The organism is Bradyrhizobium manausense (genome assembly GCF_018130615.1).
GTDB lineage: Bacteria > Pseudomonadota > Alphaproteobacteria > Rhizobiales > Xanthobacteraceae > Bradyrhizobium > Bradyrhizobium manausense_A.
Genome location: NZ_JAFCKB010000005.1, coordinates 285,614 through 398,770, shown reverse-complemented (window position 1 = coordinate 398,770; position 113,157 = coordinate 285,614). Strand labels below are relative to the sequence as shown.

105 protein-coding genes and 1 pseudogene (2 of these 106 only partly in view) are annotated in these 113,157 nt (G+C 63.6%); 63 read left to right on the top strand and 43 right to left on the bottom strand.

Going from position 1 to position 113,157, the window contains the following annotated elements; all coding sequences use genetic code 11:
- Positions 1-281 carry the final stretch of a vWA domain-containing protein gene (locus tag JQ587_RS13105; RefSeq protein ID WP_212301397.1) on the top strand. The gene continues 1,099 nt to the left of window position 1, outside the view, so the window shows 281 of its 1,380 coding nt (coding positions 1,100-1,380); its start codon lies off the left edge, out of view; the stop codon is at positions 279-281.
- A gap of 21 nt (positions 282-302) precedes the next feature.
- On the opposite strand, the gene JQ587_RS13100 is transcribed toward JQ587_RS13105, so the two are convergent.
- Positions 303-485, bottom strand: coding sequence for a hypothetical protein (locus JQ587_RS13100; protein WP_212301398.1), 183 nt, complete (start codon positions 483-485; stop codon positions 303-305).
- A 370-nt stretch (positions 486-855) separates the two neighbouring features.
- On the opposite strand from JQ587_RS13100, the gene JQ587_RS13095 reads away from it, so the two are divergent.
- Positions 856-1,077: a helix-turn-helix domain-containing protein gene (locus JQ587_RS13095; protein ID WP_212301399.1), complete on the top strand. Its 222-nt coding sequence runs from the start codon at positions 856-858 to the stop codon at positions 1,075-1,077.
- 8 nt (positions 1,078-1,085) lie between these two features.
- Here JQ587_RS13095 and JQ587_RS13090 read toward each other — a convergent pair whose 3' ends face one another.
- From JQ587_RS13090 to JQ587_RS13080, 3 genes are read right to left on the bottom strand one after another with little or no spacing between them, the layout of a single operon-like run.
- Positions 1,086-2,477: an NCS2 family permease gene (locus JQ587_RS13090; protein WP_212425540.1), complete on the bottom strand. Its 1,392-nt coding sequence runs from the start codon at positions 2,475-2,477 to the stop codon at positions 1,086-1,088.
- A 12-nt stretch (positions 2,478-2,489) separates the two neighbouring features.
- Positions 2,490-4,355 (bottom strand): adenine deaminase, encoded by a 1,866-nt coding sequence (locus tag JQ587_RS13085; protein WP_212425539.1) that lies wholly within the window; start codon positions 4,353-4,355, stop codon positions 2,490-2,492.
- Between the two features lie 13 nt (positions 4,356-4,368).
- Positions 4,369-5,043: a TetR/AcrR family transcriptional regulator gene (locus JQ587_RS13080; protein WP_212425538.1), complete on the bottom strand. Its 675-nt coding sequence runs from the start codon at positions 5,041-5,043 to the stop codon at positions 4,369-4,371.
- 261 nt (positions 5,044-5,304) lie between these two features.
- Here JQ587_RS13080 and dctA point away from each other — a divergent pair, with 261 nt between their 5' ends.
- Positions 5,305-6,624 carry a C4-dicarboxylate transporter DctA gene (dctA, locus tag JQ587_RS13075; protein WP_212425537.1) on the top strand — a complete coding sequence of 440 codons (1,320 nt, stop codon included), beginning with the start codon at positions 5,305-5,307 and terminating at the stop codon, positions 6,622-6,624.
- Between the two features lie 18 nt (positions 6,625-6,642).
- Here dctA and JQ587_RS13070 read toward each other — a convergent pair whose 3' ends face one another.
- The 4 genes from JQ587_RS13070 to JQ587_RS13055 all read right to left on the bottom strand — a co-directional run bounded on the left by JQ587_RS13070 (position 6,643) and on the right by JQ587_RS13055 (position 12,395).
- On the bottom strand, positions 6,643-7,068 hold the full coding sequence (locus JQ587_RS13070) for a hypothetical protein (RefSeq protein ID WP_212425536.1): 426 nt from the start codon (positions 7,066-7,068) through the stop codon (positions 6,643-6,645).
- A gap of 2 nt (positions 7,069-7,070) precedes the next feature.
- Positions 7,071-8,636, bottom strand: coding sequence for a tetratricopeptide repeat-containing sulfotransferase family protein (locus JQ587_RS37030; RefSeq protein ID WP_212425535.1), 1,566 nt, complete (start codon positions 8,634-8,636; stop codon positions 7,071-7,073).
- An 87-nt stretch (positions 8,637-8,723) separates the two neighbouring features.
- The gene (locus tag JQ587_RS13060; protein WP_212425534.1) at positions 8,724-10,790 is read right to left on the bottom strand and encodes an alkaline phosphatase family protein; all 2,067 of its coding nucleotides are present in this window, start codon (positions 10,788-10,790) and stop codon (positions 8,724-8,726) included.
- 231 nt (positions 10,791-11,021) lie between these two features.
- Entirely contained in the window at positions 11,022-12,395 is a 1,374-nt protein-coding gene (locus tag JQ587_RS13055; protein WP_212425533.1) for a hypothetical protein, read from the bottom strand.
- 470 nt (positions 12,396-12,865) lie between these two features.
- Here JQ587_RS13055 and JQ587_RS13050 point away from each other — a divergent pair, with 470 nt between their 5' ends.
- The 6 genes from JQ587_RS13050 to JQ587_RS13025 are packed head-to-tail and all read left to right on the top strand — an operon-like array spanning position 12,866 to position 18,736.
- Positions 12,866-13,978: a BMP family ABC transporter substrate-binding protein gene (locus tag JQ587_RS13050; RefSeq protein ID WP_212301408.1), complete on the top strand. Its 1,113-nt coding sequence runs from the start codon at positions 12,866-12,868 to the stop codon at positions 13,976-13,978.
- Positions 13,975-15,087, top strand: coding sequence for an ABC transporter permease (locus JQ587_RS13045; RefSeq protein ID WP_212425532.1), 1,113 nt, complete (start codon positions 13,975-13,977; stop codon positions 15,085-15,087). Before JQ587_RS13050 ends, JQ587_RS13045 begins: the two co-directional genes overlap by 4 nt.
- Positions 15,087-16,013 (top strand): ABC transporter permease, encoded by a 927-nt coding sequence (locus JQ587_RS13040; RefSeq protein ID WP_212301410.1) that lies wholly within the window; start codon positions 15,087-15,089, stop codon positions 16,011-16,013. Before JQ587_RS13045 ends, JQ587_RS13040 begins: the two co-directional genes overlap by 1 nt.
- Positions 16,014-16,024: 11 nt before the next feature.
- The gene (gene biuH / locus JQ587_RS13035) at positions 16,025-16,708 is read left to right on the top strand and encodes a biuret amidohydrolase (protein ID WP_212301411.1); all 684 of its coding nucleotides are present in this window, start codon (positions 16,025-16,027) and stop codon (positions 16,706-16,708) included.
- On the top strand, positions 16,705-18,237 hold the full coding sequence (locus tag JQ587_RS13030) for an ABC transporter ATP-binding protein (protein ID WP_212425531.1): 1,533 nt from the start codon (positions 16,705-16,707) through the stop codon (positions 18,235-18,237). Before biuH ends, JQ587_RS13030 begins: the two co-directional genes overlap by 4 nt.
- A gap of 13 nt (positions 18,238-18,250) precedes the next feature.
- On the top strand, positions 18,251-18,736 hold the full coding sequence (locus JQ587_RS13025) for a nucleoside deaminase (protein WP_212425530.1): 486 nt from the start codon (positions 18,251-18,253) through the stop codon (positions 18,734-18,736).
- A gap of 123 nt (positions 18,737-18,859) precedes the next feature.
- Here the strand turns inward: JQ587_RS13025 and JQ587_RS13020 are convergent, their stop codons facing one another.
- A complete protein-coding gene (locus JQ587_RS13020) occupies positions 18,860-19,966 on the bottom strand; it encodes a hypothetical protein (RefSeq protein ID WP_212301414.1) in 1,107 nt (368 codons plus the stop codon).
- Between the two features lie 573 nt (positions 19,967-20,539).
- Between JQ587_RS13020 and JQ587_RS13015 the strand changes: the two genes are divergently transcribed.
- From JQ587_RS13015 to JQ587_RS13000, 4 genes are all read left to right on the top strand, one after another.
- Positions 20,540-22,111, top strand: coding sequence for an ABC transporter ATP-binding protein (locus JQ587_RS13015; protein ID WP_212301415.1), 1,572 nt, complete (start codon positions 20,540-20,542; stop codon positions 22,109-22,111).
- On the top strand, positions 22,095-23,186 hold the full coding sequence (locus JQ587_RS13010) for an ABC transporter permease (RefSeq protein ID WP_212425529.1): 1,092 nt from the start codon (positions 22,095-22,097) through the stop codon (positions 23,184-23,186). Before JQ587_RS13015 ends, JQ587_RS13010 begins: the two co-directional genes overlap by 17 nt.
- The gene (locus JQ587_RS13005) at positions 23,173-24,090 is read left to right on the top strand and encodes an ABC transporter permease (protein WP_212301417.1); all 918 of its coding nucleotides are present in this window, start codon (positions 23,173-23,175) and stop codon (positions 24,088-24,090) included. Before JQ587_RS13010 ends, JQ587_RS13005 begins: the two co-directional genes overlap by 14 nt.
- Before the next feature lie 79 nt (positions 24,091-24,169).
- Positions 24,170-25,246: a BMP family ABC transporter substrate-binding protein gene (locus JQ587_RS13000; protein ID WP_212301418.1), complete on the top strand. Its 1,077-nt coding sequence runs from the start codon at positions 24,170-24,172 to the stop codon at positions 25,244-25,246.
- 103 nt (positions 25,247-25,349) lie between these two features.
- Here the strand turns inward: JQ587_RS13000 and JQ587_RS12995 are convergent, their stop codons facing one another.
- Positions 25,350-26,699: an 8-oxoguanine deaminase gene (locus JQ587_RS12995; RefSeq protein ID WP_212425528.1), complete on the bottom strand. Its 1,350-nt coding sequence runs from the start codon at positions 26,697-26,699 to the stop codon at positions 25,350-25,352.
- Between the two features lie 153 nt (positions 26,700-26,852).
- Between JQ587_RS12995 and JQ587_RS12990 the strand changes: the two genes are divergently transcribed.
- Together JQ587_RS12990 and JQ587_RS12985 are read left to right on the top strand one after the other, a co-directional pair.
- Entirely contained in the window at positions 26,853-27,680 is an 828-nt protein-coding gene (locus tag JQ587_RS12990) for an FAD binding domain-containing protein (RefSeq protein ID WP_212425527.1), read from the top strand.
- On the top strand, positions 27,677-30,403 hold the full coding sequence (locus JQ587_RS12985) for a molybdopterin-dependent oxidoreductase (RefSeq protein ID WP_212425526.1): 2,727 nt from the start codon (positions 27,677-27,679) through the stop codon (positions 30,401-30,403). Before JQ587_RS12990 ends, JQ587_RS12985 begins: the two co-directional genes overlap by 4 nt.
- Here JQ587_RS12985 and uraD read toward each other — a convergent pair.
- The 5 genes from uraD to JQ587_RS12960 form a co-directional block, all read right to left on the bottom strand.
- On the bottom strand, positions 30,400-31,287 hold the full coding sequence (uraD, locus tag JQ587_RS12980) for a 2-oxo-4-hydroxy-4-carboxy-5-ureidoimidazoline decarboxylase (protein WP_212425570.1): 888 nt from the start codon (positions 31,285-31,287) through the stop codon (positions 30,400-30,402). The genes JQ587_RS12985 and uraD overlap by 4 nt on opposite strands.
- Before the next feature lie 4 nt (positions 31,288-31,291).
- Positions 31,292-32,227: an allantoinase PuuE gene (gene puuE / locus JQ587_RS12975; RefSeq protein ID WP_212425525.1), complete on the bottom strand. Its 936-nt coding sequence runs from the start codon at positions 32,225-32,227 to the stop codon at positions 31,292-31,294.
- Positions 32,228-32,641, bottom strand: a complete 414-nt coding sequence (locus tag JQ587_RS12970) for a DUF3830 family protein (protein ID WP_212425524.1) — start codon at positions 32,639-32,641, stop codon at positions 32,228-32,230.
- 92 nt (positions 32,642-32,733) lie between these two features.
- Positions 32,734-33,006: a hypothetical protein gene (locus tag JQ587_RS12965; RefSeq protein WP_212425523.1), complete on the bottom strand. Its 273-nt coding sequence runs from the start codon at positions 33,004-33,006 to the stop codon at positions 32,734-32,736.
- Positions 33,007-33,429: 423 nt separating this feature from the next.
- Positions 33,430-33,825, bottom strand: a complete 396-nt coding sequence (locus JQ587_RS12960) for a hypothetical protein (protein ID WP_212301425.1) — start codon at positions 33,823-33,825, stop codon at positions 33,430-33,432.
- A gap of 290 nt (positions 33,826-34,115) precedes the next feature.
- Between JQ587_RS12960 and JQ587_RS12955 the strand changes: the two genes are divergently transcribed.
- Positions 34,116-34,373 (top strand): DUF2798 domain-containing protein, encoded by a 258-nt coding sequence (locus JQ587_RS12955; RefSeq protein WP_212425522.1) that lies wholly within the window; start codon positions 34,116-34,118, stop codon positions 34,371-34,373.
- A 78-nt stretch (positions 34,374-34,451) separates the two neighbouring features.
- On the opposite strand, the gene JQ587_RS12950 is transcribed toward JQ587_RS12955, so the two are convergent.
- From JQ587_RS12950 to JQ587_RS12935, 4 genes are all read right to left on the bottom strand, one after another.
- Positions 34,452-35,768, bottom strand: a complete 1,317-nt coding sequence (locus tag JQ587_RS12950) for an alpha/beta hydrolase (protein ID WP_212301427.1) — start codon at positions 35,766-35,768, stop codon at positions 34,452-34,454.
- A gap of 125 nt (positions 35,769-35,893) precedes the next feature.
- Positions 35,894-37,681: a chloride channel protein gene (locus tag JQ587_RS12945; RefSeq protein WP_212301428.1), complete on the bottom strand. Its 1,788-nt coding sequence runs from the start codon at positions 37,679-37,681 to the stop codon at positions 35,894-35,896.
- Between the two features lie 12 nt (positions 37,682-37,693).
- On the bottom strand, positions 37,694-38,347 hold the full coding sequence (locus tag JQ587_RS12940; protein WP_212301429.1) for an L-fuculose-phosphate aldolase: 654 nt from the start codon (positions 38,345-38,347) through the stop codon (positions 37,694-37,696).
- Between the two features lie 170 nt (positions 38,348-38,517).
- On the bottom strand, positions 38,518-39,144 hold the full coding sequence (locus tag JQ587_RS12935) for a MarC family protein (RefSeq protein WP_212301430.1): 627 nt from the start codon (positions 39,142-39,144) through the stop codon (positions 38,518-38,520).
- 150 nt (positions 39,145-39,294) lie between these two features.
- Here JQ587_RS12935 and JQ587_RS12930 point away from each other — a divergent pair, with 150 nt between their 5' ends.
- The 4 genes from JQ587_RS12930 to JQ587_RS12915 all read left to right on the top strand — a co-directional run bounded on the left by JQ587_RS12930 (position 39,295) and on the right by JQ587_RS12915 (position 42,998).
- Positions 39,295-39,864, top strand: coding sequence for a YciE/YciF ferroxidase family protein (locus tag JQ587_RS12930; protein ID WP_212301431.1), 570 nt, complete (start codon positions 39,295-39,297; stop codon positions 39,862-39,864).
- A gap of 187 nt (positions 39,865-40,051) precedes the next feature.
- On the top strand, positions 40,052-40,435 hold the full coding sequence (locus JQ587_RS12925; protein WP_063698631.1) for an Hsp20/alpha crystallin family protein: 384 nt from the start codon (positions 40,052-40,054) through the stop codon (positions 40,433-40,435).
- A gap of 8 nt (positions 40,436-40,443) precedes the next feature.
- A complete protein-coding gene (lon, locus tag JQ587_RS12920) occupies positions 40,444-42,837 on the top strand; it encodes an endopeptidase La (protein WP_212425521.1) in 2,394 nt (797 codons plus the stop codon).
- Between the two features lie 5 nt (positions 42,838-42,842).
- Positions 42,843-42,998 carry a hypothetical protein gene (locus JQ587_RS12915; RefSeq protein WP_162848670.1) on the top strand — a complete coding sequence of 52 codons (156 nt, stop codon included), beginning with the start codon at positions 42,843-42,845 and terminating at the stop codon, positions 42,996-42,998.
- A 71-nt stretch (positions 42,999-43,069) separates the two neighbouring features.
- Here the strand turns inward: JQ587_RS12915 and JQ587_RS12910 are convergent, their stop codons facing one another.
- From JQ587_RS12910 to JQ587_RS12890, 5 genes are all read right to left on the bottom strand, one after another.
- Positions 43,070-43,372: an HU family DNA-binding protein gene (locus JQ587_RS12910; protein WP_008139488.1), complete on the bottom strand. Its 303-nt coding sequence runs from the start codon at positions 43,370-43,372 to the stop codon at positions 43,070-43,072.
- Positions 43,373-43,664: 292 nt separating this feature from the next.
- Positions 43,665-44,588 carry an amino acid ABC transporter substrate-binding protein gene (locus JQ587_RS12905; protein ID WP_212425520.1) on the bottom strand — a complete coding sequence of 308 codons (924 nt, stop codon included), beginning with the start codon at positions 44,586-44,588 and terminating at the stop codon, positions 43,665-43,667.
- A 61-nt stretch (positions 44,589-44,649) separates the two neighbouring features.
- Positions 44,650-47,337 (bottom strand): bifunctional diguanylate cyclase/phosphodiesterase, encoded by a 2,688-nt coding sequence (locus tag JQ587_RS12900; protein WP_212425519.1) that lies wholly within the window; start codon positions 47,335-47,337, stop codon positions 44,650-44,652.
- Between the two features lie 293 nt (positions 47,338-47,630).
- Positions 47,631-48,863, bottom strand: coding sequence for an acetyl-CoA C-acetyltransferase (locus JQ587_RS12895; protein ID WP_212425518.1), 1,233 nt, complete (start codon positions 48,861-48,863; stop codon positions 47,631-47,633).
- A gap of 164 nt (positions 48,864-49,027) precedes the next feature.
- On the bottom strand, positions 49,028-50,491 hold the full coding sequence (locus tag JQ587_RS12890) for a GH1 family beta-glucosidase (RefSeq protein WP_212425517.1): 1,464 nt from the start codon (positions 50,489-50,491) through the stop codon (positions 49,028-49,030).
- Between the two features lie 146 nt (positions 50,492-50,637).
- Between JQ587_RS12890 and JQ587_RS12885 the strand changes: the two genes are divergently transcribed.
- From JQ587_RS12885 to JQ587_RS12875, 3 genes are all read left to right on the top strand, one after another.
- Positions 50,638-51,726: a helix-turn-helix transcriptional regulator gene (locus tag JQ587_RS12885; RefSeq protein WP_212425516.1), complete on the top strand. Its 1,089-nt coding sequence runs from the start codon at positions 50,638-50,640 to the stop codon at positions 51,724-51,726.
- A gap of 170 nt (positions 51,727-51,896) precedes the next feature.
- Entirely contained in the window at positions 51,897-52,073 is a 177-nt protein-coding gene (locus JQ587_RS12880; protein WP_212301439.1) for a hypothetical protein, read from the top strand.
- Positions 52,074-52,135: 62 nt separating this feature from the next.
- Positions 52,136-52,369: a hypothetical protein gene (locus JQ587_RS12875; protein ID WP_212301440.1), complete on the top strand. Its 234-nt coding sequence runs from the start codon at positions 52,136-52,138 to the stop codon at positions 52,367-52,369.
- Between the two features lie 30 nt (positions 52,370-52,399).
- Here JQ587_RS12875 and JQ587_RS12870 read toward each other — a convergent pair whose 3' ends face one another.
- Both JQ587_RS12870 and JQ587_RS37170 read right to left on the bottom strand, forming a co-directional pair.
- A complete protein-coding gene (locus tag JQ587_RS12870; RefSeq protein WP_212301441.1) occupies positions 52,400-52,807 on the bottom strand; it encodes a hypothetical protein in 408 nt (135 codons plus the stop codon).
- 210 nt (positions 52,808-53,017) lie between these two features.
- A pseudogene (locus JQ587_RS37170) lies at positions 53,018-53,140 on the bottom strand (choice-of-anchor K domain-containing PEP-CTERM protein); the annotation flags it as partial.
- A gap of 887 nt (positions 53,141-54,027) precedes the next feature.
- On the opposite strand from JQ587_RS37170, the gene JQ587_RS12860 reads away from it, so the two are divergent.
- The 4 genes from JQ587_RS12860 (at position 54,028) to JQ587_RS12845 (ending at position 58,269) form a co-directional block, all read left to right on the top strand.
- Positions 54,028-54,981 (top strand): sugar-binding protein, encoded by a 954-nt coding sequence (locus JQ587_RS12860; protein ID WP_212301443.1) that lies wholly within the window; start codon positions 54,028-54,030, stop codon positions 54,979-54,981.
- Between the two features lie 30 nt (positions 54,982-55,011).
- Positions 55,012-56,529: a sugar ABC transporter ATP-binding protein gene (locus JQ587_RS12855; protein ID WP_212425514.1), complete on the top strand. Its 1,518-nt coding sequence runs from the start codon at positions 55,012-55,014 to the stop codon at positions 56,527-56,529.
- Entirely contained in the window at positions 56,526-57,551 is a 1,026-nt protein-coding gene (locus JQ587_RS12850; protein ID WP_212301445.1) for an ABC transporter permease, read from the top strand. The genes JQ587_RS12855 and JQ587_RS12850 overlap by 4 nt, the downstream gene beginning before the upstream one ends.
- A 385-nt stretch (positions 57,552-57,936) precedes the next feature.
- Entirely contained in the window at positions 57,937-58,269 is a 333-nt protein-coding gene (locus JQ587_RS12845) for a hypothetical protein (RefSeq protein WP_212425513.1), read from the top strand.
- Positions 58,270-58,365: 96 nt separating this feature from the next.
- Here the strand turns inward: JQ587_RS12845 and JQ587_RS12840 are convergent, their stop codons facing one another.
- Positions 58,366-59,535, bottom strand: coding sequence for a tetratricopeptide repeat protein (locus tag JQ587_RS12840; RefSeq protein ID WP_212425512.1), 1,170 nt, complete (start codon positions 59,533-59,535; stop codon positions 58,366-58,368).
- A 1,305-nt stretch (positions 59,536-60,840) separates the two neighbouring features.
- On the opposite strand from JQ587_RS12840, the gene JQ587_RS12835 reads away from it, so the two are divergent.
- The 3 genes from JQ587_RS12835 to JQ587_RS12825 all read left to right on the top strand — a co-directional run bounded on the left by JQ587_RS12835 (position 60,841) and on the right by JQ587_RS12825 (position 63,608).
- Positions 60,841-62,145 (top strand): serine hydrolase domain-containing protein, encoded by a 1,305-nt coding sequence (locus tag JQ587_RS12835; protein WP_283815618.1) that lies wholly within the window; start codon positions 60,841-60,843, stop codon positions 62,143-62,145.
- Between the two features lie 279 nt (positions 62,146-62,424).
- The gene (locus tag JQ587_RS12830; protein ID WP_212425575.1) at positions 62,425-62,625 is read left to right on the top strand and encodes a hypothetical protein; all 201 of its coding nucleotides are present in this window, start codon (positions 62,425-62,427) and stop codon (positions 62,623-62,625) included.
- A gap of 224 nt (positions 62,626-62,849) precedes the next feature.
- Entirely contained in the window at positions 62,850-63,608 is a 759-nt protein-coding gene (locus JQ587_RS12825; protein WP_212425510.1) for an alpha/beta hydrolase family protein, read from the top strand.
- A 148-nt stretch (positions 63,609-63,756) separates the two neighbouring features.
- Here the strand turns inward: JQ587_RS12825 and JQ587_RS12820 are convergent, their stop codons facing one another.
- Together JQ587_RS12820 and JQ587_RS12815 are read right to left on the bottom strand one after the other, a co-directional pair.
- Entirely contained in the window at positions 63,757-66,228 is a 2,472-nt protein-coding gene (locus JQ587_RS12820) for a TonB-dependent receptor (protein WP_212425509.1), read from the bottom strand.
- Between the two features lie 176 nt (positions 66,229-66,404).
- Positions 66,405-67,763 (bottom strand): histidine kinase, encoded by a 1,359-nt coding sequence (locus JQ587_RS12815; protein ID WP_212425508.1) that lies wholly within the window; start codon positions 67,761-67,763, stop codon positions 66,405-66,407.
- Between the two features lie 215 nt (positions 67,764-67,978).
- Between JQ587_RS12815 and JQ587_RS12810 the strand changes: the two genes are divergently transcribed.
- Complete coding sequence (locus JQ587_RS12810) at positions 67,979-68,599, top strand: response regulator (RefSeq protein ID WP_212298666.1); 621 nt, start codon at positions 67,979-67,981, stop codon at positions 68,597-68,599.
- A 72-nt stretch (positions 68,600-68,671) separates the two neighbouring features.
- Positions 68,672-69,517 (top strand): S-formylglutathione hydrolase, encoded by an 846-nt coding sequence (fghA, locus tag JQ587_RS12805; protein ID WP_212425507.1) that lies wholly within the window; start codon positions 68,672-68,674, stop codon positions 69,515-69,517.
- Positions 69,518-69,598: 81 nt separating this feature from the next.
- Here the strand turns inward: fghA and JQ587_RS12800 are convergent, their stop codons facing one another.
- Positions 69,599-70,168, bottom strand: a complete 570-nt coding sequence (locus JQ587_RS12800) for a DUF3280 domain-containing protein (protein WP_212425506.1) — start codon at positions 70,166-70,168, stop codon at positions 69,599-69,601.
- 60 nt (positions 70,169-70,228) lie between these two features.
- Here JQ587_RS12800 and JQ587_RS12795 point away from each other — a divergent pair, with 60 nt between their 5' ends.
- The 6 genes from JQ587_RS12795 (at position 70,229) to JQ587_RS12770 (ending at position 75,073) form a co-directional block, all read left to right on the top strand.
- Positions 70,229-71,410: an ABC transporter substrate-binding protein gene (locus JQ587_RS12795; protein ID WP_212425505.1), complete on the top strand. Its 1,182-nt coding sequence runs from the start codon at positions 70,229-70,231 to the stop codon at positions 71,408-71,410.
- Positions 71,395-72,378, top strand: coding sequence for a YVTN family beta-propeller repeat protein (locus JQ587_RS12790; protein WP_212298670.1), 984 nt, complete (start codon positions 71,395-71,397; stop codon positions 72,376-72,378). The genes JQ587_RS12795 and JQ587_RS12790 overlap by 16 nt, the downstream gene beginning before the upstream one ends.
- The gene (locus JQ587_RS12785; RefSeq protein WP_212298671.1) at positions 72,375-73,181 is read left to right on the top strand and encodes an ABC transporter ATP-binding protein; all 807 of its coding nucleotides are present in this window, start codon (positions 72,375-72,377) and stop codon (positions 73,179-73,181) included. Before JQ587_RS12790 ends, JQ587_RS12785 begins: the two co-directional genes overlap by 4 nt.
- Positions 73,178-74,026: an ABC transporter permease gene (locus tag JQ587_RS12780; protein ID WP_212298672.1), complete on the top strand. Its 849-nt coding sequence runs from the start codon at positions 73,178-73,180 to the stop codon at positions 74,024-74,026. Before JQ587_RS12785 ends, JQ587_RS12780 begins: the two co-directional genes overlap by 4 nt.
- Positions 74,023-74,637 (top strand): hypothetical protein, encoded by a 615-nt coding sequence (locus tag JQ587_RS12775; protein WP_212425504.1) that lies wholly within the window; start codon positions 74,023-74,025, stop codon positions 74,635-74,637. The genes JQ587_RS12780 and JQ587_RS12775 overlap by 4 nt, the downstream gene beginning before the upstream one ends.
- 136 nt (positions 74,638-74,773) lie before the next feature.
- Positions 74,774-75,073 (top strand): copper-binding protein, encoded by a 300-nt coding sequence (locus JQ587_RS12770; RefSeq protein WP_212298674.1) that lies wholly within the window; start codon positions 74,774-74,776, stop codon positions 75,071-75,073.
- Between the two features lie 64 nt (positions 75,074-75,137).
- Here the strand turns inward: JQ587_RS12770 and JQ587_RS12765 are convergent, their stop codons facing one another.
- Entirely contained in the window at positions 75,138-75,695 is a 558-nt protein-coding gene (locus JQ587_RS12765) for a PQQ-dependent catabolism-associated CXXCW motif protein (protein WP_212425503.1), read from the bottom strand.
- On the bottom strand, positions 75,692-76,570 hold the full coding sequence (locus JQ587_RS12760) for a substrate-binding domain-containing protein (RefSeq protein ID WP_212425502.1): 879 nt from the start codon (positions 76,568-76,570) through the stop codon (positions 75,692-75,694). The genes JQ587_RS12765 and JQ587_RS12760 overlap by 4 nt, the downstream gene beginning before the upstream one ends.
- Positions 76,571-76,696: 126 nt before the next feature.
- Here JQ587_RS12760 and JQ587_RS12755 point away from each other — a divergent pair, with 126 nt between their 5' ends.
- Both JQ587_RS12755 and JQ587_RS12750 read left to right on the top strand, forming a co-directional pair.
- Positions 76,697-77,623: a quinoprotein relay system zinc metallohydrolase 2 gene (locus JQ587_RS12755; protein WP_212298676.1), complete on the top strand. Its 927-nt coding sequence runs from the start codon at positions 76,697-76,699 to the stop codon at positions 77,621-77,623.
- Between the two features lie 52 nt (positions 77,624-77,675).
- Positions 77,676-78,494 carry a quinoprotein dehydrogenase-associated SoxYZ-like carrier gene (locus JQ587_RS12750; RefSeq protein WP_212298677.1) on the top strand — a complete coding sequence of 273 codons (819 nt, stop codon included), beginning with the start codon at positions 77,676-77,678 and terminating at the stop codon, positions 78,492-78,494.
- 118 nt (positions 78,495-78,612) lie between these two features.
- Here JQ587_RS12750 and JQ587_RS12745 read toward each other — a convergent pair whose 3' ends face one another.
- Positions 78,613-78,972 (bottom strand): hypothetical protein, encoded by a 360-nt coding sequence (locus tag JQ587_RS12745; RefSeq protein WP_212425501.1) that lies wholly within the window; start codon positions 78,970-78,972, stop codon positions 78,613-78,615.
- 86 nt (positions 78,973-79,058) lie between these two features.
- Between JQ587_RS12745 and JQ587_RS12740 the strand changes: the two genes are divergently transcribed.
- The 4 genes from JQ587_RS12740 to JQ587_RS12725 are packed head-to-tail and all read left to right on the top strand — an operon-like array spanning position 79,059 to position 81,873.
- Positions 79,059-80,033: an ABC transporter substrate-binding protein gene (locus tag JQ587_RS12740; RefSeq protein WP_212425569.1), complete on the top strand. Its 975-nt coding sequence runs from the start codon at positions 79,059-79,061 to the stop codon at positions 80,031-80,033.
- Between the two features lies 1 nt (position 80,034).
- On the top strand, positions 80,035-80,772 hold the full coding sequence (locus JQ587_RS12735; protein WP_212298679.1) for an ABC transporter permease: 738 nt from the start codon (positions 80,035-80,037) through the stop codon (positions 80,770-80,772).
- The gene (locus JQ587_RS12730) at positions 80,762-81,472 is read left to right on the top strand and encodes an ABC transporter ATP-binding protein (RefSeq protein WP_212298680.1); all 711 of its coding nucleotides are present in this window, start codon (positions 80,762-80,764) and stop codon (positions 81,470-81,472) included. Before JQ587_RS12735 ends, JQ587_RS12730 begins: the two co-directional genes overlap by 11 nt.
- 47 nt (positions 81,473-81,519) lie before the next feature.
- The gene (locus JQ587_RS12725; protein ID WP_212298681.1) at positions 81,520-81,873 is read left to right on the top strand and encodes a hypothetical protein; all 354 of its coding nucleotides are present in this window, start codon (positions 81,520-81,522) and stop codon (positions 81,871-81,873) included.
- Positions 81,874-81,877: 4 nt separating this feature from the next.
- On the opposite strand, the gene JQ587_RS12720 is transcribed toward JQ587_RS12725, so the two are convergent.
- A complete protein-coding gene (locus JQ587_RS12720) occupies positions 81,878-82,087 on the bottom strand; it encodes a hypothetical protein (RefSeq protein WP_188104815.1) in 210 nt (69 codons plus the stop codon).
- Positions 82,088-82,349: 262 nt separating this feature from the next.
- On the opposite strand from JQ587_RS12720, the gene JQ587_RS12715 reads away from it, so the two are divergent.
- Both JQ587_RS12715 and JQ587_RS12710 read left to right on the top strand, forming a co-directional pair.
- On the top strand, positions 82,350-83,366 hold the full coding sequence (locus tag JQ587_RS12715; protein ID WP_249154281.1) for an RND family efflux transporter: 1,017 nt from the start codon (positions 82,350-82,352) through the stop codon (positions 83,364-83,366).
- Positions 83,356-86,490 (top strand): efflux RND transporter permease subunit, encoded by a 3,135-nt coding sequence (locus JQ587_RS12710; RefSeq protein WP_212425500.1) that lies wholly within the window; start codon positions 83,356-83,358, stop codon positions 86,488-86,490. The genes JQ587_RS12715 and JQ587_RS12710 overlap by 11 nt, the downstream gene beginning before the upstream one ends.
- Positions 86,491-86,697: 207 nt before the next feature.
- Here JQ587_RS12710 and pqqA read toward each other — a convergent pair whose 3' ends face one another.
- Together pqqA and lanM are read right to left on the bottom strand one after the other, a co-directional pair.
- Entirely contained in the window at positions 86,698-86,778 is an 81-nt protein-coding gene (gene pqqA / locus JQ587_RS12705; RefSeq protein ID WP_012029362.1) for a pyrroloquinoline quinone precursor peptide PqqA, read from the bottom strand.
- Positions 86,779-86,949: 171 nt separating this feature from the next.
- The gene (gene lanM / locus JQ587_RS12700) at positions 86,950-87,342 is read right to left on the bottom strand and encodes a lanmodulin LanM (RefSeq protein ID WP_212425499.1); all 393 of its coding nucleotides are present in this window, start codon (positions 87,340-87,342) and stop codon (positions 86,950-86,952) included.
- Between the two features lie 343 nt (positions 87,343-87,685).
- Between lanM and JQ587_RS12695 the strand changes: the two genes are divergently transcribed.
- From JQ587_RS12695 to JQ587_RS12675, 5 genes are all read left to right on the top strand, one after another.
- Entirely contained in the window at positions 87,686-89,350 is a 1,665-nt protein-coding gene (locus tag JQ587_RS12695; RefSeq protein WP_212425498.1) for a methanol/ethanol family PQQ-dependent dehydrogenase, read from the top strand.
- 21 nt (positions 89,351-89,371) lie between these two features.
- A complete protein-coding gene (locus JQ587_RS12690; protein ID WP_212298687.1) occupies positions 89,372-89,716 on the top strand; it encodes a c-type cytochrome in 345 nt (114 codons plus the stop codon).
- On the top strand, positions 89,713-90,639 hold the full coding sequence (locus tag JQ587_RS12685) for a type 2 periplasmic-binding domain-containing protein (protein WP_212425497.1): 927 nt from the start codon (positions 89,713-89,715) through the stop codon (positions 90,637-90,639). The genes JQ587_RS12690 and JQ587_RS12685 overlap by 4 nt, the downstream gene beginning before the upstream one ends.
- A gap of 158 nt (positions 90,640-90,797) precedes the next feature.
- A complete protein-coding gene (locus JQ587_RS12680) occupies positions 90,798-91,838 on the top strand; it encodes an FUSC family protein (RefSeq protein WP_212425496.1) in 1,041 nt (346 codons plus the stop codon).
- Positions 91,839-91,918: 80 nt separating this feature from the next.
- A complete protein-coding gene (locus JQ587_RS12675) occupies positions 91,919-92,344 on the top strand; it encodes a hypothetical protein (RefSeq protein WP_212425495.1) in 426 nt (141 codons plus the stop codon).
- 10 nt (positions 92,345-92,354) lie between these two features.
- On the opposite strand, the gene JQ587_RS12670 is transcribed toward JQ587_RS12675, so the two are convergent.
- Positions 92,355-93,323, bottom strand: a complete 969-nt coding sequence (locus tag JQ587_RS12670) for a helix-turn-helix domain-containing protein (RefSeq protein ID WP_212298691.1) — start codon at positions 93,321-93,323, stop codon at positions 92,355-92,357.
- A 511-nt stretch (positions 93,324-93,834) separates the two neighbouring features.
- Here JQ587_RS12670 and xoxF5 point away from each other — a divergent pair.
- The 6 genes from xoxF5 (at position 93,835) to JQ587_RS12640 (ending at position 101,380) form a co-directional block, all read left to right on the top strand.
- Positions 93,835-95,640 (top strand): lanthanide-dependent methanol dehydrogenase XoxF5, encoded by a 1,806-nt coding sequence (xoxF5, locus tag JQ587_RS12665; RefSeq protein WP_212298692.1) that lies wholly within the window; start codon positions 93,835-93,837, stop codon positions 95,638-95,640.
- A 111-nt stretch (positions 95,641-95,751) separates the two neighbouring features.
- Entirely contained in the window at positions 95,752-96,240 is a 489-nt protein-coding gene (locus JQ587_RS12660) for a c-type cytochrome, methanol metabolism-related (protein ID WP_212299178.1), read from the top strand.
- A gap of 61 nt (positions 96,241-96,301) precedes the next feature.
- Positions 96,302-97,411, top strand: coding sequence for an S-(hydroxymethyl)glutathione dehydrogenase/class III alcohol dehydrogenase (locus JQ587_RS12655; protein WP_212298693.1), 1,110 nt, complete (start codon positions 96,302-96,304; stop codon positions 97,409-97,411).
- 33 nt (positions 97,412-97,444) lie between these two features.
- Positions 97,445-98,008, top strand: a complete 564-nt coding sequence (gene gfa, locus JQ587_RS12650) for an S-(hydroxymethyl)glutathione synthase (protein ID WP_212298694.1) — start codon at positions 97,445-97,447, stop codon at positions 98,006-98,008.
- Between the two features lie 605 nt (positions 98,009-98,613).
- Positions 98,614-99,066 carry a (2Fe-2S)-binding protein gene (locus tag JQ587_RS12645; RefSeq protein ID WP_188104837.1) on the top strand — a complete coding sequence of 151 codons (453 nt, stop codon included), beginning with the start codon at positions 98,614-98,616 and terminating at the stop codon, positions 99,064-99,066.
- A gap of 1 nt (position 99,067) precedes the next feature.
- Entirely contained in the window at positions 99,068-101,380 is a 2,313-nt protein-coding gene (locus JQ587_RS12640) for a xanthine dehydrogenase family protein molybdopterin-binding subunit (RefSeq protein ID WP_212425494.1), read from the top strand.
- 162 nt (positions 101,381-101,542) lie between these two features.
- On the opposite strand, the gene JQ587_RS12635 is transcribed toward JQ587_RS12640, so the two are convergent.
- The 4 genes from JQ587_RS12635 to JQ587_RS12620 form a co-directional block, all read right to left on the bottom strand.
- On the bottom strand, positions 101,543-103,267 hold the full coding sequence (locus JQ587_RS12635; RefSeq protein WP_212425568.1) for a methanol/ethanol family PQQ-dependent dehydrogenase: 1,725 nt from the start codon (positions 103,265-103,267) through the stop codon (positions 101,543-101,545).
- Positions 103,268-103,397: 130 nt separating this feature from the next.
- Complete coding sequence (locus JQ587_RS12630; RefSeq protein WP_212425493.1) at positions 103,398-104,051, bottom strand: QcrA and Rieske domain-containing protein; 654 nt, start codon at positions 104,049-104,051, stop codon at positions 103,398-103,400.
- A gap of 264 nt (positions 104,052-104,315) precedes the next feature.
- Complete coding sequence (locus JQ587_RS12625) at positions 104,316-104,780, bottom strand: group III truncated hemoglobin (protein ID WP_212425492.1); 465 nt, start codon at positions 104,778-104,780, stop codon at positions 104,316-104,318.
- Positions 104,781-104,915: 135 nt separating this feature from the next.
- Positions 104,916-105,767, bottom strand: a complete 852-nt coding sequence (locus JQ587_RS12620) for a 3-hydroxybutyryl-CoA dehydrogenase (RefSeq protein WP_212298700.1) — start codon at positions 105,765-105,767, stop codon at positions 104,916-104,918.
- Between the two features lie 482 nt (positions 105,768-106,249).
- Between JQ587_RS12620 and JQ587_RS12615 the strand changes: the two genes are divergently transcribed.
- A complete protein-coding gene (locus JQ587_RS12615) occupies positions 106,250-106,948 on the top strand; it encodes an ABC transporter permease (RefSeq protein WP_212298701.1) in 699 nt (232 codons plus the stop codon).
- Here JQ587_RS12615 and JQ587_RS12610 read toward each other — a convergent pair.
- Both JQ587_RS12610 and JQ587_RS12605 read right to left on the bottom strand, forming a co-directional pair.
- Positions 106,922-107,731 carry an ABC transporter substrate-binding protein gene (locus tag JQ587_RS12610; RefSeq protein WP_212298702.1) on the bottom strand — a complete coding sequence of 270 codons (810 nt, stop codon included), beginning with the start codon at positions 107,729-107,731 and terminating at the stop codon, positions 106,922-106,924. The genes JQ587_RS12615 and JQ587_RS12610 overlap by 27 nt on opposite strands.
- A gap of 109 nt (positions 107,732-107,840) precedes the next feature.
- The gene (locus JQ587_RS12605) at positions 107,841-108,116 is read right to left on the bottom strand and encodes a hypothetical protein (RefSeq protein WP_212298703.1); all 276 of its coding nucleotides are present in this window, start codon (positions 108,114-108,116) and stop codon (positions 107,841-107,843) included.
- Positions 108,117-108,348: 232 nt separating this feature from the next.
- On the opposite strand from JQ587_RS12605, the gene JQ587_RS12600 reads away from it, so the two are divergent.
- The 5 genes from JQ587_RS12600 to JQ587_RS12580 all read left to right on the top strand — a co-directional run.
- Positions 108,349-108,621, top strand: a complete 273-nt coding sequence (locus JQ587_RS12600) for a hypothetical protein (RefSeq protein WP_212298704.1) — start codon at positions 108,349-108,351, stop codon at positions 108,619-108,621.
- 141 nt (positions 108,622-108,762) lie between these two features.
- Positions 108,763-109,965 carry a hypothetical protein gene (locus JQ587_RS12595; protein ID WP_349629498.1) on the top strand — a complete coding sequence of 401 codons (1,203 nt, stop codon included), beginning with the start codon at positions 108,763-108,765 and terminating at the stop codon, positions 109,963-109,965.
- A 63-nt stretch (positions 109,966-110,028) separates the two neighbouring features.
- Positions 110,029-110,313: a TonB-dependent receptor plug domain-containing protein gene (locus JQ587_RS12590; protein ID WP_212425491.1), complete on the top strand. Its 285-nt coding sequence runs from the start codon at positions 110,029-110,031 to the stop codon at positions 110,311-110,313.
- A 180-nt stretch (positions 110,314-110,493) separates the two neighbouring features.
- A complete protein-coding gene (blaBJP, locus tag JQ587_RS12585; protein WP_212425490.1) occupies positions 110,494-111,384 on the top strand; it encodes a BJP family subclass B3 metallo-beta-lactamase in 891 nt (296 codons plus the stop codon).
- A gap of 307 nt (positions 111,385-111,691) precedes the next feature.
- Positions 111,692-113,157 carry the 5' portion of a putative bifunctional diguanylate cyclase/phosphodiesterase gene (locus JQ587_RS12580; RefSeq protein WP_212425489.1) on the top strand. 550 nt of this gene lie beyond the right edge of the window, so only the first 1,466 of its 2,016 coding nucleotides appear in the window; it begins with the start codon at positions 111,692-111,694; the stop codon falls past the right edge of the window.

Below are 113,157 nucleotides of genomic sequence, written 5' to 3'. Positions count from 1 at the left end.
ATTTCGAGCACGATTTCATGAGCACGCTGACACCGCAGACCACGGTGATCGTGCTCGGCGACGCCCGCAGCAACAATCTCGATCCGCGCGCAGATATTCTGCGCCGAATCTCCGAACGCTCGAAACGGCTGGTCTGGCTCAATCCCGAAGGACGGCTCGCTTGGGGCTTTGGCGATTCAGAGATGCCGCGCTATGCGACCTTTTGCAGCGTGGTGCGGCAATGCGCCACCGCGCAGCAGCTCGAGCGCGCAGTGTCCGATATCGTTGCGACATATCAGTAGGTCTCGGACTGGCAGCGAACGTCAGTTTCGCGCAAGCTCCGCGTGAGCGACGTTGCACTCGCGAAAGTGATAGGCAATTTCGTCGAGCGCACGCTGTTCCCATTCCTGGGCCTGCGCGAGCCAGAACACCCGACGCTCAAAATCGCGCGCGGCCCGCTCCCGGCACAGGGATTCCTGACAGCGAATTTCCACCAGCCTGTTCATGCACTCACACTCCTTGTCGTGTGAAGCCATTCCTCAAGAATCAGCCTAGCAGAGTCACGAACCCAGCGTCTCACCAATTCTGTGTGCATATCGCGTTCTGTGCATATCGCGACGCAGAATGAGACAGCAGCGCTTTCCATGCACTGCGGCTGTCGCAGCGCAACATCAAATGAACATCATCAATTAGTGATCAGCGATCCGGACGATAATCCCCTCCATGCGATCTTAACTATTGTGGCGCAACAGACTGCGGTAATTCGTGAAGAGACGTTCTCGACAACTCACCGAATTCCCGACTCATTGTCGTCGCATGGTCTTCATGCAGCGCCGCTAACAGGGGCGCGCGAACGTGACTATCGCTCGAGGCAACATGAACGACGATTTCGACTTCGATCTTTCGCCGGATCAATGGGCTGCTTTGCGTACGCTTCGTAACCCTCTCACGAACAGTCGTCTTTCGAAGGCCTATCTGGTCGACAGCCTCGTCAAGCTTGGTCTCGTCGTCATCGCTGACGGCGTGCCAGCGATGACGCCGATGGGACGCAAGGCGCTGGTGCGCGGATCGTGTCGGCTACTGGATCTCGCGGCGTAACACTTGCGTCAAAATATCTGCGCGATCACGATCGCGTAGGCGATGAACACGACGCCAAGCCCCCACACCATCGCCGGAATCTGCGACCGCCGGCCGACCGCCACTTCCAGAGCGACGTAGCTCAGCGTGCCCAGGGCCATCCCGTTGATAAGGTTGTTGGTCAGCACGGTGACCAGCAGCGTCAGCACGATCGGAACCGCATTGACGAGATCGGTCATGTCGATGCGAGCGAGACCCTGCATCATCAGCACGCCGACGAGCACCAGCGCGGGGGCGGTGGCTTGCGGCGGGATGATGACGAAGATCGGCCAGAAGAACAGAGCGAGGCAGAAGAACGCCGCCACCGTCACCGAGGTCAGGCCGGTGCGCCCTCCGGCCTGTACGCCGGTGATGGATTCGATATAGGCCGTCACGACCGACGTGCCGAGCAGCGGACCGACGATGGACGCCGTCGCATCGGTCGCAAATGCGGCGGTGGCGTTCGGGATCGAGCCGTCGGGTTTGCGCAGATTGGCCGCACCCGTGACGCCAATCAGCGTGCCCAGGGTCGAAAAGAATTCGGCGCAGAGGAAATAGAACAGCAGCGGCAACGCCACGACGAAATGGCTGAAGAGATAGCCGACGTCGAGCGCCATGAAGGTGCTGGTCGGCCAGCGCGGCCACGACAGGATGGCCGATGGCATCGATGTCACCATCTTACCATTGGCGCCGGGAACGAAAAAGCCGATCAGGGTCAACAACGCGATCGACAGGATCAGCGCCGCCGGCACCCGGCGCGCCACCAGCACCGGCGTGAGCAGGAGGCCGAACAGCGTCAACAGCACCGCCGGGCTTCGCAGGGATCCCATGGCGATGTAGGTCGACGGATTCTGGATGACGAATCCGGCGCCGCGCAGCGCGATGAAGACGATGAGGGTTCCGACTGCCGCTTGAATGCCGATCTTCAGCGCTTCCGGTACGTCCTTCGCAACTTTCTCGCGCAGCTTCGACAGGCTGAGGATCAGGAACAGCACGCCCGTCAAAGCAACCATGGCAAGCGCACCCTGCCAAGGCATGCCCATCTGCTTGACGATGACATAGGTGAAGATGACATTCGACCCCATCGCGGGCGCAACCGCGAGCGGGAGATTGGCCCAAAGCCCCATCATCACCGAGCCGAAGATCGCGGCGAGCGCCGTGGCGCTGACGAGATCGGCGCGATCCATTCCGGCATTGGACATGATGGCCGGGTTCACGGCGATGATATAGGCCATCGCTGCGAACGTGGTCGCTCCGGCCATCACCTCGCGGCCGACGCTCGTGCCCCGCTCGGTGAGGCCAAAGAAGCGATCGAGCGGTCCGGCCACAGCGCGCGGCGCCGGCTCTGCGGAAGCGGCCTGCGGCTTCGTCATCTCGTCCATCCCAGTTCTCCCCTACCAGACCACCGGGTGCGCTTCGCCGGTCTGCACATTGATGAAACCGAGCGGTGCCTGCTCGCACGGCGCTACCAGCACCCAGCTCCACGGCGCGCAAGTCAGCGTCGCAAACATCAGCCGCTCCGGAAATCCCGGATACCAGCGCGGCCGGAACGTCGGCTCATACATCCAGTCGACCTTGCGTCCCTCCGCGTAGAGCGCCTGCATGTCGGCATCGAGCGCTTGCGCCGAGCGACAGCTCATCAGCCCGCCGATCTCGAAGCGCACGGTGGCGACGAGCTCGCCCTCGCGCACCAGCGCCCATCCGCCCTGAAGTTCGATCAGCGCGTTCACCGCCTTTGCCATCGCCGCGTCGGACGAGCCGACCACCCAGATATTGTGCTTGTCGTGCGCCACCGAGCAGGCGACCGCCGTCTCCGGCGTGCGCGGTCCGCAACCGCGCCAGAACATCTTTGCAACATGCCCATCGCCGGAAAAGCGGTCGACGATGGCAAATTTGGTGATGGCCTCGCTCTCGTCACGCTGCACGGCACCGTCGCGCACCGGCAATTCGAGCGTGTAGAACTCGGGATGCCAATGGAAAGGGCGGATCACCGCCGCTTTCATCGTGGCCCGGCCAGGCTCGGCCCGCAGCTCGAAATCCTCAGGCTTGATCGTGCGCTTGATGTTGACCGTCCTGGTCGCCCACTCCGGCCATGCGATCGCCGGCACCTCGCCGAGATAACGCTTGCCATCGGAGACCTGCGCGCCGTCGGCCCACACCTCCGCGATCTCGAGCTTGGCAACATCCGACAGCAGCACGACATCGCCGAAGCGCCCGGGAGACAGGCTGCCCACGAACGGCGTGAGCCGCATGTGCCGCGCCGGATTGATGGTGAGACACTGGATGGCGATTTCAGGCGTTAAGCCGGCCGCGATCGCGACCCGCGCATTGTGATCGCTGGCGCCGAGCTCCAGCGTATGACTGGCACTTCGGTCATCCGTGGTGAACGCGATCTGCGACCAGTCCTGCAAACCCTTCGCAAGCAACCATTTGACGATCTCGTCCATGGCATAGACGCGCAGCTCGACGAACAGGCCGCGCGTGAGCTTGTCCCAGGTCTCCTCCGGGGTCTGCACTTCATGGTCGGATGCAAGCCCGGCTGCGGCAAAGGCGTTGATGGAAGGCAGATCCCGCAAGCCCGAGGCATGCCCCTCGACGACGCCGCGCGCCGCGAACGTGGCCTCGATCATTCCCCAGAGCCGCTTATAGGACGGGTTGTCGGGATTCCACACCGCCGGCCAGTCCATGACCTCGTCGAGGCCGGTGACCATCAGGCTTTCGCTCATGAAGCGCGCCTGCTCGTCGCGGCCATACCAGCCGCCGCCCCATTCATACGCGGTCGGCGGCACCGCCGAGCCGGGCTGCGGAAAGATCTTGAGCGGCGAGCCGCGTTTGCGTGCCTCGAACCAGAATTCGAGATTGCGTGCACCATCGACATTGGAGAACTCGTGGCTTGCCTCGCAGGTCCAGGTATTGCCATGCGGCAGCACCAGCGCCGCCTCCCATTCCGGCGTCAGGTGCGAGCTTTCGATATGCTTGTGCACCTCGCCAAAGCCGGGGACGGCCGCGAGATCCGGCCGGTGCACGCGCTCGCGGATCTCGCCGGGATAGCTTCCGGCTGGCCCCACCCACGCAATACGCCGGCCCTTGAAAACGATCTCCTGATCCCCGCTCCAGGTGCGGCTGTGCACGTCGAGCAACCTGCCGACCCGCAAGGCGCGATCTGCCGGGCGGCGACCGAGCGCCGTCAGCACCAGGTCCTGGCGAATGCGAACCTCGTCGGGCGCGTTGATCAAGAGATCGTCGGGTCTCGCATTCATGGTCTGCCTCACTCTATGCTGGTGCTTTCGCAGCCGCGGTCCGCTTCCGCGGCGTCTTGCCGGCCTTTTGACCGGCCCTGCCGCTGCGCGCGGCGGCGGCATCGCGCTGCCGAACGTCTTTCAGAAGGGTCGTGAGCGCCCACTCGATGGCATCGGCGATCTCGCTGCTGGTCATGCCAAAATCCTCGCGCATCGCATTCCAGGCCAGCACGTTGTTGAGATAGGACGCGAGTGCCTCCGCCTGGCGGACGTCCTTGGCGGGGAGATGTCGCACCAGCGGTGCCATCGCCTTGCGATGCTGGTCGATCAGGTGCCGCCGGAAGCCGGCGCGCACCCGGCGCCCTGCCCGCGTCATCGCAATGGCGCGCGCCAGATGCGGATGACGGTCGAACCGCTTGCACAGCTTACGGAAAATCTCGGGCAGTTCGTCGGGCGAAGTGAAGGGAATATAGCTGAAGACGTTGTCCTCGATCCATTCGCCGGCCGCCGCGAACAGCTCCGCGCGGGTCTTGAAGTGCCGGTAGATGGTCCGCTCAGCCACCTTCGCGCGCTTGGCCACCGCCGCCATGGAAATGTCGTCGACAGCTTCATCCTCCAGAGCCTCGACAAACGCCGCAACGATGCGCTGCCGCGTCATCTCGGCATACTCGTCACGAAGGCTGGCGATCTGTCGTTTTGCTGTACTCATGTCATAAGTCTGACATCGGGCGGATTGGAGGGTCAAGCCGAGACTTGAGGCAGCGCGCCGCCACAATGGGCGTCGGGGGCGCTTCAGGGGCTGGCGGTCCTGAACGACCGATCGCGCCCTCGCGGTTTCCTGACGCCGACGCGCAGGTTCGACAGCACGGCGAAAGCGGCGGAATGGACCATCCGCTGCGGACATCGCGACAATCTGGCACGGTTGTTGCTCCTTTTGACGTCCAAATCGCGTCAAACCGGGGAATCCACCATGTCGACCATCGCCGCGGCACCCGCCGCCGAGCCAAAACCGCTTTACGCCTCGCTGTTCGTCCAGGTCCTGGCCGCGCTGATGCTTGGCATCGTCCTCGGCGTAGCCGCTCCGGACTTTGCCATCAGCCTCAAGATCCTCAGCGACGCCTTCCTCAAGCTGATCTCGATGATCGTGGCACCGATCGTGTTCTGCGTTGTCGTCCACGGCATTGCCGGTGCCGGCGATCTCAAGAAGGTCGGCCGGGTCGGCGTCAAGGCATTGCTGTATTTCGAAGTCATGACGACGGTCGCGCTCGTGGTGGGCCTGCTGCTCGCCTACCTCTTCGGCCCCGGCCACGGCATGAACATCGATCCCTCGACGCTCGATGCCAAGGCGCTCAGCAGCTACGCTGACAATGCCCACAAGCTGTCAGGTGGTGGCATCGGCGCCTTCCTGATGAACGTGATCCCGACCACTTCGTTCGACGCTCTGTCGCGGAACGACGTGCTCCAGGTGTTGTTCTTCGCGGTCCTGTTCGGTGTCGGCCTGGCGCTGGTCGGCGGCGAAAAAGGCGCGCTTGTCACGTCGATGATCGATGCGGCCTCCATGGTGCTGTTCCGCGTCATGGGCCTGGTGGTGCGGGTCGCCCCGCTCGGCGTGCTGGGCGCGGTCGCCTATACCGTCGGCAAATATGGCGTCGGCTCACTGAAGCAGCTCGTCTCTCTGGTCATGCTGTTCTATGCCTCGGTCGGCATCTTCGTGCTGGGCGTGCTCGGCGGCGTGATGGCGCTCGCCGGAATCAACATCCTGAAATTCCTCGCCTACCTACGTGAGGAATTGACCATCGTGCTCGCGACCGCTTCGTCCGACGCCGTGCTGCCGCAGATCATGAAGAAGCTCGAGCGCATGGGCGTGAAGGACTCCGTCGTCGGCCTCGTCATTCCGACCGGCTATTCCTTCAACCTCGACGCCTTCTCGATCTACCTCACGCTCGCCGTCGTGTTCATCGCGCAGGCCACCAATACGCCGCTGTCCCTCGGTGATCTGCTGCTGGTGCTGGGAGTCTCGCTGATCACCTCGAAGGGCGCGCACGGCGTGCCGGGCTCGGCGATCGTGATCCTGGCCGCGACGCTGAACGCGGTGCCGAGCATTCCGGCGATCGGCCTCGTGCTCGTGCTGTCGGTCGACTGGTTCATCGGCATGGCCCGTGCCGTCGGCAATCTCATCGGCAATTGCGTGGCGACCGTGGTGGTCGCCGCCTGGGAAGGCGATCTTGACCGCGCCAAGGCGGCCAAGATTCTCGAAGGTGGCGAGTTGGTGGATGTGACCGCGGGCTGAGGCGGGCTCGTCCCGCCGCTAGCGCAGGTGTCCGCTTTCGTAGTGCTTAAGCTCGGCCGCCGTGAGCGGCGGCCGAGCAGCGCTTGCAGGCGTTACCGCAGCGACAACGGTCGCGCTTGGGCCCTGCGATGCCAGCACTAGGACGTCGACGCCGTCGGCGGTGACCTGCATCGCATAATCATGGCCGCTGAGGAGTCGGGCGACCACGCGCCGCAGCGGTCCATCGAAGACGCCCGTCATCTGCACCTCGAGCGCGCCGACCGTGCGATAGCGCAGATTGAACCGCTCTTGCAGCGCGGCCAACACGTCATGGAGAGAGGCCTCGTGCACCTCGAGATGGACCGCATCCGACCGGCCTGCGACCTTCACCTCGGACGACGCAGTTCGACCAGAGGCCAGAACGATGGCAGACACGATCACGGGAAGCAAGAGTAGCTGACGCATTGTCATACCAGTTCCGCCTCCGGAATTTCGCGCGCCAAGCGTTCGCGGAGCGGCCCTAATCGCTCGGCATGGTGGCGCCATTTCCCGACCGAGGATGCGTAGATCGGGCGGCGCACTTGAACGGCGCTGGCAGTCGCCGATGGTGCCGGGCTTTCGTGAAAACGCATCACACCATCTTCCCAGGGAAGCCCCAGAAACCGGATGATGTCCCGGCTCACCGCAGCCTGATCCCGAACAACGTCCTCGTAGTTGACCTCCATGAGAACGTCCGACGGCAACTCGGCGCGCCAGTGCCGCGTCAGGCGGCGATAAGCGAGATAGTAATCCGCAAGCTGGGTTTGATCATATGAGAAGGTGAACTTGTTGCGGAAGTGCGCCTTGTAGATCGCCCAGCACGCATCCATCGGATGCCTTTGAACGAGGATTACCTTCGCCGAAGGCAGCGCCGCGTGGATGAGGCCGCAATAAAGGTAATTTTCTAATGTCTTGTCGACGAAGCGGACATTGTCCGGCACGCGGAGCGCCGTGGCCCGATCAAGGTAGCGCCTGCCAATATCCTCGAGGTCGCGTCCCCTTGGACGTTCCGCCATGCTGCGGCGCACCTCTGCAGCGAACGCGCTGGTCTCGCCTATCGAATGCATCGCCGAGTGGCTCGCGATAATCCGCTCCACCAGTGTGGTACCGGTGCGTGGCAGGCCGGTGACGAAGACTGGCGCGGCATTGACGTAGCCACGCGGCGCAGCTTCGATCCAACATCGCGTGTGCGCCTGGATGATCGCATCGACGGCGCCGATCTCGGCGGCGGGATCGCGCGGTAGCGACCGACGTTGCAAGTTACAGCCGGCCTCGACGTGCGCGAAAGCGCGGTCCCAACGCTCCAGATCCTCGCACTCCTTGGCGAGCGCAAAGCGCAGCATAATTTCGCTCGGCGCCGACAAACGTCCTTCGGCGATCACGGCCTCCATCTCGTCGAGATGGTTGTGGTCGCTGCTCTGGATTCGCAGGTCCGAACGCAGGTAGTGGGCCAATCCGTAGCGACGGTCGCATGCAATCGCCGCATCGCAATGCACTTCCGCGTCGCCGAGTGCGCCGATCATCCGCTCGGCGGCGGCCAGATTGAACAGATACTGCGGAACGCCGGGCTTCAGGGCGACAGCGCGGCGAAAAAGCTCCCTCGCCTGCTGTTGCAGCCCGAGCAGGCCAAACATGGCGCCAACTGCGTCGAGCGCGTCCGGCTCCTCACCGGCATGCCTGGCCGCCGCTTCCGTCGCTGCACTGGCCTGGCGCGCCTCCCCCGTCACGAACAGGCATTTCGCACGCAACACCAGCGCAATCGGGTTGGTCGGAGCGAAAGCGACGGCGCGTTCCGCGCTTACCGCTGCCGCATCCAGGCGATCACGCATCAGCGCGGTCTCCGTCAGAAGTGCCCAGGCGCGCCAATCCGTCGAATTGCCTGCGAGCACCTTTGCGCAGATCGTCTCGGTGGAGCTCAGATCGCCGCTTGCAAAGGCACGGCGCGCCGCCTCGATCGAAGCAGCGCTGGCGGCGTACCGTCCTGTGGCTTCCACGCGTATGGCTCCCTGCAACGGTTGAGACGGGATTGGCCCGGCGGCTGGGCAGCCGCCGGGTCATACTGATCAAGCTATCGGCCCCGGTCAGTCCTGATCGTTATCGTCGTCGTGACGATCGGCGAAGTTGAAGTTGCCGAAGAGATCGCCGATCGCGGGCCGATTGACGGGAACGTAGGGATTGTCGTCAGACGCAATCGGATTCGGTAAGGCGTCACGCGTCTTGGGCCCGAGTGGCTTGAGGCGCCAGTTGCGTTCGATGAACTTGGTGATCGAGACGTGGTCACCATATTCATGCGACACATGACCGCCGCGCGAGTATTTCGAGACGACGAGAAGCGGGATACGCGTGCCGTCGCCGAAGAAGTCGACCGGCTGGACATAGCCGGAGTCGTAGTAACCGCCGCCCTCGTCCATGGTGATGACGATCGCGGTCGACTTCCACAGCTCCTTGTTGGACTTCACCTGATCGACGATCTTCCTGGTGAAGGCCTCGAAGAGGTCGACACGGGACGAGGCCGGATGACCGTCGTTGAAGGTGCTCGGCTTGGCGAACGACACGGCGGGGAGATTGCCATTGGCGATGGCGTCATAGAGATCGAGCGTGTCCTTCATGTGCGCATCGCGCTGCGCCGCATGGGTCATGACCGAAGCGGAGAACAGGAACGGGTTGCAGATATTGCAGTAGAGATAGGCGACCGGGTCCAGCGCGCCGAAGTTAGTACCTTCTCCGGGGGCCGTCTTGAAGTCATTCCAGCGCTCGCCGAAATAGGCCCAGGAGACATCGGCCTGGGTCAGCGCATCGCCGATATGCCGCTGCTTGATGACCGGCGGCAGAGTGAACGGGCCATTGTTGATCGGGTCAGTCGCACCGCTGCCGATAAAGGCCGGAACGTAGTTGTTCAGCAGATAATAGGCGTTCGGCGCACAGCGCGGCGAAACATGGATCGCGTTGAGATAGGTAACGATCGGACCCACGCCCGGCTGGCTGGGATCCGAGCAGTTCGAATAGCTGCCGCCGCCATAACCGTCGTTGAGATACCAGTTGTTGGTACCAGGCGCCGGGTTGGGATTTTCGATCTCGTTGACATATTGCGGCGGGTTGGAACCAGGCACGAGCACGTAGTCGGGCTTGGCAGGATCGCCCTTGTCGTCGGCATAATAGAGCGCGTCGGCGTAGCCGATCATCATGTGATTGGCGAAAGTGCCGCCCATCACGCTCTGATGGAAGTTGTCGTTGAGCGTGTATTTGCGCGCAAGCTCGGTCAGATAGGGCGCATCGCCCTTGGCGACGTTATAGAAGCCGAGCGCGATGGCGCCTTCCTTCAGCGCGTGCGGGGTCGGATTGCCATTGCCGCCCGACGAGACACTCTGTTCCACAAAGGTGAAGAGATCGGCCTGGCAGCCGCTTGGATTGTGATGTGTCGCCTTGGCGACGTCGCAGTCGAGCTGCTGCCACATCTGGTAGAAGCGGTGCACCGGGCTGCCGCCATAGGTCTTGTAGAGGCTGGACGGAGTTTCGCCGCCCTGCGCCAGGGTCACGAGGGGATAGGGACCGTTCGGCAGGTTGTCGGCGTCCAGGATGCGCGTGTCGGGCGAATTGCCCGGCAGGCCGGTCGCACCGGTCGTCAGCAGTGGCAAATCCTGCTGCTTCAGACCGTAATCCCCTTGCTGCGCGAGTTGGAGCGTGGCGAGACATCCCGGGCCATTGAGCGCAGCCTGATCGACGGAGGTGTAGCAGGTTTGCGGCGCATAGGAGGTGCCGGGCGTCTGCACCTTGTTGGTCGTGTGGTTATACGGCGTCTTAGGCGTCGGATTCATCGAGTAGGTATTGTTGACGACAGTGGAGAACTGCGTGGCCCTGGCGTAATTCGGACCGGGCTGACCGTCCCTGGTGATGATGCCCTTGGAGAGCAGATTGTCGACGCGTTCGCCCGGGTGCCGCGGCTCATAGGTGGCGAAGACGTGGTCGAAGGTGCGGTTTTCGCCGAGAATGACGATCACATGTTTGATTGGGCTCTCGGTGCGGTCGCCATTCTTGTTGCTACCGCCGAGTACATTGTCCATCGCATAAACGTCATGTCCCATCAGTGACAGGATCGCGGCCGTCACCACGGTACGGTCACGCAGACGCCGTGTCGTTTTTGAAAGCATTGTGCACCCCTCCGTTCATTTCCTGAATGCAGAGAAATTGTTTCAACGCATGTCAGGTTAAGAGGCGCGCTTGTCAGACGTGCTGCTACGCCGTGTCACTTCGGTTACGAGATTATGACAGCGAGCAGAGACCTATTGTCGCAAGCAGCGGGCGCTTCTCGACTGCGATCAACGGCTTGCTGCGGATTCGGCCTGACGTTCCGATGCGGCCGGCCGCGGGAAGATCGCGGCTTAATCGTTCCAGTGGACCAAGGGCGTTCCGTACGCCCTCCTCCAGACCGACAGGAAACGCGGGAACCAGGAGTGGGCCACCGCACCCTGATACGCCCAGGTGCGATATTTCAGCCCCTGCTCGGAGATCAATTCCTGATAGCCACCGTGGACCTCGGTCGCGGTGCGAATGTCCTTCAAGATCGCTTGCGCACAAGCGCGGTATTTCTCGCTACCCGCGAACTCGTCGAAGTCCAGCATGCGGTCAGCGAACTCGACGTTGAAGGTCGGCCAGGAGGAGCGTCCCTGGTAAGCGGGCGCCGCAATCTTGTGGATCATCTTGTTCCGCGGATTACGGGCGGAGACGAAGAAGTGGAATGTGTTGGGGATGCGGAAGCGCGGCTCGGAGATGATCAGATCCGTCGTAGCAGCAAACAGCGCACGCTCGCTCGCATCGTTCAGATCCCAGAAGCCACGATGCACGCTGACGAAATCCAGCGCGACCAAAGATGCCGGCGCGCCCGCCGTGCTATCCAGCGAATGCCTGATATAGCCCTCCCGGCCGAACACGCGGAACAGATCCTTCTTGTACTGCGCCAGATCGCGCCCGAGCCGCCGCTTCAGCTCGCTCTCGTCGACCGCACCTAGCTCTACGCCCCACACGAAGGTCGTGTACACACAGGCATTGGTGACAAAACGTCTGCGCTCCGCGCGCGTGTCGGTTGCCGCAGAGCGCGGCCCACTGGCGTCGCACAGCAAATATCGGGTGCCGTCAGCCTCGAACGGCTCGAGGTCGCTCGCGAGCTTCAGGATCGCGCGGTTCAGATCGGCGCCATATTCGGCCAGCAACAGGCGGCCGGCACGCGCGCATTGCGACATCGCCAGATAGGACGACGCCCGTTCCTCCGCAGAGATCATCTGCTGGAGGCCGGCCAGAATGCCGAGCAGCGTGTCCGAGGGGCGCGAGAAATAGTTCACTCCGAGGTAGCGACCGCGCCCCGCCGGGACGATGGTCGTCGTGACGACGTCGGCGCGAACTGCCTCGAGCAACAGGCGAACGCTCTTTTCGAGCAGGCGGGCCCGACGCACCGCATCCTGCGCATCCATGATGGTCTCCGGATCGAGAACATCGGGATAAAACCAGGCAAAATCCCGCGGGTAATAAGCGGACGCGTGCGGTGCGCCCGTGACGAGAAAAGCCTCGGTCGCCGAAAAGGCGCTGTCCATTGCGTGCCGATAGAGATCCTCGATGACCGACAATGAATGATGCGACTTCCTCAGGAACCGATCGCCGAGAAAATTGACCGCCTGCAGAGCATTCGCGACAAGGGTCGCAACCATGCCCTGGTAAAACCGATTTTCATGATGTGACGGCAAGGAAATATCGCTGTTCATACGCGCCTGGTGTCTCGTGACCCGGCGATCGCGGTCACCACTTCAAGCATGTCCGATTCGTATCTCACCCCGATGACGTGCGGTCGCAGGCAGCCAGCTCGCTCCGCGCGGGCACCGCAGTCTGCCCTCGCGCATCCAGCCAAGGGCGATCTTCGAGCCGGCGGCAGCTCCGTCATGCATAGAGATCTCCGCGCGCGAATCGGTGCGACGCACAATCTCTTCGCCGGCAAGAAGCTGGTTAAGACTGCTTAACCAGCTTGCATACAATCAGTGAATACTGCCTATAAAATGACCTATCAACTTCCTGGCCAGGATCCGATCCTCAATCGTATCTCTTGTTTTTTCAAAGACTTACATGAAATTGCTTGCCCCATGGCCTCTGGCACGAAGCTTGCGACATCTTAGCCGGGCTTCGCCAGACCGGCGCAGCCGCGAGGTCAAGGCGGTCAACCCGCCAAGGGGAGCGAGCAATGGATTTTGGCAGGATTTCACGACGTCAAGTTTTGCAGGGCGGCGCAGCCCTCACCCTAGGTGCGGCAACGGGCATGCGCCCGGCCTTCGCGGCCGAGACGACCATTGGCTTCATCTATGTCGGGTCGCGTGACGACTACGGTTACAATCAGGCGCACGCGCAGGGCGCGGCGGCGCTGAAGAAGATTCCGGGCCTCAAGGTCGTCGAGGAAGAGAAGGTGCCCGAGACAGACGCGGTCGAGAAGACGATCGAGTCCATGATCAATCTCGATGGCGCCACCCTGCTCTTTCCGACCTCGTTCGGCTACTACAATCCGCATATGGTCAAGATGGCCGCCAAGTACCCGAAGCTGCACTTCGAGCACTGCGGCGGCCTCTGGACCGACAAGGACCCGAAGAACGCAGGCAGCTATTTCGGTTATATCGACGAAGCCCAGTACATCTCGGGCATCATTGCCGGATACACCTCCAAGAGCGGCAAGCTCGGCTTCGTCGCCGCCAAGCCGATCCCGCAGGTGCTGCGCAACATCAACGCCTTCGCGCTCGGCGCCAGGCTCGCCAATCCGAAGGCGACGACACAGGTGATCTTCACCGGCGACTGGTCGATGCCGGTCAAGGAAGCCGAGGCCACCAATAGCCTGATCGACCAGGGCGTCGACGTTCTCACCTGCCACGTCGACGGCCCCAAGACCATGGTCGAGAACGCCGCCCGCCGCGGCGCCTTCGTCTGCGGCTATCACACCAACCAGTCGCCGCTGGCGCCAAAGGCGTACCTCACCGGCGCGGAATGGAATTGGGAAGCGCTCTATCCGAAGTTCGTGAAGATGATCGCCGCCGGCGAGAGCATCCCGAACTTCTACCGCGGCGGCCTCAAGGAAGAGATCGTCAAGACGTCGCCCTACGGCGAAGTCGTCTCCGCCGAAGCGCGCAAGCATGCCGACGACGTCAAGGCAAAATTCCTGTCGGCAGAGGGCTACGCCATCTTCAAGGGCGGGCTGGTCGACAACAAGGGCAAGACGGTGATCGCGGCCGGCACCGATCGCGGCCAGAAGGATCCCGAGCTCGAGAAGATGGACTATCTCGTCGAGGGCGTGATCGGAGCGACTTCGTGACATCGGAAGCAGCGGAATCTGCCGAGGAGGTCGGGGCAGTTGCCCCGGCCGCCGACCCGGGCTTCCTCCAGCGCCACGGCGGCACGATCGAATACGTCCTGATCCCGGGCGCAGCGCTCGCCGGCGCGCTCGTGGTCTTCGGCATCTTCGTCATGCTGTCCGGCAAGAACCCGCTGGACCTCTATTTCTACATGTATTACGGCGCGTTCGGCACCTGGTTCTCTTGGCAGAACACGCTAACCCGAGCCGCGCCCCTGATCCTCACCGCCCTCTGCACAGCACTCCCGGCGCAACTCGGCATGGTCATCATCGGCGGCGAAGGTGCCCTGCTGATCGGCGCGTTGTCGGCAACGGGCGCAGCACTCGCACTTCAAGGCATGCCGCCGCTCCTCGTGCAGATTGCGATGGTCATCACCGGCGTGATCGGCGGCGGCTTGTGGATCACGTTGGCGGGCGCGCTGCGGCAGTATCGCGGGGTCAACGAGACGATATCGAGCCTCTTGCTCGTCTACATTGCGCTCGCGATCCTCAATCATCTTGTCGAAGGCATGATGCGGGATCCCGCCAGCCTCAACAAACCGTCGACCCGCGAGATCGGCGCCGCCAACATGATCGGCTCGATTCCCGGCACCGACGTGCATTGGGGTCTCGTGTTCGGCCTGATCGCCGCAATCGCCGCCTACATCCTGATCTATCACACCGTGTTCGGCTTCGCTGCGCGCGTCGCCGGCGGTAACATCCGTGCCGCGAAGATCGTCGGCCTCGGCGTCAGTAAGCTCATCCTCACCATCTGCTTCCTCGCCGGCGGGGCTGCGGGTCTTGCTGGCATGGTCGAGGTCGCCGCCGTGCAAGGCCGCACCAACGCCAACCTCGCCGCCGGCTACGGCTTCACCGGCATCCTGGTCGCCTTCCTCGCACGGCAAAATCCGCTCGCCATCATTCCGGTCGCGATCCTGCTCGGCGGCATCAGCGCCAGCGGCGGCCTGTTGCAGCGCCGCCTCGGATTGCCCGACGCGTCTGTGCTGGTACTGCAGGGCATCATCTTCGTCTTCGTGCTCGCCAGCGATGCGCTCTACGGGCGCATCGGATTCCTGAGGGGAAAATCCTGATGGCAGACGGATCGATCGGACTCTGGACCGTCCCGCTCGCCGTGCTCGGCGGCGCCATTCGTGTCTCCACACCGTTCCTGTTCGTGAGCCTGGGGGAATGCATCACCGAGCGTTCGGGCCGCATCAATCTCGGCCTCGAAGGCACGCTCGTGATGGGCGCGATGAGCGCCTATGGTATCTCCTATCTCACGGGATCGCCGTGGCTCGGCGTATTCGCCGCCGGTGTCACTGGCGCGCTGCTCGGCGCATTGCATGCCGGCATCTGCTCGTTGCCGCGAGTCAACGATGTCGCGGTCGGGATCGCCTTGATGCTGTTCGGCACCGGCCTTGCCTTCTATCTCGGCAAGCCGCTGATCGAGCCGACAGCGCCGCGACTGCCCGCGATCGATTTCGGCTGGTGGAGCGATATCCCGCAAGTCCGCGCCGCGCTACGCGTCAACGTGCTGTTTCTGATCGGCGTCGCGCTCGCGCCGATCCTCTATTGGGCCTTCCGCACCACGCGCTGGGGCCTGCTGATCCGCACCGCTGGCGAGAGCTCGGACGCCGCGCGCGCGATGGGACACTCCGTGCTCTTGATCCGCCTGCGCGCCACCATGGTCGGCGGCTTTCTTGCCGGCATCGGCGGCTCGTTCCTTTCGCTATTCTATCCCGGAAGCTGGAACGAAGGTCTCTCCTCGGGCCAGGGCATCACCGCGGTCGCGCTTGTGATCTTCGCGCGCTGGGATCCCCTGCTATGCCTGTGGGCCTCGCTCGCCTTCGGCGGCGCCGCGGCACTCGGACCAGCACTGCAATCGGTCGGCGTCACCTCCGGCTACCACCTCTTCAACGCTGCACCCTACATCCTGACGCTGGCAATCATGATCATCACCTGCTCGCCGAAGCGCACGCTGACCGGCGCTCCCGCCGAATTGTCGATCACCCGCTAGAGAGTGAAATCATGCCCGAGCGCTATATCAAGTCCGAGCCCTACGCCTGGCCCTACAATGGCGACCTCCGCCCCCAAAACACCGCGCTGATCATCATCGACATGCAGACCGATTTCTGTGGCGTCGGCGGCTATGTCGACAAGATGGGCTATGATCTCTCGCTGACGCGGGCACCGATCGAGCCGATCAAAAAGCTGCTCGCGGTCATGCGCAGGCAGGGTTTTCATATCATCCATACCCGCGAAGGCCACCGCCCTGATCTCTCCGATCTTCCAGCCAACAAGCGCTGGCGCTCGCGCCAGATCGGCGCCGGCATCGGCGATCCCGGTCCCTGTGGCCGCATCCTGGTGCGCGGCGAGCCCGGTTGGGACATCATCGAGGAACTTGCACCACTGCCGGGAGAGCCCATCATCGACAAGCCCGGCAAGGGTTCTTTCTGCGCCACCGACCTCGAACTGATCCTGCGCGTGCGCGGCATCGAGAACATCGTGCTCACAGGCATCACCACCGACGTCTGCGTCCACACCACCATGCGTGAGGCCAACGATCGCGGCTTCGAATGTGTGCTGCTGCACGATTGCTGCGGCGCGACGGACAAGAGCAACCACGACCACGCGCTGAAGATGATCAAGATGCAGGGCGGCGTGTTCGGTGCGGTCTCGACCTCGGACGCCTTCATCGGAGCGATTTCGTGATCATCGGCGAGCCGCCACCGCTTGTCGGCGCCTTCGGCGTCGACGCCATTGCCATGACGATGCGCTTCGGCGATTTCCTGGCGCTGGATAACGTCGAGCTGAAGGTGCGGCCGGGCTCATTCCACGCACTGCTCGGCGAGAACGGTGCCGGCAAGTCGACCCTCGTCAAATGCATCATGGGTTACTACCATGCGACCGAGGGCGACATCCTCATCGGCGGCCGCGAACAGGCGATCGCCAATCCGAAGGATGCCCATGCGCTCGGCCTCGGCATGGTCTATCAGCACTTTACGCTGGTGCCGGCCATGACGGTTGCCGAAAACCTCGTGCTGGCGCGCGACGACGTGCCGGCCGTGGTGAACTGGCCGAAGGAGATGAAAGAGCTCGAGGCATTCCTGGCGCGGATGCCCTTCAATGTGCCCCTCGCCGCAAAGGTGTCCGACATCTCCGCCGGCGAGCGGCAGAAGTGCGAGATCCTCAAGCAGCTCTATCTGAAGCGCCGCTTCCTGATCCTGGACGAGCCGACGTCGGTGTTGACGCCGGCAGAAGCGGACGAGGTGCTGGGCATGCTCCGCGAGATGGTCGTCAGGGGCGAGCTGACCATTTTGATGATCACGCACAAATTTCGCGAGGTCATGGCCTTCGCCGACGAGGTCACGATCCTGCGCCGTGGCAAGCTCGCGGGAGCGGGCAAAGTCGCGGAGCTCACGCCGGATGCGATGGCGCGCACCATGATCGGCGCCGAAGAATTGACCGTGCAGCCGCCGCGCACAGGCGAAGCCGGACAAGCACGACTGGAGTTGGCAAAGGTTCGCGCTCTTGACGACGCCGGCGCGATCGCCGTGCATGACGTCTCCCTCACCGTGCGGGCGGGCGAGATCGTCGGCATCGCCGGTGTCTCCGGCAACGGCCAGCGGCAGCTGGTCGAGGTCTTGGCGGGTCAGCGCGAAGCCGAAAGCGGCGAAGTGCGCGTTGCCGGCGATCCCTATCACGCCAGCCGCGAGGAGATGCGGCGCCACAAGATGTCGCTCCTGCCGGAGGAGCCGCTGAAGAACGCCTGCGTCGGTGGCATGAGCGTTGCCGACAACATCGCCTTCCGCGAATTCGACCGCGCACCTTTTGCCAGCGGCGGCTGGTGGCTCAACCGCAGCGCTTTCCGTGACGACGCCAAGAGGAAGATCGAACAGTACAAGATCAAGACCCGCACTCCGGAGACACCGATCTCGGCGCTCTCGGGTGGCAACGTCCAGCGCGCCGTGCTCGCCCGCGAGCTTGCGGGCGATGTCGAAGTGCTGATCGCGGCCAATCCCTGCTTCGGTCTCGATTTCGCTGCGGTGGCGCAGATCCATGCCGAGATCATGGCCGCGCGCAACCGCGGCGCTGCAGTGTTGCTGGTCAGCGAGGATCTCGACGAACTGCTGGAACTGTCCGATCGGCTGGTGGTGATGTTCCACGGCGAATTCGTGTATGAAGCACGGACCAGCGAAGCCGATCTCACCGAGGTCGGCCGGCATATGGCGGGACACTGACCCTGGAGCAGCGATGAGCGGCGCAATTGAGCGCGACGAGCACTTTTTGCGTTTATCCTTCGCGGTCGCCCGCCGCTCCCTCACCCATGGCAACCACCCCTTTGGCTGCATCGTCGTCGATGCCGACGGCATGGTGCTGATCGAGGCCGAGAACGGCTATATGCCGGATCGCGACGGCACCGCCCATGCCGAGCGCCTCGCGGCCACCCAGGCCTGCCGCAGGCTCAGTCGCGATGTACTGGCGAAAGCCACGCTCTATTCCTCCGCCGAGCCCTGCGCGATGTGCGCCGGCGCGATCTACTGGGCCGGCATCGGGCGCGTGGTCTACGGCCTCAGCGAACACCGCTTGCGCGGCGTCACTGGCAACCACCCGGAGAACCCGACGCTCGACCTGCCCTGCCGTGAGGTGTTTGCGAGCGGCCAGCGGCCGACGAAGGTGGTGGGGCCGCTGCTTGAGAACGAGGCCGAAGCGCTGCACGAGGGCGTGTGGAAGAAGTAGACAATGCCACGAACTCGAGATCGCAGGCTTCCGCCTTCGCTCTTCGAGCCACGGCGGACAAGTCGCCCTACCCTACACGACTGGCGCCGCGCAGTCCCGCGCAGCGCCACGCCTGCGTACCCATCAGAACTTCACGGTGACGCCCCCGTAGACCGTGGACTCGGTGCAGCTCTTGGTGCTCTGGCCGGTCGCGGCGACCGTGCAGACGCCCGGCATGGCGTTATGGTCGAGGCCGAACTTGTTCTGCCAGTAGCGATAGGCGACCCAGAGGTCGACGAAGTGTGAGTACTTGTCGCCCCAGACCGCCTTCGACGCGTCAAGGGTCAGGCGGATCGGTTCGCTGTTCAGCTCGGTCTTCGAGGCGGTCGAGAACCGGCCGATACCTGAGAGCGCAGCAAGGCCGTTCGAATCGCCCTTCGGGCCATACCAGCCGGCGCGGCCGCTGATCGACCAGAACTGCATGTTCGGCGGCAGGAATCCGAGATCCATGTAGTAGTTGATCTCGACAGCCCATGTCGGGTTGTAGCTGACGTTGCCGTCGGAGTTACAGGTCACGCCGGGCGTACCCGCGCCGAACAGGCCGCACTGCGTGAAGGCGTTGTGGTTCGAGAACTCCCAGTACATCAACGGAGCGACGTTGATATAGCCCTTGTAGGGAAGGTCGAAGGCGAATTGCAGACCGGCGACGACATCGCGCTTGGCGGGTGCGAGGAAGGTGTTCTCGCTGTTGCCGTCCATGCCGACTTCGAACGAAATGTTGTGCAGCGGACCCATGGTGAAGGTCTTGGTATTGAACAGCTCGTTCCAGCCCAAGGTCGAGCGGAACAGGCCATAGATCTCAGTTGCACCGGCGCAGTCGCCGGCGCCGCCGGTGATGGTCACGCCGGGCGCGGTGCAGGGAGAAGCAGGATCGTTATGGCCCGACTTGAACATCGAGATGGTGAAGAAGTTGGTGCCGTAGGCCCAGAGGTCGAAGTGCGTGAAGGAGTAGACCTGCTTGGCGGTGGTGCCGTTGATGCTGCCGTCGGGACGGACGCTCCACATGCCGGGGTCGGTGCCCTTGGGCATCCAGGAGAACGACACGCGGTTGTCGATCACTAGGAAGAACGGTAGGTCGGCCGCCTTCTTGGCCGCCTTGACCGGCAGATCCGCCGCGTGAGCCCAGCCACCGATGGCCAGCGTAGCAAGTGACAGCGCCGTTGCTGCAATTGCCTTGAAACGAAACGACATCCTGAAAACCCCCAAGTTCGGACGCGCAGAAATGAACGTCCCTTGGATGCGACCCTTGCGCCGAAGTCCCGTGGTGAGAAGCCTCAACTTTTTTCAAGGCATGCCGCTTGTTTCGGCAGCGCGCGGCGTGACGCAGCCAAATCTTACGGGATTTTATGCGGCAGCCTTCCCGACGATCGACAGCAGCAGGCGGATGCCATTGCCGAACATTCCCGTTTGATTCCGCTTGCCTTTTGCGCTGAAACAACAATTCGACCGCAACGATCGGAGACGATCGCCGTCACCACCGGCCGAAGCTTGCGAGCGACGATGCGAATTTGCTCAACTTCACATCAAGCCCTGCACAACGAGTTCCGATTTGGCGTAGACCGTCACAAATTTGCAACAGCCGCAGTGCGGAAGGCGAGATCACCGGCCGTCCAAGGACCGAATAGGCCTGGAAGCGGCCGCGACTCGCGATACCAAGCTTCCTGCCGAAGCGTTGGGCAAGGGATGACGCTTTTTCACACCTTACGCACCGGTTCAAACTAGCCCACTATTGAGGCATGTCATCCCATGCCAGCGTATCAACGAATGTTAGATCCGACGCCTAACGGCCTGCATTCCGGCGAGTCCCCGTTGCTCAGCACGGTCGGGCTCACCAAGCGTTATGGGGATTTCCTTGCCAACGATTCCATCAACATCGACATCTGGCCCAAGGAGATCCACGCGCTGCTGGGCGAAAACGGCGCCGGCAAGTCGACGCTGGTGAAGGCGATCTATGGGCTGATCCAGCCGAGCGCCGGCGAGATCCTCTGGCGGGGCACACCGATCGTGCTGTCCGGCCCGTCCGAGGCGCGCAGCCGCGGCATCGGCATGGTGTTCCAGCACTTCTCGCTGTTCGACAATCTGACCGTGGCGGAGAATGTCGCGCTCGGCCTCGACGGCAAGGAATCCTTCAGAGACATGTCGGCGCGGCTGGAGCAAGTGTCGAAGACCTATGGCCTGCCGCTCGATCCCAGGCGCGAGGTCTGGCAGCTCTCCGTCGGCGAGCGCCAGCGCATCGAGATCGTCCGCGCGCTGATGCAAGATCCGAAATTCCTGATCCTGGACGAGCCCACTGCCGTCCTGACGCCGCAGGAAGCCGACCAGCTCTTCCTCGTGCTGGAGCGGCTCAAGGCTGAAGGCCGCGCTATCCTCTACATCAGCCACAAGCTCGAGGAGGTGAAGCGGCTCTGCGACACTGCCACGATCCTGCGCGGGGGCAGGAAAATCCAGACCTGCAATCCCCGGCTCGAGACCGCCGCCTCGCTCGCACGCATGATGGTTGGCGGCGAGATCAGGGAAGTGAAATCGGCCGCGAGCCGTCAGACCACGATACCGCGCCTGGTCGTCAACGATCTCTCGCTCACCCCCGAAGAGGCGCACGGTGTGCGACTCCAGCATATCTCGTTCGAGCTGAAGGGCGGCGAAATCCTCGGCATCGCCGGTGTCGCCGGCAATGGCCAGGACGAGCTGTTTGCCGCATTGTCCGGCGAGCGGCTGTCGAAGGATCCCGGCACGGTCGTCATCGAAGGTATCGCCGCCGGCCACCTCTCGATCACCAAGCGGCGCAAGCTCGGCGCAGCCTTCGTGCCGGAGGAGCGGCTCGGCCATGGCACTGCCCCCCGCATGAAGCTATCGGAAAACGCACTCCTGACGGGGCACGCCGCCAGCGGCATGGTCAGCCACGGTTTCATCGACACGGCGGCCACGCTGGAGACAGTGGACCGCGCGACCGAGACCTTTGATGTGCGCAAGGCCAAGCGGGATCCGGAAGCGGCATCCCTTTCCGGCGGCAACCTGCAAAAATTCATCGTCGGCCGCGAGATCCTGCGCAACCCGGCCGTGTTGGTGGTCAGCCAGCCGACCTGGGGCGTCGATGCCGGCGCCGCCGCAGTCATCCGCCAAGCATTGCTTGATCTCGCAACGGCAGGCGCCGCCGTGCTGGTGACCAGCCAGGATCTCGACGAGCTCGTCGAGATCGCCGATCGCATCGCCGTGATGTTCCACGGCCGTCTGTCGGAGCCACTCGCCACGCGCGATGCAACACGCGAGAAGCTTGGTCTTCTCATGGGCGGCAGCAGCCTCGAGCCGAAGGAGGCCGCGCATGCAGTTGGTGCTTGAGAAACGAACTGAGCGCTCCAACACGATCGCGCTGGTCTCCCCGCTGGTTGCGATCGGCCTGACGATCGTGACCATGACCATCCTGTTTGCGGTCCTCGGCAAGAATCCCCTCCTCGCCTTGCATGCCTATTTCATCGCGCCCCTGACCGACAGCTATTCGCTCCAGGAAATCGCGGTGAAGGCGACGCCGCTGGTGATGATCGCGATCGGGTTGGCGCTCTGTTATATCGCCAATGCCTGGAACATCGGTGCCGAGGGACAATTTTTGATCGGCGCCGTTGCTGGAAGCTGGATCGCGGTCAAGACGCAAGGCACCGACGCCGGCGTCTGGGTGCTGCCGGCGATGCTCGTGCTCGCCGCAGCCGCGGGCGCGCTCTATGCGCTGATCCCGGCGATCTGCAGGGTGAGGTTCGGCGCGAGCGAGATCCTGACCAGCCTGATGCTGGTCTATGTCGCCGACCTCTTCCTCGACTATCTCGTGCGCGGTCCCTGGCGTGACCCGAATGGCTTCAACTTCCCGACCACGGCGGAGTTCGATTCCGTCGCGACCGTGCCGCTTCTGATCGAAGGCGGCCGGCTGCATCTCGGCTCGATCATCGCGCTGCTCGTCGTCGCAGCGGCTGCGATCCTGCTCGGGCGCACCATCAAGGGATTCGAGATCCGCGTGGTCGGTGCTGCCCCGCGCGCGGCGCGGTTCGGCGGCTTCAACGCCAACCAGCTGATCATCCTGACCTTCGCGGTGTCGGGCGCGCTGGCTGGCCTTGCCGGTATCATCGAGGTCGCCGGTCCCGTCGGACATCTCCAGCCCGGCATCTCGCCCGGCTACGGTTTCACTGCGATCATCGTCGCTTTCCTCGGCCGGTTGAATCCGCTTGGAATATTTATTGCAGGCCTCTTTCTCGCACTGACCTTTATCGGAGGCGAGCAGGCGCAGATCGCAATGAAGATTCCGTTGGACGTGACCAAGGTCTTCCAGGGCATCCTGCTGTTCTACGTGCTCGCCTGCGATTCCTTCATTCTCTATCGTTTCAAGCTGGTCTTCCCGAATCGACAGGTGGCTCGTGGAACTGGTTGAAGCCATCATCCTATCGGTGCTCGCCGCCTCGACACCACTCCTGATCGCGGCAACGGGTGAGCTCGTCACCGAACGTTCCGGCGTGCTCAACCTCGGCGTTGAAGGCATGATGATCGTGGGCGCCGCTTGCGGCTTTGCCGGCGCGTGGTTGACCGGATCAATCTTCATCGGCGCGCTGTTCGGCATGGTCGCGGGCACGCTGATGTCGCTGATCTTCGCCCTCATGGCGCTTGGCCTCGCCGTCAACCAGGTCGCCACGGGATTGGCACTGACCATCTTCGGCATCGGCCTGTCCGGCCTGATCGGTGCGGGCTTCGTTGGCGAACGCATCACGCCGGCGGCGCATCTTGCCATTCCCGGCCTTACCGAGATTCCCCTGATCGGCCGCGTGCTGTTCGGCGAAGACGCCTTCGTCTATTTCTCCATCGTACTCATCATCGGCGTCTGGTGGTTCCTCTACCGCACCCGCGCGGGATTGATCCTGCGTGCCTGCGGCGACAACCACGTCTCGGCACATGCGCTCGGCTATCCCGTGCTGCGCATTCGCACCTTTGCGGTGATGTTCGGTGGTGCCTGCGCCGGGCTTGCGGGAGCCTATCTGCCGCTCGCCTATACGCCGTTCTTCATTCCAGGCATGACCGCGGGCCGCGGCTGGATCGCGCTGGCGCTGGTCGTGTTCGCATCCTGGCGACCGGGCCGGCTCGTGGTCGGCGCCTACCTGTTCGGCGCGGTCACGATCCTCCAGTTGCATGCGCAAGGCTGGGGTGTCGGCATTCCCTCGCAATTCATGTCGGCGCTGCCGTATCTCGCGACCGTCATCGTGCTGGTCCTGCTCTCCCGCGCGCGGACTGGCGGCTCGACCGCACCGGCCGCGCTGGGCACCGTGTTCGTACCTGACCGTTAGCGTTTTCATTTCCACAGCGTGCGCGATGGGGCGCGCAGGTTGCGGATCGTGGCTTTCCCCTGATGTTTGGAGATTGATGATGAGGAAATCACTTCTTGCGCTGGCAACTGGCCTTCTGCTTGCCGGGAGCGTTAGCGCAGCCTCCGCTGCCGACAAATTGAAAGTCGGTTTCATTTACCTCGGTCCGATCGGCGATCTCGGCTGGACCTACCAGCACGATCAAGGACGCCTGGCGCTCGAGAAGGAGCTCGGCGACAAGATCGAGGTCACGTATCTCGAAAAAGTTCCCGAAGGCCCCGACGCCGAGCGCGCCATCGAGCAACTCGTCCGCGCCGGCAACAAGCTGATCTTCACGACATCCTTCGGCTATATGGATCCGACTTTAAAGGTCGCCAAGAAATATCCGAACGTGCATTTCGAGCACGCCACCGGCTACAAGCGCAACGCGAACATGTCGACGTATTCGTCGAAATGGTATCAGGGCCGCTACATTCAAGGCCTGATCGCGGCCAAGATGTCGAAGTCCGGCGTGCTCGGCTATATCGGCTCGTTCCCAATTCCGGAGGTCGTCTCCGGCATCAACGCGACGATACTCGCGGCGCAGACCATCAACCCCAACATCAAGGTCAAGATCATCTGGGCCAACACCTGGTTCGATCCGCCCAAGGAAGCCGACGCTGCGAAGGCGCTGATCGACCAGGGCGCTGACGTCATCATGCAGCACACGGACTCGCCGGCCGCGATGCAGATCGCCAGCGAACGCGGCAAGCTTGCCTTCGGTCAGGACTCCGAGATGATCAAGTTCGGCCCCAAGACCCAGCTGACCTCGATCCTCGACACCTGGGGCCCCTACTACATCGCCCGCGTCAAGGCTGAGCTCGACGGCACCTGGAAGTCGGAGGACACCTGGGGCGGCCTCGACAGCCACATGTTCGCGATGGCGCCGTATACCAACATGCCCGACGATGTGAAAAAGATCGCCGAGGATGCCCAGGCGGCGATCACCGCCGGCAAGCTGCACCCGTTCAAATGCCCGGTCATTGGGCAGGACGGCAAGGAGATCGAGTGCAAGGGCGGCGCCAATCTCGATGACGGCCAGATTCTCGGCATGAATTTCTACGTGAAGGGCATCGACGACAAGCTGCCGGGCAAGTAGCACGCTTCTTGCATTGCCTAAATCACCTGCTCCTCCCGGAGGAGGTTCGGAGGGGGTGGCCAGAAGCACCCGGCACTTGTGGTCGCCCCCTCCTTCTATTTTCCTATCCCACCTGCATCGCCCGCGCCGCAGCGCTGTGCCGGCGGACGAGATCGGCGACGTCCATCCCGGGGATCGCGCCGTCGACCACGGCCCAGTTCCCCGCCACCATCACCCGATCGGCCCGATACGCCCCACACAGCACCAATGCGGCCAAGGGATCGCCGTGGCCTGAGAAGCGCAGCTCATCGAGCCTGAATAGCGCGAGGTCGGCGGCCTTGCCGACCGCGATCTCGCCAAGCTCCGGCCGGCCGACGCAGGCCGCCGAGCCCTGGGTCGCCCAGCGCAGCGCATCCCTGTGACTGACCTTGCTCACGCCGTAGCGCGCCCGCTGCAGCAGGAAGGCCGCGCGCACCTCCTGCATCAGGTTGGATCCATCGTTGGAGGCCGAGCCGTCGACGCCGATGCCGATGCCGACACCAGCCTCCTCCATCTCGCAGACCGGGCAGCAGCCGGAGGCCAGCAGCTGGTTGCTGCACGCGCAGTGGCTGATGGTGGTCTTGGCCTTGCCGAGCCGTTTCATCTCGTCGGCGTTGAAAAAGATGCCATGGGCGAGCCAGGTTCGCGCATTGAGCCAGCCGCATTGTTCGAGATAGTCGAGCGGGCGGCAGCCGTACATCTGCTGGCAAAACTGGTTCTCGTCCTCGGTCTCGGCGAGATGAGTGTGCAGGCGCACGTCGAGCTTGTCGGCGAGTTCGGCGGTGGCGCGCATCAGTGATGTCGTCACCGAAAACGGCGAGCATGGCGCCAGCGCGATCTGCACCATCGCATCCGCACCGCGCTGGTGATGCCTCGCCACCACGCGCGCGCTGTCGGCGAGGATGGTGTCCTCGTCCTGCACGACGCTATCCGGCGGCAGGCCGCCGTCGCGCTGCGACAGGTTCATCGAGCCGCGCGTCAGCAGCACGCGCACGCCGAGCCGCTTTGCGACGCCGACCTCGATATCGACGGACTCCTCGAGCCCCGCCGGGAAGACGTAGTGATGATCGGTCGTGGTGGTGCAGCCCGACAGCAGCAGCTCGGACATCGCCACGGTGACACCGAGCTCCAGCGCCTCAGGCGTCAGCTTGGCCCAAATCGGGTACAGCGCCTGGAGCCAGGGGAACAGCTCGCGATCCATCGCCGCCGGCAGCGTCCGGGTCAGCGTCTGATAAAAATGATGATGGGTGTTGATGAGGCCCGGTAGCACGACATGCTCGCGCGCATCAAACACCGTGACATCTGCGGTCACGGGCGTTCCGCCGGCCGGCACGAGTTCGACGATGCGGCCCTCCCTCACGACGATTCCGCGCCCAGCGCCATCGGCGAGGATAGCCAGGGGATCCCTGATCCAGATCGGTCTTGCGTCGGTCATGCGCCTGCTTCTCCTGACATCCGCTGACGACGGGCCTGCAAGGCAAGGGCCAGCCCGAGAGCGTGATTACCGCGACTTGTTGTTGCCACTTGGCGCTGGTCTTGCAAGACTTTCCCTCGTGACAAATCACCCGGCGCAGGCGCTATCGCAGCCATGGACTTGAATACCATCACAGCGGTCTCCCATCCGCAAACCCGAGCCCAGTTGCCCGCCTGGACGCCAGGCGATGCTTGGCTCGCGGGCGGCACGTGGCTGTTCTCGGAGCCGCAGATCCACCTCACGCGGCTGATCGATCTTACTGATCTGAAATGGCCGGCACTGGCGATCACCGAAAGGCACCTCAGCATCGCCGCCACCTGCACGATCTCGCAGCTCGATGCGCTCGCCTGCCCGCCCGACTGGCTCGCCGCGCCGCTGATCAGCCAATGCTGCCGCGCCTTCCTCGCCTCCTTCAAGATCTGGAAGACGGCGACGGTGGGCGGCAATCTCTGCATGTCGCTGCCGGCGGGTCCAATGATCTCGCTTACCGCCGCACTCGACGGCGTCTGCACCATCTGGAAGGCCGGCGGCGGCGAACAGAGAATTGCCGTTGCCGAATTCGTCACGGGTAATCAGCGCAACCGCCTCTCGCCGGGCGACCTGCTGCGGCAGATCGACATTCCAATTGCTGCACTGAAACGCCGCTTCGCGTTTCGTCAGATCTCGCTTGCGCCGGTCGGCCGCTCGGCAGCGCTTCTGATCGGGAGCCTCGATGGCACCGGCGTGCTGAAGCTGACCGTGACCGCATCGACCGTGCGCCCGATCCTGCTGTCATTTCCAATAGCGCCCGATGCGAGCACGCTTCGCACCGCCATCGCCGACGAAATCACTGACGATCTCTATCATACCGACATTCATGGCAAACCCTTCTGGCGCAAGCACATGACGCTGCGACTGGCCGAGGAGATCCGGGCCGAACTCCTGGGTGCAACGACGCCATGAGCTTCGAGGTCAACGGCACGAACTTTCCGCAAGCGCCGCGCGCAGGCCAATGCCTGCGTACGTTCCTGCGGGAGCTCGGCCAGTTGGGAGTGAAGAAAGGCTGCGACGCCGGCGATTGCGGCGCCTGCACCGTTCTGCTCGACGGTGAGCCGATGCACAGCTGTTTGATCCCGGCGTTTCGCGCGGAGGGGCGCGCGATCACCACGATCGAAGGACTCGCTGCTGACGGCGGTATGCACCCGATGCAGCAGGCCTTCCTCGACGCGCAAGGCTTCCAATGCGGCTTCTGCACCGCCGGCATGATCCTGACCTGCGCCGCGCTGAACCAGGCGCAGCGGACCGATCTCGGCGACGCGCTGAAGGGCAACATCTGCCGCTGCACCGGCTATCGCGCGATTGAGGACGCAATCCACGGCAAGACCAATGTCGAGGGATGCGTCGAGGCCGGCGACGCGTTCGGCCGCAACCTGCCAGCACCCGCAGGCCCCGACGTCGTCCGCGGCACGGCGCGCTACACGTTCGATACAGAGATCGACGGCCTGCTGCACGTCAAGCTGCTGCGCTCGCCGCATGCGCATGCCAAAATCGTCGCGATCGACAGATCGGCCGCGATGATTGTCCCCGGCGTGCACGCCATCCTGACGCATGAGGACGCACCTTCCGTGCTGTTCTCGACGGCGCGGCACGAGAAGGACTGGATGGACCCTGAGGACACCCGGATCCTCGACAATGTCGTCCGGTTCATCGGCCAAAAGGTCGCGGCCATCGTCGCCGAGAGCGAGGGCGCGGCCGAGGAAGCCTGCCGAAGGCTGAAGGTCGACTACGAGATCTTGCCTGCGCTGATTGACCCTGAGCAGGCGATGACGCCGGGCGCGCCGCTCGTTCACCCTGATCGCACCAGCGCGAACCGCGTTGCCGACGCGCAACGCAATCTTGTCGCGGAGATCCATGGCGAGTTCGGCGACGTCGCAGCATCACTCGCCACATCCGCAGTCACATACGAGGCCACCTTTCACAGCCATCGCGTGCAGCACGCGGCGCTGGAGACCCATGGCGGCCTTGCGTGGCTGGATGAGGGCGGAACGCTCAACGTCCGCACCTCGACGCAGGTGCCGTTCCTGACCCGGCGCGCGCTTTCGGACATCTTTGGACTTCCCGCGGACAAAGTCCGCGTGTTCTGCGAGCGCGTCGGCGGCGGCTTTGGCGGCAAGCAGGAAATGTTCGTCGAGGATATTCTGGCGCTGGCCGCGCTAAAAACCGGGCGGCCGGTCAAGCTCGAGCTCACCCGCGAGGAGCAGTTCATCGCGACCTCGACGCGGCATCCGATGCGGGTTCACGTCAAGGCCGGCGCCGATGCCGATGGCAAGCTCACCGCGCTGCAGCTCGACGTGCTCTCCAATACGGGCGCCTACGGCAATCACGGCGGCTCCGTGATGTTCCACGCGGTGTCGGAATCCATTGCTGTCTACAACTGCCCGAACAAGCGGGTCGACGGTTTCGTCGTCTACACCAATACCGTCCCGGCGGGCGCGTTTCGCGGTTATGGCCTGCCGCAGAGCCTGATCGCGGTGGAAGCTGCGATCGACGAGCTGGCAAAGCAGCTCGGCATCAGCCCCTACGACATGCGCCGGCGCAACATCATCCGGGACGGCGATCCCATGCTGTCGCCGCCGCCGTCCGATTATCACGACGTGCTCTACGGGTCCTACGGGCTCGACCAGTGCATCGATCTTGTCGAGCGCGCGATGCAGGCCGATCAGCCGCAGCCCGAGCTGCCCGCGGAATGGCTGACCGGCGACGGCGTCGCGCTGACCATGATCGACACGGTGCCGCCCGCCGGCCACATCGCGGACGCGATGATCGCCCTCAACGACGATGGCGGTTTCGATCTCACCGTCGGCACCGCCGAGTTCGGTAACGGCACCAGCACCGTGCACCGGCAGATCGCAGCGACGATACTCGCGACCACCGTCGACAGGATCCGCCTGCGCCAGTCGGATACCGCGCATGGCGGCCACGACACCGGCGCCTATGGCAGCACCGGCATCTTCGTGGCCGGCAAGGCCACGCAGGCTGCCGCGATGCAACTTGCGACCGAGCTGAAGGCGGCCGCTGCCGGCGCGTGGCTTTGTGATGTCGGGACTTGCATCCTCGACGGTGAATTCGTCGTCAGCGGCGTGCGGCGCATGTCCTTTGCCGAGCTGGCGAAGCTCGCCCGCGAAGGCGGCCGACCGCTCGCGGCGCACGGTAATTCCGAGGGAACGCCGCGCTCGGTGGGCTTCAACGTGCACGGTTTTCGTGTCGCCGTGAACAAAGGCACCGGCGAGATCAAAATCTTGAGGAGCGTGCAGGCTGCCGATGCTGGCGTCGTCGCCAATCCCATGCAGTGCCGCGGCCAGGTCGAGGGCGGAGTGGCCCAGGCGCTAGGTGCGGCGCTCTACGAGGAGATGGTGATCGATGCGGATGGACGCGTCACCAATCCCAAATTCCGCGATTACCATCTGCCATCCTTCGCGGATGTGCCGCGCACCGAGGTCTTCTTCGCCGAGACGTCCGACACCATCGGGCCACTCGGCGCGAAGTCGATGAGCGAGAGTCCGTACAATCCGGTTGCCGCCGCGCTCGGCAACGCGATTGCCGATGCCACGGGGATCCGCTTCACCGCACCGCCGTTCAAGCCGGACCGGCTGTTTCCGGCCCTGCACGCGAAGTTCGGCGACTAGCTCCCGCGATAGGTCGAATAGCTCCAGGGCGTCACCAGCAGGGGCACGTGATAGTGGCCCTCGGGCTCGCTGATCGCGAACCGCAGCGGGATCTCGTCGAGGAATGGCGGATCGGGGAGCTGCACGTTGCGCTCGGCGAAATATTTGGCGACGTTGAACCGCAACTCGTAGCGGCCGATCGGCAGCGGGCGACCGCCGATCAGCGGCTGATCAGTGCGGCCGTCCGCATTGGTGACAGCGCGCGCGATCACGCGGCTCTCGCCGAGGCTTGCGAGTTCGACAAGCTCCACCGCGATCCCCGCTGCAGGCTTGCCGGCATGATTGTCCAGCACGTGCGTCGAGAGACGGCCATGCACTTTCAGCTTGTCGTCGGCGACGACAAGCTGATCGAGCCGCAGCGCCGAGATGCGGCCGATCTCCTCGATCGCGCGGCGCGTCTCGGTCTTCGCGATATTGCGCAGGCGCGCCTCGAAATCGTGCAGCACGGAATCCTTGGTGTGGCGCCGCACGCAGACGACATAGGGGAAGCCAAACTTTTCACGATAGGCATTGTTGACGCGCTCGAACGCCGTGTATTCGGCCTCCGACAGCCGGTCGAGGCCGGCGCTGTTCTGCTCGTCGGTCGATTCCGCCGTCAGGCCCGCGGCCCGCTGAGTCTTGTTGGCGAGATCGGGATGCGCCCGGATCAACGCCAGCTGCACGTCGGGTTCGGCAGCCTGGATCGCCGCCATCAGCGCGGCGTGCAGCTGATTGATGCCGGCAAACGGCCGCTGCGCCGCCAGTTGCTCGGCAATCCAGGGCGAATATTCGACGACATTGGCGAGCGCGGCGACGAAATCGGCCTTGCTTGCGGCGTTAAGATCAGCGAGCGAGATCAGCGGCATCGCCTCACCGGATCTCGAAGGCATCAGCCGCAAGATGCGCGTGTCTGTCGTGCCAATGCTGTGCGATCTGCAGCCGTGTCGGCACCCAGACGCGCTCATGCTTGCCGATATAGTCGAGGAAGCGGATCAGACCCGCGGCGCGTCCGGGCCGACCGGCGAGACGGCAGTGCAGTCCTACCGACATCATCTTCGGCGCGGTCTCGCCTTCGGCATAGAGCACGTCGAAGGCATCTTTCAGATAGGTGTAGAATTGTTCGCCTTCGGCAAAGCCCTGCGGATTGATGAACCGCATGTCGTTGGCGTCGAGCGTGTAGGGAATGATGAGCTGCTTGCCGTTCGTGCCCTTGACCCAATAGGGCAGGTCGTCGGCGTATGAGTCGCATAGATAGAGGAAACCGCCCTCCTCCATCAGCAGACGGTTGGTGTTGATCGACGAGCGTCCGGTATACCAGCCGAGCGGCCGCGCACCGGTGGCCTCGGTGTGGACACGAATCGACTCGGCAATCTCGGCGCGCTCCTGCGCTTCCGTCATGTCCTTGTGCTCGATCCACTTCAGGCTGTGGCTCGCGATGTCCCAGCCCGCCTCCTTCATCGCCGCGACGATTTCCGGATTGCGCTTCAGCGCGGTGGCGACGCCGAACACGGTAGTCGGCCATTTGCGTTCGCTGAACATCCGCCACAGCCGCCAGAAGCCGGCGCGCGAGCCATATTCGAACATGGATTCGATATTGGCGTGACGCTGGCCCGGCCAGGGCTGTGCGCCGAGCACGTCGGAGAGGAACGCTTCGGAGGCGCGGTCGCCATGCAAAATGTTGTTCTCGCCGCCCTCCTCGAAATTGACCACGAACTGCACCGCGACCCGCGCGTTGCCAGGCCATTGCGGATGCGGCGGATTGCGGCCGTAGCCGCGGAGATCGCGCGGGTAGCTTGTATCGGTCACTCAGATTTCCTCGAAGCGGATCGGCAACGCGCCCTTCCACAGCACGCTCTTGCCCAGTGTTGCCAGGTTCTCCAGATCGGAGGTCACCGTGATGAAGTGATTGCCGGCGAGTTGGCCCATTTTGCTTGCAAAGCGGACGCCACCATACGCCATCAGGATCTCGGTCTCGCTGATGCCGCCGGGATAGAGGATGATCTGTCCCGGCGCGGGATAGCTGGTGTGGTTCTCATAGCCGACGCCGAAATCGAGATCGCCGAGCGGCATCCAGACGCCTTCGCCGCTCCAGCGCACATGGATGATGTGGCTCTCGAACGGCAGTGTCTTGCGGAATGCCGCGACGGTCTTGGGCGCCGCCTGCTCCTCGAAGCGAGCATCGAAGGTGAAATCACCGGCGCGAATAACGAGTTTGCTCATCTCATTTCTCGGGGTCGGGGACGATGTTCGCCCCGCGGAAGCTTCCAAGCAAGAGCATTCCAGCGGGCTTCGCGCAAGTGGCGTTGGACCCCTCACCTCCGGTCGTAAGACCAGCCGAACAAGCCGCTCCGCCGCACCTCCGGCTCCGGCTCTGCGGCCGGTGCCTCCTTTAGTTCCGCCTGCGGCGGGGGCAGCGGAGGCGCCGGCAGGATCTCGCATTTCATGGAATAGACCAGCTTGCCGTCTGCGGTGCGCCCGATCGGTGCGCAGGGGTCGGGATGCGCCGCCGAGGTCCTGGCAGCGGGTTTCACCTGCGCCGCGGCCGGCGAGACCATCAAAAGCAGCACCAGCAGATATTTCGACATCGTTGTCGCGCCTGAAACCCGGTTGCGGCATTCAACCGGATTGTGTCGGGCAAGTCCATCGGGGCTAGCAGGGCTGCCGAATATTTAACCGGCACTGCTGCGCGGCCCCTTCCCATGTCCGGATGCGCCGCGACGCGCAGTGCCGTGGGGTGGGCAAAGACGCAAAGCGTCGACCCCACCAATTCGGTATCGGCAAGATGGTGGGCACGCTTCGCTTTGCCCACGCTACGACAGCCGGGCGTGTGACACGCAGTTCAATTCGCAGACACGCCTCAGCAGCCTCGCGGCGCATCTCGCCCGAGCTTTGCTTGATCTCTCTGCATTTCAGTAATGCGAAATGCTTTGCCGGAAGGGATCGACCGGCCAGGCGACACGGCACCTTAGCCCGGATTTCGCTGCGCTCCATCCGGATTACTTTAGCCGTCAGTACGGATTGTAGTAATACCGCGGGCCACCATAGTAGCCGTAGCCGGGCCCCGGCCCATAATAGCGCGGGCCGCCATAGTAATAATTGTCGTAGTACTCCTGGCGGCGGCTCTCGGCGATCGCGCCGCCGATCAACCCGGCAGCGGCGCCCATGAAGGCGAGGCCCGCAGCGCTCGGTCCGCGCCGATAATAGTGACGACGTCGCGCAGCACTGAAATCAGTCGCGCTGGATGAGCCCTGCCCCGCCACGGCGGCGGTCGCGGGCGCCACCTTGGCCGGCATTGGGGACGCGGCAGCCGAAGGCGACATGGATGCCGCGACCAAGGCGACGCTGGCGAACACGGCCAGCGCAGCGCTGCGGCCAACTCTCGAATTCACGGGCCTGACACTCATCTTGACGTCCTCATGTCTCGCCAAAGAAAAGATACGGAAACAACGTATAATGCGCAAAGTACTGAGATGGTTTCGTGATCGCGGCAATCTGCCACGCTTTGAACGATTATAAACCGCACCACCAGATCCAGCTTGCTCCATTCATCCTGAGCGGATAATGAACGGACGCGCCGTTTTTCGGCTGCCGTAAGCGTTCAACGTGAACCAACGCATCAACCGACGCCGTCGGGATCGATGCCATTTGCAGGGTTCAACGTGACTGACGCGTCCTTTTCCTTGAGAGAAATCAGATGATTGCGGTTCGCAAACTGCCGGCGCGCTATGCGCCGATCGTGATGCCGTTCGTGCTGTCCATCCTCATGACGGCCGTGGTGTCGGTCATTTCGACGCTTCGAAGTCTTGGTGCTACGCCGGCCTTCATCGCGACCTGGCCGGGCGCCTGGGCGCTGTCATGGCTCGTCGCCTTTCCAACACTGCTGTTGGTGCTGCCACTGGTCCGCCGGATCGTGGTATTCCTCGTCGCGAGCCCTGCCCAACCGGGCCGATAACCGGCGCGGACGGCGCCTCACGCGCCGTCCCGCTTTCGGGATCGTCACCCAGAGAGGCGATCGTCTCCCATCATACGTTCAGGCCCGGTAGCTCCAGTATTTGCGGAGCGCATCGCCTGCGGCCTGGAGATCGAAGCGCTGGTCGGGGGCGAGTTGCTGCGCGATCAGATTGAACATGTCGTTCAGGATCGAGCGTTTCTCGCCGAAATAGGAATGGTGCAGACCGACCAGGCTGGTGTCGACCAGCGATGCATCGATCGTATCGACGCCGTCGACGATTGTGAGGGCATCGCCGGCCTCACCTGCCCGGGGATAGCCGTGCACGAATTTCGAGGCGAGAAGCGCGACGTCGCGGGACGAGGCATAGAGCGTCACGCGTGCGGCGCAGCCTTTGAACTTTGCCGCGAGCTGAATAAAACGGTCGCGATCGATGTCCGGCGCGGCAAAGATGATTTGGCCGAGCTTTGCGGCGACCGCCGGCAGCTGCCACGACGTGACGCGCTCGAGCGTGTTGATCACCGCCCGGTTGCCCATGCTGTGGGCGATGATGTGCACCTTGCCGGCGCCGATCTCCCCGAGCGCGAGTTGGAGAAACGCCTCGAAATGATCGCGCGACCAATCGATCGTGCTCTCGTCCACGGTGTACTTCTTGGTGTCCGCCGCCGACGCCCAGCTGTACAGCAGCGTCCTGCCGGCGAATTTCAAGTCCACGGCAAGCTGCGCGGCGCGGCGCGCTGCATCAACGAACGTCACGTTGTAACCGTGCACGAAGATCAGGGCGTCGTGCACATCTGCAGCTGCAAGCGAGTCCTTCAGGCTCGTGACGAAGACGTCCCGGCCAAGCGCGCCGACGCTTTTGAGGATCACATGCTTTTCCGGATTGGCCGAGAACTCGAGACGCCACCAGCTGGGACTGGTGAGCTCGCCGAGGTCGCGGCCGCGCGTGGGCACGCTGACCTCCGCGACACCGAAGGACAGCGCGCCGCGCTCGCCCCGGAAATAGTTCGCCGGTGTATCGTCGCCCCGGGCGCGGTCGGTGCCATAGAAAACGGGGATGGTGACGACCCCAGTGGCCTCGTCTGTGCTCGGCTGGACAATGTCCGGGACCGTAGGCGTCACCCTGCCGCGGCGGGTCACGGTCTCCCTGGCGGCAGCGGGCGCCGCCATGTCTGCCATCACGCGCTCGACAAGTTCAATGGCCGGCGGCTCCGCGAGCAGGCGCACGACCAGCAGGTCGAGCGCCTGCCGAAGCTTGTCCGGGTCTTCGCCGCGGCTGGCACGACTGGCCAGCTCAAGCAATTCCTCGCCGTAAGGAGGCCATTTGTCGCCGAGCAGATCCCTCAACCGCGGCCCGAGTTCGAGCAAGGCAAGCAACAGGCGAAGCGTGTCCGACATCGCACGGCCCTCGTCGCTGACTGCGGCCTGGGCACCAGCCCGGCCGTCAGCCCCCAGCCTAGAGGTTGTGAACGATCTGGCAAGTCCGCTGTGCGTGCTGGCGTCAACTTGCCCCGGGGCCCGCCTTACGACAGCGCCCCCAGCACGCCGCGCGTGGCCTTGTCGATCTCCTCGACATAGCGGCGGCGGGCGAAATTCTCGGTCAGGAAGCCGACGACCTTGCGGCTGTCGGTGGAATCGACCACCGCCAGCATCTCGGCCTCGGCCTCGTCGAACACCGCCATCGCGCTCTTCACGTTCATTTCCGGGATCAGCACGATCTCGGTCAGGCGCGCGAGCTCGATGACCTGGATGTCGTCGGCAATGGTGTCGAGATCGCTGGAGAACAGATCGGGCAGCAGGACCAGGCCGACATATTCGTCAGCATTGTTGACGATGACGATTCCGGGCCGCGATCCCAGCCCGAATTCCCGCCGCGTGGCGGCGATGGTGGTGGTCGACGGCACCTTGCCGACGTCGGAGCGCATCAGCCGCTCGACGGTGAGGTTGCGCAGCCAGCCGACGTCGTTGGCACTGCGGATGGTTTCGCCGCGCAGATGCAGGCGCCAGGTCGAGAAGGAGTGGCCGAACATGAAGCGGACGCAGATCGAGGTGACGATGCAGCCGGCCAGCACCACGGCGGTGACGTCGACATTGCGGGTCATCTCGAGCACGAGAAACGACATGGTCAGGGGACCGCCGACGATGGCGACGCCCAGCGTCGCCATGCCGGTCAGCATCGCCACCAGCGGATCAATCACGAAGCTCGGGCTGATCAGCAGCAGCACCGCCGCAAAGAACTTTCCGATCAGGCTGCCGACGAACAGCGAGGCGAAAAAGAGGCCGCCGCGGAAGCCCGAGGCCAACGAGATCAAACAGGCCGTCACCTTCAGCGCGATGATGATCGCGACCAGGCCGATGGCCATATCGTGAAAGAGATCGAGCACCATGGCGCCGTGGCCGGCCGCGAGCACCTGCGGCGTGACGAGGGCGAAGCCGCCGACGATGAGGCCGCCGATGACCGGACGCAGCCACACCGGCAGCCATTTGAACAGGCGCTCGAACACCGAGGACGAGCGCATCACGGCGATCCCGACGCCGCTGGTGACGAGCGCGAGCCCGATCAGCGCCAGATATTGCTCGACGCCGACGGCGCTGACCTTGGGAATTTCGAGCGAGTAAGGCGCGCCGCCGAGCCATTGCGCGGTGAGCGCGCCGGCAAGCGAGGCCGCCAGGATCGGCGCGGCGCTGCCGACCGAATAGACGCCGACGATCAGTTCGCAGGCGTAGAACGCACCGGTGATCGGCGCGCCGAAGGCCGCCGCGATCGCCGCCGCGGCGCCGCAGCCGACGATCAGGCGCAAATCGTTACGCCGGAGATTGAAGAATTTCCCGAACAGCGAGGCGATGCCCGAGCCGATCTGGGTGTAGCCGGCTTCGAGACCGACCGAGGCGCCGCAGCCGTTCGAGATCAGGGTCTGGCTCGACACCACCACGCTGTCGCGCATCGACAGATTGCCGCCGCGCAGCGCATTGGCCTCGATCGGGTCGACCGCGCTGGAAATCTTCAGCCGTCGCCGCCACCATTCCATGATGCCCAGCGTGAGACCTCCCAGCGCGGGCGCGGTCATCGCCGCCCAGGGACTGATATAGGTGTTGGCCGAGAGGCGGACGTCGATGGGAATGCCGTAGATCACGACATGGGCGATCTGCGCGATCTCGGCCATCAGCGTTACGATCGCGCCGGCCAGTGTGCCGATGACCAGCGCCAGCGGAATCAGGTAGAATTCGTTGCTGCGCAACAGCGCGCGCAGCCGGACCATGGTGCGGTTCGTGCCCTTGCCGTCGACGAAATATCTGATCCGCGCGAACACCGCTTGCGAGCCCTACCCTTCCGACAGGCCGTAACCGGCCATGCGCTGACGGACCCGTTCGATCTCGGCGCTCGAAAGCAGCGGCGGTTTCCCGATCTGGAGGCAGCCGTGATATTGCCGCGCCAGCGTCTCGACCTCGACGGCAAGCCACATCGCCTTGTCGAGCGTCTTGCCGATCGCGATCATGCCGTGATGGTCGAGCAGGCAGGCGAGCCGTCCGACCAGCGCGCGCACCGCATGCTCGGATAGTTCCGCCGTTCCGAAGGTGGCATAGGGCGCGCAGCGGATGCTGTCGCCGCCGGCCGCCGCGATCATGTAGTGCACGGGCGGGATGTCCATGCCCATGATCGCCAGGATGGTGCAATAGGTCGGATGGGCGTGAACCACGGCGTCGACGTCGGCGCGCGCCTTCAGGATGTCCAGGTGGAAGCGCCACTCGCTGGACGGCTTCTGATCGGGGGCGTGCGAGCCGTCCATCGCCATGAAGACGATCTGGTCGGGCGTCATGGTGTCATAGGGCAGGCTGGTCGGTGTGATCAGGAGCCCGCCCCCATGCCGCACGCTGATATTGCCTGAGGTGCCCTGGTTGATGCCGAGCGCGTTCATGCGGCGGCAGGCGTCGATGATGGCCTGTCTCTTCTCGAGTTCGTCCGCTGTCATCGACATCTCGATTCATCTCCACCTTCTTGGCGATGGGCGTTTGTTAGACCGGAAGTACGTCAAAGCAATATGGCAGCGCAAGCGAAAGCGGACCTGTTCAGGCGCCGTCTTGCCGGCGCCGTCATGGCACCACGAAATGAACCGTAAAATCAATGGATTAAAAGATTGCCGCAGCCCTATGACAGGCTCGCCCGAACGGCCGCAATCCCGTTGATCACGAATTGCACCGAATAGGCCGCGAGCAGCATGCCGAGCACACGCGAGAGCACGGCATTGCCGGTGCGCCCCAACGTCCGTGCGATCAGGCTCGCCGAGACGAAACAGAGCATGCAGAGCAGGCAGACGGAGAGGACGACGGCGATGATGATCCCGAGCTTCACTCCATAGCCGGCATCGCCCGCCAAGAGCAGCGTGGTCGCGATCGCCCCGGGGCCGGCCATCATGGGGATGGCGAGCGGAAACACGGCGACGTCGGAGGCGTGCTCCGCGGTTGCCTTGTCGGCCTCGCGTGCCTCGCGATGCGGCCGGTCGCCAAAGATCATCTGGTAGGACACGCCAAACAGCAAGAGCCCGCCCGCGATTTGGAACGCCGGAATGCCGATCCCGAGCTGGCGCAGCAGCCAGTTTCCGACCAGCGCGATCACGACCAGGATCGAGGCCGCGATGAAGGGCGCCCGCAGCGCGACCGTCCGCTTGATCTTGTCGGGCATACCCCCGGTCGCGGCCAGAAACGCCGGCGCAAGGCCGACGGGATCGACCACCAGCAGCAGCGTCACGAAGGCGGACAGGGCAAAGTCGAGCATGGGTCGGGCGTCTCGGGTGAGCGTGGTTCTGACGGCCAGCCATAGCGGCTCGCGCGGGCCTTCGCGAGGAACATTTGCTGATCCCGGATCTTGATCGCGTGAGGATTGAGGAAGGGCGTGCCTTCCCGTGTCGCCTCATGAGGAGGATCCATGGCCAAACGAGCAAAGAAACGTGCATCCAAGAAAAAGACCGCATCGCGCCGTCCGCGTCGGGCTCCTAAGATGCTGAGCGATCTGTTTCTGGAAACGCTGAAGGACATTTATTTCGCGGAGAACAAGATCATCAAGACGCTGCCCAAGATGGCCAAGGCTGCGCATTCGAAGGACCTTGCCGCCGCCTTCAACAAGCATCTGCGCGAGACGCAGGGCCAGGTGAGACGGCTCGAGCAGATCTTCAAGATGCTGGACAAGCCCGCGCGCGGCAAGCCGTGCGAGGCGATCAACGGCATCACCGAGGAAGGCGCCGAGATCATGAAGGACTTCAAGAACGCCCCTGCCCTCGACGCCGGCCTGCTCGCCGCGGCGCAGGCCGTCGAGCATTACGAGATCTCGCGCTACGGCACGCTGCGCACCTGGGCCGAGGAGCTCGGCATGCCCGAGGCGGCAAGGCTGCTGCAGGATACGCTGGACGAGGAAGAGGCCACCGACCATATGCTGACCGAGCTCGCGACGTCCGTGATCAACCTTGAAGCGGAGGCCGAGTACCGCGAAGCCGCCTGATCAAGTGCGCCCGCCCAATTGTTGCCTTCGGCGCCGCGGAACCTCTCCGCGGCGTCGATACGTCTGAGCGCAAGAGGCTCCTCGCGTTGGAGGGGCCAGGCATGCCTGGGACGCACGATGCTGGAATTTGCGGGAACCATCACCATATCCCGGTTTTCCAACCGCAGCGCCTTCCCCGAGTTTTGCCATGCAACCCAAAAATCCCTTCGACTGGATGCTGTCCGAAGCCCTGGACCAGCTGACGCGCGCCGAACGGCTGCGCCAGCAGTTCGGCCGTCAGGAAGCCTGCTGGGAGCCGCCGATCGACGTGCTCGAAACCGAGCATGAGCTTTTGATTCTGGTCGCGCTGCCCGGCGTCAATCCGGACAATGTCGAGACGGTCATCCATGACGGCGTGCTGGTCATCTCCGGCCAGCGCACGCTGCCGCCGGAGCTTCGCAACGCCCGCATCCACCGGCTCGAGCTACCGCAGGGGCGTTTTGAGCGCCGCATTGCATTGCCCCTTGGCCGCTACGCCATCAGCCGCTTCGTGATGGACGGCTGCGTCGCACTGCGCCTCGCCAAATCCTGAGGTCGATCATGGCCACCGAACAGATGAATAACGAACAGACGAATCCAGACGTGAAGATCCCCGAAGACGCACTGATCATCATTCCCGTGCGCGAGATGGTGCTGTTCCCCGGCGCCATCGCGCCGATCGCGATCGCGCGGCCGAAGTCCGTCGCCGCCGCGCAGCAGGCGCTGCGCGAGCAGCGCCCGATCGGCATCGTCCTGCAGCGCAGCCCCGAGATCGACGAGCCTGGCCCGGACGATCTCTACCGGGTCGCGACCATCGCCAACATCGTGCGCTACATCACCGCGCCCGACGGCACCCATCACATCGTCTGCCAGGGCGTGCAGCGCGCGCGCATCCTCGACTTCCTGCCGGGGACGCCGTTCCCGGCTGCGCGCATCCAGCAGATCCCCGAGCCGACCGCGACCTCGCCCGAGATCGAGGCGCGTGCGCTGAACCTGCAGCGCCAAGCCATCGAGGCGATCGAGCTGCTGCCGCAGGCGCCGCCCGAGCTGGTCGCGATGTTCCAGAGCACCACCGCGCCCGGCGCGCTGGCGGATCTGGCGACCTCATTCATGGACATCAAGCCGCAGGACAAGCAGGAGGTGCTGGAGACCATCGACCTCGCCCTGCGCGTCGAGAAGGTGTCGAAGCACCTGGCCGAGCGGCTGGAGGTGCTGCGCATCAGCAATGAAATCGGCCAGAAGACCCGCGCCACGTTCGACGAGCGGCAGCGCGAGGCGATCCTGCGCGAGCAGATGGCGACCATTCAGCGCCAGCTGGGCGAAGGCGACGGCAAAGCCGCCGAGGTCGCCGAGCTGACGGCTGCCATCACCAAGGCCGGCATGCCGCCGGAGGCGGATGCGCATGCCAGGAAAGAGCTGCGCCGCTACGAACGCATGCCGGAAGCCGCCGGCGAGGCCGGCATGGTCCGCACTTATCTCGACTGGCTGATCGAGCTGCCATGGGCGCTGCCCGCGGAGAAGCCGATCGACATCAAGGAAGCGCGGCGCATCCTGGATGCGGATCACTTTGGCCTGGAGAAGATCAAGAGCCGGATCATCGAATATCTGGCGGTGCGCAAGCTGGCGCCGCAGGGCAAGGCTCCGATCCTGTGCTTCGTCGGTCCGCCCGGCGTCGGCAAGACCTCGCTCGGCCAGTCCATCGCGCGTGCGATGGATCGCCCCTTCGTGCGCGTCAGTCTGGGTGGCGTGCATGACGAGGCCGAGATCCGCGGTCACCGGCGCACCTATATCGGCGCGCTGCCCGGCAACATCATCCAGGGCATCAAGAAGGCCGGCAGCCGCAACTGCGTCATGATGCTGGACGAGATCGACAAGATGGGCCGCGGCGTGCAGGGTGATCCCTCTGCCGCCATGCTGGAGGTGCTTGACCCCGAGCAGAACGGAACGTTCCGGGACAATTACCTGGGCGTGCCCTTCGACCTGTCGCGCGTGGTGTTCATCGCGACCGCCAACATGCTGGACCAGATTCCGGGACCGCTCCTGGACCGCATGGAGCTGATCAGCCTCGCCGGTTACACCGAGGAGGAGAAGCTGGAGATCGCGAAGCGCTATCTGGTGCGGCGGCAGCTGGAGGCCAACGGCCTGACGGCCGAGCAGGCCGAGATCGAGCCGGAGGCGCTGAGACTGGTCGTCAAGGGTTACACCCGCGAGGCCGGCGTGCGTAACCTCGAGCGCGAGATCGGCAAGGTGTTCCGCCATGCCGCGGTGCAAGTCGCCGAGGGCACGGCTGCGAAGGTCGTGGTGACACCGAAGGCCATCGCCACCGTGCTCGGCCAGCCGCGTTTCGAAGGCGAGATCGCGCAGCGCACCAGCATTCCGGGCGTGGCCACCGGCCTGGCCTGGACGCCGGTCGGCGGCGACATCCTGTTCATCGAGGCCTCGCGCGTGCCCGGCCGCGGCGGCATGATCCTGACCGGCCAGCTCGGCGACGTCATGCGCGAGAGCGTGCAGGCGGCGATGACGCTGGTGAAGAGCAGAGCCACGCAGCTCGGCATCGATCCCCAGGTGTTCGAGAAGAGCGACATCCACGTTCACGTTCCAGCGGGGGCAACCCCGAAGGACGGCCCGAGCGCGGGCGTGGCGATGTTCACGGCGCTGACGTCACTGCTCACCAACCGCACGGTGCGGAGCGACACGGCGATGACCGGCGAGATCTCGCTGCGCGGTTTGGTGCTCCCCGTGGGCGGCATCAAGGAGAAGGTGGTGGCTGCGGCCGCCGCCGGACTGAAGCGGGTGATGCTGCCGGCACGCAACAAGCGGGACTACGACGACATCCCAAAGAGCGCGCGGGACAACCTCGAGTTCATCTGGCTGGAGCGCGTCGACGAGGCCATCGCCGCAGCGCTCGAGCCGGCGGAAGCCCAAGCCGATGCGAACGTCGAAGCGGCGGAGTGAATGCGATGAAGAAACTGCTGGAAGACGCGAAGCGATCGCGGAAGACACAGAAGCTGCGTCAGTTGCTCGATCGCGCCATCGACCGGGTGCGCGATGCACTTGCAGGACCGGAGCCACGGCTTCAACCGATCCCGGTCCGGGTGAAGCGCCGCAAGGGCTGATCCCCTCCGTATCGGCCCCTGCGGTCACTCAAGCCAAAAGGCCCCCTCTCATCGAGGGGGCCTTTGCATTATCAGGCCACAGCGTCCTTGGCGGCCTTGACCGGGCGGGCGCGGACGATCTTCCGGGCCGGCTTGGCCTTGAACATCATCTCTTCGCCCGTGAACGGGTTGGTGCCCTTGCGCGCCTTGGTCGCGGGCTTCTTGATGACCACGAACTTGGCGAAGCCCGGCACCAGGAACAGGCCGTTCTTCTTGAGCTCCTTGTGGCCGACGTCGGTCAGCGTCTCCATGACGCTCTTGACGTCGCGCTTGGAGAGCTCGGTGGCGGTCGCAATCTTTTCGATCAACTGCGATTTGGACATTTGGGCTGGCATCGTGTCTCCTCTGATTCGTTGCCGGTTGCATATTAGACCAACCGGCGAAGGCCTATAGCCTTCTGCACAGTTTTGTCGCGGTTTTACGGGCTTTTTTGGCCCCCTGTGGCAAAAAACCCCTGCTTTTTAGCGGCTTCCGGAGCGGAAGGCACCTTGAGCAGCGCTTTTTGCCTTGTTTCAAAGGCCCGCAAGCAGCCTTGCTAAAGCTGATTCGATGCTTTCGACAAGCGACGACCGGCCTCTTTGTGAGAGACCGGTCGCTGGAGAAGCGCAGAAATGGGTCAGCCCCGCCTCACCGCACGAGGCTTTCGGTCCGATAAGCAGCCGGGTCGCCGCTGTCTGTCAGATGCTCGATGGCGAGCTTGAGCGGCGCGCTCATCGGGACTCTGAGATCGACATTGTTCGGCGAAATCGGCGCCAGAAACCATCTGGCATAGATCTTCTGGATCTCTCCGCTGCGATAGACCACCGCCAGCGCATCATCGACCACCTTCTTGAACGCCGGATCGTCGCGCCGGAGCATGATGCCATAAGGCTCGACCGACAGCGCTTCCTCCGAAACGATGTAGGCGCCGGGATCCTCCGAATTGGCCATCCGACTGTAGAGCAGGATGTCGTCCATCACGAAGGCCGCGGCCCGATCGGACTCCAGCATCCGGAACGCTTCTCCGTTGTCCTTGGCAGCCAGAATGGTGAGACCGAGCTGACGCTGGGTGTTGAGCTCACTGATCTGCTTGAGATTGGTGGACCCGATGGTGGACACCACAGTCTTGCCCTTGAGGTCCTCCAAGGTCCGCAAGCTGGCCGCCGCCTTAGCCATGAAACGATTTGCAGCGACGAAATACGAGGTCGAGAACGTCACCACCTTCTGCCGCTCGAGGTTGTTGGTGGTCGTTCCGCATTCGAGGTCGATCGTCCCGCTCAGCACGGACTGGATTCGACCAGACGGAGTGACAGGCACGAGCTTCACATCGAGCTTTTGCAGTCCCAGCTTCGCTTTCACGGCGTCGACCGCCAGATAGCAGAGGTCCATGGCATAGCCGACGACCTTCTCGTTGTTGTCGTAATACGAGAACGGGATCGACGATTCACGATGTCCGATCGCGATCGTGCCGGTGCTCCTGATCTTCTCCAACGTACCGACCAGGTCCTCGGCGGCCGCCACATGGCTCGCAACGCTGAGTGCGGCTATGGCCAGGATGATTTTGATGCGCATCGCTCCATTTCCTTCGTTGGGATCGCCAAATCGCGCCTGCAACAATTGGTCTTCGGCTTGCTCATGCCTTGGCGACCAGCCGCTCCCGGCGAACCGGCCGCCCCACGATCCCAGCATATTGAGTCATCGAGGCCGGCCGTCCGATCAGGAAGCCTTGCGCGAAATCGCAACCGGCATGGGTGAGAACATCAAGCTGAATCTGCGTTTCGACACCCTCGGCGGTGACCGGGAGCTCGAGACCCCGCGCCAGTCCGACGACGCCGCGCAAGACCGCCTTCGATTGTGCGTGGTCCAGGTTCGAAACGAAGCTACGGTCGATCTTGATCATGTCGAACGGGAATGCGTGCAGATAGGATATCGACGAGTAACCCGTACCGAAATCGTCGAGCGCAATGCGCACTCCGAGCGCCTTGAGCCGGCGCAGGATCGAGACCGCGCCGGAGAAATCATCGATCAGGACGCCTTCCGTGATCTCAAGCTCCAGCCGGCCGGCGCTCAATCCAGTCTCGATCAGGATTCCATGGACGAACCGCACGATGTCGTCGTTGCGGAACTGCACCGGTGACAGATTGACGGAAATCTTGAGCGGGTTCGCCCAGGATGCGGCTTCACGGCACGCGGCGCGCAGAATCCATTCGCCCATCGCGACGATCAGCCCGTTCTCCTCGGCAAGCGGGATGAACGTGCCGGGCGAGATCAAGCCGCGTCGCGGATGCCACCAGCGGACCAGGGCTTCGAAGCCCACAATCTCGCCGCCGACCCGAGCCAGCGGCTGAAAATCCAGCCGCAGTTCATCATTGGCCACCGCGGATTGCAGATCATGCTGCAATTCGCGCTGGTCACGAAGCTGCGTCGCCATGTCCGCCTCGAAGAACCGGATCGCGTTGCGTCCCTCCGACTTGGCGCGGTAAAGCGCGATATCTGCATAGGCCAGAAGTGTCGTCGGATCGTCGCCGTCGGTCGGAGAGCACGCAATGCCGATGCTGATGCCGATCCGCACCTGCCGTCCGGCAATCTCGATATCTCCGACAAGAGCCGCCCGCAGCTGCTCCGCAAGCCGGCCTGCGACTTCGGCCTGGGCCTCGCCAAGCAGCACCGCGATGAACTCATCGCCGCCAACCCGCGCCAGGAAGGCGTCGCCTGCAACCTGCTTCAGTCGCCGTGTCACCTCACATAACAGCGCGTCACCGACCGGGTGGCCATAGAGGTCGTTGATCTCCTTGAAGCGGTCGAGGTCGAGGCACAGAATCGCGAAAGCCCCTCCGGCGCAGATCGTCTCGTGGACCGTCGTCGCCAGATAGTCGGAAAACGACGCGCGGTTGTGCAATCCGGTCAGCGCGTCGTGATGTGCAATGTGCGCGATCCGCCTCTCGGTGCGCTTTCGCTCGGTGATATCCTCGACCGTCTTCACGAAGCCGCCGCCGGGCACTGGGCGGAAGACGATCACCACCGCGCGGCCGTCTGGAAGCTCCGCCACGATGCTCGCCGGTTCGTTGGCCGCAATGATCGCCTTCAGCGCGTCGGCGCCGTCAGCGGGGTACAGCCCCCGCGAAAGCCGATACTCGAACACCTCGCGCAGCGTGATTCCCGGTCTCATGAGCTCGTCGGGAAGGCTGAACATCTTGGCGTAGCGGTCGTTGCAGACGATCAGGCGATGATGGGCGTCGTACATGCAGACGCCTTGCGACTGGTTGTTCAACGTCGCATCGAGCTGGATGCTCTGCTTGCGGAAATGCTGCACGACCACGGCTCCGGTGCCACCGATGGCGACGACGAGAACGAGGGTGAGTCCGATCAGAAACCAGGCCTCCGTCCGCCAGCCGGCAAGTGCCGCGGGCACGGTCGTGCTGGTCGTCAGGAAGATGGGGATCTTGACGAGAGATGTCACCGCAATCAGCCGGTCGGTGCCGTCGCGCGCGTCGAATTCCCGGACGACACCCGCGCCCGATCGGGTCATCTCGGCAAGCCGGCCACGCGAGACGGATTTGTCGACCATGGGGTCGACATACGGATAGCGCGCCAGCGTTACGCCGTCACGGCCGATCAGCGCAATGGATTCGTCTGCGCCGCGAACCAACGTCCGATAGAGCTCCTCGAAATGCCGGGATTTGATTATGCCGACCACAAGCCCGAGAAATTCACCGTCAGCACCCATGAATTTGCGGGCAAGCGGGACGGTCCAGGCTCCGGTACGCGGATCCCTGGTCGGACGGCCGAGCTTCGAACTCAAGGCCGGTGTGGCCTTCAGGGCCTGGAAATAGTCCTGATCGGCGACGTTGAGGCGTGGTGTCGGCCAGGCAACGGACCAATTGATCACCGTCCCGTCGGCGCCGACCAGCATAACAGATTCAATATGCGGAAAGCCGCCGATCTTGTCCTCCAGCATGAGCTGGATGTCGCGGCTCGCCATCGAACGTGCATAGACCTCGTCGGAGACGACGGCGAGGATTTGCATGTGCTCGATCAGATTCGCCTCGATCAGGTCGACGGCCTCGAAGTCGCGCGCCGCCTGCTCGGCCAGCACCGTCGCAGTCGCCAGCAGTTGCTGCTTGCTCTCGGCAAGCGCGTGATCGCGCAGATTGGACAGAATGAGAGCGATGGTGCACACGACGAGCGCGATCAGAAACGCGCCGCACAGCATCAGCAGGGCAACGGGCCGCGTCGCGCCGATCCGGCGGATCGGCTGGGCTCCCCCCTCCGGCACCGGCATCGCCAACCTGTCTTTGAGTGCGCGAACAGCCCGAGGCATCAGGAAACACAATTCCCAGAACGACCCATCCCACGAAGCGTAGGGCTTCGAGTATGTCGAATCCGGTTAAAACCGGCGCATGCCAACCATCGAACGTCGGTCAAGGTTACCTGTGCGTTTCATCATCTCGGATGATGCGGGGAAACACGTACCTCTTCCCGCAGATCTACGGAGATCGATGCCTATGGAATGGGCAAGACAAATCGCCCGGCCAGGGGCGCGGCCACGGGCGCCCCATCGCATCCCGAACCGACGATCGCGGAACCCGAATCCCTTTCCGCGCGCGCAGCCGGCTAGATCCGCTCGATGATGATAGCCGGCGCCATGCCGCCGGCCGCGCACATCGTGACGAGACCGCGCTTGAGGTCGCGGCGCTCGAGTTCGTCGAGCACGGTGCCGATCAGGATCGAGCCGGTCGCGCCGATCGGATGGCCGAGCGCGATCGAGCCGCCATTGACGTTGACCTTGGCACGGTCGAGCTTGAGATCGCGGATGTATTTTTCCGCAACCACCGCAAAGGCCTCGTTGATCTCGAATAGGTCGATGTCGTCGATGGTCAGCCCGGCCTTCGCCAGCACCTTGCGCGTCGCCGGCACCGGCGCGTTCAGCATCAGGGTCGGCGAGTCCCCCATGTTCGCCATCGCTACTACGCGGGCGCGGGCTTTAAGGCCGTGCGCCTTGGCGTAGGACGGCGAGGCCAGCAGGATCGCGGCGGCGCCGTCAACGACGCCGGACGAATTGCCGGCGTGGTGCACGAAGTTGATGTCGAGATCAGGATATTTCTGCAGGATGAGGCCGCGATAGGTCGTACCCTTGTCGTCCAGCGCATAGTCGGCGATCGCGGGAAACGCGGGCTTCAGGCTGCTGAGGCCTTCCATCGTGGTCTGCGGCCGCGGATATTCTTCGTGGTCGAGCGCGAGGCTGCCGTCCTCGCGATGAACGGGCACAAGGCTCTTCTTGAAGTGACCGCCGGCAATCGCCTGCGCGGCGCGCTTCTGGCTTTCCAGCCCGAGCGCATCGACATCCTGCCGCGTGATGTCTTCCAGCGTCGCGATCGCATCGGCGCAGACGCCCTGATGCGATTGCGGATGCCGCGCGCGCAGTCGGAGATTGCCGCTATCCATCATCATCGGACCGCCGCCGCGGCGCCCCTCCATCGACATCATCTCGCAGCCGCCGGCGATGACGAGATCTTCCGCGCCTGCCATGATCGAGCTTGCAGCCATGTTGACGCTGGTGATGCCGGAACCGCAGAACCGATCCAGCGTCACGGCGCTGGCGCGCACGTCGTAGCCGGCATCGAGCGCCGACATGCGGCCGAGATCGCCACTTTGCGTTGCAACCTGCGCGCTGCAGCCCCAGACGATGTCGTCGACGTCGGCGGTGTTGATGCCGGTGCGATCGGCGAGCGCGCGCAGCACCGTTGCGCCGAGCTGCTGCGGATGAATGCCGGAGAGCGCTCCCTTGCCGGCCTTGCCGACGCCCCGCGGGGTGCGGCAGGCATCGATGATCAGCGCATCGGTCATGGGCTTTGTCCTCTTGTCATGGGTGTTGAGGCGGTTTTGAATCAGGGGGAGATCGGAGTCAATGCGGGGTGTTACGCCTCTGGTCCGGATTTTCCGCTGTGCGAAAGCTTCCGCGACGTCATGCCGGGCATGACGACTTCGAGGGTTCTACGCGAGAGAACCCATCACGCCCCGGCCGCGTTCTTCGCGATCACGTTTCGGTAAAAGCTCGCGCTGAGTTTTGGGGTACGCACCTGCGTGTCGAAATTGACGTGATAGAGCCCAAAGCGCTTGTTGAGCCCGTACACCCATTCGAAATTGTCCATCAGGCTCCAGAGGAAATAGCCGCGCACCGGTACACCCTCCGCGGTGGCGCGCTGGAGCTGGGCGAGATAATTGCGCAAGTACATGATGCGGTCTGTATCGTAGATCTTGCCGTCTTGCGTCACCTGATCGTCGCCGGAGGCACCGTTCTCGCTGATATAGATCGCGTTCGTCTTCCAGATTTTGGCCGCGAGCTTCGGCACCCAGTAAATCGTTTCGGGGCCCACGCGCAGCCAGTCCGAATTCATGTGCGGGAACGATTTCGGGATCGGCAGCGGCATGAATCCCGCGCCCTGGTCGGACGCAACGATGTAGTGCTGCGGCGAATAGATGTTGACGCCGACGAAATCGACCGGCGAGGAGATGATCTTCAGGTCCGCCTCGGTATATTTCGGCGCGTCGGCTCCGGCATATTTCAGGAATGCGTCGGTGTAGCGGCCGGTCATGATGACGTTGAGGTAGCCGGCATTCAGCTCGCGCAGCGCGATCTCGGCGGCACGGACGTTCTCAGGCGTATCGATCGCGGGGATGCAGGCATCGATATTCTCGGCGGGACCGACACGCGTGCCGCGGCGGCCATGGGCGCGCACCGCCTGCACCGCAAGGCCATGGGCGAGCGCGCTGTTGTGCCGGATCTGGTTTACCTCGGCTTGCGGCAAGGTCAGGCCCGGCGCATCGATGCCGATACCGTAGCCGAAATAGACGAAGCGGCCACTCTCGTTCAGCGTGAAAACGTTTTTGACGCGATCGGTCAGGTGCTCGGCGACATAGGCCGCATAGTCGCCGAAGATCTTGCAGGTCTCGGTCGAACGCCAGCCGCCGAAGCGATCCTGCAGCGATTGCGGCAGGTCCCAATGATAGAGCGTGAGCCATGGCTCGATGCCATTCTTCAGGAGCTCATCGACCAGGCGATTGTAGAAGTCGAGGCCTTTTGGGTTCGGCTTGCCGTCGCCGTCCGGAAACACCCGCGGCCAGGCCACCGAGAAGCGATAGGCCTTGCAGCCGAGCTCCCTGACGAGCGCGATGTCCTCCTTGTAGCGATGATAATGCTCATTGGCGTGGTCGCCGGTGGTGCCGTCCTCGATCTTGCCGGGGATGCGCACGAACTTGTCCCAGATCGAGGCCCCTCGTCCGTCCTCATTGACCGCGCCCTCCACCTGGTAGGACGAGGTCGCCGTGCCCCAGACGAAGTTTTGCGGAAACCCGCCGGCGCTACGTGGTGGCGACGCCGGCTTGGCTTCGACCGATGACACGGGACTGGCCATTCCGGCTGCGGAGAGCCCCGCCAATTTCGCGAACTGGCGGCGCGAGACCTCATCCGGCATTTCATCTTCTCCAAATGCAGCTGTGTCGAGCCGGCACAATGACCAGTCCCGGCCGATTTGAGAAGACGGCTTCGCCATGAAGTCGTGACGTGGCGGCTGGCAGGACCAATTGACCTGCATTAGCATGCCTCCAAACAGGGTATGCGATGTCGCGGCTGGTCGATCGAATTTACGAATGCGCCTTTGTGCCTGACCTTTGGCCGGAGATTCTGGCAGAACTGGTGCAACTCGGCGGCGCACTGTCCGGCTGGTTGTGTATCTCGAACGGAAACGTGCTGCGATGGTCCGCCTCAAGCGAGGAAGCACGCGCCGATCTGCGACCCTTGATGGAGAGCGGATGGATTCCGCGGTCGGAACGCTTCAACCGGCTGCTGCGCGCGAAGCAGACCGGCTTCATACCGGACAGCACCCTCTATACGCCGGAAGAAATGCGCAATGATCCGGCCTACAGGGACATGTTGCACCCGCGCGGCATGGGATGGGCCTCGGCGACCGCTATAGCGTTGCCGACAGGCGACGACATGGTGATCGCGCTGGAGCGGGCCTACGATCAAGGATCGGCGTCGTCAGCGGTGCTTGGCACCCTCAACGAGGTGCACTCCCATCTGGCCAGGGCCTCCTTTGTCGCGGCCCGCCTGCAGTTGGAGCGAGCCCGGGCCGCAACACAAGCACTCGCCCTGCTCGGCATTCCCGCACTGGTATTCACGGATAACGGAAAAGTCCTCGGTGCGAACCAGTTGATCGAGACCTTGAGCGGCTTCATCTCGTGGCGGGCGAACGACCGCATCGCGCTGAAGGACGCCCACGCCGACGCGCTGCTGCGCGACGCCATCGCGACGGTGAATGACGATGACGCTCCGAATGTGCGGTCGTTTCCCGTCCGCGATGCGGACGCCGCGATGATTGCGCATCTCGTGCCGATCCGCGGCTCGGCGCGCGACGTCTTTTTCCGCTGCGCTGCCATGTTGATGTTGACGCCGGTGACCAGGCCGGAGGCGCCGCCGGTCGACCTGATACGATCCCTTTTCGATCTCACCCCCGCCGAGGCGCGCGTCGCCCGCGGCCTGGCTGCCGGTCAGACCGTGAAGGGCATCGCTGCGGAAAGCGGCACCTCCGAGAATACCGTCCGCTCACACGTGAAAGTCGTTCTGACAAAGGTCGGCTATACCAGGCAGTCCGACGTGGTCGCGTTGCTGAATGGGCTCCGGCCGCCCGGGCCCGTAAACGACGCTTGACGCCTGCGCGGTCGGTCGCACGGCGCAAACTCCGCATCATCACCGTCGGCGCGGCGAACGGGCTCGATGGCCTGGCGCAAGAAAATCATCGCCATCTCACCAATCTTGATGAGGCGCACCTGTCCCGCGGGCCGTAAATGTTGGCTTCTTTGCGGAAGACGAAAGACAGGATGTCCAGCGATTTGGAGCACACAATGATCGCCTTGGTGCGGAGATTCTCGCCTTCTTTTGAAGTCAGGGACGACGCTGACGCTCTTGAAACGCTGGCGATAGTCTCCGGCGTCGGCCTGTTGGCATCACTCCTTCTATTGCTCAATGGAGTCGATCTCGGAGCTGGCTTTCTCTGACTTCATCCTAGCTCGAATTTCTGATGTTCGTCCTTTAAGCTGCGGTTCTCGGATTTGATGCAATGTTTGTCACGATTGTCGCCGTGCTTTGCCATTTTTCAGGTCATGACTGCACCGAAGTGGCCATTACAAATTCGAACCTCGACACCCGCCTCACCTTTCAGGGCTGCCTCACCGGCGGCCAGGCAGGACTCGCTCAATGGAAGAGCGCTCACCCGATCTACCGATCCGACGACTGGCACATCGCGCGTTTCAAATGTGTGCCCGGGCTGTACGTCGCAAAGGCCAGGATCTGATCCGAAGGACCGCTGCGACGCCTCCTGCGCTCAGCGCGGGCGTTTCGGCAGTTTTGGAAGCTTGCCGGGATCGAATGCTGGGACCAACCCTGTCTGTTCAGTTGCCGCCGCCGGCTGTTCCGTCAGAATGAGCGTTCCCTGGAGGACGACGCCCCGCGCTTGCCCGGCCGTCGCCGTGTAGGTCGCGATCTTGCCGGGGCACGTCCCCTCGATCTCCAGCGTGAGTTCATCATAGACGCCGAAGACGGTGACACGCCCCTCGGTATGACGCTTCGTCAGCACGGTCGCCGTGAAGCGATCGCCGTCCACCTTGCAGGCGCCGTGATACGTCATCAGGCTGTCGCGGCCCCAGATCTGGCCGTCTGCGACATGGACGATGCCGGTGCCCTCATCGAGCGGCGTCTTGTACCACGCCGCGTAGGTACCGTCCTTCAGCATGGGAGCAGTCTCCCCTGAAATTCCCGCTCAAATCCCGCCTGATCGGAGCTAAGAAACCATTAATCGCGCAGCCCGTGTCAATCCGGGTCTGCCATTCATGCCGGGGATAGGCGATGGTCATTTTTCGCCCGTGATCCGCAAAAAGCCGCCCCGTCGGGGCGGCTTTTTCTGGGCCCTTCTCGGACGCCTCTGGGACCTTTGTCCGATTGGTCAGCACCAGACGACGGCGCTGCTGCGCGTCGCCTGATGACGCCGGCGATAGGCCATCAAGCCCATGCCGGCAAACCCCAGAACCATCATCGCCCAGGTCGAAAGCTCCGGGACGGATGACGCAAGCTGCGTGATCACGACGACATAGGCGCCGCTGTTGTCGCTGAAGACGTCGTCGTGCACACCGAAATGGAGCTGCGTCGGACCTGACGCTCCCGTATTCAGCTCGAATGTATAGATTCCCGTCGGATTGAAAGCCGGCACACTGCCGACGAGATAGTTCTCGGCTTCGAACAAGCCGGAGCCGGATGTGCTAAATCCCAAATTCCAGAAATGAAAGTCGGCCGGTCCCGTCGGCGGGGCATTCAGAGTGTAGAAGGCGTCGCTATAAAGATTGGCCAGCGCCTGACCCAAACCCGCGACCGTGATGGACACCGTACCGCTGTACTTGCCCACGCTCGCAACGCCATCCGGCAAGTCGAAGGGAGCGTAGACGATCTCGCTGGCGACAGCCGGCGATACCATCGAGCAAATCATCGTCAGTCCCATGATCGCGTTGCGCAGCTTGGACGTCATCTCGATCCCTCCGTGTTTCGAACACGGACCTGAGCTTCGAGTGCGGCGGGTGGAAACACATCTGACGTACGTCGTAGGCCCGGGAAAATTCTGCAGCTGCGGAAGCCTTGCTGACGCAAGTCGACGGTGCATGCGACCCGGAAACGCCGCCCGCTCAACCGGCGCTCGATCCCCCGGCGGAAAGCCAGCGAGGCGAGCAGCGTGGTCGACTTTGCAGGAACGTCGCCTTCCGGTTGCACCCCCGGCGGGCTTTTGCTACGCTGAGGTACGTGCCTCATTTCACCTCGCGGGCCGGCTGTTGGCCCCGCCCTGCCGCAAAGACGCGGATGGCGGCTGACCTGCGCGTCCCGCAGGGAGGTGAGGCATGCGCCCAATTCGTGGGTTCAAGCAGAGTTGGCCTTCATGAAGGGCTGACCGCACAAGGGGAGGATGACATGCAGCGTCTCTTGATTGCAGGTGTATCTGTCGCGTTCGCAGTGGCTCTGGGTCTCGGCTCGGCCAATGCGGCGGACAAGAAGGTTCTGGCCTTCGTCGTCAACGGGGCATCCGACTTCTGGAAGATCGCCGAGGCCGGCGTGAAGAAGGCCCAGGGCGAACTGCCCAACTACAATCTTCAGCTCAAATATCCGGAACAGGCCGCCGCTGCCGTTCAGCAGCGCATGATGGACGACCTCGTCGCCGCCGGTGCCGCCGGCATCATGGTCAGCGCGGTCGATCCGAAGAACCAGGTCGAGCATCTCAACAAGATCGCCTCGCAGACGCTGCTGTTCACCACCGACAGCGACGCGCCGAACTCGAAGCGCATCGCCTATATCGGCTCGTCCAACGTCGACCTCGGCAAGGACGCCGGCAAGCTGATGCTCAAGGCGCTGCCGAACGGCGGCAAGTGCGTCGGCTTCGTCGGTCTGCCCGGCGCCGACAACGCCCGCGAACGCATCGAGGGCGTCAAGGAAACCATCAAGGGCTCGAAGGTCGAGCTGGTCGACGTTCGCGGCGACGAGATCGACCAGACCCGCGCCAAGCGCAACGTCGAGGACATCCTCGCCGCCATGCCCGACGTGAGCTGCCTGGTCGGCTTCTACTCCTACAACACCCCGCGCATCTACGAAGTGCTGAAGGAGGCCGGCAAGCTCGGCAAGATCCAGATCATCGGCTTCGACGAGGATCCGATCACGCTGGGCGGCGTCAAGGAAGGTGCGATCGCCGGCACCGTCGTGCAGCAGCCGTTCGAATGGGGCTATCAGGGCATGAAGCTGATGGCGAAGTACATCGAGGGCGACAAGTCCGGCGTGCCCGCCAACGGCATCATCATCGTACCCGGCAAGGTCATCGACAAGAGCAATGTCGACGACTTCATGGGCTCGATGAAGGCGATGCTCAAGAAGTAGGAGACGTGCGGGCGTCGCCCGCAGCCGTCAATGCCTGAGCCATTTCTCGAACTGATCGATATCAGCAAGAGCTATCCCGGCGTGGTCGCACTCGACCACGTCGGCCTTGCCGTGTCGCCGGGCGAGGTGATCGCGCTGATCGGCGAGAACGGCGCCGGCAAGTCGACCTTGATGAAGGTGCTCGGCGGCGTGGTTGAGCCGAGCGGCGGCCGCATCCGCGTTGACGGCGCCGAGCGGAGCGCGCTGACGGTGGCTGAGGCGATCGCCGCGGGCATCGCCTTCGTTCATCAGGAGCTCAATCTTTTCGACAATCTCGACGTCGCCGGCAACGTGTTCATCGGCCGCGAGCCCGTCCATGGCGGACCGTTGCGGCTGATCGACCGCAAGGCGCTCTACGCCCGGACGCAGCCGCTGCTGGACCGCCTGGGGGCCGATTTCGCGCCGGACGCGCCGCTCGCGGAACTGTCGCTGGCACAGCATCAGCTCGTCGAGATCATGAAGGCGTTGTCGCTCGATGCGCGCCTCGTCATCATGGACGAGCCGACATCGAGCCTGACCCTGTCCGAGACCGACCGGCTGATGCGGGTCATCGCCGGCCTCAAGGCCGACGGCGTCAGCATCATCTTCATCACGCATCGCCTCAACGAGGTGATGCAATGCGCCGACCGCGCGGTGGTGTTGCGTGACGGGCGCATGGTCGGTGCGCTGACCCGCGCCGAGCTGTCTCCTGCGGCGATGATCCGCCTGATGATCGGGCGTGACCTCAAATCGCTCTACGTGCCGCCGGCGGCCCCGCCCGGCGAGGCCGTGCTCGACATCGTCGAGGCCGTCACCGACACCTATCCGGAGCGCGCGGTGAGCTTGTCGGTTCGCCGCGGTGAGATTTTGGGGCTCGCAGGCCTGGTCGGCTCCGGACGCACCGAGCTGGCGCGGGCGATCTTCGGTGTCGACCCGCTCCGCGGCGGCATGATCAGGCTCGAGGGAGATCCGATCCGGGTCGCGAGCCCGCGCGCGGCAATCGACCATGGCATCTACCTGATCCCGGAGGACCGCAAGGGCTGCGGGCTGCTGCTCGACGTGTCGATCGCCGAGAACATCTCGCTGCCGGATCTGTCGTCCTATCTGCGCTTCTTCCTGGTGAACACGGCGCAGGAGACCGAGAATGCCCGCGGCCAGCGCGAGCGGCTCAAGATCCGCGCGCCCGACGTCGCAACCACGGTGGGCTCGTTGTCCGGCGGCAATCAGCAGAAGGTCGTGCTGGCCAAATGGCTGTCGATGCGGCCCAAGGTGCTGATCTTCGACGAGCCGACGCGCGGCGTCGACGTCGGCGCCAAGCAGGAGATCTACGAGATGCTGCGCCGGCTGACCGATTCCGGCGTCGCGATCCTGATGATTTCGAGCGACATGGAGGAAGTGATCGGGGTCAGCGACCGGATCGCCGTCATGCACGAGGGGACGATCTCGGGCTTCCTTGATCGCAGCCAGTTCAGCGAACACAATGTGCTCCAGTTGGCCGTCGGCCACGCGGTTGAGATGAGGGTGCCTTGAACAAGAAAGATCTGAGCCTGCTGGTCCTGATCCTCGTGGTCGGCGCGGTCGTGGCCTTCATCAATCCGCGTTTCCTCTACGTCGGCAATCTCTCCAACACGCTGAACCAGGTCGGGATGTTCGGCATCTTCTCGATCGCGGAAGCCTTCGTCATCATCATTGGCGGGATCGAGCTCTCGGTCGGATCGGTGATCGCGCTGCTCGGCGTTCTCTTCATCGACCTCATCGTCAATCACGACGTCAACTGGATGCTCGCCTTTACCGCGATCATTGCGAGCGGCCTCGTGATCGGCCTCGTGCATGGCGCGCTGGTGACGCGGATGCATATCCAGCCGTTCGTGGTGACGCTGTGCGGGCTTCTGATCTATCGCGGCGCCGCGCGCTATTACACCGAGGACGCGACCGCCGGCTTCGGCTTCGGCGCCAGCTTCCCGACGCTGGAATGGCTGACGGCCGGCCGCACCAACATGCTGGGCTTTCCAGTGCCGCACAGCGTGATTGCGCTGATCGTCGTCGCCGCTGTCGCCTGGGTGCTGCTGCACCGCTCGGTGTTCGGCCGCTATCTCTACGCCGTCGGCAAGAACGAGGAGGCCGCGCGCTATTCCGGCATCCGCTCCGAGCGCGTGATGATCTCCGCCTATGTCATCTGCGGCGGACTGACCGCATTCGCCGCGATCCTGTTCGCGATGTACACCCGCTCGATCTCACCGGCCGTGCACGGCTCGTTCTACGAGCTCTATGCCATCGCCGCGGCCGTGCTCGGCGGCTGCTCCTTGCGCGGCGGCGAAGGCTCGATCATCGGCGTCGTGCTCGGCACCGTGCTGCTCCAGGTGCTGCAGAACCTGGTCAACCTGCTGGGCATCCCGAGCTCGCTGAATTTCGCGGTGATGGGCGCCGTGATCCTGATCGGCGTGCTCGCCGACCAATACCTCGTCCAGCGCCGGCACCGCGTGAGCACCGCCAAGGGCCGCGAGGCGGCCAGCATCGCGACTGCCCCGCTCGAGCGGGTCAAGGTCGAGTGAGGAAACTCGAAAACAACCCCATGCACCGTAGCCGGGGATAGCGAGATCAAGGGCTTGAAGCGCGATGTGCGCGGGATGACGGGTCATCGCGCATGAGAGCACGATATTTCCGAAAAACAGAATATCGCTTGACCCGTCGGGCAAAACAGGTGCATGCTGACATCATCGGGAAGTGTTGGGCCGGGCCCCTCCCTCCGCCACTCCGTCTCGATATCCCAGCGTCACACCGCATCCCGTGCAGCGCTGCGAAGACAGCAATCCTCAAGTCCGACGATACGCTTAACGGCTCCATTTTGGGCTTGTACCGACGTCCAGTCAATTTCTGGAGATATCAGTGACTTTGAGCGTCCAATGCGCAGAACACCTCCCTTTCGTACTCGAGAGGTTGACCGAGGAAAACCTGCGAGCGTCCCGTATCAAACACCCCACAGCCCTGGACGGGCAATTCTATGCTGCGTTCGGCGTTGATCATGCGTCGATAGGCGACGCTGCCGGGTTTCAACGGCTGCAAGGTCTTGCGGGAGAGTTGTTGCACGCGCCCGCCGTGACTTCGCGTTTATTGCAACTGAAATCAAAAGGTCTCTCAGTCGAGTTCGTGGTCTATGACGAGCCAGCAGGACATTTCCTGTGTATTCTCGTCAAAAACCACGCGATCTACGATGAAGCTGTCAAACATTTCGATCCAATCGTCACACAGAAACAGCGCGCTCAACCATAGCGATCACGTACCCGATCTCTTTGTAAGCTATTCGGAGACGCTGCTGTCACAGGCTCAGCAAACCGTTGCGCGTCTACACAACCGTCTTCAAGCAATTCAGGGGTTGTTCCCCGACGCATACGGCGCACGAAACGCGGCTTGGAAGCCGAGCTGCGCCTTCAAGACTAGGTCGAAGCTGGGGCGCGTCTTTCCGTCCTGGAACACCACGCCGTTCGGGCTGAAGGCGACGTTGTCCGGGTTGTTGTTCAGCGTCTGCCATTTGTACGATATGGCGGCGATACCATAGGCCGAAACCGGCTTGACCTCTCCGGGGTCTGCCACGCCATTGCCGTTGGCATCGCGCCACAGGGCGAGGCCGGCCAGTTCTTTGCCGGTCAAAATGCCGTCGCGGTCGTCATCGAGCGCGGCCAGCGGCGCGTATCCGTTGTTCCAAAACATCCAGAACGTGACGTTGCCGAACAATTGCCGGCCGCTGTCGATTTTGCCATCGAGCTTCGGGTCGCTCACCAGCCAGGCAGCCTTGGGGGTAATCCAGCTCCATTCGCGACCCAATCCGCTGCCGTCCACGTCGAACGTCACCCGCGCATCGGGTGCTTCGAGGTCGGTGATCGTGAGCCCATCGGCCAGCGGCACTGCGATTGGAGTGACCGGGTAAGGCAGCTTTCCCAACGTGGCAGCGTGGTCCTTCAGCGTCTCGATCTCGCGCTTGTCCCTCTCGACGTCGAGAAGCGGGACGAGGTAAGAGACGACTTCACCGGTCAGCGTTTGCCTGCCGAGACCAACCATCGTCAGGCTGTTTTCCTTCTCCCAAGCGTCAGTTGCGATCGTTCGATACTGCTTCACCGCATCGTCCTTCCTGCCGGCCTGCTCGGTCAGCCAGGCGAGGCCGAGCTGGATGACAAGGTTGTCCTTGTCCAGTTCCAATGCCTGCTTGTACGCTTTCAACGCGGCCTCCAGATGTGCCTGCGAGGCGGCACGCAACGCGGGATCAGCGGCAGACGTTACGTTGCCGAAAGGAACGGCCAGCGGCTGAATGCCATGGTAGGCCTTCGGCACCGCCAGCGGGTCGGACTTCTGGGCGTAAGCCATGCCATGCGCACGACCAAGGTTCAGCAACACCTCGGCGCTGGCAGGATCGTCTTTGGCGATCTTCTCCAGGTTTTCGATGAGCCTGGCGACAGGGATCCGCTCGTTTTCCACCCCCACCCACCTGCCGAGCGCCGGCGACGTCGCGGCAAGGAAAACCACCAGCAACAGCAACCGCACGGCGCCTCCGTCTTGTAAGGGGAGATTGTGGGCAATCTATCCGGTGCAAACTGACAACGCCAGGGTCTGGATGGTGCTTGTGGCGCATGCACGGATTAGTCGCGTGGTAGGAAGAGTGTTTGTCACCTGCCATTGTCGATCCATGGCCCGTAGACGAACAAGCCTGAGGTTATCGCGATGTCGGCTGTCGTCTGTAGACCGGACGCGAGGTCGTGCATGCTTCGACCGCCGCTTGTGACCCAAAGCAGACCTTCCGGCGAGACGGCTCCGCAACGCTGCTCTCCTTTCGGTCGAGAGTGAGAGGACGCCAGAGGCAGACAGGTCAACGGCGACGGCGACGAGTTTGCCTTGTTGCTTGCCACCTTGCTTAAGGTATCGTGGATACTTTCCATAGGATCACAGTGGCTATGAAGCGTCCTAATCTAGGTTTGCTATTTCTTGCTGCCAGCACTCTAACCGTCAACGCCGCGCCGCCGGAATCATGTGTCCAAAAATTCACAGGCCAGTGGATGTACGACGATGGATCGGCAACCATTACTTTGAGATCGGATGGAACGCAGGCGCCAAGTGGCTGGTCTTGGTCCTGCGACGGTAGTTCGTTTGTTCTGAACTCGCCGGGTCACACAGTTGGTCAGCTATCCTCGGACGGCATGAGAATAACCGGGACGATGGAACGCACAAAACCTCGACCGACACCTGTGACATTTTACCGCCAAAGTGCGCAACCGACCCAGTCAGGAGCGGTTTCAGGCGCGTGCCCGAACGATCCGACTACCTATGTAAAAACTACACGCGTGGGTAATAATCGGTTTCGGCTCGAAAATCAGTGTAGGCAGAAGGCTATCCAAGTGAACTTCAAAACTGCCGCTGTCGCCCCTGACTGTTCGCTTGAAAACGCTACACAGCTTCTCGATGCGGCAGGCCGAGCAACTGTACAAAGCTATTGTGGCGTTGAACCCGTGGTGGTGAGCGCAACGTTCGCCGCTGGCAGCGCTCGGTGACGGAGACCATCATGAGCGTTTGCATTTGAATTCTAGCCGTCGGCACTAAAGCGCCAAATGCAGCACGCAATATGGGGCCGGCAAGATAGGCTGCATACCGGCCTTTGGCTGGACAGCCCACGTCTGCTTTTGGCCCATCTGCGAAGTTGTGTCGGGTCTAACGGAGGTCCGCTCATCGCGGCAGAGCGGACCAGATTTACTCAAACTGAGTTCTTCGCAGTTTGACCCGATGCGGGCATCCGATGCTTGGTCGCTCGGTGCGAAATCGCGTACACTCGGCGGCGGGATTGGAAGGGTGTGAGCGATGACAAGTCCTTCAAAGTCCGTTATCGGCGACGGGAAAGCACTCTCGCGGCGCTCCGCTCTAAGCGGACTTGCGGCAACCTGCGTTGCGGCGTCGGCGAAATGGAGTTGGGCTGCCGAGAGCGGTGATGGTCCGTCGTTTTCCGCTGATGGCCCGGACGCCGAGCTTTACGGCGCGGCCGAGAACTACCCGATCAAGGACGGGGGGCGGATCTATCAGCCCGGCAATCCGGCGCCAAAATACCGCGTCGGCGCATTCAGTCATTACGATGAGATATTCCCGACGCGTCACGTCGATCGCGCAGCCACGGCTTGGCCATTCAAGCGAACGCCGGCGGATGTCAGCTACCAGTACAAGGGAAGCTCCGCTTCGCTTGCGGAATATCTGGCACGCAATCCGGTGACGGGCCTGTTGATCGCAAAAGACGACCGGATTCTGGTCGAGCGCTATCAGTACGGCCGCACCGACCGAGACCGGCTGATGTCGCAGTCGATGGCAAAATCGATCAACGGCATGCTGATAGGGATCGCGACCGCGGAAGGCGCGATCAAGTCGATCGACGATGCTGCGGAGATCTATGTTCCCGGCTTGAAAGGCACGGAATACGGTGCAACGCCGATCCGCGCGCTGCTGCACATGTCGTCTGGCGTGAAGTTCGGTGAAGAGAACGAAGAAGCGAGGGGCGGCGGAGGCGACCTCGATCGCCTGTGGGGCGACATGGTGCGCGGGTTTTCCCAAAAAGGCACCGTTGCCAGCATCGCGCAATTCAACCAAAGGATCGCGCCGCCGGGGACGCGATTCCATTACGCCAGCATCGAGGCGGATGTGCTTGGTCTCGTGCTGCGTTACGCGACCGGTCAATCAACGTGCGGCTATCTCCAGGAAAAAGTCTGGCAGCCGATCGGCACGGAAGCCGATGCCAAATGGATGATTGATGCGGAAGGCGGTGAGGTAGCGCACGGGTTCTTCAATGCGGTACTGCGCGACTACGCGCGGCTCGCCCGTCTGCTGGCCCACGACGGAGCGTGGGAGGGCAAACAGATCATACCTGCACAATGGATGATCGATGCGACCACGGTGCGCGCCTCCGAGACGTATCTGGTCAAGGCCGAGGGAGTGTTCGGGTACGGCTATCAGGTCTACCTGTTTCCCGGCAGCAGACGGCAATTCGCGCTCTTGGGGTACCTCGGGCAGCGCATCCTTGTTGATCCGCCCTCGAAGCTGGTCATGGTGCAGACCGCCGTCGATGAAAAGTCCCCCGAAATCTGGCGTCTGTGGTCGGCCGTGATCGCGCAGTTCGGGTGACGCCATCAAAAGCCGAATGATCTGTGAGGTCTGCTTTTGGCCCATCGCTTCCCTTAGGGCGTTGCGGCGAGACGTCTGGGGTCGGGGGTAAAGCGGAAGCGCCCCGCCGCTGGTCAAATCGGCGCTGTTGACCCCAAGCCGAATTAAGCGGCAAGGCTTTTCTGTCACGCACAAAGCCCATGAGACATTTCGTGATGGCCGTCACATACCGACCGGAGCGATGATGCCAAATGTGGTCGCACCGGCATCGGATGATCGCGCCAACCAAAGAGGCATGTGATGACTGATACAATCGGAAGCAACAATATGCATAACAACAAGACGGAACTGACAGCGCGGGACCTTGAAAAGGTTAGCGGTGGCATGAAAACCGATCCCAACCATGTAAGCAGCGATGTTATCGACGCGCGCGGCGGCTCGCTTACATTTATGGGGCTGACCTTTACGAGTGACGTAAATGGCAAAGTGCACGTGAGCTGAAACGGCCTACGCCCTCGAAGAGTCTGCCCACATGACTTTTGGAGTCAGCCTGGCCTTGCGGATTTCTGACTTTTGTTGCGATGCATAAGTCCGGTTTCGGGCCCGAAGCGGACAATCTACCAGTGGAGCGCTTCCCTCAGGCTTAGTTTCCATGTTCAATCCGAAGTTGACGGTCCTTTTGCGTGTTGACTTGGGTCCGCGATGTCGTTGCGCACGGAGTTCTCATGTCGCTTAAGATTGTTCGCCGGTCTTTGCCAAACTTCGGTTGGGGTTACAGCCCAGCTGGCGATGGTCCGTTTCCAGCCATTCTGGTCTTGCACGGTTCGGAAGGGGGCTGGTCAGGATGGAACTATCGAAATGCTGCAATTCTCGCGGCGCATGGTTTTCTAGCGATACCTCTCGGTTACTCGAAAGGGGGAAATAGCTGGAACGCGGGCAATATCATCGACGTGCCACTTGATAGAACTGCCGAGGCTTTAGCCACGCTCCGCGAATTTGATCTGTCTGGACCCAGGATTGGACTGTATGGGGCCTCGCGCGGGGCCGAACATGCGCTTTTGCTAACATCGCTGATGGCTAGGGACGGTTTGCCCGATCTCCCGGATGCGGTAGCAGCGCATTCTCCGCCTGACGTTATCTGCGGAGCGTTCGATGCGAAGATGTGGCGGGATGCCGGAGATCCGGGGTGGCAACCTTGGGATCCCGCAAATCGTGCGTGGACTTGGCGCGGATCGTCCGATCAACTCCTCCCAACAACACCAATCGAGATAGAACGGTTCGGCGGCCCGCTTTTTCTAAGTCACGGTACAAGGGACGCAACCTGGTCAGTCGATATGACGCGCCGACTATGGGAGCGATTGAAGCATCACGGCAGGACTCCGGAAGTACATCTTTACGAAGGTGAAGGGCACGGGTTCAGTGACGATGCGGAAAATCAGCAATACGAACGCCTCGTTGATTTCTTCACGCGCCATTTGAGTTAAGAATCCCGTCTGGCTCCATTTCCGACCATATCGTCAACGTCAGCAACTGGCCCCATCTCGGACCCAGGGTGCGGGTGAGCCAACGCGCCGCTACCAGAGGCAGAACGGACCTCATACGACGTGCAGCACGGATTTATGCGTCCACGTCCTAAAACGTCACCCGCATCCCCGCGTAAAACGCGCGCGGCCTCGCCGGGCTCAGCGAGCGCGGATCGGTGAACGGGTTTCCGCCGTTGGTGAAGTTCGGCAGGGCGCCGGTGTCGAAGAACTGTCCGTAGGTCGCGTATCTGACGTCGAAGATGTTGTCGACCTTGCCGTAGAGCTGGACGTTCCTGGTCACCTGGTAGGACGTGTGCAGGTTGAACACCGTGTAGGATGGCAGCTTGGAATATTGGTTGGATTCGTCGCCGACCAGGTACTGGCTGGAGACGAACAGCGCATTGCCGCCAACCTTCCACTCATCGGTGACGGCGTAGTCGACCCCGACCTTGACGCGGTGGCGCGGGATCGCGGGAATCTGGTTGCCGGGCAGGACCTGGATGTTGCCGTCGGCATCGGCAAACGGGCTGTTCGAGCCGAGCGTCAAGGCGTCGAGGAAGCGGGCATCGACGAAGGTGTAGCTCGCCTGGAACTGAAGCGTCGGTGATTTGATGTTGACCTCGGCCTCGAGCCCCTGCCGCCGCGTCCTGCCGACATTGGTGAAATAGCCAAAGCCGGTCCGGCCGGGAACGGGGACGGCCAGGATGTCATCATAGTTGGTGGCGCGGAAGCCGCCGATCTTCCAGCCGAGCGTGCCGATATTCAGCTCCTTGCTGCCGCGCAGGCCCGCTTCCACGGTCTTGGACACGACCTGCTTCAGCGGCGGATCGGAGACCAGGAACGCCGCGATGAGACAGGGATTGTTCGGATCGGCGCAGCCGAGCTCGAGCGGCGTCGGCACGCGGTTGGCCTCGGAATAGCCGGCATAGGCGGTCAGCTCCGACGTGATCTTGTAGGTCCCGCCGATCACGGGATTGAACCTTGTGTAGGTGTAGTCGCCGTTGAGCGCGGTGCCGAGCTGGTCCTCCAGCGAGATGCGCGCCACGTTGAAGCGGCCTCCGCCGGTGATCGCGAAGGCATCCGTGACGTTGAACGTATCCATCGCGTACAGGCCGTTATATTGATTGACGGTCCGCAGCGAGACGGGACCGGCAAACCCGGTATCGACCGAGCCGGTCGGCCCCAGCACGACGCCGGCGCCGCTCACGACATAGTTCTCTCCGATCGAACCGATCTCGGCGGTGGCATCGTAACGCGTGACGCTGGCATCATAGCTCGTGCCCATCACGAAGCGGTTCTCGTGCCCGAACAACTGATCCGTGTTGGTGGCCTGCCCCGACACGCCGAAGCTGGTCGACCGTATCGAGCTGCGGTCGATCTCTCCGAGGATCGTTCCCGGCGCAAAGGGATTGCCAAGCTGCACGCCATTCGTGCCGTTTGCGGGCGTCGCACCGTCGCCGAAACACAGCAGTGTCGCGTCCGCCGTGCACTCGCCGACGTCGGTCGGATTGCCGTCGACGATCCTGTGCTCGTACCGGCGCACATGCGCGGTGCCTTCGAGCGTCCAGGTCGGCGTCGGGTCGGCCTTGGCGGTCAGGTTGAGATAGCCGACGCGGTTGGAGCTGGTCTGCGGTGACGTGTAGGTCGCACCCCAATAGTTGTTCAGGAGCTCGGCCGGAACGGTGGCGCTGGCGCCGAAATCGTTCTTGGCGACCCCCATATTGACGTGAAATTCGCTGTCGCCGGCCTTGTAGCCGACGTCACCGTAGAAGCGCCGTACGTCCGATTGGGAGAAGTTACGGAAACCGTTGTCGTGCAGGCCTTCGAGCGCGGCATAGATGCCGTAATTCTGGTCGACCTGCTTGCCCCATTGCGCCGAGCCCTGCATGCGGCCGAACGAGCCACCCATGACATCGAGCTCTGCGCCCTGATAGGTGAAGCCGTCCTTCATTTGCAGATTGATCGCGCCTCCGAGCGCGTTGAGGCCGAAGGCGGGATTGTTGGTCACCAGGGTCGCCGACCTGATCGCCGCGGTCGGGATCAGGTCCCAGTTGACGGCGTCCGAGAAGGCCTCGTTGATGCGCACACCGTTCTGGTACACCGCGAGGCCTTGCGGCGTGCCGGTCACGGGCGAGGCGATAAAGCCGCGAAACTCGACGTTGGGCTGGAACGGATTGCCGGTGACCTCGCTGATGCTGACCCCCGCGATGTTGTCGCGCAGCGCATCCGTGACGTTGAGCGAGCCGGTGCGCTTGATCTGACTGGCATCAACAGCGTTGATCGCCGACGGCACCTTGTCGACCTCGAGACCCCTGCCGGTGCCGGGCGTCGTTGGATAGACGTAGATTCTTCCTCCCCTGGGCTTGCCGGAATTCGCAACAGCGCGTGCGACAGGCCGCGGCGACGTACGCCGCGGGGTCGGCTGCGGTGCCACCACCTCGACCGCCGGCAGGTTCTGGACGTTGGTTTCCTCGTCTTGCGCGGCGCCTGCGCCGGTCGCGAAAACGAACCCCGACAGCAGCCCGGTCGAGACCGAGGCCATCAGCAGATTTCGCGTGTGCCGCAGCTTGCGCATTCCCATCGTCCCCCACCCGTCACCTTCGGCTGTTTTCATCTTCGCCGTTCGGTCGAGACGAGTGTATTCGCCGGCAGCTCGAGCACTAGCCACAAAAGGTCGGGCAATATCCGCACCCGTTTTCCCGACCAAATCGGGAATTCTTCCCGATCGGGAATTTTCCTTGCACCAACCGCGCGCGATCAGGCCGCTGCAGTCGGAACCAGCGCCTCGACGGTGACGCCGCCCTCGCCCGACGCCACGTTGAGCGTGCCGCCCAGCGCCAGGATGCGCTCGCGCATGCCGACGAGGCCGAAGCCGAGTTTTTGCCCCGGCTCCATGCCGCGACCATTGTCGCTGACCCGCACCCGGGCACAGAAGCGACCATCGCGGCCCGGCTGCTCCGCTGGCTCGATCACCACATTGATCGCGGTCGCACCGGCGTGGCGGAACGCATTGGTGAGCGCCTCCTGCACGACGCGGTAGATGGTGAGGTCGGCGGTCTCGCCGGTGATCCCAAGCGCCGGCGAGATCGTGGTCTGGATCGTCACCTCGGGATGCGATTCCCGCCACAGCCGCGACAGCGATTCCAGCGCCTTGCCGAGGCCCAGCTCGGCAAGGCCCACGGGCCTCAAGCGCTCCAGCACGCGCCGGGTGAACTGCTGCAGCGCGTTGATCTGCTCCAGCAACGCGCCACCGTGCTTTCGCACGGCGTCCGCACTCGGCGCACGGCCGTCGGCCAGTTTCGCCAGCGCGCTGGCATGCGCGCGCAGCGAGAACAGATACGGACCGAACTCGTCATGCAACTCGCGCGCGATCTCCTTGCGCTCGACGTCCTGGAGCGACACCGCGCGCTCGGCAAGCCGCCGCTTGTCCTCGACCGCCTCTCCAAGCGTTGCCGCGAGATGATTGAGCTTGGTGCAGATCGCAGCCAGCTCGGGCGCGCCACCGGGGGCAACGCGCGCATCGTAGTCGCCGTCCTCGAGCTCCGCCATGGTCTGCGCCAATGACTGCAGCGGTGCGAGCGCCCGGCCGACCACATTCATCATCACCAGGAACAGCACCAGCGCGATGGCTGAGCCGACCTCGAGCTGCGTGACGATGGCGTCCCAGATCTCGGCGATCTCGTCATTGGGATGCGAGGTGATGACCAGCGAGCCGGCCTTGCCATGGATCGAGACCGGCACGGTGACAGCGGTCTGCTCGGGATGAACCAGGCTGACGAACCAGGCCGGCGGCCCGGGCGTGTCATCATCGGTATCAGGGCGCGGCGGCGTCAGCGGGTTCCCGCCGGCGTCCCGGAGCGCAATGCTGACATGGCGCAAGCGGTTGAGGTCGCGCGCGATCTGGTTCAGCCGGGCGTCGGGATCCGGCGCCTCGTTGAGATCGGCAACGATCATCTCGATGAACTCGCGCGCCAGCCGAATCACGCTCTGGTCCTCGGCCTGCACGCGCGGTCCTGCCTCGGCGACCTGGCGGGCGATGTTGACGGCGAGCCCGAGCGCAAGCAGCAGCGCCAGCAGAAGGTTGATGCGCCCGCGCAAGGAAAGATTTTGCCACATTGCTTTCGCCCATGCCCCGCCAGGGATCACTCGCGCCCGTCCGACAGCGTTGACAGAGCCGAAGCGCCCGATATCTAATCGGAAGCGTACAGCAATCCCGGCCGGGTTGCATGACCCGACATGAGACGCGCGCGCGTCTCTCCCTCGTTCGGCATCATGCGGCACGAAAACAGGCAAGTTCTATCATGGGGAACGCGCTGTCACGGGGAACGCCTATGCGCATTCTGATCGTCGACGATCATCCCATTGTCGCCTCCGGCTGCCGCGCCGTGCTGGCCGACGAAGGCGAGATCGAGATTTTGGAGGCCGCCGACGCCGAAGACGGCGAGAGCATCTTCATCGTCGAGCGTCCCGACCTCTGCGTGATCGACATCAACCTGCCGACCGTTTCCGGCTTCGAGCTCGCGCGCCGCATCCTCGAGCGCGCGCCGGAGGCGCGCATCATCATGTTCAGCATGAACGACGACCCGGCTTTCGCCGCCCGCGCGATCGAATGCGGCGCCAAGGGCTATGTTTCCAAGACCGGCGACCCCGACGATCTCGTCGAGGCGATCCGCACCGTCGGTGGCGGCGGCACCTATCTTCCGAGCGCAATCGCCCGCAGCATCGCCTTCGCAGGGCCGACGCTGGCGCAGAACCCGCTATCGAAGCTGAACGCGCGCGAGATGGAGATCTTGCGGCTGCTCAGCGCCGGAAAGAGCCTGTCGGAGATCGCCTGGCTGGTGCAGTCGTCCTATAAGACGGTCGCCAACACCTCCTCGATCATGCGCCAGAAGCTCGGGGTGAAGACCTCGGTCGAGCTGGTGCGGCTGGCGATCGACAGCGGCGTGGCCTAAAAGCGCGCCACAAATTTCGGTCACACACGCATTGCATTCTTGATGTGGTGAGATGCCACGGAGCAAAACGGCATGACGATCCAGACTGTCTCGACCAATACATCCTACGGCGGCGTGCAGGGCGTGTATCGCCATGCAAGCCAGGCGACCGGAACCGACATGGTGTTCTCGGTCTACGTGCCGCCCCATGCCGCCGGCGCCAAGCTGCCCGTGGTCTGGTACCTCTCAGGCCTCACCTGTACGCACGCCAACGTCACCGAAAAGGGCGAATTCCGCAAAGCCTGCGCCGAGCTCGGCCTGATCTTTGTCGCGCCCGACACGAGCCCGCGCGGGCCCGACGTGCCGGGCGACGCCAACAATGCCTATGATTTCGGCCTGGGCGCCGGCTTCTACGTCGACGCCACGCAAGAGCCGTTCGCACGCAATTACCGCATGTGGAGCTATGTCACCGACGAGTTGCCCAAACTCGTGGCGGGAAATTTTCCCGTCGATGCCAAGCGGCAGTCGGTGATGGGCCATTCGATGGGCGGCCACGGCGCGCTGACGGTGGTACTGCGCAACCCACACCGCTATCGCGCGGCCAGCGCCTTTGCGCCGATCGTGGCGCCGTCTCAGGTGCCGTGGGGGATCAAGGCGCTGACCGGCTATCTCGGGCCGAACAAGGATGCCTGGCGCAGCCATGACACGGTGGCCCTGATCGAGGACGGCGCCAAATATTCGGGCTTCCTGGTCGACGTTGGCGAAGCCGACAATTTCCTGAAGGAGCAGCTCAAGCCGGAACTGCTGGAGGCCGCCTGCGCCAAGGCGAACATCCCGCTGACGCTGCGGCGTCAGCCGGGCTACGACCACAGCTATTATTTCATCTCGACCTTCATGAGCGACCATCTGCACTGGCATGCGGAAAGACTGAAGGGGTGAACCTTTTCTTCTCCCTCGCCCCGCTTGCGGGGAGAGGGTCGGGGTGAGGGGGACTCTCCGCACGCGGGAGAGGCGAACACCTCACGGCTTGCCGTAATTCGGCGCGAGCAGGCGGTTGCGGATCAGATAGCTCATCGTGCGCGACCAGGATTCGTCGGTGTTGCCGCGCATATCTGCGCTCGCCGCCGCGATCATGTTGCCGGTCTTCACGTCGCGCAGATAGATGTTGAGGTTGATGATCAGGTTCGAGACCTTCTGCACCATGCCGGTGATCTCGAGGTCTGCACCTATCTGCCCGGCAAGCTTGAGATCGCAGCCGCCGCAGGCCTGCAGATTGCTGTGACGGGCGGCATCCCTCACCGGCGCGATATCGAGCACCTCGAACCTGCCTGATTCCGCCAGCTCTTTGCGCAACTGCTCGCTGATATGCGCGAGCCGCGCCTCCTCCGGCCGGGAGCCATAGAACTCGCCGGGCAGGCTGGTGTCGATCAGCTCGAAATCAAATATTGCAAGCTTTGGCGGATCAGCGAGCGCAGCCGCCCCCGTCAACAGCAATGCGGCGAAACACAGCAGCGCTCGCACGATCGTGATTCCGGCGCTGGTGCGCGCGAGGACGAAATGCGGGGTTGCAAGCCTTGCCAAATCGGTCATGCTTCCAGCAGAAACAATTCTCCACCGGCGGTCAAGCCGGCGAGGATTCTTGGAGGAAACATGATCCGATGGTTGGTCGGCCTGATTGGCCTCGCTCTTGCGGCGACGCAGGCGCTGGCGGCTGACCCCATTGAGATTGGTGTCGGCTATCTCGGCGTCGCCGGCACCAAATCGACGCTGTCGCTGGTCGAGCAGCCGGCCGACAATGACGGCCTTGCCGGCGCCAGGCTCGCCATCGAGGACAACAACACCACCGGAAAGTTTCTCAACCAGCATTTCACGCTGGAGGAACGCCGTATCAAGGAAGGCGAAGACCCGGTCCAGGCCGCGACCGCGCTTGCCGAGAAGAACGGCTTCATCATCGCCGACCTGCCCGCCGACGCGCTGCTCAAGGTCTCCGATGCCCTGCGCGATCGCGGCACGCTGCTGTTCAACGCGGGGGCCATCGACGACCGGCTGCGCGAGGCCGATTGCCGCGCCAATGTGATCCACGCCGCGCCGACGCGGTCGATGCTGGCGGATGCGCTCGGCCAGTACCTGGTGTGGAAGAAGTGGTCGCGCTGGCTGCTGGTGGTCGGCTCGCATGACGCAGACAAGCTGTACGCCGATGCGCTCCGCCGCGCCGCGACGCGGTTCGGCGCCAAGATCGTGCAGGACCGCACCTTTGAGGATACCGGCGGCGCGCGCCGCACGGACTCCGGCGTGACGCTGATCCAGCGCCAGATGCCGGTGTTCACGCAACAGGCCCCCGCTTACGACGTGCTGGTCGCCGCCGACGAGAGCGAGGTGTTCGCCGCTTATCTGCCCTACCGCACATGGGATCCCCGTCCGGTCGCGGGCTCGGCCGGCCTCATGCCACGCAGCTGGGATGCCGCGCAGGACCAATGGGGCGCGACGCAGATGCAGAACCGCTTCATGAAGCTGAACTCGCGGCGCATGACCGCGCTCGACATGCAGGCCTGGACCGCGGTGCGGATGATTGGCGAGGCCACCTCGCGCACCAATTCCGGTGACGTCAAGAAGGTCACCGATTTCATCAGGGGTCCGGATTTCTCGGTCGCCGCCTTCAAGGGCACCAAGCTGACGCTGCGCGACTGGAATCTCCAATTGCGTCAGCCGATCCTGCTGGTCGACGGCCGCATGGTGGTGTCGGTGTCGCCGCAGGAAGGATTTCTGCACCAGGTCTCCGAGCTCGACACGCTCGGCTACGATCGCCCGGAGAGCAAATGCAAGCTGAAATGAGAACGCGGATGTTGCGTGTGGGATTGCTGTCCGGACTGGTGCTCGCCGCTTCCCCCGCGCATGCCTTCATCGCCTATGTCTCGAACGAGAAGAGCAACACGGTGTCGGTGATCGACACCGAGAGCTGGACCGTGACCAAGACCATCAAGGTCGGCCAGCGGCCGCGCGGCATCGACTTCACCCGCGATGGGAAATTCGTCATGGTCGCGGTCGGCGACGACGACACCATCCAGATGATCGACGCCAAGACCCAAGCCGTGGTGGACACTCTGCCCTCCGGTCCCGACCCCGAATTGTTCGCCCAGGATGCCGCCGGCAAGACGCTCTATGTCGCCAACGAGAACGACAACACCGTGACCGTGATCGACCTGGAGAAGCGCGCCCGCCTCGGCGACATCCAGGTCGGCGTCGAGCCCGAAGGCATGACCATCAGCCCCGACGGCAAGACCCTGATCAACACGTCGGAAACGACCAACATGGCGCATTTCATCGACACGTCGTCGCGCCAGATCGTCGCCAACGTGCTGGTCGATGCCCGGCCACGCTTTGCCGAGTTCAAGCACGACGCCTCGGAATTGTGGGTATCCTCCGAGATCGGCGGCACCGTGTCGATCGTCGATCCCGGCAAGCACGAGGTGATCGGCAAGGTCACTTTCGAGATTCCCGGCTTGCGAAAAGAGGCGATCCAGCCGGTCGGCATCGGCATGACCAAGGACGACAAGACCGCCTTCGTCGCGCTCGGCCCCGCCAACCGCGTTGCCGTGGTCGACACTGCGACGCGCAAGGTGACGAAATATCTGCTGGTGGGTCAGCGCGTCTGGCACATGGCCTTCACGCCGGACGAGAAATACCTCCTCACCACCAACGGCGTCTCGAACGACGTCTCCGTCATCGACGTCGCCGCGCAGAAGGTGATCAAGACCATTCAGGTGGGCGAATTGCCCTGGGGCATCACGATCGCGCCATGACCAGCCCCGCTCCCATCGCCGAGCCGCAGGGAATGCCGAGGCCTGATCCAGCCGCGGTGCCCGCCCTGTCGATCGACCGCGTCAGCCATTCCTACGGCCCGCGCCGCGCGCTGATGGATGTCTCCTTCAACGTGCGGCCTGCGAGCTTCACCGCCCTGCTCGGCCTCAACGGCGCCGGCAAGAGCACGCTGTTCTCGCTGATCACGCGCCTGTTCGGAATCCAGACCGGCCGTGTCGGCATTTTCGGCCATGACATCACCCGCACGCCCGGCGAGGCGCTGCGGCTGCTCGGCGTCGTGTTCCAGCCGCGCACGCTCGATCTCGACCTGTCGCTGACGCAGAACCTGCTCTATCACGCAGCTCTCCACGGCATCAGCCGCCGCGAAGCGGCCGCGCGCAGCGCCGAGCTGCTCGCGCGCATCGGGCTTGCAGACCGCGCCGGCAGCAAGGTGCGCGATCTCTCCGGCGGCCAGATGCGGCGGCTGGAGATCGCACGCGCATTGCTGCACCGGCCGCGGCTGTTGCTGCTGGACGAGCCGACCGTCGGCCTCGACGTCAAGGCGCGCGCCGACATCATCAGCCATGTCCGCCAGCTCGTGACCGAGCAAGGCATCGGCGTGCTCTGGGCCACGCATCTGTTCGACGAGATCATGCCCAGTGACGATCTCGTGGTGCTGCATCAGGGCAAGGTGCTGGCGCAGGGGCCGATGAGCCGCGTCATCGCCGAGGCCGGCGCGCAGGACGTCAACACCGCCTTCATGCGCCTGACAGGCGCGCAAGTGATGCCGGGAGGCGGCGCATGAGCAGCATCACCACGCGCGACGCGCCGCGCGGCTTCTCGGCCTCCGAATACATGACCTGCCTTACCGGCATCGTCTGGCGCGAGGGCCTGCGCTTCCTGCATCAGCGCGAGCGCTTTGTCTCGGCACTGGTCCGGCCCCTGGTGTGGCTGTTCATCTTCGCCGCCGGCTTCCGCCAGGTGCTCGGCATCTCCATCATCCCGCCCTACGAGACCTACATCCTCTACGAGGTCTTCATCGCGCCGGGGCTGATGGCGATGATCCAGCTCTTCAACGGCATGCAGTCCTCGCTCTCGATGGTCTATGACCGCGAGATGGGTAACATGCGGACGCTGCTGGTGAGCCCGCTGCCGCGCGGCTTCCTCTTGTTCTGCAAGCTGCTGGCGGGCACCGCGGTGTCGCTGCTCCAGGTCTATGCGTTCCTGATCATCGCCTGGTTCTGGGACATCACGCCGCCGCCGATCGGCTATCTCACCGTGCTGCCGGCGCTGATCCTGTCCGGGCTGATGCTGGGCTCGCTCGGCATGCTGATCTCGTCCGGCATCAAGCAGCTGGAAAACTTCGCCGGCGTGATGAACTTTGTCATCTTCCCGATGTTCTTTGCTTCGTCGGCGCTCTATCCGCTGTGGCGGGTGCAGGAGGGCAGTCCCTATCTGTACTATGTCTGCCAGGCCAATCCGTTCACCCATGCGGTCGAGCTGATCCGCTTCGCGCTTTATGGTCAGGTCAACTGGATCTCGCTGGCCGTGGTCGGAGCTTGCACAATCGTCTTCATGATCGCTGCGATCTATGCCTATGATCCCTCGCGCGGGCTGGCACGGCGCGGGCCTGCGGGAGGCGAAGGATGACGGTACGGACACTTGCCATGACGGCCCTTGCGTTCGCGGTCTCGACGACCGCCGCACGCGCAGCCGATCCGCGCTACCCCGACTGGCCCTGCGCGCAGGCCAAGGTGCCGGACATTTCGCTCGCAGCCGTCTGGGCCGGTCCGGTCCTCGACGACGCCGAGAGCAAGTGGAAGGACGACAGCAAGGTCAGCGCGCTGGTCTCCAAGCTCGCGGCCCGCAAGACGCCGCTGGACGAGGCCGAGAAGTCGGTGAAGGAGTTTCTCGCCGGCTCCGCCGCCGACAAGACCGCGAACGCCAAGCTGCTGTTTGCCGGGTTGTTCGATACCCTCAACGCCCAGCGCGCCCAGGTCATGAGCGGGCTCGAACGCGTCAGCCGCAAGCAGCGCGAGGCCGCCGACAAGATCCGCGAGGAGACCATCCAGCTCCAGGCGCTCCAGGACGCAACGCCGCGCGACGACACCAAGGTCGACGCCATGAGCAACCAGCTGATCTGGGAGACCCGCATCTTCGAGGACCGCCGCAAGGTGGTGCGCTTCGTCTGCGAGGTTCCGACCACGATCGACCAGCGCCTGTTCGCGCTCGGCCGCGTCATCCAGCAGGAAATGGAATAGCGTCAGCGCTGCTGACGACGTTCATGAAAGTTCCCGTGATATCAACGCGATCATTCATGTTTGCCGCGCTATCTGCCGGAACCAAATCGATCTAGGATGGCTTGTCGATGTGAATCTCCAACGCCGGGAGGCCTCGATGGGAACAGCAAAAATCATCCTCGCAGCCGCCGCAGCCACGACCGTGCTTGCATCCAGCGCCTTTGCGGACGACATGACCGGGACGGTCACGAGCATCAATCGGCTCAACAACACCATCTCGATCCAGCAGACGCAGAAGGGCACGGTCGGCGGCAGTGCCGGCGGCGCCGGCGCGCTGCAGCAGTTCAAGGCCAAGGACGCCGCCATGCTGGATGCCGTCCACGCTGGCGATCGGGTGACGTATTCCGCGACCGACGCGGATGGCGCGGGCACGCTGACGACATTGAAGAAGCAGTAGCGGCTCGCGACACGGCGTCATGGCCGGGCTCGTCCAGGACAAGCCCGGGCATGACGCTCTTCATTCACTGCTCAGGCCGCGGCTCCGGTTGCACCTCTTCCGTTGGTAGCTTCGCATGCTCCCAGCCATCGGTCCCCTCCGGATACCAGGCGACGTTGGCATAGCCGTACGCCAGCGCGCGCTTGGCCGCGTTCCAGGACATCCAGCAATCGGCGAGGCAATAGATCACGAGCAGCGCAGCCTTGTCGCCATGCGAGGCGCGCGCGAGGCCACGCTGGAGATAGTCGTCCATGGCCGGCGGCAACGCGCCGTAGCCGGTGTCCGGCAGCCAGATGCTGCCCGGAATATTCCTGCGCGGCATGTCTCGCCACACCGTGCCTGCGGGAAGATTTTTCGGCTTTGGCGCACGCGGCAGCACGTCGACGAAGTTGCCACTCTTCGCGCGCCAGATCGTCTCGGCTTCCGCTGTCGTCAGGACGCGCGCGCCTTCCAGCGTCGCCGGCACCGGCGCGCGATAATTATCGGTGCGATAGCCCTCGGGTTCGAACGGCTCCTGCTGCTGCGCCCAAGCCGGCACCGCAAGGGCGGCGGCGACCAGCGCAGCGGCAAGATGTCGCCTCATGGCGATTTCTTGGCCGTCTCCGCACCGAGCGGCCGGTCGTTTTCGTCCAGCAGGGGCACGCCGAAATCGAGCAGGATCTTGTTGATCTCGCCCTGGTTCTCCTGGATCAGCTTGTTGAGCTGCCGCTTCCAGTTCTGGTCGGCGGCGCGCACGCCCATGCCGATGCGATAGACCAGCTTTGGCCCCGTGGTTTCCTTCACCAGCGGTGTCACGTGCAACGAGCCGACCTTCTTGGCGTAATATCCCGCCATCGGCCCCCACAGCACGCCGGCGTCGATCTTGCCGGCGGCGAGATCGTCGATCATGGCCTGCGCGGAATTGTCGTAGCGCGTGTCGATCATCAGCGGATAGGGCTTTGCATCGCCCATCAGCCCGGCGATCGCCATGTTGGTCGCCGGCGGCGTGCCGGCGACGATGCCGACATGCTTGCCCTTCAGCTTGGAGTCCTCAAGCGTGTCGACGTCCTCGAGCCCACTCCCCGCTTTCATAACCAGCGCGTAGGATGTGCGATAGTATGGATTGGTGCCCTGCACGAGGTCGTCGCCCTGCGGGAAGCCCATGATGACGTCGCAGCGGTGTGCACCTAGCGTCATGCGCACGAAGCCCGTGGCTTGCGGGAAGAACACGTAGTCGAGCTTCTTGCCGAGCTTGTCCGCGAACAGCTCGGCGAGCTTGTTCTCGATCCCCTCGCCCTTCTCGTTGGAGAACGGCAGATTGCGCGGGTCGGCGCAGACGCGCAGCACCTTGGGATCGACCAGCTCGAAAGAGAGGTCACCAGCATCGGTCGTCTGCGCGCGAGCGACGCCGCCGATCGCACAGGACGCCGCCATCAGACACAGTGAAAACAACCAGCGACGATGTCGTCCGGCCTCCATCGCGCTTCCTCCTCATTTCATTCGAATGCTATCCATGCAACGCAGGATGCACCATGTCTTGCCAAACTTTGCGTTGGCTTGTTGTGCTGCAGTGCAATGCGGCAAACCCTGAACTGAGGCGGAAAAGTGTCGCAACTCACGTCAAAGATCGCAGCCCTGTCCCTGCTGGGACTGGCGACGCTAGCACGCGCCGGGGCGGCCGAATTGCCTGTGAGCGAAGTCGCGACCGGAATCTTCGTGCACTCCGGGACCATCGCCCTGATGACCCGCGAGAACGAGGGCGACATCGCCAATGTCGGCTTCATCGTCGGCGAAGAGGCGGTGGCCGTGATCGATACCGGGGGCAGCCTTCGTGAAGGCGAGGCGCTGCTGGGCGCGGTGCGGGCCCGCACCGGCAAGCCGATCCGCTACGTCATCAACACCCATGGCCACCCTGACCACGTCTTCGGCAACGCAGCCTTTGTCGCGGAGGGAACCAGCTTCGTCGGCCACAACAGGCTGCCACAGGCGCTGGCGACGCGCGGGCCGTATTATCTCGACAATTTCCGGCGCATCATGGGCAGCGAATTGATCGATCCCGTGAAGATCGTGCCTCCCAGCGTGCTGGTGAAGGACACGATGACGCTCGATCTCGGATCGCGGCAGCTGACCTTACGGGCCTGGCCGGCCGCGCACAGCGACAATGATTTGACGGTGTTCGACGAGAGCACGAAGACGCTGTTCGCGGGCGATCTCGTGTTCCTCCGCCATATCCCGGTGATGGATGGCAGTATTCGCGGCTGGCTTGCCCTGCTGAAGGATCTCGAGGCCGTTCCGGCGGTTCGCGTCGTTCCCGGTCACGGCCCTGTGAGCGATTGGCCTGCGGCTTTGGCCGATGAGCGGCGTTATCTCATGACGGTGCTGTCGGACGTCCGTACCTCGAACAAGAAGGGCGAGCCGATCCGAACCGCCGCCGAGAAGGCGGCCGCCACCGAACGGCCGCAGTGGGAACTGTTCGATGATTACAACGCCCGCAACGCAACTGCAGCATTTTCTGAAATTGAATGGGAGTAGCGGGCGCGCTAGCTTTGTCGGATAATCGCGCCGTCCGCACAGGACCCTGACCATGACGGGATGCACACGCCGCCTGCCCCTGATCGCCGCGCTGCTCGGCATTGTCTTCGCCGCGCCTGTCAGCGCCGAAGAAGCCTACGATCCCTGGCCCGGCCTGGTGCAGGATATCTTCAGCAACCGTCCGATGAACGACGGCAACGACGTCATCGCCATCGAGATGCCCTATCGTGCCGAGGATGCGGCCATCGTGCCGGTCACGCTGCGCAGCAAGCTGTCGCCAGCAGATAGCCGCCGCATCCGATCGATCACGCTGGTGATCGATCGCAATCCGGCGCCGATGGCCGCGAAATTCGAGCTCGGCGCGGATGCCAATATCACCGAGATCTCCACGCGCGTGCGCGTCAACAATTACACCGACGTCCATGCCGTGGCCGAGCTCAGCGACGGCCAGCTCTACGTCTCCAAGACCTATGTGAAGGCGTCAGGCGGCTGCTCGGCACCGGCCGGCAAGAATGCCGAGGAGGCCCAGAACCGCCTTGGCCAGATGCGCTACCGTCAATTCGCCCGCGGGGACGCGCCAGCAAGCCGCATCCGCGAAGCGCAGATCATGATCGGCCATCCCAACAATTCCGGCCTGCAGATGGACCAGGTCACGCAGCTCTATATTCCCGCCTTCTTCATCAACCAGCTGAAGCTGACGCAGGACGACAGCCCCGTGCTCTCGATGGAAGGCGGTATCTCGATCTCGGAAGATCCCAACCTGCGCTTCACCTACGTCTCAAACGGCGCCAAGCGTTTCCGCGCGGAGGCCAAGGACACGGACGGACATTTGTTCCGCAACGAGTGGGACGTGGAGAAGCCGGGGACGTAGTAGCCGCGCCGTCATTCCGGGGCGGTCCGCAGGACCGAACTATGGTGCGCGATTGCGCACCTGAGAATCTCGAGATTCCGGGTTCGCGCTTCGCGCCCCCCGGAATGACGGTGCTAAATCAGAAACACCTGACCTCGGCCTCGGCCTGCGCCCGCCGCAAATCATTCACGGCCGAATTCGCCTGCTCCGACGTCCTGAACTGGGTGCCGAGATTACCGCGGACCTGGGACATGCTGAGTGCAGTCTCCGCCGTGACATATCGTTCATAGGGGATGATCGAGGCGACCACGTCGATCGAGCAGGAGCACTGCTCGATCGCCTGCCGCGTCTCGCCATTGGCCTTCATGCAGCCATAGACATATTCCGCGCGCGCTGACGTGGGATAGTCATTGGCCTCCTCGGCCCGCGCCGCGCTGAGGCTCGCCACGAGCACGACCATGGCGGCGACAATCGGTCGTACCTGTCCCGCAAAACTCATGAGCGTCCTCCCGCTGGTTGCGATGGAAGCTATGCTATGCGTATTGTCCTGAAAAGCACTCAATCTGAGGAAATGGCTCACAAGTGATGAGAGTTTTGGCACGGACATTGGCGCTCGCGGTGGTGCTGGCGCTGGGCACGCCGGCCCATGCTGCGGACACCATCCGCCTGGCCGTGCAGAAGACCGGAACGTTCTCCTGGGAACTGGCGACGATCCGCGAGGCCGGGCTCGACAAGGAAGCCAACCTGGCGCTCGACGTCACCGAGCTTGCGAGCCCCGAGGCCGGCAAGATCGCGCTCCGCGCCGGCAATGCCGACATCATGCTGTCGGACTGGCTGTGGGTGTCGCGCGAGCGCGCGCTCGGCGCCAAGCTCACCTTCTATCCCTATTCCAGCGCGCTCGGCGCGGTGATGGTGCCGGCGTCCTCGCCGATCAAGACGCTCGCAGACCTCAAGGGCCGCAAGCTCGCCGTCGGCGGCGGTCCGATCGACAAGAGCTGGCTGCTGCTGCAGGCCCGGATGAAGCAGGACGGCATCGACCTGAAGTCCGATGCGACCATCGTCTATGGCGCCCCGCCTCTGATCGCGGCCAAGGCACTCGACGGCGAGATGGATGCGAGCCTCAATTTCTGGAATTTCTGCGCCCAGCTCGAGGCCAAGGGTTTTCGGCGCCTCGCCGGCATCGAGGAGATTTTGCCGAAGCTCGGCGCCAAGGGCGCGGTGTCCGCCGTCGGCTATGTCTTCGACGAGAGCTGGGCTGCGAGCCATCGCGACACCGTGGCGCGCTTCATCGCCATGACGCGCAAGGCCAAGCAGCTGCTGGTCAGTTCGGATGCGGCCTGGGACAAGATCGCCCCGCTCACCGGCGCAACCGATCCGGCCATGCTCAAGACCTATCGCGACCGCTATCGCGACGGCATTCCGCGCCGGAGCATCAACGACGAGGAAGCCGACGCACGCGTGCTCTATCGCGTGCTCGCCGAGATCGGCGGCCGCGACCTGGTCGGTCCGGCAGCCGAGCTTGATCCCGGCACGTTCTATCACGCAGTTCCCGGAGACTGAGGTGCTGCGCCTTCTCTCGTTCGCCCTCTTCGTCGCGATCTGGTGGACAGCCGCGCTGTTCGTCGGCGGCGCAAAGCTGCCTTCCCCGCCCGCGGTGCTCAATGTCATCATCGCCGAAGCCGCGAGCGGCGCGCTGTTCGTGCATCTGGGCGCCACGCTGGCGCGCGTCGCGCTCGCTTTCGTGCTGGCGATGTCGCTCGGCAGCGCCATCGGCTATCTGATGGGACGAGTGAAGCTTGCCGACCGGCTCGGCGATCCCTGGCTGATCCTGCTGCTCAACCTGCCGGCGCTGGTGGTGATCGTGCTGGCCTATATCTGGGCCGGGCTCACCGAGGCCGCCGCGATCGCGGCGATCGCCATCAACAAGCTGCCGACGGCGGTGGTCACCTTGCGTGAGGGCACGCGTGCGCTCGATCGCTCGCTCGACGAGATGGCGAGCGTGTTCGCAATGCCGCGCTGGCGGGCGTTCCGCCATGTCGTGCTGCCGCAGCTGGCGCCCTATATCGCGGCCTCCGCGCGCTCCGGCCTGTCGCTGGTGTGGAAGATCGTGCTGGTCGCCGAGTTGTTGGGACGGCCGAACGGCGTCGGCTTCGAGATAGGCGTCGCCTTCCAGCTGTTCGACACGCCGCGCCTGCTCGCCTATTCCCTGACATTCGCCGCGGTCGTGCTCGTGATCGAGACGGCGCTGGTGCAGCCATTCGAGGCCCGCGCAACGCGGTGGCGGCCCCGTGCGGCTTGAGGTCGAGATCACAGGCAAGACCTACAGGAGCGCTGCGGGCGGGACGCACGAGGTGCTGGCGCCGGTCAAGTTCGCGTTGCAGTCCGGCGAGGTCGGCGTGCTGATCGGCCCGTCCGGATGCGGCAAGAGCACGATGCTGCGCATCATTCTCGGGCTCGACCGCGACTTCGACGGCCATGTCGCCCGCCCGCCGCAGGCGCGGATCGGCATGGTGTTCCAGGAGCCGCGGCTATTGCCATGGCGATCGGTCGAGCAGAATGTGCGGCTGGCGGCGCCTGACGTCACCGATGCGAAGCTGTCAGAGTTGTTCAAGATTCTCGAGCTGGACGCGCATCGCAGCCATTTTCCCGGCGAATTATCGCTCGGCCTCGCGCGCCGCGTTGCGCTCGCCCGCGCCTTTGCGGTCGAACCCGATCTGCTCGTGCTCGACGAACCCCTCGCCTCGCTCGACGACGCGCTCGCCGGCCGCCTGCGCGACGAGATCGCGACGCTGGTGGCGAGTCGCCCCGTGATGACGCTGCTCGTCACCCACAGCCTCGACGATGCCATCCGTCTCGGCGACCGCCTGTTCTTCCTCTCGCCACGTCCCGCCCGCATCGTGCAGGAGGTGCCGATTGCCATCCCGCGCGCCGAACGTAGCGAGGTCGATCTCGCCAGGATCAGGACAGAGCTCGCGGCCTTGCTGCTTGAATCGAAATGAAAACTTGTGGTCAACTGTGTCAAACGAGATTGTCGAGGGAGTTCACCATGCGCCGTCAGTTGATTGCGATCGGCATCCTGTTGGTTGCGATGCCGGGCGCGGCGCTCGCGCAGACCAAGGGCAAAGGCATCCGGCTCTGGAATCTGACGAGCGAGACGATCTCCGGCTTCCAGCTGGCACCGGCCGGCAAGACCGACTGGGGCCCGAACCAGTGCCTGAATGACAAGGACAAGGAGGTCGATCACGACGAGCGGTTGCGCATCACCGGCGTCGAGCCCGGCCGCTACGACGCCAAGGTCAGCTATCCCAACTCACGGCAATGCGTCGTCCGCGACATCGAGATCAAGGCGGATGCCGTGTTCTCGATCGCCGACAAGGATTTGAAGGATTGCACGAAGTAGCGGTTCAGGCTTTGTCGTTCGGGTGCGGATATTCGCAGCGCCAGCGCACCGCCTGCCATTTCGGATGCTCACCGACCCATTGCGCGATATAAGGCGGCGCGGCCATGGAGCATTGCGCCGGTGAGCCGCCAAAGTTGAACACCAGATGCTGCTCCTCGCAGGTCGCCGGCGAGAGCACCGCACACACAGTCACCACCAGATCGATCGGGTTCATGCCGGGAATCCTTCAGGGATCATCAAGAAACTATCATAAAAATCTACGTCTCAGGCAGCCGGAAGTTTCAAACAGGCGTGAGCCATGCGGGAACGGTCACGGCTTCGCAACCACGCGCACCGACCGCCACAGAAGTCACGGACGTGCACCGGCGGCTTGCCGCCCGCCGGTTTCGTCAATAAGCTGGTTCCCGAAAACTGCTAACAGGCTGATGGCTCTTACGGAAACCTCCCGGCGCGGCGTCGCGGCCGCAGTCTGCGTGTTGGCGCTCATCGCCAGCACCTGGGCCGTTACGGGTTATGTCGGGCGAGTTGCTGCTGCCGAGACACAGCCGGACAAACCGGGTTCGGGCCGCGCTGAGCCTTCCCGCACCGCAGACAGCGACCAGCCGGTCGTCAAGCTGACGCCGAGCCAGCAGACACAGATCGGGCTCGAAACGGCGGCTCTGGAAGCAGCTCCCCATCCCGAGCAATTCCGCGCCTATGGCGCCGTGCTCGATATCTCCCGCATTACGGAGCTCGCAAACAGCTACGCCAATGCGCAAGCCCAACTCCAGACAGCGCAGGCCAAGCTCGAAGTGGCGAAGAGCGCATACGACCGGACCAAGAATCTCGTCGACTCCGCCGCCCTCCCGAAGAAAGAAGCCGAGACCGCAGAGGGAACGTTGCGGGTCGACAAGGCTGCGCTGACCGCAGCGGAATCACAGCTCAGGACTCTCGCCGCAACAGCACAGCAGGAATGGGGGCCGGTCATCGGCCGGGGAATCGTCGCGCGCTCGCCTGCCGTTGTCGGCCTGATCGAACGCGATCAGCTTCTGGTTCAGGTAACGCTGCCGCCCGGCGTCGCTGTCAGCGGCACGCCGGGGACGGCGCTGGCGCAGGCACCGACCCGGAATGCGAATATCGATCTGCAGTACATCTCTCCGGCAACGCGCACAGACCCCCGTATTCAGGGATTGAGCTATTTCTTCTCCGTGCCGGGCGATAGCGGCCTGCTGCCCGGCATGAACACCACGGTCTATGTGCCGTCGGGCAAAACCTACGAGGGCGTGTTCATCGAAGACACCGCAATCGTGCGGTGGCAGGGTCGATCGTGGGTTTACTTGCGCGTGAGCCCCGACAGCTTCCGACGGCACCCGATCAGCATGGATCAGCCGGTCTCCGATGACGACTACGTCGTCCGGGACATCCCGTCCGGCTCCGAAATCGTCATGCGGGGCGCGCAGGTCCTGTTGTCCGAGGAGGCCAAAAGCGAGCTTCGGGGCGGCGATGACGACTGATGGCACCGGCTCCGGCAGATCAGGGCCGCAAGCCGCTCTCGTCGCATTCGCCATCCGATTCCGCGGCATCGTGCTGGCGCTTGCGTTTGCGCTGCTGGGCTACGGCTTGTTCGCACTCGGCGAGGCCAAATACGGGGTCTTCCCCGAATTCGCACCTCCACAGGTGACGATCCAGACCGAGGCTCCCGGCCTCAGCCCGGAGCATGTCGAGATCCTGGTCACGCAACCGATCGAAACGTCGATCAACGGCCTGGCCGGCGTCGAGAGTCTGCGCTCGTCATCGATCCAGGGCCTCTCGGTCATAACCGTCGTCTTCCAGCCGCGCAGTGATATCTATCGGGCACGCCAATTGGTGACCGAACGTCTGGCCGTCGTCGCCGCGCGGCTGCCGCAAGGCGTTCAGCCGCCGTCGATGACGCCATTGACCCCGCTGGCCGGCACGGTGCTGGTCATTGGCCTGACGTCCGACCAACGTTCGCTGATGGATTTGCGCACCATTGCGGACTGGACCGTGGCAAGACGGCTGCTGGCCGTGCAGGGCGTGGCACAAGTCTCGACCTACGGCAAAGATGTCCGGTCCCTGCAAGTGCAGGTCCGACCGGACGATCTGATCCGCTTCCGGGTCGGCCTGAATGACGTGCTGGCCGCTGCGCGCAAGGCCACCGGCGTGCGCGGCGCCGGCTTCATCGACACGGCCAATCAGCGCATCACGCTGCAAACCCAGGGACAGTCGTTGACGCCCGAACAGCTGGCCCGCACCGTGCTTCTGCACCAAGGCGGCGCAAGCGTGGTTCTCGACGACGTCGCCACCGTCGTGACCGCTCCCGAGCCGCCGATCGGGGCCGCTCTCATCGACGGCGTGCCTGGCATCATGCTCATGGTCAGCCAGCAATATGGCGCAAATACCCGCGAGGTCACCACACGAGCGGAAGCCGCGCTGCAAGAGCTGCGACCTGGCCTCGAAGCCGACGGCGTCAAGCTCCATGCGGACATCTTTCGTCCCGCCAATTTCATCGATGCGGCAACCGAGAACGTTCTCACCGCCCTGTTGATCGGCGGAGCGCTCGTGGTCGTCGTTCTCTTTCTATTCCTGTTCGACTGGCGCACCTCGATCATCAGCTGCACCGCAATTCCCCTGTCGTTGCTGGCAGCCGTGCTCGCACTGCAGTGGATAGGTGAAACTCTGAACACGATGACGCTGGGCGGGCTCGCAATCGCGATCGGCGAAGTCGTCGATGACGCCGTGATCGGCGTCGAGAACGTCGTACGCCGGTTGCGTGAGAATCGCCGGGCGACGGTGCCGAGACCCGAGCCTCGCGTCGTGCTCGACGCTTTCCTCGAGGTACGCACCGCCGTTGCCTATGCGACGTTTGCGGTGCTGCTGGTGTTCTTTCCGGTCCTGGCGCTGTCCGGCATTGCCGGCCGCCTGTTCGGCCCCCTCGGAATTGCCTACATCTTCGCTGTGATCGCATCGCTCGCGGTCGCTCTGACGGTGACGCCGGCGCTCTCCATGCTGCTTCTCGTCGGAAGAACCGGCGGACAACGCCTGCATGAGCCGCCGGCGGTGCGTTGGTCCCGTCGCTACTACCAGGCCTTGCTGCGTCGTATCGGCCGCTTCCCGAAGCTTGTGATGACGGCAGCCGCAGCCGTCACGATCGCCGGCGCGGCGATGCTGCCTTTCTTTGGCGGGACCTTCCTGCCCGACCTTCGGGAAGGCCATTTGATTCTGCACGTCTCGGCAATCCCCGGCACCTCGCTCGACGAATCTCTTCGTATCGGCAAGCTGATGACGGATACGCTGCACCATATCCCGGGCATTCGCAGGGTGGCGCAGCACGTCGGCCGGGCTGAGGCCGGCATCGACACGGTCGGTCCGCATTCCAGTGAGTTCGAGGTCGATTTGGAGCCAGGTCTCTCGGGTCAGGCTCAATCCCAAGCAGAAGCGCGCATCAGGGAAGCCCTCGCCGACTTCCCCGGGGTTTCCTTCTCGAGCAAGACCTACCTGACGGAGCGCGTCGAGGAAACCGTCTCCGGCTTCACCGCGGCGGTGGTCATCAACATCTATGGGCCTGATCTGGACTCACTCGACCGCGCTGCACGTGACGTCGCGCGAGAGCTTGACGAAGTCGGTGGGGCCGCCGACGTGCAGCGACGCTCACCGCCGGGAATGCCGCAGGTCAATGTGACGCTTCGGCCGACCGATCTGCAGCGCTGGGGACTCGATGCGGTCGAGGTGCTCGAGCTGGTGCGCACCGCCTACCAGGGCGACATCGTCGGCCAGGGCTATGAAGGCAACGCCGTCTTCAACATCATCGTGATTCTCGATGCGCCTGCCCGCGCCCGGCTCACCCAGATCGGCGACCTGCCGGTTCGCACACCGAGCGGGGCCTACATTCTGCTCAAGCAGATCGCGGACGTCTATGAAACGTCGGGTCGCTATCAGATCCAGCACCAGAATGCGCAGCGCGTTCAGACCGTAACGGCGAACGCCAGTGGACGCGACCTCGAATCCTTCGTGGCGGCCGCCAAGCGCAAGCTTGCGCGCGAAGTCAAACTCCCACCCGGCGCTCACCTTGAATTTGCCGGCGCGGCCGAGGCTCAGGCCCGGTCGCGGCGCGATCTCATCGTGAATTCTCTGCTGGCCGGGACAGGCATCGTCGTTCTGCTCGCGATGGTGACCGGCCATTGGCGAAATCTGTTGCTGGTGATGATCAATCTGCCGTTTGCATTGGTCGGGGGGGTGCTCGCACTCGCATTCACCGGCGGTCTGCTTTCGCTCGGATCGATGGTCGGCTTCGTCACGCTGTTCGGAATCACGCTTCGAAACTCGATCCTCATGATCTCGCACTACGAACACCTCGTCCTCGTCGATGGTCGCGCGTGGGGCCCCGATACCGCGATCGAGGGTGCGGCGGATCGTCTTGTCCCGATCCTGATGACGTCGCTCGTGACCGGCTTGGGATTGCTGCCACTCGCCATCGGCGCAGGAGAGCCAGGTCGTGAAATCGAGGGCCCGATGGCGATCGTCATCCTTGGGGGCCTCATGACCTCGATGGCACTCAGCCTTTTGGTCTTGCCGACCCTTGCGCTTCGTTACGCGCGTTTCAAGGCCCGTGCAGAATAAACGCAAATCCGCGTTAAGCCCTCAGCCACACTGCCAAGTGGGTCACGACGGGGGCAAAAACATGAGCTGACAGTTGAGATGTCGGGCGCGTTGCTCGATCGCTATCGCCGCCGGACGTTAGGGAAGCCGAACGAACCGCTCCGAACGCCAAAACACTGCCGCGGCTTCGACGGCATCTGCCATCGAAGCCGCGGCAGGTCTTCAGGCTTACTTGCGCGCAGCGCAGGCGTACATGTTGATTTCCATGCCGACCGGCACTTCCACGATCTTCGGAGCTTTCCAGGCCATTCGGGGTCTCCCCAAGTATTGAGCGCGACATCGCGCCGGGCAAAACCTAGGGCTGCCTCAAGCACTGCGCAAGTCTGGAATCAAACCGCAAACACAGCGAACTGTCGCGCCACGCGCGTACAGTTCACTCTCGGACAAGCCGCCTTCGCTCCCAGTCAAGCGCGGCTGCGCTCAACGCAACAGCCGCAGCAATGCGCGGCCGGCGCGCGAGTTCAACTCCTTCGCATCCAGCGTTCCATCCTTGTCGGGATTCGCGGCGTTGAAGCGCTGCTCCACCACGGCAAGATATTCGTCGAGCGTCAGCGTGCCGTCGTGATCGGGATCGGCGGCGGCGAGTTCTTTCGCCGTTAACCGTCCGCGCAATTCGCGCGCGTCGAGCGTCCCGTCGTGGTCGGGATCGAGCTTCGCGAACAGCGCCGCTGCCGCCTTCTTCGCTTCGGCAAGATCGATGGTCCCGTCATTGTCGGTGTCGAACATCTTGACGGCACCGCCGGATGCCGACCAGGCCGGGCCAGAGAGCGCGGCAAGTGTGAGCGCAAGCGCAACTGAGCGACGCGATATCATTTGAGACCTCCTTGACCAAGACCCCCGATTCGACGGGGGATCTAACGACATAATTGCGCAAGCAAGCCCCGGTTCAAGTCCGGAAATGCAACCGGCGCACCGCAACATCACCCACCTCGCCGGCCCGCACCTCACCGCGGATCGCAGGCGCTGTATCATGCCGCGGAATTTTTTCAGCGCCTGAGCGCAAGTGAGAGCAGATTGTCAGGTTTCCGTCAGGTGACCGGCAGACGACGTCCAACAATATCGGCAAGCCGCTTTCGACTTTCGTATTGACGCGTTTTGGTTTCCGACAGAGTGTTGCTGTCGCAGCGTCAAAAGGCGCGCATATTGGGAGGAACGGATGAAACGTTTTGCGATGGCCGCGAGCCTCGTCATATCCGCATGCTCGGTTGCGAGTGCACAGACGACCGATCAATTGGTCAAGGGTGCAACCGATACGTCGAACGTTCTCAACTACGGGATGGGCTACAATCTCCAGCGCTTCTCAACGCTGAACCAGATCAACAAAGACACCGTCAAGAACCTGGTCCCGGTCTGGAACTACTCCTTCAACGACGATCGCAGCGAGGAATCGCAGCCGCTGGTTTACCAGGGCGTGATCTACGTGACCTCTCACAACGCGACCATGGCGGTCGACGCCAAGACCGGCAAGCAGATCTGGAAATCCAAGATCGAATATCCGGCCGAGACACCGCGTATCGTCTGCTGCGGCATCATCAACCGTGGCGCCGCCCTGTTCGACGGCAAGCTGTTTCGCACCACGCTCGACGCCAACGTGATCGCGATCGATACCAAGAACGGCAAGGAGCTGTGGCGGCAGAAGGCGGCCGACATCAAGGAAGGCTATTCGATGACGGTGGCCCCGCTGGTCGCCGACGGTGTCGTCATCACCGGCATCTCCGGCGCCGAGTTCGGCACCCGCGGCTTCATCGACGGCTGGGACCCGGCGACGGGCAAGCATCTCTGGCGCACCCATTCGGTCCCCTCGCCGGACGAGCCCGGCGGCGACACCTGGAAGGGTGACACCTGGAAGCTCGGCGGCGGCTCGACCTGGATCACGGGCTCGTACGATCCCGAGCTGAACACGGTGTATTGGGGCATCGGCAATCCCGGCCCGTTCAACGCGGCCGTACGCCCCGGCGACAACCTCTACACCTGCTCCGTGCTGGCGATGGATCCCAAGACCGGCAAGATCAAGTGGCACTACCAGTTCTCGCCGAACAATCCGTTCGACTATGACTCAGTGGCCGAGATGGTCCTCGCCGACATGAACGTCGAGGGCAAGCCGACCAAGGTGCTGATGGATGCCAACCGCAACGGCTTCTTCTACGTGCTCGACCGCACCAACGGAAAGGTGCTCGCGGCCAATCCCTACGTGAAGGTGAATTGGGCAACCGGCGTCGACCTGAAGACCGGGCGTCCGATCGAGACCGACGTCGTCAAGGATGCGCGCGACGGCAAGAAGGTCACCGTCTATCCGTCGATCCTCGGCGGCAAGAACTGGGAGCCGATGTCGTTCAACCCGCAGACCGGCCTCGCCTACGCCAACACGCTCGCCTTCGGCGGCAAGTACAAGTCGGAGCCGGCCACCTTCAAGCAGGGTGAATGGTATCTCGGCATGGACCTGACCGATCCCTGGGAATGGGGTGACGGCGCGCGCGGCCATCTGAAGGCGATCGATCCGATGACCGGCAAGGCGAAGTGGGAAGCGGCAAGCGACATCCCGCGCTTCTCCGGCGTGCTGTCGACCGCAGGCGGCGTCGTATTCACGGGCGCGCTGACCGGCGAGTTCGAGGCCTTCGACGCCGACACCGGCAAGAAGCTCTGGCAGTTCCAGACCGGCTCCGGCATCGAGGGACAACCGGTGACTTGGCAGCAGGATGGCGTGCAGTACATCGCCGTCACCAGCGGCTATGGCGGCGTCTACTCGCTGTTCTCCGGCGACGAGCGGCTGGCCAAGGTGCCGCCCGGCGGCTCGCTGTGGGTCTTTGCGGTGAAGCAGTAACGGCAACAGACGTTGACAGACATGGCTCACAAGACGGTGGCGATCCTCGCCACCGTCGCGGTGCTGACGGTCGCGCTTGTGGCGACCGTTCGTGCCGCGGATGATTCGAACGGCAATCCGCTGCAGGCGCAGATCGACCACGGCAAGTCGACCTATGCCGAGAAATGCTCGCACTGCCACGGCCCGAACATGATGAATTCCGGCACCATCACGCCGGACCTGCGCGCCTTTCCCGACGACAAGACGCGGTTCGTCACCACCGTGAAGAACGGCAAGAACAACAGGATGCCGCCCTGGGGCGACATTTTGAACGATGACGACATCGGCAATCTCTGGGCCTTCATCTCGAGCCGGAGAAGACCATGAGGAACCGGCTGGCAGCACTCGGTCTTGCCATGATGCTGGCTGCGCCGGCGATGGCGGCGTGGGCGGCCGATCCCCTGAGCGTCTGTCTGGACGAGGACCGCCCGCCGCTCTCGGCGCACCACCGCGGCAAGCCGGACTCAGGCTTCGACGTCCTGCTGGCGCAGGCGATCGCCGATCGGATGGGACGGCCGCTCAGAATCCAGTGGTTTGAAAGCAAGCTGGATGAGGATTCGAGCCCGCAGCTCGAAACCAATGCACTGCTCTCCGACAGCCGCTGCTCGCTGGTCGGCGGCTACGCGCTGACGACGGACTCCCTCGTCAAGCCCGGCGTGCCGACGGCGCGCCTCCCCGATTTCGCAGGCGCGACCCGCGACGACCGGCGCCGCCGCGTGGCGCTCGGCGTGCTCACGCCGACCAGACCTTACGTCTATTCGCCGATGACGGTCGTGCTTGGACCGAAGGCGCGCGAGCGCAAGATTGCCGACATCGGCGATCTCGCCGGCCTTCGCCTCGCGATCGAGAGCGGCTCATTGGGCGACGCCATCCTGATGACCTTCGACAAGGGGCGGCTGATCGACAACATCACCCATCTCGTGCCCGCCCGCGATGACCTTCTGGGTGCGCTCAATCGCGGCGAATATGATGCGACCCTGATCGACCTCGCGCGCTACGACGCCCACCGCGCCGCGCATCCCGATACGGCGATCGCGGCCTCCGGATATTATTACCCGATTGGCGTCAATCGCGGCTATGTCGGGCTTGGCAGCGATCCTGCCCTGGTCGAGGCCGTCAACAAGGCGCTGGCGGATCTTGCCGCCGAGGGCAAGATCGCCGAGTTCGGCCAGCAAGCCGGGCTGACCTATCTGCCGCCGCGCGAGCCCGCGATCCTCGGCGACGTCTGGACGAAGATCATTCAGCGGTGAGGGGCGGACGCGAAGCGCCGTGATGCCGCGCTACTCTCCGCTGTCACGCCCCGCAAAGGCGGACGACAGCGAGAGTGAGGCAAGATAGTCGGTTCCCCCACTGAAGTCTTGAGGTCGCTCCTGTGCTATGCATAACGCCTCATTGACACCGGTGCCCCGTGAACACCCCGACCACTCCGTCCGCCACCGGCCTGCGCGATCTCCTCTCCCGCGAAATCAAGAGCAGCGAGCTCCTGCGTGCGCTCACCGTCGTCGGCCCCTTCGTCGCCGCCTATTTCGTCTCGCGCGAGCCGGCGCTGCTGAATTTGGGACTGATCGCGGTGTCGCTGCTCATTCCGGCGCTGCGGCTGCACTCTCCGCCGAAGGTCACAGCGTGGCACTACCTTGCCATCCTCATCGCGTTCGCGGCACTGTTCCTTGCCGCTCCCGTCAAACCGCTGTTCGTGGTGCTGACGGCGCTCACCGGGTTCCTCACGGTGGCGGCAACCCGACATGGCGAAGATTTTCGCACGCTCGGCAATTGGGTGTTTATCCCGGCGGTCTATCTCGCCTGCGAGGTGCACGAGGGCATGAGCGCCTCGGAAGCTCTGCGGCATGCCGGCATCGTCATTGTCGCTTCGCCGGTCGCGCTGGCGCTGGTCTGCGGCATCCAGATCTACGACCAGCGGCGACGCACCAAAGCAGCAACCTCGTTCGGACTGCCCGCGACCAAATGGCTGCTGCCCGCAACGGCCACCGCCATCGCGGTCTTCGCCGCGGCGGCACTGGTCGAGATCCTGAACCTCGCGCAAGGGCAATGGGTGATGTGGTCGGCCGCGAGCGTCGTGGTCGGCGATCTCTCCGCCTCCACCGACAAGCTGAAGCAGCGCGCGATCGGCGCGCTCGCCGGCGTGCCCTCGGGCTTCCTCGCAGGCCTCGCGCTGCCACAGAACCGCGTCGGCTATGCGCTTGCGGTTCTCGCCGCCACGCTCACGCTGATCTCGTTCTCCCGCTATGTCGTCGGCTTCGGCCTGCGCTGCTTCTTCATCGCGCTCGCCGCATCCTTCGCCGGCGGCGCCAGCGGCATTGCGGAGGAACGCATCGGCAATGTCATCATCGGCGGCGCGTTCGGCCTGATCGCGGTCGCCCTGACCGACATCGTCTGGCAGCGCGTGACGCCGAAAGGCGGGCCGCCCCCTTCGCATCCAACCAAAGCCTAGTGTCGCAAGCGCCTTGGCCAGCTATGATCACGCGCTGTCGCCGGACGCCCTCTCCGCTCCGGGCGAGAAAGGCCGAGCCTATGAAACCCGATGCTGTCGCCGTCGCGGCCCTGGTCATCCTGCTTTTTCCGATGGGCTATTTCCTGCTGGCTTCGCCCGCGTTCCTGCTGGTGAAGCTCGACATCCCGCCCGTCACGCAGTTGCTGCGCGGGATGTTCAACATCCAGTTCAGAATGATTGCTCTGACCGGCGTCTTTGGGACGGCCGCTTTCATCTTCGCCGGGCGACCGCTGTTCGCGGCCGGCATTGGCCTAATTGCGGCCCTCGCGATCTGGGGACGCGGTCGGTTCATGCGACGGATGGATAACGAGCTCAGCGCCAGGGATGCGGGCGACACCGAGGCCGTGCGCCGACTGCGTCGACTGCATTGGAGTGGAATGCTCTGCAACGCAGCGCTGGTCGCGGCGCTCGTAACCAGCATTCCCTACGTCGCCATGTCGACTTGAGCAGGCAGGCCTAATTTTCGCCCGCGGCAACGGCGTTCTGCTGCGCCTTGTGGATCGAGGACGGCACCACGCCGAAATATTTCCGGAACACGCGGCTGAAATGCGACGAGCTTGAGAAGCCCCAGGAGAATGCCACATCGGTGATGGTCTTGCCGGCGTGGGCCTCGAGCTCCTGGCGGCAATTCTGAAGACGCGCCTGCCAGATGTAGTCGCTCACCGTGGTGCCGCGCTCGGAGAAAAGCATGTGCAGATAACGCTTGGAGCAGCCGAGCTCGGCCGAGATCTGGTCGATGCACAGATCGGGATCGCGCAGGTGCTCGCGGATGAAAAATTGGGCACGCACATACATCGCCTCGGGCCCAACACGATCGAACATCGTGTCGGCTTCGCGCAGCGGCAGCAGCAGCAGGTCGATCAGCGAATCGGCAACGCCGACCGCGCTGTTGGCCGACAGCTTCGCGGCCTCGTCGAACGTGGCATGGACGAAATCGTGGGCGATCCGCCCTGTCCCTGTCTTGGCCGACAGCTTGCAGGCCGGCATGCGCTGCGACGGGAAGCCGCGATCGCGCAGCAGCGCCTTCGGCACGATCACCACGTCGTGGCGCGTGAAGGCGGGACTGACGATCAAATGCGGGCATGAGACGTCATAGGCGATGATGTCGCCCGGGTTCAGCTCGATGTGGCGGCCTTCCTGCTCGAAATAGGACACGCCGTAGGTCTGGAAGTGGATCTTGATGTACGGGTGTTCATTGGCCTTGGCGCGCGCCAGTGTGTGCGCGATGCGATGCTGGCTCACCTCGATCTGGCAGAGCTTGAGGCGAGAGACGCTGGTGTAGTCGATGCGTCCTTCGAGCGAGGACGCCTCCAGCGGATCGACGTCGAAATGCCCACACAGGCTCGTCAGCCCATCGATCCAACTCTGGATCTGGCGCTTCGGCGTCATGCCGGTCGTCGAGAACGTGTGAATGGTGTCGGACATTAATCCAGCCACTGGTGTGTTTCGGGATTCGACGCGAATCGCGACCAGCGCTGCTGGAGCCCTCAGCCGTGATTGCGTGACGTTTACCTCAAATTTGGGCGGTCTTGGGAACGAGCGCCATCGCTCCATTGCCACCCTTGAAGGACAATCCTCCGCCTTAGTTGCACCGCCGTCAAGGGGAACCTGAGCGTTGAGAGCCGCACCGCGCAACGTCGAAGCCGCTGAATTCGCTACTGCAAAATCAAAAACTTCGCATCCGTGCGCTATCGAGCAAATCAGCTTCTCTCTTGGGCAAGTTTCCCGGTGACGAAGTCGTTACGAATTGCGGCAGGAACAAAAAGAACGGGCCGCTCCTGCACGCGGACCTGTGGCTCTCATCAGGAGGAGGAAACAGCACAGCATCGTTTCTGGTCCCAATCGCGACCGCCCTGCACGAGCAGACGCCGGACGAGAAGCCCGGTGATTGAGCAACGCTTCGGAAACAATAAACGAGACCAACGGAGGAATGACTATGCGCAAGGTGCTACTGGCGACCTTTCTTGGCTCCGCGGCGGCTCTCGCCGTCGGGAGCGCGTCAGCCAATGACGAGCTGAACAAGATGTCGCAGAACCCGAAAGACTGGGTGATGCCGACCGGCGACTACGCCAATAACCGCTATTCCAAGCTGAACCAGATCAACGCACAAAATGTCGGCAAGCTCCAGGTCGCCTGGACCTTCTCGACCGGCGTGCTGCGCGGCCACGAAGGCGGCCCGCTGATCGTCGGCAACATGATGTACGTCCATACGCCGTTCCCGAACAAGGTCTACGCCATTGACCTTTCCAACGAGAACAAGATCGTCTGGAAGTACGAGCCGAAGCAGGATCCGAACGTCATCCCGGTGATGTGCTGCGATACCGTTAACCGCGGCCTCGCCTTCGGCGACGGCAAGATCTTCCTGCACCAGGCCGACACGACCCTCGTCGCGCTCGACGCCAAGACCGGTCAGGTCGCATGGACCGCGAAGAACGGCGATCCCAGCAAGGGTGAGACCGGAACCTCGGCACCGATGGTCGTCAAGGACAAGGTGCTGATCGGCATCTCCGGTGGCGAGTTCGGCGTTCAGGCCCACATGAGCGCCTACGACATCAAGACCGGCAAGCTGGCCTGGCGTGGCTATTCGGAAGGTCCGGATGACCAGATCCTGGTCGACGACAAGACCACCGCACTCGGCAAGCCGATCGGCAAGGATTCGAGCCTCAAGACCTGGCAGGGCGATCAGTGGAAGATCGGCGGCGGCGCCACCTGGGGCTGGATCTCCTACGATCCCGAGATGAACCTGATCTACTACGGATCGGGCAATCCCTCGACCTGGAATCCGAAGCAGCGTCCCGGCGACAACAAATGGTCGATGACGATCTGGGCGCGTAACCCGGATACCGGCGTTGCCAAGTGGGTCTATCAGATGACGCCCCATGACGAATGGGACTATGACGGCGTCAACGAGATGATCCTCTCGGATCAGTCGATTAATGGCCAGGCACGCAAGCTGCTGACGCATTTCGATCGTAACGGCCTCGGCTATACGCTCGATCGCGGCACCGGTGAGCTTCTGGTCGCCGAGAAGTACGACCCGAAGGTGAACTGGACCTCCGGCGTCGACATGGACAAGAACTCCGCCACCTATGGTCGTCCGAAGGTGCTCGACGCAGCTTCGACCGACAAGGCCGGCGAAGATCACAACGTGAAGGGCATCTGCCCGGCCGCGCTCGGCACCAAGGACGAGCAGCCGGCGGCCTACTCGCCGGATACGCAGCTGTTCTACGTCCCGACCAACCATGTCTGCATGGACTACGAACCGTTCAAGGTGAGCTACACCGCGGGCCAGCCCTATGTGGGCGCAACGCTCTCGATGTATCCGCCTGCCGGCGAGACCAACATGGGTAACTTCATCGCCTGGGACGGCAAGACCGGCAAGATCGTCTGGTCGAACAAGGAGCAGTTCTCGGTCTGGTCGGGTGCGCTCGCAACCGCCGGCGGCGTGGTGTTCTACGGCACGCTCGAAGGCTACCTGAAGGCTGTCGACGCCAAGACCGGCAAGGAGCTCTACAAGTTCAAGACTCCTTCCGGCATCATCGGCAACGTCACGACCTATGAGAACGGCGGCAAGCAGTATGTTGCCGTGCTCTCCGGCGTCGGCGGTTGGGCCGGCATCGGTCTGGCAGCGGGTCTGACCGATCCGACTGCGGGCCTCGGTGCTGTCGGTGGCTACGCTGCGCTCAGCAACTACACGGCACTCGGCGGCACGCTGACCGTGTTCTCGCTGCCTGCGAACTAGCCTCGACCTCGTCTCGCTCCGGCGCGTGGATCAACTCCACGCGCCGGCTCGTCTCCACCGAACGCCTTCGAGGAACACCTCTTGCGTAAAATCTGCTCTGTCATTGCTGCGATGATCTTCGTTGCGTCCGGGGGAATTGCTGTCGCGGACGGCTCGGGCGATCCGACTGCCGTCAAGCAGAACGAAACTGGCGAATGGCTCGATAAGGATGGCAACCCGACCTACAAGATCAATGGCGACTCCGTCGACTGGTACACTTATTCCGGATACCGCCGCTATCACTCGGACTGCCATGTGTGTCATGGCCCGGATGGCATGGGCTCGACCTACGCGCCAGCACTGAAGGATTCGCTCAAGACCATGAGCTATGCCGATTTTCTCGGCGTCGTCGCCTCGGGCCGCAAGAACATCTCGACCGCCGCAGAGAACGTGATGCCGGCGTTCGGCGATAATCCGAACGTCGCCTGCTACATGGACGATCTCTACGTCTATCTGCGCGCCCGCTCCAATGAAGCCTGGGGCCGTGCCCGTCCCGGCAAGCATGAGGACAAGAGCGACGCCTATACCAAGAATGAAGACTCGTGCATGGGCAAGAAGTGAACGTCTGGGGCCCGACTGAGACGCACGTCTTGGCGCCCTGCGAGAATTTGAGGAGCTACCGATGAAGACACGTGCTGCCGTCGCTTTCGAAGCCAAGAAGCCGCTCGAAATCGTCGAAGTCGATCTGGAAGGGCCGAAGGCCGGCGAAGTCCTGGTAGAGATCAAGGCGACGGGCATCTGCCACACCGACGCCTACACGCTCGACGGTTTCGACAGCGAGGGAATCTTCCCGTCAATCCTCGGCCATGAGGGTGCCGGCATCATCCGCGAGATCGGCGCGGGCGTGACCTCGGTGAAGCCGGGCGATCACGTCATTCCGCTCTACACGCCGGAATGCCGGCAGTGCAAAAGCTGCCTGAGCCAGAAGACCAACCTCTGCACCGCGATCCGCGCGACGCAGGGCAAGGGCGTGATGCCTGACGGCACCAGCCGCTTCTCCTACAAGGGCAAGCCGATCTACCACTACATGGGTTGCTCGACCTTCTCCAACTTCACGGTGCTGCCGGAGATCGCGGTGGCGAAGATCCGCGAGGACGCCCCCTTCGACAAGAGCTGCTACATCGGCTGCGGCGTCACCACCGGCGTCGGCGCCGTGGTCAACACCGCAAAGGTCACGCCGGGCTCCAACGTCGTCGTGTTCGGCCTCGGCGGTATCGGCCTCAACGTGATCCAGGGCGCCAAGATGGCCGGTGCCGACAAGATCATCGGCGTCGACATCAACGACTCCAAGGAGGAATGGGGCCGCCGGTTCGGCATGACCGAATTCGTCAACCCCAAGAAGATCACCGGCGACATCGTTCCGCATCTCGTCGGCCTCACCGACGGCGGCGCCGACTACACCTTCGACTGCACCGGCAACACCACGGTGATGCGGCAGGCGCTGGAAGCCTGCCATCGCGGCTGGGGCACCTCGATCGTCATCGGCGTTGCCGAATCCGGCAAGGAGATCGCCACCCGCCCGTTCCAGCTCGTCACCGGGCGCAACTGGCGCGGCACGGCCTTCGGCGGCGCGCGCGGCCGCACCGACGTGCCGAAGATCGTCGACTGGTACATGAACGGAAAGATCCAGATCGACCCGATGATCACCCACACGCTCAAGCTCGAAGACATCAACAAGGGCTTCGACCTCATGCATGAGGGCAAATCCATCCGTTCTGTCGTCGTGTTCTAATTCGAAAAACGTCACCCCAAGGAGGATCGACCCATGACTGTTTCACTCCATCCCTCGATCGATAACGGCGTCAAACAGGGCAGCGGCAGCTTTGCCGGCGGCACCCTGGTCTGCAAATGCTCGGACCATCCGGTCAAGGTCGCGGTGAAGGGCGACGTCGCTCATAACCACGCCTGCGGCTGCACCAAGTGCTGGAAGCCGCAAGGCGCCAACTTCTCGGTCGTCGCAGTGGTGCCCCGCCAGAACATCACCGTGACCGAGAACGGCGACAAGCTCCAGATCGTCGATCCCTCCGCGGTGATCCAGCGTCACGCCTGCAAGGCGTGCGGTACGCACATGTACGGCCGGATCGAGAACAAGAACCATCCGTTCTACGGGCTCGATTTCATCCATCCGGAACTGTTCCAGGAGCAGGGTTCGCAGGCGCCGCAATTCGCCGCCTTCGTCTCCTCGGTGATCGAATCGGGCGTGAAGCCGGAGCAGATGGCCGGCATCCGGTCGCGGCTCAAGGAAATCGGCCTCGAGCCCTATGACTGCCTGTCGCCGGCGCTGATGGATGCGATCGCGACCCACGTGGCAAAAGCCAAGGCCGCCTGAGCACGGCCGCCTGACATCGCCCGTCCGCTCGCTGGCTATCCGCGAGCGGACGGGTGCAGTTCCCGAATGATCGCGGCGATTTGCCGCCTGTGCACTGTGCGTATGCGAGCGCGTTCCGCTCCCTCAGTCCTGGTCTCTGAATGACTGCGCAGCGCCGCCCTCTTCTGCTTGAAGTCAGCGTGCCCTGCGATTCTCCCTCCCTCGACTGAGGACTACTGCTTCGTCCGTGCAGTCCCTCTGGCGGACGAAGCTTTTTTCACGGCACCCAAGCCCTGTATCCGCGCAACGAGCGACATGTTGCCGCGCCCTGCTTTTGACAAACCTCAGATGCAGTCTGTTCACGTCAAGAACACCCGGCTGTGATGCCGGCCCGGCGCGATCTCTGCTACGGTCGCGTCGTTACGATGCCCGCGAATTCAATCAATTAAGAACAAAACGGGAGGTATCGAGCACATCCGGACATTGCGATTCGCATTCCAGCTTCCTGCCGGGGCCTGCCCGCGCAGGACAACGGGCCAGGATGCGGTCACACGACGCAGCGGACATTGCGCCAACCGAAATCGGCAATGTTGAAATCAGCAAGCTTATGAAGAGCGAGGACGATCATGATCAAGGTGAAGATCAACGGCCAGGAACAGAGCTGGGACGGCGACCCGGATCTCCCGCTACTCTGGTTCCTGCGCGATGAAGCCGGGCTAACCGGCACCAAGTTCGGCTGCGGCAAGGCGCTGTGCGGTGCCTGCACCGTCATCGTCGACAAGGAAGCGGTGCGGTCCTGCATCACGTCGATCAACGACGTCGCCGGACGCGAGGTCACCACGATCGAGGGGCTGCATCCGGATGGCGATCATCCCGTCCAGAAGGCCTGGCGCCAGGTCAACGTCCCCCAATGCGGCTTCTGCCAGGCCGGCCAGATCATGCAGGCTGCCGCGCTCCTGATGGACAATCCCAAGCCGTCGCACGACCAGATCCGCGAAGCGATGTCCGGCAACATTTGCCGCTGCGGCTGCTACCAGCGCATCGAGAACGCGGTCCATCTCGCATCGACGGGAGTGTGACATGAATTTCATCGATAATCCCCGGAAGCTTCGTGGCTTCGAAAAGAACATCCGCGTCGAGAAGGTCTCGCGCCGCAGCATCCTGAAGGGGCTCGGCGTCACCGGCGGCTTCGTGCTCGCCGCCCCCGTGATGACGCGTCAGGCCTTTGCCTATGAGACCGGCGCCGGCAAGATGCCGCATGGCATCGTGGTCGATCCGCGCGTGTTCGTCGCGGTCGCGCCCGACGGCACCGTCACAATCCTCGCCCATCGCTCCGAGATGGGCACCGGCGTGCGCACCAGCCTGCCGCTGGTCGTGGCCGAGGAGATGGAGGCCGACTGGTCCAAGGTCAAGGTGCAGCAGGCCCATGGCGACGAGGTCAAGTTCGGCAACCAAGACACCGACGGCTCGCGCAGCACGCGGCACTATCTGATGCCGATGCGCCAGATCGGCGCCTCGGCCCGCACCATGCTGGAGCAGGCCGCGGCCAAGCGCTGGGGCGTACCGGCGACCGAAGTCAAGGCGGCCAATCACGAGGTCGTCCACAACGCGAGCGGACGCAAGCTCGGCTTCGGCGAGCTCGCGGCCGATGCTGCCAAGGAATCGGTACCGAGCATCGAAGGCCTCAAGCTGAAGGACCCGAAGGACTTTCGTTATCTCGGCAAGGGCCAGGTCGGCATCGTCGATCTCCACGACATCACCACCGGCAAGGCGCGTTACGGCGCCGACGTACGGCTTCCCGGGATGAAATACGCCGTGATCGCGCGCCCGCCGGTGACCGGCGGCAAGCTCACCTCGTTTGATCCGGACGCGGCGCTGAAGGTGCCAGGTGTCGAGAAAGTGATGCAAGTGCGCGGCTGGCCGTGGCCGTCGAAATTCCAGCCGCTCGGCGGCGTCGCGGTGATCGCGCGCAACACCGGCGCCGCGATCAAGGGCCGCGACGCGCTGAAGCTGGTCTGGGACGACGGTGCCAACGGCAAATATGACTCGGTCGCCTACCGCAAGGAGCTCGAGGAGGCCTCGCGCAAGCCGGGTCTCGTCGTGCGCAAGGAAGGCGATGCCGACGGCGCACTGAAGGGCGCGGACAAGGTCATTGTCGGCGAGTACTACATCCCCCATCTCGCCCATGTCAGCATGGAGCCGCCGGTCGCGGTGGCCGACGTCAAGGGCGACAAGGCGGAGATCTGGGCACCGGTGCAGAGCCCCGGCGGCACGCGCGAGGACGTCGCCAAGACGCTCGGCATTCCCGAGGGCAACGTCACCGTCAACGTCACGCTGCTCGGCGGCGGTTTCGGCCGCAAGTCGAAATGCGATTATGCACTCGAAGCCGCCCTGCTGTCGAAGGAGCTCGGCGCGCCGGTGAAGGTGCAATGGACACGCGAGGACGACATCCATAACGGCTTCCTGCACACCGTCTCGGTCGAGCGCATCGAGGCAGGCCTCGACAAGGACGGCAAGGTCACCGCCTGGCGTCACCGCAGCGTGGCGCCGAGCATCGCCTCGACCTTCGCCGCGGGTACCAAGCATCAGGCGCCTTTCGAGCTCGGCATGGGCCTCGTCGACATGCCCTTCGAGATCGCCAATATCAGTTGCGAGAACCCGGAAGCCGCAGCGTTTACGCGCATCGGCTGGTTCCGTTCGGTCTCGAACATCCCGCGGGCCTTCGCGGTGCAGTCGATGGTCGGCGAGATCGCCAACGCGACCGGCCGGGACCAGAAGGAGACGCTGCTCGCGCTGATCGGCAGCCCGCGCATCGTCAAGCCCAACGTGAAGGACATGTGGAACTATGGCGAGCCCTATGACAGCTACCCGATCGACACCGCGCGCCTGCGCAAGGTGGTCGAGCTGGTTGCCGAGAAGGGCGAATGGGGCCGTCAGGTGCCCAAGGGCCACGGCCTCGGCATCGCCGTGCACCGCAGCTTCGTCAGCTACATCGCGACCATCGTCGAGGTCGCCGTCGACGAGAAGGGCAAGCTGACGGTGCCGCGGGTCGACACCGCGATCGATTGCGGCACTTATGTCAATCCCGAGCGCATCGCCTCGCAGATCGAGGGCGCGGCGATCATGGGCCTGAGCCTCGCCAAGTACGGCGCGGTCACCTTCAAGGACGGCAAGGTGGAGCAGACGAATTTTGACGACTTCCAGGTCGTCAGGATCGACGAGGCCCCGCTGGTGACCAACGTCCATATCGTGCCGCCCTCACCCGATACGCCGCCGAGCGGTGTCGGCGAGCCCGGCGTGCCTCCGTTCGCGCCGGCGCTGCTGAACGCGATCTTCGCGGCGACCGGCAAACGCATCCGCGCGCTTCCGATCGGCAAGCAATTGGAGGCCTGAGGCTGGGAACATCAGGCGGCCTCGTACCGCCTTACGCGCCAGTGCTTCGACATCGTCATGGTGTTGGTCGCAGCCCGCATCCCACACGCAAAATGCGGCGGACGTTGCCGCCCGCCGCATTTGCCCCCTGACGCTCCGCTTCTCTCGATCCGCCTGCGGAGCTTATTTCTTCAGCGCGAACACCCAGATCACGCCGCCCTGCGGCACGTTGGACTCGATGCCGATATTATTGGTCGCGAGCGCGTCCTGGATGCGTTGCGCGTCCACGCCCCAGCCCGACTGGATCGCGATGTATTGCGTGCCGTCGATCTCGTAGGACATCGGCATGCCCATGATGCCGGAGTTGGTCTTCTGCTCCCACAGCAGCTCGCCAGTCTTGGCATTGAAGGCGCGGAAGTTGCGGTCGTTGGTGCCGCCGGCGAAGACGAGATCGCCTGCGGTTGCCGTGACCGAACCGAACATCTGCGATTTCGGGAAGTTGTGCTGCCACACCTTCTTGCCGGTCGCGGGGTCCCAGGCCTGGATCTCACCAAAATGATCGGCGCCCGGCTTGGTCTTCAGGCCGATATCTTCCGGCTTGGTGCCGAGCCAGAGCTCGCCGGGCTTGAGCGCGATCTTCTCGCCGGTGAAGCCGCCGCAGAAGTTCTCGTTGGCCGGCACGTAGACGAGCCCTGTCTTCTGACTGTAGGCCGCCGACGGCCAGTCCTTGCCGCCCCACAGCGACGGGCAGAATTCCACGCGCTTGCCGACCACCGGCTTGTGCGCGGGATCGAGGATCGGCTTGCCGTTCTCGTCGATGCCCTTCCAGACGTCGGTCGAGACGAACGGCCAGCCGGCGACGTAGTTGATCTTGGTCGGTGTGCGCTCGAGCACCCAGAAAATCGCATCGCGCCCGGGATGAACCAGGCTCTTGATGCTGCGGCCGTCACGCTGGAGATCGATCAGCATCGGCGCGTCGACCTCGTCCCAGTCCCAGGAGTCATTCTGGTGATACTGGTGGTAGGTCTTGATCTTGCCATTGCCCGGATCGAGCGCGATCACCGACGAGGTATAGAGATTGTCGCCGGGATGCATCTCGCCGGGCCACGGCGCGGCATTGCCGACACCCCAATAGATCGTCTTAGTCTCCTTATCGTAAGTGCCGGTCATCCAGGCCGAGCCGCCGCCGTTCTTCCAGTCGTCGCCCTGCCAGGTGTCGTGACCGGGCTCGCCTTCGCCGGGAATGGTGAAGGTGCGCCACAGCTCCTTGCCGTCCTTGGCATCGAAGGCGGCGACATAGCCGCGCACGCCGAACTCGCCGCCGGAGCCACCGACGATAACCTTGCCGTCAACGATCAGCGGCATCAGGGTCATGTACTGACCCTTCTTGTAATCCTGAACCTTGGTGTCCCACGCCACCTTGCCGGTCTTGGCATCGAGGGCGACAACATGGTCGTCAGTGGTGGCGAGATAGAGCTTGTCCTCCCACAGGCCGACGCCGCGGCTGGTCGGATGCAGTTGGAACAGATCGTCGGGGAGCTGCCGCTTGTAGCGCCAATATTCATCGCCGGTCTTCGCGTTCAGCGCGATCACCTGGCCCATCGGGGTCGCCACGAACATCACGCCGTTGTTGACGATCGGCGGCGCCTCATGGCCTTCGACGACGCCGGTTGCGAAGGTCCAGACCGGTGTGAGATTCTTGACGTTGGAGGTGTTGATCTGGTCGAGCGGGCTGTAGCCCTGTCCGTCATAGGTGCGCCGATAGAGCATCCAATTGCCCGATTCCGGATTCTCCAGGCGCTGCTGGGTGACGGGTGCGTAGCTCTCGATCGGGCCGGCGATTGCGGCGGTCGAGACAACACACGTGAATGCGACGAAGCCGGACAGCAGCCATTGCTTCCTGGACATGGACGTTTTCATGGACGTTTCCCCTTTTTCATCCGATTGAATTCTTGTTTTGAATTCTTGTCGTTCGTCCCGGCGTCCGCCCCTCGGCGGATGCGGCCTCTCGTGAGGCGGGCCCATCCCGCACCGTCCATCATCCCGGCTGCGCGCCACCTACCTTTCCGATGAAGCCACCCGCGACGCTGAGCGAGCCGTCAGCGAGCGCCAGCGGCAGTGCTGCGAGCCGCCGCGGCGCCGGCCCGAACACCACCTGCGCGCCGGCGCGGGGATCGTATTCGGAGTTGTGGCACATGCACTTGAACACATCCTTGTCGCCGACATCGCTCTTCACCCAGGCGGTGACGGGACATCCGGCATGGGCGCAGATCGCCGAATAGGCGAGGATGCCGTCGACGGCACGCGCCTTGGTCTGCTCGTCAAGCTCGGCAGGATCGAGCCGGATGATCAGGAGCTCGTTGAGCCGCGAGGCGTTGCGCACCACTGATGTCTTGGGATCCTGCGGCCAGGCATGCACCGGCGGGCCGCCAACCGTCAGGTCAGCCGCCTTGATCAGCTTTCCTTCTCTGTCGCCCTCCGAGAACACGAGCACGTCGCCCTTCTGCGGCCGCTCGTCGGCGCCGGGCTGATCTTCACCCGCGCGTGCCGGCGCGGAACAGCCGAAGCACGCGGTGGTGGCGAGCGCACCAAGCAGCAGCTCTCGCCGCGTCTGCTCGGCGTGCGCGTCGGCTTGTGGTTCAGCAGTGCTGTCGGAGGATGATGAAGTGATACTGAATGATGCGCGCGACATGCACAGTAGCAGGCGCTGGAACTCTGCCGAAATGAAGGCGAAGAATTGGCGCCGCAGTGCATCAATATGGCTTTACTCGCTTTGATTGAACGAGATCGCACGCATTCAAACGCGTTTTTGCCATTTCAACGTCATGCCGCGCGATCCGCATGATGATTTTGCAGATCAGACCGATGATGCAGGAATTGGTGCAGCGCGCCGTCCGCAGCGCGCGGCAACCTCAACGCGATTCAACTGCACGTTTTGCAGGCAGATGCGTCGTGTTCAGGACCTGAGCACGTGACGCGGCGCGGCGATGCGGCCGGCGATCGTTGCCGACGCCATCTCAAAACTGTCGGCGATGCGGCGGGCCTTGTCGATGAAGAGGCTAGCTGCCGGCGGCGGGCAGACTTCGCGCGCAGTCTGCTCGAACAGATCGAGCCAGCGGTCGAAATGATCGCCGATCAGGCTGAGCGGGATATGCGCCCGCATCGGCGAGCCGTGATAGCGACCGCTCATCAGCACGACCGACGACCAGAAATCCCTGAGCTTGGCAAGATGCTCGTCCCAATTCTGCACAATCGTGAACGCCGGCCCAAGCAGCGCGTCCTCGCGCACGCGCCCATAGAAGCGGGTGACGAGTTCTCCGATCATCTCCTCAGTGATCCCGGTGCGCTCGATCGCATCCTGGGTCAGCAGGTTCCGCCGTTGGGCCGCAGCTTCCCGCTCGGCCTTCAGTCGATCCGACATGTCCTTCGTGTTCCGTTCGTTGTTCCCGCGAACCGCCGTGCGACGTTGTCGGGCCAAAGCGCTGCGTTCGTCTTTGTCGCAGCGCAAATTGCGGGATTGAGCGGCGGGGGTTGAAGCCCGCCGCCCACGCCAAGATCAGGCGCCGTAGGTGTAGAAACCCTGCCCGGTCTTGCGGCCGAGATGGCCGGCATCGACCATTTCCTTGAGCAAGGGGGCTGGACGGTATTTGGGGTCGTTGAAGCCCTTATAAAAGACCTCCATCACCGACAACATGGTGTCGAGGCCAACGAGATCCGCCAGCGCCAGCGGCCCGATCGGATGGTTGCAGCCGAGCTTCATGCCGGCATCGATCTCCTCGGCGGTCGCAATGCCCTCCTGGAGTGCGAAGATCGCCTCGTTGATCATCGGGCACAGGATGCGGTTGACGGCGAAGCCCGGGCTGTTCTTGGCCGTGATCGCCACCTTGCCGACGCGCTGGGCGAAATCGAGCGCCTTGGCGTGGGTGTCGTCCGATGTCTGCAGGCCGCGGATGAGCTCCAGCAGCGCCATCACCGGAACCGGGTTGAAGAAGTGCATGCCGATGAAGCGATCGGGGCGATCGGTCGCCGCCGCAAGCTTGGTGATCGAGATCGACGAGGTGTTGGTTGCAACCAGCGTGCGCGGCGACAGCGTGGCGCAGAGGTCCTTCAGGATCTTGACCTTAAGCTCCTCGTTCTCAGTGGCGGCCTCGATGACGAGATCACAATCCGCAAGCTTCGCGCGGTCGGTGGTGCCGGTGATGCGCTTGAGCGTCGCCTCACGATCGGCCGCCGACATCTTCTCCTTCTTGACCAGGCGCTCGAGGCTGCCGCCAACAGTCGAAATGCCGCGGCTCACCGCCGCATCGGAGATGTCGACCATCACGACCGAAAGCCCGGCCGCGGCGCAGACCTGCGCGATGCCGTTGCCCATGGTCCCTGCTCCGATGATGCCAACGGTATTGATCATAGCCTGACGTCCTTCTCGTTGAGCGGGCTTGGCCTCTGGCGGCGGCGAGCCCGGTTTGACCTGAATTCCGATCTGCGGCGCCTTATGTGCGGCGCCGCATCCAGGCTCTTCCTTAAAGCATCCGTGGCGAGAATAAAGTCGCCTTTCTGACCGCAAAGGGCGTGATTTCGCGGTCTCGCGGCCGTTTCGGCCCGAGTTTTGCGGCTGGTTTCGCCGTTGCCGAGTGGATCGGGACGGCGCTCCTGCTCGCCGCAATGGTTGGCTCGGCAATCATGACCCAAGGCCATTGAAATGGGCCCCCGACGTCCCGAGAGCCGGCCTGAGCCCGACGGGCATTTTCTTGCGAGCAGAGTGCCCAAACCGCTCGGCCCTTGTATTCTCCGAATGTCAGCACGAACGGCAGGGAACAGAGTGACGCAACTTCGCAGCCTCGACATCGACCATTCCAGGACACTCGGCCCGGCACTGAGGCTCCAGGCCGGATGAACGACTTCGCACGATCCATCGTCGCCGCGTTCACGCTGATTGGCGAGGCCGATCCCGAGATGCTCGGCATCGTCGCCCTGTCGGTGCGCGTGAGCCTGACGGCCAGCATCGTCGCACTGCTGATCGGCGCCCCATTCGGAGCCCTGCTCGCGATCACCCGCTTTCGCGGGCGGCAGGTCATCATCGTGCTGACCAATGCGCTGCTTGGCCTGCCGCCGGTGGTGGTCGGGCTTGCGCTTTATCTCATGCTGTCGCGATCCGGCCCGCTCGGGGCGGCCGGCCTGCTGTTCACGCCGACCGCCATGGTGATCGCACAGACGCTGCTGGCCACGCCGATCGTGGTGGCGCTGGTGCACAGGCCGGCGAGCCTGCTGTGGGCGGAATATGGCGACCTCGCACGGATCGATGGGCTCTCGACGCTGCGCAGCATCGGGCTGCTGTTCGCGCTCGGCCGGACCTCGCTGCTGACGGCCTTCCTCGCCGCGTTCGGGCGCGCGATCGCCGAGGTCGGCGCCATCATCATCGTCGGCGGCAACATTCGCGGCTTTACGCGCACGATGACGACCGCGATCGCTCTGGAGACCAGCAAGGGCGACCTGCCGCTGGCGCTCGGGCTCGGTCTGATCCTGCTCGCGCTCAGCGTGGCCGTCTCGACGGTCGCCTTCCTGCTAGTGGGACGCGTTGGGGAAAAATAGCTGCTCGCCGCCGACCTTGTAGCCGGCGATCGCATCCTGCCCCTGCCGTGAGATCAGCCAGTCGATGAAGGCCTGCCCGTCCTTGGCCTTCACGTTCGGATGCTTGTCCGGATTGACCAGCATGACGCCGTATTGGTTGAACAGCCGCTTGTCGCCCTCGGTCAGGATCGCGAGCTCGCCTCTGTTCTTGAACGACAGCCAGGTGCCGCGGTCCGACAAGAGGTAAGCGTTCGACGACGACGCCATGTTCAAGGCCGGGCCCATGCCCTGGCCGATCTCGCGATACCAGCTGTCCTTGCCGGCCGCGGGATCGACACCCGCCTCCTTCCACAGTCGCAGCTCGGCGGCATGCGTGCCGGACTTGTCGCCGCGGGAGATGAACGGCGCTCTAGCCGCTGCAATCTTGCGCAAGGCATCGGCGACGTCCTTGTCGCCGGCGATTTTCGCTGGATCGCTCTTCGGGCCGACGATGATGAAGTCGTTGTACATGACGTCGAAGCGCTTCACGCCCTGCCCCTCGGACATGAACTTGTCTTCGGCCGGCCTGTCATGAACGAACACCACGTCGGCATCGCCGCGCCGCCCGATATCCAGCGCCTGGCCGGTGCCGACGGCAACGACCTTCACTTCGACGCCCTCGGCCTTCGCGAACAGCGGCAGCAGATAGCCGAACAGACCGGATTGCTCCGTCGACGTCGTCGAGGCCACGGTGATGGTGCGGTCCTGCGCATAGGCGCATGTCGACCAGAACAGAACCGCTACGATGGCGGCAAGCTTCTTCATTGCGTCGTCCTCACTCCCCCAGACATCTCAAGTTACGCGGGGAGGACGGCGCTGAAAAGACCGATGTTCTGCGCAACAGCTCCTGGGCGCGGTCGCGTTGGCTGCGGCATCATGACGATCGCAGCTTCGCGATGATCGCCGAGACCTCGTCGAGCTGGGCTTGGGCCGTTGCCAGGAGGCCAAGCAGATCGCGTGCCGACTGCGCCGATCCATTTGCCCCCGCCTGGTCGATCACGCCGAGGCCTTCGGTGAGGCGGGAGACGACCCGCACGAGCTCGTCGCGGCGTGCCTCGAGGTCCGCAAGCGTTGCGTCGAAGCGCTCGTCGAGCCTGGCGTCTTGCAACGAGCGGATCGGAACGATCCTGTCTTCGGGAGGATCACGCATGCGAATTCTCGCTTTGCTGCCCGCGCATCCTAAGCGCGGCAGCCCAGTACGCCGCGGCGGTGCGTTGTCGCATGCAGGTTCCCGGCTCAGTTCGTTGCTGGCGGGAAGCAGCACCTTTTCACGACGGCCTCACGGCCGTTGAACCCCGCGTGAGCTGTCGCAGGATCATGCAGCGGCGCGGAATAACGCACGTTCAGGCCGATCCCCTAGGATGGAACGGTTGGAGCCTCGCATGACAAAGACGATCATCGCCACCGCCCTGCGGGTGGTCTTGTCACTTGCAATCGGCGGTCCGGCGCAAGCCTGGCCCGGACAGTCGTCAAGCATCGATTGCGCGTGGGGGAGTGCCCCCGGGGAATGCGAGGCGCTCACCATGGCGCTCGTTCGCAAGCACGCACTGGTGCACCCGCACCTCCGCAAAGCAGAGCACGCCGTCATACCGCTTGTTCCGACGCACCAGCCCGATCGCGACGAAGATCCGCTCGCATCGATGCATTTCGAATGAGCGCTGTGGCGCGCGGGCTGTGCAGATGTTCTGCAATTGGTCCCACCTCAATTGACAGGGGTGTGACGGCCGGGGCAGTTTTTCACATTGCTGGCGAATCAGCGATTGCCTAAGGCCTATGTACCTCTTGGACAATTCCCGGTGCTTTCGAGACTGATATCGTTGCTGAGCCGCATTCCCGCGGTGAAATGGGCGTTCACCCGGCTTCGGCCCTCGCCGTCCAGCGGCAGCATCGACGCGGCGCCGATCGTCGCGGATGAGCAGCCAGCCATTGTCGCCGAAGCAGCTCCCGCCCTCGATAGTGTCACCGAGCCGACGCCTCGCGACGCCGACATCGAGGTCGCTGCTCCAGTCGTCGAGGACGAGGCCGCGATCCCTGCCGTCGCCGAGAGCCTGTCCCGGGCGCTGGCTGACATCGGCGTTGGCGAAGATTCATCTTTGGAGACGCCGGCAGAGGCCGAGCCCATCGTCGAGGAAGAGATTTCGATCTCTTCGGTCGAGATCGCGAGCGAGCCAGTTGACGCGCCTGAGCTCATCAGCAGCGATCAGCCTGCGGAACTGCTGGCGGATGCTGGAGCCGAGGTCGTGGAGGAGGCACCGGTCTCGTCCGTCGACAACGAGAGCGAGCCGACCGCGACGCCAGAGCCGCTCGCCAGTAACGATGCAACACCAGGACTTCCGGCCAGAGTTGAGCCAGTCGTCGCAGAGCACGTCTTCATCGCACCTGACGTGATGGAGACGATGCCGGTCGCCGCCGACGTGGCACCCGTCATCGTTGTCGACACCGCGATCACCGCGCCTGTCGTTGCCGAGGTCAGCATCGACAGCGAGCCTGCTCCGAGCGTCGCCGCGGAAATCGAACCGGTTGTGGCCGACGATCTTTCGCCCGTCACGGCCGTTGTCCTGGAGGACACCACCGCCGATGCACCGGCTGTCGTCGCGCATATCGAGCCGGCTCCGCCCCCTGAATCTCCCGCTCCGAAGATCGTCAGCACGCCGAAGGCTCGCGCAAAGATCGTGGAGCCCGCCGACCGCGCCACGCTGATCCGGCAGCGCTGGGCGGAGACCGGGATCAGGATGTGGAATCCGCGGCTCCACGGCACCGGCGATGCCACGCTGAACATCCAGGGACGCATCGAGCTGCTTCCGCCCGAGCCGGGCGAGACGATGCCGCGTTACGACAAGCTGGAATTCAAGTTGCTCGGCGGCCAGATCGTTTGCGAGGGCGTCATCGTCGAAGCGCCCGTGCATGCCGGCCAGCGCAGCTTTACCAGGCTCGCCGAACCGCGTGGCACCGATCGCAGCCGGGAGCCGGTGCGGGAACGCCAGGCCGCGCTCGCCTGATCCTTTTCCTCTGCGATGTCGTTCGTCCCGTGCTAGGCTGACGCCCTGGATATGGGAGCTCGCATGTCCGCAAGATGGCAAAGCCTGATCGCGATCGTCGCCCTCTGCGGTTCGCAAGGCGAACTTGCCGCATCCCACAAGCCGCCGCGCCACACCCATTCGGCGGCGCCCGCCACCGATCCTGTTGCCCCCTACAAGGCCAACCGGCTCTCCACCTCGCGTGGCGAGACCATTCTCGACACGCCTGGCCAGACCACTGTGCTGACGCGGCAGGTGCTCGACGACATGAGGGCGACCAGCCTCCGCGACGCCATGCGCTCGACCGCCGGGGTGACCATCGGGCGCTGAGCCACGCCCGCACCGTCGCCGCCATGCTCTAACCGGACAGGGGCCGTTATTCCGCGCATGACGCGGAATTTTTCGGGCACGAAGCCGTTGCTGCGGCTTCGCGCAACATCTAGCCTCTCGATCGATCCGCGCAGACGTCACGTGCGATCGCAACGACAACGATAATCGGGAGGACAATCCATGAGAAAGCTCGCGGCCGCGCTGTGTGCGCTGGCGCTCTTCGCACCCGCTGCGCAAGCGCAGACCATCAAGGACTTTCTGGCGGTGGTCATGAAGAAATGGACCGCACCATTCGATCCGTTTCGCCTGATCGACAACATCTATTATGTCGGCACCGACGGCATCGCCGTCTACGTCATCAAGACGTCGCAGGGCCTGATCCTGATGGACACCGCGATGCCGCAATCGACCGGCATGATCAAGGACAACATCGCCAAGCTCGGCTTCAAGGTTGCCGACATCAAATACATCCTCAACACCCATGCCCATCTCGACCACACCGGCGGCTTCGCCGAAATCAAGACGGAGAGCGGCGCGCAGCTGGTGGCCGGCGAACGCGACAAGCCGCTGCTCGAAGGCGGCTATTATCCGGGCGACGAAAAGAACGAGGACCTCACCTTTCCGCCGGTGAAGGTCGATCGCGCGGTGAAGGAGGGCGACAAGGTCACGCTCGGCGACACCACGCTGACGGCGCATGCGACGCCCGGCCACTCGCCGGGCTGCACGAGCTGGGAGATGACGGTGAAGGACGGCGGCCAGGAGCGCGAGGTGCTGTTCTTCTGCAGCGGCACCGTGGCGCTGAACCGGCTGGTTGGACAGCCGACCTATCCCGGCATCGTCGACGACTATCGCGCGACCTTCGCCAAGGCCAAGGCGATGAAGATCGACGTGCTGCTCGGACCACATCCCGAGGTCTACGGCATGCAGGACAAGCGCGCGCAGCAGATCAAGAGCGAGACGCCGAACCCGTTCGTCAAGCCGGGCGAGCTTGCGACCTACGCGACGGGCCTGTCGGAGGAATTCGACAAGCAGCTCGCCAAGCAGACGGCCGCGCTCCAGGCCGCAAAATAGGCGGCATCTCCATCGCTACGTGGCGGTCGTCAATGACGACCGCCACGACATCAGGCTGCACCTTGTTGCCAAGCCCGCTATGGTTAGCAGAACGTAGCCGCGATCATTCCGGACAATCTGTCGCGCGAGACACGGCGTTCTCCCGCCTCACATCCTTAACATCCCCTCACCAATGCACGCGGGTGGCAAATCGTGCGGTAGACTGCAACCATAGCTCGTGTTCCCGGGACGGGAACATCTAACGCGCTCTTTACCCCCGCTGTGCAAGATTACCCTCGTTTTGAAGGGATTTGGGGCGCGGATTGCAATGCCTGCCGTTGATTTGAAAACCTACCTTGCCGCTACGATGCGCCTGTTTCGCGTGCCGGAGGACCCGGATCTGTCGCGCGCGCAATTCGACGCCTTCTCCAAGCAGATCCCGCTGCTCTACTTCATCCTGATCAGCAATACGATCGCGGTCGCCTATACCTACGTCAACGTCGCGCCAGATTGGCTGACGATGATCGTCCCGAGCGTACTGACCCTGATCGCTGGGCTGCGCACATTCTGGTGGCTTCGACAGCGCGGTCTCGTCCGCAGCGATGCCGACATCCTGCGCAATCTGCGCGCCACCAACTGGATGACGCTGCCGATCGGCGCCGGCTTCACCATCTGGTCCTTTGCGCTCTATCCCTACGGCGATCCCTTCGCCAAAAGCCAGGTCGCATTTTACATGGCCGTGACCGTGATCGGCTGCATCTTCTCGTTGATGCATCTGCGCTCGGCGGCGCTGATCGTGACCCTGATCGTCGACGTACCCTATGTGCTGTTCTTCTGGGCCACCGGCGAACCGACGCTGAAGGCGATCGCAGTCAACAATCTGCTGGTCTCCGGCGCGATGGTGACGGTGCTGTTCATCTACTACCGCGACTTCGCCGACCTCGTCGCCAGCCGAAAATCGTTGCTGACGCAGCAGGCGGCGACGCAGGCGCTCTCGGACGAGAATTTTCGCCTCGCCAATCTCGACTCTCTCACCGAGCTGCCGAACCGCCGCCGCTTCTTCGCCGAACTGTCGAGCGCCTTCACTGAAGCCGAGCGCAGGCACGTACGCGTCGCGGTCGGTATCATCGACCTCGACGGCTTCAAGCCGATCAATGACAATTACGGCCACTCGGTCGGCGACCGCGTCCTGATCGAGGCTGGCCGCCGCGTCCGCGAGGTCTGCGAAGGCTTTGGGCCACAACGGGTCGAGTTTGCCCGGCTCGGCGGCGACGAGTTCGGTCTCGTCGTATGCGGTGACCCCGAAGACGCCGATCTGATGCGGCTCGGCCAACGCATCGGCGAGCAGGTCAAGCTGCCCTACCAGCTCGACACCGCCCACACCGGCCTGTCCTGCTCGATCGGATTTGCGCTGTACCCGCGCTCCGCCACGACGTCGGAAGCGCTGTATGAATGCGCAGACTACGCGCTCTACCACGCCAAGCGCCATCTGCGCGGGCGGACGGTGATTTTCTCCAGCGAGCTCGAGGCCGAGATTCGCAGCCGCGGCGTCATCGAGAACCTGTTGCGGACCTCCGATTTCGGCGCCGAGATGGAGCTGGTGTTTCAACCGATCGTCGATGCCATGAGCGAGCACACCGCGGGCTTCGAGACCCTGGCGCGCTGGCATAGCCCCCGCCTCGGCTGGGTCTCCCCCGCCGACTTCATTCCGGCCGCAGAGCGCATCGGCTTGATCCGGCCGCTGACACAGGTGCTACTGACGCGCGCGCTCGCGACCGCAAAGACCTGGCCCGA

Excerpts from the sequence above, each read along its gene's own strand:
- JQ587_RS12685 (WP_212425497.1), top strand. The coding sequence starts at position 89,713 with ATGAGGAACCGGCTGGCAGCACTCGGTCTTGCCATGATGCTGGCTGCG.
- JQ587_RS12835 (WP_283815618.1), top strand. The coding sequence starts at position 60,841 with ATGACAAGTCCTTCAAAGTCCGTTATCGGCGACGGGAAAGCACTCTCG.
- JQ587_RS13020 (WP_212301414.1), bottom strand. The coding sequence starts at position 19,966 with ATGTCGTTTCGTTTCAAGGCAATTGCAGCAACGGCGCTGTCACTTGCT.
- JQ587_RS12625 (WP_212425492.1), bottom strand. The coding sequence starts at position 104,780 with ATGTCGGATCGACTGAAGGCCGAGCGGGAAGCTGCGGCCCAACGGCGG.
- JQ587_RS12670 (WP_212298691.1), bottom strand. The coding sequence starts at position 93,323 with ATGTCCGACACCATTCACACGTTCTCGACGACCGGCATGACGCCGAAG.
- lon (WP_212425521.1), top strand. The coding sequence starts at position 40,444 with ATGGCCACCGAACAGATGAATAACGAACAGACGAATCCAGACGTGAAG.
- JQ587_RS12895 (WP_212425518.1), bottom strand. The coding sequence starts at position 48,863 with ATGACCGATGCGCTGATCATCGATGCCTGCCGCACCCCGCGGGGCGTC.
- JQ587_RS12815 (WP_212425508.1), bottom strand. The coding sequence starts at position 67,763 with ATGTGGCAAAATCTTTCCTTGCGCGGGCGCATCAACCTTCTGCTGGCG.
- JQ587_RS12620 (WP_212298700.1), bottom strand. The coding sequence starts at position 105,767 with ATGATCAATACCGTTGGCATCATCGGAGCAGGGACCATGGGCAACGGC.
- JQ587_RS12690 (WP_212298687.1), top strand. The coding sequence starts at position 89,372 with ATGGCTCACAAGACGGTGGCGATCCTCGCCACCGTCGCGGTGCTGACG.
- JQ587_RS12645 (WP_188104837.1), top strand. The coding sequence starts at position 98,614 with ATGATCAAGGTGAAGATCAACGGCCAGGAACAGAGCTGGGACGGCGAC.
- JQ587_RS12890 (WP_212425517.1), bottom strand. The coding sequence starts at position 50,491 with ATGCCGGATGAGGTCTCGCGCCGCCAGTTCGCGAAATTGGCGGGGCTC.
- JQ587_RS12610 (WP_212298702.1), bottom strand. The coding sequence starts at position 107,731 with ATGAAGAAGCTTGCCGCCATCGTAGCGGTTCTGTTCTGGTCGACATGC.
- JQ587_RS12870 (WP_212301441.1), bottom strand. The coding sequence starts at position 52,807 with ATGCTGAAGGACGGTACCTACGCGGCGTGGTACAAGACGCCGCTCGAT.
- biuH (WP_212301411.1), top strand. The coding sequence starts at position 16,025 with ATGCCCGAGCGCTATATCAAGTCCGAGCCCTACGCCTGGCCCTACAAT.
- JQ587_RS12740 (WP_212425569.1), top strand. The coding sequence starts at position 79,059 with ATGAGAGTTTTGGCACGGACATTGGCGCTCGCGGTGGTGCTGGCGCTG.
- JQ587_RS12900 (WP_212425519.1), bottom strand. The coding sequence starts at position 47,337 with ATGCCTCGGGCTGTTCGCGCACTCAAAGACAGGTTGGCGATGCCGGTG.
- JQ587_RS12950 (WP_212301427.1), bottom strand. The coding sequence starts at position 35,768 with ATGTCGGACACGCTTCGCCTGTTGCTTGCCTTGCTCGAACTCGGGCCG.
- JQ587_RS12710 (WP_212425500.1), top strand. The coding sequence starts at position 83,356 with ATGACGACTGATGGCACCGGCTCCGGCAGATCAGGGCCGCAAGCCGCT.
- JQ587_RS13070 (WP_212425536.1), bottom strand. The coding sequence starts at position 7,068 with ATGCGTCAGCTACTCTTGCTTCCCGTGATCGTGTCTGCCATCGTTCTG.
- dctA (WP_212425537.1), top strand. The coding sequence starts at position 5,305 with ATGTCGACCATCGCCGCGGCACCCGCCGCCGAGCCAAAACCGCTTTAC.
- lanM (WP_212425499.1), bottom strand. The coding sequence starts at position 87,342 with ATGATATCGCGTCGCTCAGTTGCGCTTGCGCTCACACTTGCCGCGCTC.
- JQ587_RS13025 (WP_212425530.1), top strand. The coding sequence starts at position 18,251 with ATGAGCGGCGCAATTGAGCGCGACGAGCACTTTTTGCGTTTATCCTTC.
- blaBJP (WP_212425490.1), top strand. The coding sequence starts at position 110,494 with ATGAGAAAGCTCGCGGCCGCGCTGTGTGCGCTGGCGCTCTTCGCACCC.
- JQ587_RS13100 (WP_212301398.1), bottom strand. The coding sequence starts at position 485 with ATGAACAGGCTGGTGGAAATTCGCTGTCAGGAATCCCTGTGCCGGGAG.
- JQ587_RS12720 (WP_188104815.1), bottom strand. The coding sequence starts at position 82,087 with ATGAACCCGATCGATCTGGTGGTGACTGTGTGTGCGGTGCTCTCGCCG.
- JQ587_RS12660 (WP_212299178.1), top strand. The coding sequence starts at position 95,752 with ATGATCTTCGTTGCGTCCGGGGGAATTGCTGTCGCGGACGGCTCGGGC.
- JQ587_RS12590 (WP_212425491.1), top strand. The coding sequence starts at position 110,029 with ATGTCCGCAAGATGGCAAAGCCTGATCGCGATCGTCGCCCTCTGCGGT.
- JQ587_RS12935 (WP_212301430.1), bottom strand. The coding sequence starts at position 39,144 with ATGCTCGACTTTGCCCTGTCCGCCTTCGTGACGCTGCTGCTGGTGGTC.
- JQ587_RS12825 (WP_212425510.1), top strand. The coding sequence starts at position 62,850 with ATGTCGCTTAAGATTGTTCGCCGGTCTTTGCCAAACTTCGGTTGGGGT.
- JQ587_RS12615 (WP_212298701.1), top strand. The coding sequence starts at position 106,250 with ATGAACGACTTCGCACGATCCATCGTCGCCGCGTTCACGCTGATTGGC.
- JQ587_RS12655 (WP_212298693.1), top strand. The coding sequence starts at position 96,302 with ATGAAGACACGTGCTGCCGTCGCTTTCGAAGCCAAGAAGCCGCTCGAA.
- JQ587_RS13055 (WP_212425533.1), bottom strand. The coding sequence starts at position 12,395 with ATGAACAGCGATATTTCCTTGCCGTCACATCATGAAAATCGGTTTTAC.
- JQ587_RS12990 (WP_212425527.1), top strand. The coding sequence starts at position 26,853 with ATGGACTTGAATACCATCACAGCGGTCTCCCATCCGCAAACCCGAGCC.
- JQ587_RS12635 (WP_212425568.1), bottom strand. The coding sequence starts at position 103,267 with ATGTCCAGGAAGCAATGGCTGCTGTCCGGCTTCGTCGCATTCACGTGT.
- JQ587_RS12775 (WP_212425504.1), top strand. The coding sequence starts at position 74,023 with ATGACGGTACGGACACTTGCCATGACGGCCCTTGCGTTCGCGGTCTCG.
- JQ587_RS13090 (WP_212425540.1), bottom strand. The coding sequence starts at position 2,477 with ATGGACGAGATGACGAAGCCGCAGGCCGCTTCCGCAGAGCCGGCGCCG.
- JQ587_RS12995 (WP_212425528.1), bottom strand. The coding sequence starts at position 26,699 with ATGACCGACGCAAGACCGATCTGGATCAGGGATCCCCTGGCTATCCTC.
- JQ587_RS12855 (WP_212425514.1), top strand. The coding sequence starts at position 55,012 with ATGCCTGAGCCATTTCTCGAACTGATCGATATCAGCAAGAGCTATCCC.
- JQ587_RS12875 (WP_212301440.1), top strand. The coding sequence starts at position 52,136 with ATGTTTGTCACGATTGTCGCCGTGCTTTGCCATTTTTCAGGTCATGAC.
- JQ587_RS12790 (WP_212298670.1), top strand. The coding sequence starts at position 71,395 with ATGCAAGCTGAAATGAGAACGCGGATGTTGCGTGTGGGATTGCTGTCC.
- JQ587_RS12910 (WP_008139488.1), bottom strand. The coding sequence starts at position 43,372 with ATGCCAGCCCAAATGTCCAAATCGCAGTTGATCGAAAAGATTGCGACC.
- gfa (WP_212298694.1), top strand. The coding sequence starts at position 97,445 with ATGACTGTTTCACTCCATCCCTCGATCGATAACGGCGTCAAACAGGGC.
- JQ587_RS13085 (WP_212425539.1), bottom strand. The coding sequence starts at position 4,355 with ATGAATGCGAGACCCGACGATCTCTTGATCAACGCGCCCGACGAGGTT.
- JQ587_RS13060 (WP_212425534.1), bottom strand. The coding sequence starts at position 10,790 with ATGCTTTCAAAAACGACACGGCGTCTGCGTGACCGTACCGTGGTGACG.
- JQ587_RS13015 (WP_212301415.1), top strand. The coding sequence starts at position 20,540 with ATGTTAGATCCGACGCCTAACGGCCTGCATTCCGGCGAGTCCCCGTTG.
- uraD (WP_212425570.1), bottom strand. The coding sequence starts at position 31,287 with ATGCCGCTGATCTCGCTCGCTGATCTTAACGCCGCAAGCAAGGCCGAT.
- JQ587_RS13040 (WP_212301410.1), top strand. The coding sequence starts at position 15,087 with ATGGCAGACGGATCGATCGGACTCTGGACCGTCCCGCTCGCCGTGCTC.
- JQ587_RS12955 (WP_212425522.1), top strand. The coding sequence starts at position 34,116 with ATGATTGCGGTTCGCAAACTGCCGGCGCGCTATGCGCCGATCGTGATG.
- JQ587_RS13050 (WP_212301408.1), top strand. The coding sequence starts at position 12,866 with ATGGATTTTGGCAGGATTTCACGACGTCAAGTTTTGCAGGGCGGCGCA.
- pqqA (WP_012029362.1), bottom strand. The coding sequence starts at position 86,778 with ATGGCCTGGAAAGCTCCGAAGATCGTGGAAGTGCCGGTCGGCATGGAA.
- JQ587_RS13000 (WP_212301418.1), top strand. The coding sequence starts at position 24,170 with ATGAGGAAATCACTTCTTGCGCTGGCAACTGGCCTTCTGCTTGCCGGG.
- JQ587_RS12905 (WP_212425520.1), bottom strand. The coding sequence starts at position 44,588 with ATGCGCATCAAAATCATCCTGGCCATAGCCGCACTCAGCGTTGCGAGC.
- JQ587_RS12930 (WP_212301431.1), top strand. The coding sequence starts at position 39,295 with ATGGCCAAACGAGCAAAGAAACGTGCATCCAAGAAAAAGACCGCATCG.
- JQ587_RS13080 (WP_212425538.1), bottom strand. The coding sequence starts at position 5,043 with ATGAGTACAGCAAAACGACAGATCGCCAGCCTTCGTGACGAGTATGCC.
- JQ587_RS12810 (WP_212298666.1), top strand. The coding sequence starts at position 67,979 with ATGCGCATTCTGATCGTCGACGATCATCCCATTGTCGCCTCCGGCTGC.
- JQ587_RS12830 (WP_212425575.1), top strand. The coding sequence starts at position 62,425 with ATGACTGATACAATCGGAAGCAACAATATGCATAACAACAAGACGGAA.
- JQ587_RS12970 (WP_212425524.1), bottom strand. The coding sequence starts at position 32,641 with ATGAGCAAACTCGTTATTCGCGCCGGTGATTTCACCTTCGATGCTCGC.
- JQ587_RS12750 (WP_212298677.1), top strand. The coding sequence starts at position 77,676 with ATGACGGGATGCACACGCCGCCTGCCCCTGATCGCCGCGCTGCTCGGC.
- JQ587_RS12965 (WP_212425523.1), bottom strand. The coding sequence starts at position 33,006 with ATGTCGAAATATCTGCTGGTGCTGCTTTTGATGGTCTCGCCGGCCGCG.
- JQ587_RS12605 (WP_212298703.1), bottom strand. The coding sequence starts at position 108,116 with ATGCGTGATCCTCCCGAAGACAGGATCGTTCCGATCCGCTCGTTGCAA.
- JQ587_RS12760 (WP_212425502.1), bottom strand. The coding sequence starts at position 76,570 with ATGGAGGCCGGACGACATCGTCGCTGGTTGTTTTCACTGTGTCTGATG.
- JQ587_RS12800 (WP_212425506.1), bottom strand. The coding sequence starts at position 70,168 with ATGACCGATTTGGCAAGGCTTGCAACCCCGCATTTCGTCCTCGCGCGC.
- JQ587_RS13010 (WP_212425529.1), top strand. The coding sequence starts at position 22,095 with ATGCAGTTGGTGCTTGAGAAACGAACTGAGCGCTCCAACACGATCGCG.
- xoxF5 (WP_212298692.1), top strand. The coding sequence starts at position 93,835 with ATGCGCAAGGTGCTACTGGCGACCTTTCTTGGCTCCGCGGCGGCTCTC.
- JQ587_RS12600 (WP_212298704.1), top strand. The coding sequence starts at position 108,349 with ATGACAAAGACGATCATCGCCACCGCCCTGCGGGTGGTCTTGTCACTT.
- JQ587_RS12885 (WP_212425516.1), top strand. The coding sequence starts at position 50,638 with ATGTCGCGGCTGGTCGATCGAATTTACGAATGCGCCTTTGTGCCTGAC.
- JQ587_RS12880 (WP_212301439.1), top strand. The coding sequence starts at position 51,897 with ATGTCCAGCGATTTGGAGCACACAATGATCGCCTTGGTGCGGAGATTC.
- JQ587_RS12640 (WP_212425494.1), top strand. The coding sequence starts at position 99,068 with ATGAATTTCATCGATAATCCCCGGAAGCTTCGTGGCTTCGAAAAGAAC.
- JQ587_RS12695 (WP_212425498.1), top strand. The coding sequence starts at position 87,686 with ATGAAACGTTTTGCGATGGCCGCGAGCCTCGTCATATCCGCATGCTCG.
- fghA (WP_212425507.1), top strand. The coding sequence starts at position 68,672 with ATGACGATCCAGACTGTCTCGACCAATACATCCTACGGCGGCGTGCAG.
- JQ587_RS12780 (WP_212298672.1), top strand. The coding sequence starts at position 73,178 with ATGAGCAGCATCACCACGCGCGACGCGCCGCGCGGCTTCTCGGCCTCC.
- JQ587_RS12675 (WP_212425495.1), top strand. The coding sequence starts at position 91,919 with ATGAAACCCGATGCTGTCGCCGTCGCGGCCCTGGTCATCCTGCTTTTT.
- JQ587_RS12770 (WP_212298674.1), top strand. The coding sequence starts at position 74,774 with ATGGGAACAGCAAAAATCATCCTCGCAGCCGCCGCAGCCACGACCGTG.
- JQ587_RS12985 (WP_212425526.1), top strand. The coding sequence starts at position 27,677 with ATGAGCTTCGAGGTCAACGGCACGAACTTTCCGCAAGCGCCGCGCGCA.
- JQ587_RS12785 (WP_212298671.1), top strand. The coding sequence starts at position 72,375 with ATGACCAGCCCCGCTCCCATCGCCGAGCCGCAGGGAATGCCGAGGCCT.
- JQ587_RS12960 (WP_212301425.1), bottom strand. The coding sequence starts at position 33,825 with ATGAGTGTCAGGCCCGTGAATTCGAGAGTTGGCCGCAGCGCTGCGCTG.
- JQ587_RS12940 (WP_212301429.1), bottom strand. The coding sequence starts at position 38,347 with ATGTCGATGACAGCGGACGAACTCGAGAAGAGACAGGCCATCATCGAC.
- JQ587_RS12795 (WP_212425505.1), top strand. The coding sequence starts at position 70,229 with ATGATCCGATGGTTGGTCGGCCTGATTGGCCTCGCTCTTGCGGCGACG.
- JQ587_RS12860 (WP_212301443.1), top strand. The coding sequence starts at position 54,028 with ATGCAGCGTCTCTTGATTGCAGGTGTATCTGTCGCGTTCGCAGTGGCT.
- JQ587_RS12925 (WP_063698631.1), top strand. The coding sequence starts at position 40,052 with ATGCAACCCAAAAATCCCTTCGACTGGATGCTGTCCGAAGCCCTGGAC.
- JQ587_RS12725 (WP_212298681.1), top strand. The coding sequence starts at position 81,520 with ATGCGCCGTCAGTTGATTGCGATCGGCATCCTGTTGGTTGCGATGCCG.
- JQ587_RS12765 (WP_212425503.1), bottom strand. The coding sequence starts at position 75,695 with ATGAGGCGACATCTTGCCGCTGCGCTGGTCGCCGCCGCCCTTGCGGTG.
- JQ587_RS12745 (WP_212425501.1), bottom strand. The coding sequence starts at position 78,972 with ATGAGTTTTGCGGGACAGGTACGACCGATTGTCGCCGCCATGGTCGTG.
- JQ587_RS12915 (WP_162848670.1), top strand. The coding sequence starts at position 42,843 with ATGAAGAAACTGCTGGAAGACGCGAAGCGATCGCGGAAGACACAGAAG.
- JQ587_RS12630 (WP_212425493.1), bottom strand. The coding sequence starts at position 104,051 with ATGTCGCGCGCATCATTCAGTATCACTTCATCATCCTCCGACAGCACT.
- JQ587_RS12820 (WP_212425509.1), bottom strand. The coding sequence starts at position 66,228 with ATGGGAATGCGCAAGCTGCGGCACACGCGAAATCTGCTGATGGCCTCG.
- JQ587_RS13095 (WP_212301399.1), top strand. The coding sequence starts at position 856 with ATGAACGACGATTTCGACTTCGATCTTTCGCCGGATCAATGGGCTGCT.